Raw genomic sequence first — 96,657 nt, forward strand, 5'->3', positions numbered from 1 at the left:
ATAGGTTTCGGTGTGGGATTGCGGTTGTACTTTTTTACGACATCCATGAGGTTCTGTAATGAAACGGTCATTATTTAATTTCCTTATAAATTGGGTGTAAGTAGAGCAAATACGGCAGCTACAAGCCCTGCGGCAGGATAGAGTAACCGGTTTGGCGAGAAGCAGAATAAAAGGGCGGGGAAAATCAGAAATTATTTAGTGACCGCGGGACGGGAGGCCCGCAGTCACGCCGCGTTTACTCAGCGGCAGGAGCCGGTTCGATCGGCAAATCCGTTCTCGCGCCCCATTCGCTCCACGAACCATCGTACAGGCACACGCCGTTGACGCCGAGGGTGGTCAACGCCAGTACCACTACTGCCGCCGTTACCCCGGAGCCGCAGCTGGCGATAATCGGTCGTGAAAAATCAACGCCCTGACGCTTAAAGATATCGTTCATCTCATCGACTGTCTTCAGTTCGCCATTAATCACCAGCTCGGTCCACGGGACGTTAAGCGCGCCGGGGATATGCCCGCGGCGTAAGCCCGGACGCGGTTCATCCGCCAGTCCGTTAAAACGCGCCGCCGGACGGGCATCGACGATCTGCGCCGATCCTTCATGGCTGACCAGCAGCACATCGGTTAAGCGTTTGATCACCTCAGGATCGAAGTTCACCTCAAATTCGCCTTCTGGCAGGTCCGGTTCGCCTTTCTCCAGCGGCAATTCATCGCGGCGCCAGCCTTCGAGGCCACCGGCGACAATCGACACTCTTTCGACGCCGAAGGTGCGTAGCATCCACCAGGCGCGCGGCGCTGAGAACAGATTGCCTTCATCATAAACCACCAGGTGCTTATCGCTGCTGACGCCAAGCTCGCGCATCGCCACGGCGAAGGTTTCCGCCCGCGGCATCATATGCGGCAGCGGGCTGGTGTGGTCAGACAGCGCTTCGATATCAAAAAAAACCGCGCCGGGGATATGCCCGTCGCGGTATTCCGCCGCCATATCGCGCAGCGCTTCCTGACCCGCCGGCGCCATCCGCGCATCCAGAATTTGAATCTGCGGGTCATCAATATGTTCCGCCAGCCAGTCGGCCGCAACAAAGAATGAGGTGGACATGAGTGCCTCCGTTTTATTATCGATCAATGAATTGTCGGCGTTTTATAAAGGGCTGACAAGTTAAGGTCGCGGGAGTGGGGAGGCGGTCACGCAGTTTTCTGATTCATCGGTGGTTTCTATGCTGGTAGCTGTTGAGAATCGCCGCGATGGCGCATAATAGAACGTTATTGATTGCATCAGGCTCTGGGCCGAGGGGTTAGAAGGATGAAACCATTTCGTTTAGCGGCGCTTTCGTTGGCGCTCCTTACCGCACTATCATTAAGCGGCTGCGATAACAGCGGTGAGCCGCAGGCCGTGTCGGCGGCCGATAAAGGCGCTACCGATAGCGCGAAAAAGCCGGATAGCGCGCAGCTGGCTACGTTAAAAGAAAAAAGCCAGGGCAAGGCTTTGACGTTGCTCGACGCTTCTGAAGTGCAGCTAGATGGCGCAGCGACGCTGGTGCTGACCTTCTCCATTCCGCTCAAACCGGATCAGGATTTTTCCCGCAGCGTCCATCTGGTCGATAAGAAAAGCGGCAAGGTTGACGGCGCGTGGGAGCTGGCGCCGAATCTCAAAGAGCTGCGTCTGCGCCACCTCGAGCCAAAGCGTGAATTGATCGTCACCGTTGACCCAACGCTCATTGCCCTCAATGACGCCACCCTCGGCAGCCCTTTTGAAAAAACCATCGCCACTCGCGATATCGCGCCGAGCGTCGGTTTCGCCAGCCGCGGTTCGCTGCTGCCGGGGAAAGTGGTCGCCGGGCTGCCGGTGATGGCGCTGAACGTCGACAATGTCGACGTCAATTTCTTCCGTATTAAGCCGGAATCACTCTCAGCCTTCGTCAGTCAGTGGGAATACCGTAACTCGTTAAGCAATTGGGAATCTGACGAACTGTTGAAGATGGCCGATCTGGTTTACAGCGGACGCTTCGATCTCAACCCGGCGCGGAATACCCGTGAAAAGCTGCTGCTGCCGCTTACCGACATCAAGCCGCTCCAGCAGCCGGGCGTCTATGTGGCGGTGATGAACCCGGCGGGTCATTATAGCTACCTTAACGCGGCAACGCTGTTCACCCTCAGCGATATCGGCGTCTCGGCGCATCGCTACCACAACCGGCTTGATGTCTTTACCCAGAGCCTCGAAAACGGCGCCGCGCAAACGGGTATTGAAGTGCAGTTGCTAAACGCCAAAGGGCAGACGCTGGCGCAGGCGAAAAGCGATAGCCAGGGCCATGTTACTCTGCAAACCGATAAAGAAGCGGCGCTGTTGCTGGCGCGAAAAGACGGGCAGACTACGCTGCTTGACCTTAAACTGCCGGCGCTGGATCTGGCGGAGTTCTCCATCGCTGGCGCCCCTGGCTTCAGCAAACAGTTCTTTATGTTTGGCCCGCGCGACCTCTATCGCCCGGGAGAAACGGTTATCCTTAACGCGCTGTTGCGCGACGGCGATGGTAAACCGCTGGCGGAGCAGCCGGTGAAACTGGAAGTGGTGCAGCCGGATGGCCAGGTGATTCGCTCTGTGATGAGCAAACCGGTCAATGGCCTGTATCAGTTTACTTATCCGCTCGACAGCGGCGCGGCCACCGGTATGTGGCACATTCGCGCCAGCACCGGCGATAATCAACCCCGCGAGTGGGATTTCCACGTCGAAGACTTTATGCCCGAGCGCATGGCGCTGAATCTGACGCCGCAGTCCGCGCCTATCGCCCCTGATGCCGATGTCGCCTTTAGCGTCAATGGCGCTTATCTCTACGGCGCGCCAGCCAGCGGCAATCAGCTGCAGGGCAAACTATTCCTGCGCCCGCTGCGCGATGCCGTCGCTGCGCTGCCGGGCTTCCAGTTCGGCGATATCGCGGAAGAAAACCTCTCCCGTAGCCTCGATGAAGTTCAGCTGACGCTGGATGAAAAAGGCCATGGCGAAGTGACCACCGCGAGCCAGTGGCAGGATAGCCACTCGCCGCTGCAGGTGGTGTTGCAGGCCAGCCTGCTGGAGTCAGGCGGCCGTCCGGTGACCCGCACCGTACAGCAGCCAATCTGGCCTGCCGAGGCGTTGCCGGGGATCCGCCCGCAATTTACGCTGAAGGACGTTTACGACTACCGCACCGATACCATGGTGAAACAGCCGGTGGTCGATGAAAACAGTAACGCCGCTTTTGACATCGTCTATGCCGATGCCAAAGGCGAGAAAAAAGCGGTCTCCGGTCTGCAGGTGCGGTTGATCCGCGAGCGGCGCGACTACTACTGGAACTGGTCCGATAGCGAAGGCTGGCAGTCGCAGTTTGATCAAAAAGATCTGCAGGAGGGCGAAACGTCGCTGGATCTGCAGGCCGGGCAGACTGGTAAAGTGAGTTTCCCGGTGGAGTGGGGCTCGTATCGCCTGGAGGTGAAAGGGCCGGACGACGTTGTCAGCAGTGTGCGCTTTTGGGCGGGCTATAGCTGGCAGGATAACAGCGAAGGCGCCGGCGCGGCGCGTCCTGACCGCGTAACGATGAAGCTCGATAAACCAGGCTATAAACCGGGTGACACCATCAAGCTGCATATTGCCGCCCCGGCGGCGGGTAAAGGTTACGCGATGGTGGAATCCAGCGAAGGGCCGCTGTGGTGGCAGGAAATTGACGTCCCGGCGGAGGGGATGGATCTGTCTATTCCGGTTGATAAAGCCTGGAATCGACACGATCTCTACCTCAGCACGCTGGTGGTTCGCCCCGGCGATAAATCGCGCTCGGCGACGCCGAAACGCGCGGTCGGCTTGCTGCATCTGCCGCTGGGCGATGAAAACCGCCGTCTGTCTCTGGCGCTGGAGGCTCCGGATAAAATGCGCCCGAACCAGCCGCTGACGGTGAAAGTGAAGGCCAGCGTGAAAGAGGGCGAGGTACCGAAACAGGTTAACGTTCTGCTCTCGGCGGTGGATAGCGGGGTGCTGAATATTACCGATTATGCCACGCCGGATCCATGGAACGCCTTCTTTGGCCAGAAGCGTTACGGCGCGGATATTTATGACATCTACGGCCAGGTGATCGAAGGGCAGGGACGCTTAGCCAGTCTGCGTTTCGGCGGCGATGGCGACGAGTTAAAACGTGGCGGCAAACCGCCGGTTAATCACGTGACGATCGTCGCCCAGCAGGCGCAGCCGGTAGTGTTGAATGACCAGGGCGAAGGCACGGTGACGTTGCCCATCGGCGATTTTAACGGCGAGCTGCGGGTGATGGCCCAGGCGTGGACGGCAGATGACTTCGGTAGCAGCGAAGATAAAGTGGTGGTTGCCGCCCCGGTTATCGCGGAACTGAATACCCCGCGTTTCCTTGCCAGCGGCGACGCCACGCGTCTGGCGCTGGATCTCAGCAATCTGACCGACAAACCGCAAACCCTGCAGGTGCATCTTACCGCCAGCGGGTTGGTCACGTTGACCGATGGCCAACTGCCGCCGGTACAGCTGGCCCCGGGCGCGCGCAGCACGCTGTTTATACCGGTGACCGCGTTAGCGGGATTCGGCGATGGTCAGGTCAATGCCACCATCAGCGGCCTGAACCTGCCGGGCGAAACCTTCGCACCGTTGCAAAAACAGTGGAAAATCGGCGTGCGTCCGGCGTTCCCGGCGCAGACCGTCAATAGCGGCGCGGTGCTACAACCTGGCGAAAGCTGGCTGGCGCCGGCGGCGCAGAGTCAGGGGTTCGCCCCGCAAACGCTGCAGGGCCAACTGCTGCTCAGCGGTAAACCGCCGTTGAATCTCGCCCGCTATATTCGCGAGCTGAAAGCCTATCCTTACGGCTGCCTTGAGCAGACCGCCAGCGGCCTGTTCCCTTCTTTATACACCAGCGCGGCGCAGCTAAAAGCGCTGGGCATCAGCGGCGATAGCGATGAAAAACGCCGCGCGGCGGTCGATGTAGGTATCTCGCGCCTGCTGCAGATGCAGCTGGAAAACGGCGGCTTTGCGCTATGGGATAAAGAGGGCCCGGAAGAGTACTGGTTGACCGCCTACGCCATGGACTTCCTCGTCCGCGCGGGCGAGCAGGGCTATAGCGTGCCGGTCAACGCCCTTAATAAAGGCAACGAGCGCCTGCTGCGCTATCTGCAGGAACCGGGGTTGATGACCGTGCGCTACAGCGACGATGCCCAGGCCAGCCGCTTTGCCGCTCAGGCATACGCCGCGCTGGTGCTGGCGCGTCAGCAAAAAGCGCCGCTCGGCGCTTTGCGTGAAATCTGGAGCCGTCACGAACAGGCGCGCTCCGGATTGCCGCTACTGCAACTCGGTATTGCGCTGAAAACCATGGGCGATGCGCCGCGCGGCGCTGAGGCTATGAAGCTGGCGGTTGCCACGCCGCGCCAGGATGAGAATCGTTGGCTGGGCGATTACGGCAGCCAACTTCGCGATGATGCGCTGAAGCTGGCGCTGCTGGAAGAGAACAAGCTGCTGCCGGAGGTGCAAAACCAGCTGTTGAGCAGCTTGTCGGAAGAGGCCTTCGGTCAGCGCTGGCTGTCGACGCAGGAAACCAACGCGCTGTTCCTTGCCGGGCGTACGCTTGCCGATCTGCCGGGCAACTGGCAGGCGCAAACCTCGCTGCAGGCGGAGCCGCTTGCCAGCGACAAAGCGCAAACCCGCAATCTCGACGGCGATCGGCTGGCGTCGCTGCAGGTGACGAATACCGGCAATCAGCCGTTGTGGCTGCGCCTCGATAGCAGCGGTTATCCGCAAAGCGCGCCGCAGTCGGGAGGCAACGTGTTGGGGATTGAACGCGCTATTTTCGATACCCACGGACAGCAGAAATCGCTGACCTCGCTGCGCAGCGGCGAACTGGTGCTGGTCAAGCTGGAGGTGACCGCCAAACGTAACGTTCCTGACGCGCTGGTGGTCGATCTGCTGCCGGCAGGACTTGAGCTGGAAAACCAGAACCTGGCCAATAGCAGCGCCAGCCTGCAGGAGAATGGCGAAGCGGTACAAAACCTGCTTAACCAGATGCAGCAGGCGGATATTCAGCATCTCGAGTTCCGCGATGACCGCTTTGTCGCCGCCGTCGCCATTAATGAAGGTCAGCCGGTGACGCTGGTCTATCTGGCGCGGGCGGTGACGCCGGGCACCTATCAGGTTCCGCAACCGCAGGTGGAATCGATGTATGTACCGCAGTGGCGGGCGACCGGAACGGCCAGCGGCCCGCTTACCGTTACGCCGTAAATGCGCGCATTACCTCGCATAAAACGCCGCAGGCGCTGGCTGGCGGCGTTTATTTTTCTAGTGTGGCTGGCGCTATTGGCGGCCGATCGTCTGTGGCCGCTGCCGCTGCATGAAGTCACCCCAGCCCGCGTGGTGGTAGCGGAAGACGGCACGCCGCTCTGGCGCTTTGCCGATGCGCAGGGCGTCTGGCGTTATCCGGTCACCATCGCCGACATTTCGCCGCGCTATCTGCAGGCGCTCATTCAGTATGAAGACCGCTGGTTCTGGAAACATCCGGGGGTCAATCCCTTCGCGGTGCTGCGCGCCGCCTGGCAGGATCTCACTTCCGGGCGGGTGGTTTCTGGCGGCAGCACGCTCACCATGCAGGTGGCGCGTCTGCTCGACCCTCATCCACGCACCTTCGGCGGCAAGCTACGCCAGCTATGGCGGGCGCTGCAGCTGGAGTGGCATCTGTCAAAAAGCGAAATTCTTACCCTGTATCTGAACCGCGCGCCGTTTGGCGGCACCCTGCAGGGGATCGGCGCGGCCAGTTGGGCTTATCTTGGTAAACCGCCCGCTCAGCTTAGCTACGGCGAGGCGGCGCTACTGGCCGTGCTGCCGCAAGCGCCGAGCCGTTTACGCCCGGACCGCTGGCCGCAGCGGGCCCAGGCCGCTCGCGATAAGGTACTGGGGCGGATGCTCAGCCAGGGCGTCTGGCCGCAACGGGCGGTACAGGAAGCGATCGAAGAGCCGGTGTGGCTTTTCCCGCGGCAGATGCCACAGCTGGCGCCGCTGTTTGCGCGCCGGGCGCTGGCGACAAGCGGTGATGAAAAGGTGACGACAACCCTCGATGTCGGGCTCCAGCGGCAGCTTGAAGATCTGGCGATGAACTGGAAATCACGTCTGCCGCCGCGCAGCTCTCTGGCGATTGTTGTCGTCGATCATACTGATATGAAAGTCCGCGGCTGGGTGGGATCGGCGGATATCCGCGATGATAGCCGCTTTGGCCACATTGATATGGTCTCGGCGGTGCGCTCGCCGGGTTCGGTGCTGAAACCCTTTATCTACGCGATGGCGATGGATGACGGGCTGATTCACCCGGCATCGCTATTACAGGATGTGCCGCGGCGCTTTAGCGATTATCGCCCCGGTAATTTCGACAGCGGGTTTCATGGCCCGGTGAGCGCCAGCGAGGCTCTGGTACGTTCATTGAATCTGCCAGCGGTGCAGGTGCTCGAGGCCTATGGACCCAAACGCTTTGCGGCTAATTTACGCAATGCCGACCTTCCCTTGATGTTGCCCGCCGGCGCTGAACCGAATCTGTCGCTGATCCTCGGCGGCGCTGGAGCGAGGCTGGAAGATATTGTCGCGGCGTACGGCGCTTTCGCCCGTCATGGCAAAGCGGCGCGGCTGCGCATGAAACCCGACGACCCGCTGGTGGAAAGGGCGCTAATGTCGCCAGGCGCGGCGTGGATCACCCGGCGGATATTGGCAGGCGAAGCCCAGCCGTTACCCGATGCGTCGCTGCCGCAAGCGGTGCCGCTGGCGTGGAAAACCGGTACCAGCTACGGCTATCGCGATGCGTGGGCGGTAGGCCTCAACGCGCGTTATTTGATTGGCATCTGGACCGGACGGCCAGATGGTACGCCGGTGGTGGGGCAGTTTGGTTTTGCCAGCGCTGTGCCGCTGTTAAACCAGGTCAATAATATGCTGCTGGCGCGTCCGTTAATGAGCCGTGGCGGGCTGCCGGTCGACCCGCGTCCACAGTCGGTCAGCCGCGGCACTATCTGCTGGCCCGGTGGGCAGGATCTGCCGGTTGGCGATAGCAACTGCCGCCGGCGCTTAGCCAGCTGGCTACTGGATGCCAGCCAGCCGCCGACGCTGCTGCTGCCGGGTCAGGAGGGCGTGCGCGGTATCCGCTTCCCGGTATGGCGCAACGCAGCAGGAGAAAGGGTCGCCGCGGATTGTCCGGGCGCGACAGAAACTTCTGTTGATGTCTGGCCGCTGCCGCTGGAACCCTGGCTGCCGGTTAGCGAGCGCCGCCGCGCGCGGCTGGGCATGGCATCGAGGACGTGTCCGCCGCTGCAAACTCAGGATGCCGCGCCGCTGGTGCTTTCCGGCATTCGCGAAGGGGCGGTGATAAAACGGCTCCCGGGCGAGGCGCGGGTGATGTTACCCGTGCAAACGAGCGGTGGAGAAGGGCGGCGCTGGTGGTTTATTAACGGCGAACCGTTAGAGGCGACAGGCGCAAGAACGACAATTACGCTAGATAAACCCGGCGAGTGGCAACTGGTGGTAATGGATGAGGCAGGGCAAACGGCAGCCGCCAGTTTTACCTTACAATAAACAGGGTAAATCTGTTGTTGGCGGTTTGTGTTGCTAATACTCATCTTATTTTAACAAAATGTTACCTTCATCCGTAGGCATCGCCGACGTTGCTCATTATAATGCGCGCCAGGCCATACGATCGTATGTGCAACAACAGAACATTTAATTAGAGGTAATCATGGCTATTGAACGTACTTTTTCCATCATCAAACCAAACGCGGTGGCAAAAAACGTTATTGGCAGCATCTTTTCTCGCTTTGAAGCTGCAGGGTTCAAAATCGTCGGCACCAAAATGCTGCATCTGACCGTTGAGCAGGCTCGCGGCTTCTACGCTGAGCACGAAGGCCGTCCGTTCTTCGACGGTCTGGTTGAGTTCATGACCTCCGGTCCGATCGTGGTTTCCGTACTGGAAGGCGAAAACGCGGTACAGCGTCACCGTGACCTGCTGGGCGCCACCAACCCGGACAACGCCCTGGCTGGTACCCTGCGCGCTGACTACGCTGACAGCTTCACCGAGAACGGCACCCACGGTTCCGACTCTGTAGAGTCTGCGGCTCGCGAAATCGCATTCTTCTTTGCTGAAGGCGAGGTTTGCCCGCGTACTCGCTAATCCTCGTCGTCTTTTCGACCGTCGCGGCGTTGGCTGCGCGCGTTCACCCCGGTCACATAGTTATCTATGCTCCCGGGGATTCACTAGCTTGCCGCCTTGCGACAATCGAAAAGCCTTAGAGGATTAAGTACGCAGCAACAGATTTTTTCATCATTGACTGCGTGTAGGCATGGCTTCTATGCGTCAGAATTTGTAGAATATAGCGCCCCCGGACGAGCAGTCGCTCTCCGGGGCGTTTCTTTTTCAACCCACCTGGGGCCATAACGTGTAATAACGAGGCCGGAAAAATTATGTCTGAACAAATTGTCACACCTGATACCGCCGCTCTGACGGTGCCGAATAAAGATGCCAAAATCAACCTGCTGGATTTAAACCGTCAGCAGATGCGCGAGTTTTTCAAAAACATGGGCGAGAAGCCTTTCCGCGCCGATCAGGTGATGAAATGGATGTATCACTACTGCTGCGATGACTTTGATGAAATGACCGACATCAACAAAGTCCTGCGCGGCAAACTGAAGGAAGTCGCCGAGATCCGCGCCCCGGAAGTCGTTGAAGAGCAGCGCTCCAGCGATGGCACCATCAAATGGGCGATTGCCGTTGGCGATCAGCGCGTTGAAACGGTCTACATCCCGGAAGAAGACCGCGCTACGCTGTGCGTCTCTTCACAGGTTGGCTGTGCGCTGGAATGTAAATTCTGCTCCACTGCTCAGCAAGGCTTCAACCGTAACCTGCGCGTTTCCGAAATTATCGGCCAGGTCTGGCGCGCGGCGAAAATCGTCGGCGCGGTGAAGACTACCGGCGTGCGTCCAATTACCAACGTGGTAATGATGGGAATGGGCGAGCCGCTGCTGAACCTCAACAACGTCGTTCCGGCGATGGAAATCATGTTGGATGATTTCGGTTTTGGTCTCTCCAAACGCCGCGTGACCTTGTCCACTTCCGGCGTGGTGCCGGCGCTGGATAAACTCGGCGATATGATCGACGTTGCGCTGGCGATTTCTCTGCACGCGCCGAACGATACCATCCGCGACGAAATTGTACCGATTAACAAAAAGTACAATATTGAGACCTTCCTGAACTCGGTGCGCGGCTATATTTCGAAGTCCAACGCCAACCAGGGCCGAGTGACCATCGAGTACGTCATGCTGGATCACGTCAACGACGGTACCGAGCACGCCCACGAACTGGCGGCGCTGTTGAAAGATACGCCGTGCAAGATCAACCTGATCCCATGGAACCCGTTCCCGGGCGCGCCGTATGGCCGTAGTTCTAACAGCCGTATCGATCGTTTCTCCAAAGTGCTGATGGAATATGGTTTCACCACCATCGTGCGTAAAACCCGCGGCGACGATATCGATGCTGCCTGCGGCCAGCTGGCGGGCGATGTTATCGACCGCACCAAACGTACGCTGCGTAAGCGTATGCAGGGCGAAGCGATCGACGTTAAAGCCGTCTGATAAGTTATGCAGCGCACAGCTTTCGCTGCGCGCTGCATAAATATGTCGAATTGCCAGGCGAAATACGCTGATTCGGTTAATAATTACGGTGCGTTTTTGTCGACTTTGAGGCAGTATGTAGCGGTACAACAACCGCTTAGCATTCAATATTGATAAGTCTCTGTGATAGTCGCCCGGACAGCCTTATACTGTCGGTTGACGTTGAGCAGTGTCTCGCGGCGCAGGCTCTTTCCCGCGCTGAACTTTAAATTTCACGTACCAGTAGTTGTAGCGAATGAATACTGAAGCCACTCAAGACCATCAAGAAGCAAACTCTACGGGCGCGCGCCTGCGTAACGCCCGCGAACAACTCGGACTCAGCCAGCAAGCGGTGGCTGAACGCTTATGCCTGAAGGTTTCCACGGTTCGTGATATTGAAGAAGATAAGGCGCCAGCCGATCTCGCTTCGACCTTCCTGCGCGGCTATATCCGTTCCTACGCTCGCCTCGTACATATTCCGGAAGAAGAACTGCTGCCGATGATGGCGAAGCAAGCGCCAATTCGCGCCGCCAAAGTGGCGCCGATGCAGAGCTTCTCGCTGGGTAAACGTCGTAAAAAACGCGACGGTTGGCTGATGAGCTTTACCTGGCTGATTTTGTTTGTGGTTATCGGCCTGAGCGGCGCATGGTGGTGGCAAGACCACAAAGCGCAGCAGGAAGAGATCACCAGCATGGCCGATCAATCCGCCAGCGACCTGAACGGCAGTCAGTCAATTCCGCTGGATACCAGCTCGGCGAATAACGCGCCGGATACGACGGCAGCCAATACCAATAGCGCGCCGGTCGATACCTCCACCGCACCTGCGCCAAGCGCACCAGCGGCTACCTCCGCGCCGGTGGATAACAACGCCGTGGTCGCCCCTTCGCAGGCTAACGTCGATACCGCCGCCGCCGCGCCGGCTGCGCCAGCCCCGACCTCCGCGTTGCCGACCGATCAGGCGAATGCCGCAGCGGCGGCTTCCGCTCAGGATCTGGTAATGAACTTTAGCGCCGATTGCTGGCTGGAAGTGAGCGATGCGACCGGTAAAAAACTGTTCAGCGGCCTGCAGCGTAAAGGCGGGAACCTGAACTTGAGCGGTCAGGCGCCATATAAGCTGAAAATCGGCGCCCCGGCTGCGGTACAAATCCAGTATCTGGGCAAACCAGTCGATTTGAGTCGTTTTATCAGAACTAACCAGGTTGCGCGTCTGACCCTTAATGCCGAACAATCACCGGCGCAGTAACAGACGGGTAACGCGGGAGATTTTTCATGCATAACCAGGCTCCGATTCAACGTAGAAAGTCCAAACGCATTTACGTTGGTAATGTGCCGATTGGCGATGGGGCACCCATCGCCGTACAGTCGATGACCAATACTCGCACCACCGATGTGGCCGCGACGGTAAATCAAATCAAAGCGCTGGAGCGCGTGGGCGCGGACATCGTCCGCGTTTCCGTCCCGACGATGGACGCGGCGGAAGCTTTCAAGCTCATCAAACAGCAGGTCAATGTCCCGCTGGTCGCCGATATTCACTTTGACTACCGAATCGCGCTGAAAGTCGCGGAATACGGCGTTGATTGCCTGCGCATCAACCCTGGCAACATTGGTAACGAAGAGCGTATCCGCATGGTTGTGGACTGCGCGCGCGACAAAAACATTCCTATCCGCATCGGCGTCAACGCCGGTTCGCTGGAAAAAGATCTGCAGGAAAAATACGGCGAGCCGACGCCGCAGGCGCTGTTAGAGTCCGCCATGCGTCACGTCGATCATCTCGATCGTTTGAACTTCGATCGGTTCAAAGTTAGCGTAAAAGCCTCTGATGTCTTCCTCGCCGTTGAATCCTATCGCCTGTTGGCGAAGCAGATCGATCAGCCGCTGCATCTCGGGATCACCGAAGCCGGCGGCGCGCGTAGCGGCGCGGTGAAATCCGCGATCGGTTTAGGTTTGCTGCTGTCTGAAGGGATCGGCGATACCCTGCGCGTGTCGCTGGCCGCCGACCCGGTGGAAGAGATCAAAGTCGGTTTCGATATCCTCAAGTCGCTACGCATCCGCTCTCGCGGTATTAACTTCATCGCTTGCCCGACCTGCTCGCGTCAGGAATTTGACGTCATTGGTACGGTGAACGCGCTGGAGCAGCGTCTGGAAGATATCATCACTCCGATGGATGTTTCGATCATCGGTTGCGTGGTTAACGGCCCAGGCGAAGCGCTGGTTTCCACCCTCGGCGTCACCGGCGGCAACAAGAAAAGCGGCCTGTACGAAGACGGCGTGCGCAAAGACCGACTGGACAATAACGACATGATCGACCAGCTGGAAGCGCGTATCCGCGCGAAAGCTACCATGCTGGATGAAGCGCGTCGTATTGAAGTTCAGCAGGTTGAAGCAAAATAACGTGTTGGGAAGCAATACGCTTCCCGTGTATGATTGAACCTGCGGGCGCAAGGCGCCGGGGTTCATTTTTATATATAAAGAGAATAAACGTGGCAAAGAACATTCAAGCCATCCGTGGCATGAACGATTATCTGCCGGGCGAAACCGCTCTCTGGCAGCGCATTGAAGGCTCACTGAAGCAGGTGCTCGGTAGCTACGGCTACAGCGAAATTCGTTTGCCGATTGTAGAGCAGACCCCGTTATTCAAACGCGCGATCGGCGAAGTGACCGACGTGGTTGAAAAAGAGATGTATACCTTCGAAGACCGCAATGGCGATAGCTTGACGCTGCGTCCGGAAGGAACGGCGGGCTGCGTACGTGCCGGCATCGAACATGGTCTGCTGTACAATCAAGAACAGCGTCTGTGGTACGTGGGGCCGATGTTCCGCCACGAACGTCCGCAGAAAGGGCGCTACCGTCAGTTCCATCAGATTGGCGCGGAAGTCTTTGGCCTGCAGGGCCCGGACATCGACGCCGAGCTTATCATGTTGACCGCGCGCTGGTGGCGCGAGCTGGGCATTTCCGATCACGTCAGCCTTGAGCTGAACTCCATCGGTTCGCTGGAGGCGCGTGCCGCCTATCGCGACGCGCTGGTAGCCTATCTGGAACAATTCAAAGATAAGCTGGATGAAGACTGCAAACGCCGCATGTATACCAACCCGCTGCGCGTGCTGGACTCCAAAAATCCGGAAGTGCAGGCGCTGCTGAACGATGCGCCGGCGCTGGGCGATTATCTGGACGACGAGTCCAAAGAACACTTCGCCGGTCTGTGCGCGCTGCTCGACGCGGCCGGAATTCGCTATACCGTCAACCAGCGTCTGGTGCGCGGGCTCGACTATTACAATCGCACCGTATTTGAGTGGGTCACCACCAGCCTCGGTTCGCAGGGCACCGTCTGCGCCGGCGGCCGTTACGACGGTCTGGTTGAGCAGCTTGGCGGTCGCGCAACGCCTGGCGTTGGCTTTGCGATGGGCCTGGAACGTCTTGTTTTACTGGTTCAGGCAGTCAATCCGGAATTTAAAGCCGATCCTGTTGTCGATATATACCTGGTAGCCTCCGGTACCGATACTCAGTCCGCAGCAATGCGTCTGGCTGAGCAGGTTCGCGATGCGCTGCCCGGCGTTAAGCTGATGACTAACCACGGCGGCGGTAACTTTAAGAAGCAGTTCGCCCGCGCTGACAAGTGGGGCGCGCGCGTCGCGCTGGTGGTCGGTGAGTCAGAAATTGCTGACGGAAACGTGGTAGTGAAGGATTTACGCTCAGGTGAGCAAACTACCGTAACGCAGGATAGCGTTGCCGCGCATTTGCGCACACTTCTGGGTTAATTTCCCGGAAACTATTAGTCAGGAGAAGGACTGCGTGGAAACTTTCAACAACGAAAACGAGCAGGTCGACGCCCTCAAGCGTTTCTTTGCCGAGAACGGTAAAGCGCTGGCCGTCGGGGTGATTTTAGGGATCGGCGCGCTGGTTGGCTGGCGCTACTGGACTTCCCATCAGCTGGATTCGGCCCGGGATTCCTCTTTGGCCTATGAGAATGCCATTTCCGCGCTGAAGTCAGGTTCGCCTGAAACGCTGACCGCGGCGGAGAAATTCGCCGCCGACAGTAAAAACACCTATGGCGCGTTCGCATCGCTGGAGCTCGCGCAGCGTCTGGTCGATAAAAACGATCTGCAGGGCGCGGAGAAGCAGCTGCAACAAGGGCTGGCTGCCGCCTCTGATGATAACCTGAAATCAGTTATCAATATGCGTCTGGCGCGCGTACAGCTGCAGCTCAAGCAGCCGGATGCGGCGCTGAAAACCCTGGAAGGCATTAAAGGCGAAGGCTGGACCGCTATCGTCGCCGATTTGCGTGGTGAAATTCTGCTGAGCAAAGGCGACAAGCAGGGCGCCCGCGCGGCCTGGGAAGCAGGCGTGAAAAGCGATGCATCGCCAGCGCTCAGCGAAATGATGCGTATGAAAATAAATAATTTGTCCATCTGAGAGGGACTCGATGCAATTGCGTAAATTACTTTTGCCAGGGCTGCTTTCCGTCACCTTACTGAGCGGTTGCTCGCTGTTTAACAGCGAAGAAGATGTGGTGAAAATGTCACCGCTGCCGACGGTGGAAAATCAGTTTACGCCGTCCACGTCCTGGAGCACTTCAGTTGGCGATGGTATCGGTGATTTCTATTCCAACCTGCACCCGGCGTTTGCCGACGGCGTTGTGTATGCGGCTGACCGTAAAGGCACCGTGAAAGCGCTGCACGCTGAAGACGGTAAAGAAGTCTGGTCAGTGAACCTGGCGGAAAAAGACGGCTGGTTCTCGCGCGCTCCGGCGCTGCTCTCCGGCGGGCTGACCGTTTCCGGCGGCCACGTTTATGTTGGTACTGAAAAGGCGCAGCTGTTCGCGCTGAATACCAGTGACGGTACCGTCGCGTGGCAGAGCCGTGTTGCGGGTGAAGCGATTTCTCGTCCGGTCGTTAGCGATGGCATGGTACTGGTGCATACCAGTAACGGTCAGCTGCAGGCGCTGAACGAAACCGACGGCGCGGTGAAATGGACCGTGAACCTGGACATGCCTGCGCTCTCCCTGCGCGGTGAATCCGCTCCGGCTACCGCCTATGGCGCGGCGATTGTCGGCGGCGACAACGGTCGTGTCAGCGCCGTGCTGATGCAACAGGGGCAGATGATTTGGCAGCAGCGTATTTCTACGGCCACCGGCCCGACTGAAATCGACCGTCTGAACGATGTTGACACCACGCCGGTTATCGTTAATGGCGTTGTTTATACGTTGGCTTATAATGGCAACCTGACCGCGCTGGATCTGCGCAGCGGCCAGATTATCTGGAAACGTGAACTGGGTTCAGTGAACGATTTCATCGTTGACGGCAACCGTATCTATCTGGTCGATCAGAATGACCGCCTGCTGGCGCTGACCACCGATGGCGGCGTAACGCTGTGGACCCAGAGCGACCTGCTGCACCGTTTGCTGACCGCTCCGGCGCTGTATAACGGCAGCCTGGTGGTAGGCGACAGCGAAGGTTACATGCACTGGATTAATCCGGAAGACGGCCACTTTGTGGCGCAGCAGAAAGTCGATAGCTCCGGTTTCCTGACCGACCCGGTTATCGCCGACGGTCGCCTGCTTATCCAGGCCAAAGACGGTACGCTGTATTCGATCACGCGTTAACTCGCGCGGTAGTATCGCTTTAATAAACGGCTCCTGACAGACAGGGGCCGTTTTGACTTTTTAAAAAACCTCGTAAAATGAGGTTGTATTGCAATTTGTATGAGGCATTTAACATGATACCTGTGGTCGCGCTTGTCGGGCGCCCTAACGTTGGAAAATCCACGCTCTTCAACCGCTTAACGCGCACTCGTGACGCGTTGGTCGCGGATTTCCCGGGGCTGACTCGCGACCGTAAGTACGGTCGTGCTGAAGTGGAAGGCCGCGAATTCATCTGTATCGATACCGGTGGTATCGACGGTACGGAAGAAGGCGTGGAAACCCGGATGGCGGAACAGTCTCTGCTGGCGATTGAAGAGGCCGACGTGGTGCTGTTTATGGTTGATGCGCGCGCGGGCCTGATGCCGGCGGATTCCGCGATCGCCAAACATCTGCGTTCTCGCGAAAAACCGACATTCCTGGTGGCGAACAAAACCGACGGCATCGACGTCGATCAGGCGATGGCCGACTTCTGGTCGCTGGGGCTGGGCGATATTTATCCGATTGCCGCTTCGCATGGTCGCGGCGTTACCAGTCTGCTGGAACACGTACTGCTGCCGTGGGTAGATGAGGTTAATCCTCAGGAAGAAGTGGATGAAGACGCCGCCTACTGGGCGCAGTTTGAAGCCGAGCAAAACGGCGAAGAAGTTGAAGAGCCGGAAGACGACTTCAACCCGCAAGATCTCCCGATTAAGCTTGCGATCGTCGGTCGTCCAAATGTCGGTAAGTCAACGCTGACTAACCGTATTCTCGGCGAAGACCGCGTGGTGGTTTACGATATGCCGGGTACAACCCGCGACAGTATCTACATCCCGATGCAGCGCGATGAACGCGAATATGTGCTTATCGATACCGCCGGCGTGCGTAAGCGCGGCAAAATTACCGACGTCGTGGAGAAATTCTCGGTCATCAAGACGCTGCAGGCGATTGAAGACGCCAACGTGGTGATGCTGGTCATTGATGCCCGTGAAGGCATCTCCGATCAGGATCTGTCGCTGCTGGGCTTTATTCTTAACAGCGGTCGTTCCCTGGTTATCGTGGTTAACAAATGGGATGGCCTGAGCCAGGAAGTGAGAGAGCAGGTGAAAGAGACCCTCGACTTCCGTCTGGGCTTCATCGACTTCGCCCGCGTGCACTTTATCTCCGCTCTGCACGGCAGCGGCGTTGGCAACCTGTTCGAATCGGTGCGCGAAGCTTACGACAGCGCCACCCGTCGCGTGGGTACCGCCATGCTGACCCGCATTATGACCATGGCGGCAGAAGACCATCAGCCGCCGCTGGTACGCGGTCGCCGCGTGAAGCTGAAGTATGCGCACGCCGGTGGTTATAACCCGCCGATCGTGGTGATTCACGGCAACCAGGTGAAAGACCTGCCGGATTCCTACAAGCGTTACCTGATGAACTACTTCCGTAAATCCCTGGATGTCATGGGAACGCCGATCCGCATTCAGTTCAAGGAAGGGGAGAACCCGTTTGCCAATAAACGTAATACCCTGACGCCGAACCAGATGCGTAAGCGTAAACGCTTGATTAAGCATATCAAGAAAAGCAAATAATGCAGAAACCCGCCGCCGGCGGGTTTTTTTATCTACCCTATTCAACGCTTCGCCGGGTCAGCAACGCTGACGTATGACGTGATAAACTCATGCTATTCATTATGAGAAGGAGACGCCATGGAACTCAATTGCCCCATTTGTCATGCCCGTTTGGAAGCACAAGGCAACAGCGCGCATTGCGCGCACTGTGAGAAAGATTTTGCTTTAGAGGCGCGCTGCCCGGACTGCCATCAGCCGCTGGAGGTGCTGAAGGCGTGCGGCGCGGTGGATTATTTCTGCCAGCACGGCCACGGGCTGATCTCGAAAAAGCGCGTCGAATTTGTGCCTGTCTAATCGCTAACGCAGCCTTCACCATTACGCCAGAGTTCAACCAGCGCCTGCGGCGCGCGCTCTTCCGGGATGAGAATGATCAGGCTGTGATAGTGCTGGGCGCTGATTATCTGAATGCGGAAAAAACGCTGGTCGCCGCTACCCGGAGAATCCGGCTGCCCCGGCGGCTTGCCCAGCGGCAACGACTGCTGAAGTATTGCGGCGATGCGCTGTTTTTGTTGCTCGTTAAGCTGCGCCACGACAATCTTACGCATGCCGCTCAGCGTCGGGATCCAGGCGACGCCACCTTCGCGCGCCAGTTCAATAATTGCGTCATCGCTGAGGTCGGCCTCGTTCATGATGTGACTCCAACGCCCTCCCAGGCCTGGCGAATCGCCTCGGCGACCGTTTTACCAAAACGTTTTTCGCCATGTTGAATCGTCAGTCTGGCAAAGGCTGAAAAATCGGCGTCTTTGGCCAGTGACTTATCACAAACCGCGTCGTACCAGGCATATCCCGCTTTTTCCCATGCAAAACCACCCAGCGCGCTGGCGGCGAGATAGAAAGCATGATTAGGAATGCCGGAGTTAATATGCACGCCGCCGTTATCCTGCTGGGTATGCACAAAATCTTTCATATGGGCGGGTTGCGGGTCTTTACCAAGAATGGGGTCATCATAGGCGGTTCCGGGATGCGACATCGATCGCAGTCCTTGGCCGTGAATACCTTTCGCAAGTAGCCCCTCGCCAATTATCCAGTCTGCTTTATCTGCCGTTTGCTGGCGCTGATATTGTTTGACCAGTGAACCAAAAACATCGGAAAGCGATTCATTGAGCGCGCCGGATTGTTCGAAATAGATAAGCCCGGCTTCGCTCTCCGTAACGCCATGGCTTAACTCGTGCGCCACCACATCAATCGCAATAGTAAAGCGATTAAAGATTTCACCATCACCGTCGCCAAACACCATTTGCTGCCCGTTCCAGAAAGCGTTTTGATATTCGTGACCATAGTGGACGCTGCCGGTCAGCTTCAATCCGCGGTTGTCCAGCGAATCACGATGATAGCTTGTCCAGAAAAACTCATGGGTGATGCCGAGATAGTCGTAGGCCTCATCCACGGCGACATCGCCGTTGGAAGGCTGTCCTTCAAAGCGCACCTGGAATCCTGGAAGTTCCTGAGTCTGCCTGGCATCGTAAATGTCGCGCTCAAGCTGGCCTGGCGTGGCGACATGGGCGGCGGCGGGGCGGCCCGGCACGTGCGTCATCAGGGTTTGTACATGGCTCAGCGTTTGCTGCGCGCAGCGCTGCTGCTGAACGGAACCATGATCGACAATGCGGCGTAAAATGTAGGGTGGAATCACGAAACGAGGACAAGTATCTGGCATATCACGCTCCCTGGCCGGATGAACGGTTTTAAAAGGGCATGACAGCAGTATAGTTATCCCCGCATGATACGGGGGATAATCAGACTTTTTTGCGGGCGCGCGTTTTTTTCACTGGAGTGATGGTTGTCACTTCGCTCTCGACCCAACCATCTTCCAGCCGGGTAGTCACGACATCGCCAGCCTGCACCTGTTTGATTTTTTTCAGCACTTTGCCGTCACCGGCTGAGGTGACGCTATAGCCGCGAGCCAGCGTCGCCAGCGGACTGACGGCTTCCAGATGCGTCACGGTATTGCCGAAACGCTCGCGCTGCTCGCTCAGTCGGGCGCGAATATTTTCCGCCAGACGATACTCCAGTTGCTGAATACGCGACTGCGCGCGATGGATGCGCGGCTGCGGGTTTTGCTGATTCAACCGCTGCGCGGCGCGCTGCTGACGCTGGTCGGCACGTTTGAGCTGGCTTTCCAGCGCAAAGCGCATCCGCTGCCGCAGGCGTTCCAGCTCGGTTTGCTGACGCGCTAAGCGCAGCTGAGGATGTTGCTGCTGTAAGCGGTGAAACAACTGCGTAAAGCGGCGCTGGCGGTTGGCGAGGAAATAATCCATCGCCATCTCCAGGCGCTGCTGGCCTGACTGTAGCTGACGCAACAGTTCCTGCTGATTGCGGCTGACGATCTCTGCCGCCGCAGAGGGCGTCGGCGCCCGTAGGTCGGCGACGAAATCGGCGATGGTGACGTCGGTTTCATGGCCGACGGCGCTCACTACCGGAATGCGGCTGGCGAATATTGCCCGCGCCACCCGTTCGTCGTTAAAGCTCCATAAATCTTCCAGCGAACCGCCGCCGCGCCCGACGATCAGTACATCGCATTCCTGCCGCTGGTTGGCTACTGCTATCGCGCGCACGATTTGCCCCGGCGCATCATCGCCTTGCACCGCCGTCGGGTAGATAATCACCGGCAGCGAGGGATCGCGGCGTTTCAAAACATGTAAAATATCATGCAGCGCGGCGCCGGTTTTGGAGGTGATGACGCCGACGCAGTGCGCGGGAGAGGGGAGCGCCTGCTTGTGGCTTTGATCGAATAACCCTTCCGCCGTCAGGAGCGCCTTGAGCTGCTCATATTTCTGCTGCAGCAGGCCTTCACCGGCGGGTTGCATGCTTTCGACGATGATCTGGTAGTCGCCGCGCGGCTCGTAAAGGGTAATGTTGGCGCGAACCAGCACCTGCTGGCCATGCTGCGGGCGAAACGTGACGCGGCGGTTGCTGTTGCGAAACATCGCGCAGCGCACTTGTGCGTTATCGTCTTTTAAGGTGAAGTACCAGTGGCCGGAAGAGGGCTGGCTGAAGTTAGAGATTTCGCCGCTTATCCAGACCTGGCCCATTTCGCGTTCCAGCAGTAAGCGAACCGTCTGATTCAGGCGGCTGACCGTAAATATTGCAGGGGATTGAGATGGCAACATGTGAGCAAGATCAAATTCTAAATCAGCAGGTTATTCAGTCGATAGTAACGCGCTGAGAGGGGATCGCAAGTATTATTTGCAAAAAAGGGTGGATGCAATCGGTTACGCTCTGTATAATGCCACGGCAATATTTATCCACCCTGGTCGAGATATTGCCCATGCTACGTATCGCTAAAGAAGCTCTGACGTTTGACGACGTCCTCCTTGTTCCCGCTCATTCTACCGTTCTGCCGAATACCGCCGATCTCAGCACGCAGCTGACGAAAACTATTCGTCTGAATATTCCTATGCTCTCCGCGGCGATGGATACCGTAACTGAAGCGCGCCTGGCGATTGCCCTGGCCCAGGAAGGCGGCATCGGCTTTATTCATAAAAACATGTCCATCGAGCGCCAGGCTGAAGAAGTCCGTCGCGTGAAGAAACATGAATCCGGCGTGGTAAGCGATCCACAGACCGTTCTGCCGACTACCACCCTGCGCGAAGTGAAAGAACTGACCGAACGTAACGGTTTCGCCGGTTATCCGGTAGTGACCGAAGACAACGAACTGGTCGGCATTATCACCGGCCGCGACGTGCGTTTTGTTACCGACCTGAATCAGCCGGTCAGCGTTTATATGACGCCGAAAGAGCGCCTGGTCACCGTGCGTGAAGGCGAAAGCCGTGAAGTGGTCTTCGCGAAAATGCACGAAAAACGCGTAGAAAAAGCGCTGGTAGTGGATGATAGCTTCCATCTGCGCGGCATGATCACCGTAAAAGATTTCCAGAAAGCGGAACGTAAACCGAATGCGTGTAAAGACGAGCACGGTCGTCTGCGCGTTGGCGCGGCTGTTGGCGCTGGCGCCGGTAACGAAGAGCGCGTTGACGCGCTGGTTGCCGCAGGCGTTGACGTTCTGCTGATCGACTCCTCTCACGGTCACTCCGAAGGTGTTCTGCAGCGTATTCGCGAAACGCGCGCTAAATATCCTGACCTGCAAATCATCGGCGGCAACGTGGCGACCGGCGCGGGCGCTCGTGCCCTGGCGGAAGCGGGCGTCAGCGCGGTGAAAGTGGGTATTGGCCCTGGCTCCATCTGTACTACCCGTATCGTTACCGGCGTAGGCGTTCCGCAGATCACCGCTGTTTCTGACGCGGTTGAAGCGCTGGAAGGCACCGGTATTCCGGTTATCGCCGATGGCGGTATCCGCTTCTCCGGCGATATCGCAAAAGCGATTGCCGCAGGCGCCGCCGCGGTGATGGTTGGCTCCATGCTGGCCGGTACCGAAGAATCCCCGGGTGAAATCGAGCTCTATCAGGGCCGTTCTTATAAATCCTACCGCGGTATGGGTTCCCTGGGCGCGATGTCCAAAGGTTCCTCCGACCGTTACTTCCAGAGCGATAACGCCGCTGACAAACTGGTGCCGGAAGGTATCGAAGGCCGCGTTGCCTATAAAGGCCGCCTGAAAGAGATCATTCACCAGCAGATGGGCGGCCTGCGCTCCTGTATGGGTCTGACCGGTTGTGGTACTATTGACGCACTGCGTACCAAAGCAGAGTTCGTGCGCATCAGCGGCGCGGGCATCCAGGAGAGCCACGTTCACGACGTGACGATCACCAAGGAATCCCCGAACTACCGCATGGGCTCCTGATTTTCATCGCCCGGCTACGCGCCGGGCGATTTTTATTCAATCATCGCTACTTCTCTGGAATTAACGTCAATGACGGATAACATTCATAAACATCGCATTCTTATCCTGGACTTCGGTTCTCAGTACACCCAGCTGGTTGCGCGTCGCGTACGTGAATTAGGGGTCTATTGCGAACTCTGGGCTTGGGACGTGACCGAAGCTCAAATCCGCGAGTTCAATCCGAACGGTATTATTCTTTCCGGCGGCCCGGAAAGCACCACTGAAGACAACAGCCCGCGCGCGCCGCAGTACGTCTTCGAAGCCGGCGTACCGGTATTCGGCGTATGCTACGGCATGCAGACCATGGCCATGCAGCTGGGCGGCCACGTTGAAGCTTCCAACGAGCGCGAGTTCGGTTACGCGCAGGTGGAAGTGCAGACCGACAGCGCGCTGATCAAGGGCATCGAAGATGCGCTGAGCGCTGACGGTAAGCCGCTGCTGGACGTGTGGATGAGCCATGGTGATAAAGTCACCGCTATCCCTTCCGACTTTGTGACCGTCGCCAGCACTGAAAGCTGCCCGTTCGCCATCATGGCGAATGAAGAAAAACGCTTCTACGGCGTACAGTTCCACCCGGAAGTCACCCACACCCGTCAGGGGCTGCGTATGCTGGAGCGCTTCGTGCGCGATATCTGCCAGTGTGAAGCGCTGTGGACGCCGGCGAAGATCATCGACGACGCAGTTGAGCGTATTCGTCAGCAGGTAGGTGAAGATAAAGTCATCCTCGGCCTGTCCGGCGGCGTTGACTCTTCCGTTACCGCGATGCTGCTGCACCGCGCCATCGGCAAAAACCTGACCTGCGTATTCGTGGATAACGGCCTGCTGCGCCTGAACGAAGCCGAGCAGGTTATGGATATGTTCGGCGACCGTTTCGGCCTGAACATCGTGCACGTTGCGGCGGAAGACCGCTTCCTGACCGCGCTGAAGGGCGAAAACGATCCGGAAGCGAAGCGTAAAATCATTGGCCGCGTCTTCGTTGAAGTGTTCGACGAAGAAGCGCTGAAGCTGGAAGACGTGAAATGGCTGGCGCAGGGCACTATCTACCCTGACGTGATCGAATCTGCCGCTTCCGCGACCGGTAAAGCGCACGTCATCAAGTCTCACCACAACGTGGGCGGGCTGCCGAAAGAGATGAAGATGGGCCTCGTTGAACCGCTGAAAGAGCTGTTCAAAGACGAAGTGCGTAAGATTGGTCTGGAGCTGGGCCTGCCGTACGACATGCTGTTCCGTCACCCGTTCCCGGGGCCGGGCCTTGGCGTTCGCGTACTCGGCGAAGTGAAGAAAGAGTACTGCGACCTGCTGCGTCGCGCGGACGCTATCTTCATTGAAGAACTGCGCAAAGCCGACCTGTATGACAAAGTGAGCCAGGCATTTACCGTGTTCCTGCCGGTTCGCTCCGTCGGCGTGATGGGCGATGGCCGTAAATACGACTGGGTCGTCTCCCTGCGTGCGGTAGAAACCATCGACTTTATGACCGCGCACTGGGCGCACCTGCCGTATGATTTCCTTGGCCGCGTCTCCAACCGCATCATCAACGAAGTTAACGGTATTTCCCGCGTGGTGTATGACATCAGCGGTAAGCCGCCAGCGACTATTGAGTGGGAATGATTTCGCGTCTGGCAACAGCCTGCACGTAAAAGCAGTAAAGTACCTCTAAGCCCGCGTAACTGCGGGCTTTTTTTTGTGTGTCTGGCACTTTCTGGCAGCTTTTAGCAACGGGAAGCACTGTTTTTTCAATGGAATTTTTGATGGTACTCTCTGATTTAGAATTCAGGTTTGAAAAAGTACCATGTGATAAATTTCGGTTGGGTTATCGCAGATATTCTTACACAGTTTGAGAGCACCGTAGGCCAGTTCCCCTTGGGCTGCCAGATTTGCCCAGAATTGCTGAAAATTGGCTGCGCCAAATACCGGGAGTTTAATCACGCTGAAGGCTACCGGGTTTTGTATTCCGTAGACGGTACGTTAGTGACCGCGCATGCGATCCTGGCACATCGTCAGGACGTCCAGCAGCTGCTGTTTAAGCGTCTGATCGTGGCCTGATAGCCCTAAATGTGTGTGTTTTACAGAGGGTTTTTCATACCCTCTCTTCATTTTGTCCCTGATTTATCCGCACAACCTGCCGCCGCTGCAGCCAGCCGATTCTCAGCGCCAGCCCCAGTACGACCAGCGATAATAGACCCGAAATAGCAAGGCTCCTTTCTATTCCCAGATGTTGATTTAGCCAGGCATAGGCAAATGGCGAGACGGCGGCCAGCAGTTGCGCTGGGATCAGCAGCCGTCCGGTACGCCGCGCGTAATCTTCCGCCGCGAATAGCTGCAACGGTAATGTTGCCTTAAATACCGTTGTCAGGCCGTTAATTGCCCCATAGGCGAAAACAAAACCGCCAACGGTCCAGCTTAGCGAGGTGGCGTTGAGGCCCAGTAAAAAGCAGAGCGGCAATAGCGCTGTGGTCAACAGCGTTAGCCGGAGTGGGGTGAGTCGCGCTCCTGAAATCACCTCAAGAAAGCGGGCGCCGGTCTGTCCGATGCCCCATAGTACGCCTATTGTTACCGGCAGACCGTAGCTGGCGATAAACTCAGGCAGATGGGTGGATGTGCCGTTAGAAATAAAGGTGACCAAAGCGATAAGCGAGGCGTACAGCAGGCCTGTGCGCTGGTCGCGACGGGAAAGCGGCACTTTCTCCTGATGAGCGCTCCGGTCGGGCAAGCGTTGATTAGGCATCCGCCACAGCAGTAGTGCGCTAAACAGGCCAAACAGGCTGTAGATTACCAGCGCTCCACGCCATCCCATTAGCGCGAGCAGCGCGGTGCCCAGCGGCCAGAATATCGCTGAGGCCAGTCCTCCAGCCAGGGTCACCCGTGAAATAGTCATTCTCGCGCGTTGACCATACAGGTTAACCAGCGCGGCGAACAGCGCATCGTATAGCGCCAGCCGCATACCGACACCGGCCAGTAGCCATGCGACGTACCAGAAGATCAGGCAGTCTGCCTGCGACATAGCCAGGCAGCTTGCCGCGATGGTTAATGAACCGATGAACACCACCCGCTGACCGCCAAACCAGGCCAACAGGCGGGCGATAAAAGGCGAGATCGCCGCCATCATCAGCATGGCGAAGGTCAAACCGAGATAGATCTCCGTTCCGCCCCAGCCAGTATCACTAGCAATAGCGCCGGCAAAGGTACCGGGCATATAAAAAACGATCCCCCAGTTGATGAGCTGGTTGCCGCCGGCTGCGAGAGTAAGGGAAAGAGGCGCGGTGGCAGGCAAGGTTGACGTTTTCATTGAATTCCAAAGCGTTATGCAGTTGTCGGCAGCATATCGCGCGCGCTATTGTGCAGGCAGTCCCTGGGGCTTATAGCCTGCATAAGAGAAACTTTGTGATGACGATGCTGAATTTGGTAAATCTGACGACCTTTCGGCTGGTGGCGCAGCGCGGCAGTTTTTCCGCCGCCGCTGATGTACTGGGAATATCGCAGCCGGCGGTAAGCCTGCAGGTTCGCCAGCTTGAGCAGTTCCTGAAGACGCGGTTGGTTGAGCGTACCGGCCGAGGGATCAAAGCCACTGCCGCCGGATTGGCGCTACTGGCCCATAGTGAAATTATTGAGCAGGCGGTGAATACGGCGGTGCAGTCGGTGGCTGAGTTTAACCATGAAGTGCACGGCACGATGAGCTTCGGTACCGGGGCGACGGCCTGTATTCATTTGCTGCCGCCGCTATTGCGCCATCTACGCGAGAAGCATCCGCTGTTAACGGTTGGCGTCACGACCGGTAATACGCTTGACATTGTACGTGCGGTGGAAGAGAGCCGGCTTGATCTGGGATTGGTGACCTTACCTGCCAGCGGCCGCAGCCTGGCGGTAACGCCAGTGCTGGAGGAAGAGTTTGTATTTATTACTGCCAACGATGATGAACCGCTAGTGGGGCAAGTGACGCCTTCACTGCTACAGGCACTTTCGCTAATAGCATTTGAAGCCGGCAGCGGGACCCGTGGGCTAATCGATGGCTGGTTTCGCGCTGCCGGGGTAAACTCGGCGCCGGTGATGCAACTCGGTAGCATTGAGGCTATCAAGCGTATGGTGCGTGCCGGTCTGGGATACAGTATCGTACCGAAGATGGCGGTGGCGGATGAAGATGACCGCACCGGAATACGTATACAGTCGCTATCGCCGCGGCTCTATCGCCAACTGGGCGTGGTGATGCGTCAGGATAAAGTTATCAACAAAGGGATAGCGGAGATGCTGCGTCTGCTGCAACAACTAAAAATTTTGCCGTAGGCGTTATTCCTGGGCTGGAGTCGTTGGCGTCGCCGGAGCGTCAATGGTGATGGTCGATTGCTGCGACTCTTGTTTGTCCTGATGATGGTACCAGGCACCGATAGAGGAGTAGACAAAGCGTCCAAAGAAGAAGAGAAAACTGATAAGTAGTACGATACGGGTCATGCGACGGTTAAATCGATGTCGTTTACGCATACTGGGTGCCTGACTCACAAAAGGTTCCTTGAAGTATACCCGAAGACGGGCGATGGGGGTATTAAGTCATAGTATAGCGGTGGGGTCAATTGTCGGCGGTGTAAAAATCGTAGTGCTAAAACATTACTTAATGTTATATAAGATGAACATCGTATTTACACAGATTTTGGTTGTTGCACGAGGTCGCAAAAAAATAAGTTTTATTAATATTAGCTAAATAGTTTATTGATTTGCGTCAATTGCTTGATTCCATTGCTCACTAAAATCGTCCATCTGTTCCGCATCGTTATTACTTTCGCGGTTAGCCTGGTCGGGTTGGATGCCTGTCTGAATATACTCCGCAGGAGTTGGGGTAATCTGTCGAGCATCTATGAGTATTATTAAACTATACAAACGATATCAGGATAAATGGTGGGCGCTACCGCTCATCCTGCCTACGCTGCTGTTGCCGCTGGCGCGCGCCGCGAATACATTTGCAAATCTTAACGGTCATACCGTCTTCCTGTATTACCTTCCACTGGCGCTAGTATTAAGCCTGATGCTTTTTTTTGGCTGGGCGGCGCTGCCGGGCATCGTTATCGGTTTGCTGCTGACCATTACGCGCGGCATGACCTTTGAGCAAGCCATCGGTGTGTTATTTCATTTTTTGATCCCCGCGGTGTTGTGCTGGGGCGGGTATCGTATTTTCGTTCCGCGCCGTCAGCAGATTTCCCACGGCAATGTTGCCCTGATGCCGTATCGGTTGTTCTGGCAAATGCTGCTGCCTTCGGTGATTTTTCTCATTATTTCTCAACTTGCTGAGTATCTTGGCCTGCATCCGCGTGCGGCGGAACTGGTTGGGACGACGCCATTTAGTTTACGATCGTTAATCACTTTTCAGGCGCTGATGGTCGGTTGTCTGACCGGCGTGCCGCTGTGCTATTTTTTGCTTCGCGTTATTCGTAATCCGCTACACTTACGCGGCTTTATATCCCAGGTACGTTTACAAATCGACCAAAAAATAAAACCGCTGGAAATTATTGTCTGGGCAATAGTATTGTTAATAATACTGGCTTTATTATTCATGCCGTTAAATGCCAACAGCACGATATTTAGCACAAATTATACACTTTCATTACTTATGCCGGTCATGCTATGGGGAGCGATGCGTTTCGGTTATCGTTTTATTTCCCTGGTGTGGCCGCCGATATTAATTCTGGTTATCCATTTTCATTACAGCTATCTGCCATTTTCCCCGATCTACAATAACCAGCTGGCGATTACCTCCTCCAGCTACCTGGTTTTCTCCTTTATTATCGCTTATATGGCGATGCTGGCGACGCAGCAGCGGATGATCCACCGTCGGGTTCGTAGGATGGCCTTTCTCGACCCGGTCGTTCATATGCCAAATTTACGGGCCCTGAGCCGAGCGCTAAACCACTCGACCTGGTCGGTACTATGCTTTTTACGCATGCCGGAGCTGGAGTTGCTTGGTCGGCACTATGGCGTGATGCTACGCATTCAGTATAAGCAGCAGCTGTCGGAATACTTAAGTCACATGCTGCAGCCGAATGAAATGGTCTATCACCTTTCGGGCCATGATCTGGTGGTACGCCTGAATAGCGACGATCATCAAAAACGCATCGTGATGCTGGATGAGCGGATTAAGCAGTTCCGTTTCATCTGGGATGGTATTCCGCTGCAGCCGCCCGTCGGGATCAGCTATTGCAACGTGCGCTCTCCGGTCAAGCATCTGTATTTACTGCTCGGCGAACTGAATAATATTGCCGATATGTCGTTAACCAGCGGCCACCCGGAAAACGTGCAGCGCCGCGGCGCCGTTCACGTCCAGCAGGGATTAAAAGAACGCGTGTCCATGATGAACCAGATCCTGCAGGCGCTGGAGCAGAATCGCTTTCGGCTGATGGCGCAGCCCATTATCGGCATGCGTGGCGATAGCTATCATGAAGTCCTGTTGCGTATGGTGGGCGAGCAGGGCGAACTGGTTGCGCCGGATAATTTTTTGCCCGCGGCGCACGAATTTGGCCTGGCTTCGCGCATCGACAGCTGGGTTATCGACAATACGCTGGCTTTTATGAACGATAATCGACATACGCTGCCAGGCATGCGTCTGGCCATCAATCTGTCGCCAGTCTCGGTCAGCCGCAGCCGGTTCCCGGACGAAGTCGAGGAAATGTTGCATCATTATAATATCGAGCCGTGGCAGCTTATTTTTGAACTGACGGAAAATCACTCGCTCAGTAATCCGGAGCAGGCGCAACAAACGCTCGCGCGGTTGCAGGAGTTGGGATGCCGGGTGGCGATTGATGATTTCGGGACCGGCTATGCCAGCTATGCGCGGCTGAAAACGCTCAACGTCGACATGCTGAAAATTGATGGGAGCTTTATCCGTAATCTGGTGACCAGTAGCCTGGATTATCAGGTTGTGGCGTCGATTTGCCGGTTGGCGCAAATCAAAAATATGCAGGTAGTGGCGGAGTATGTGGAATCGCCGGAGATCCGCCAGGCGGTGATTTCGCTGGGGATTGATTATATGCAGGGCTATGACATTGGTATGCCGGTTCCGATAGAACAGTTGGCCTGTGCAGCTGAAGTCGCATAAAAAACGGCCGGGCGTATGACCCGGCCGTTTTAGTCAAAGATGTCAGCTTTACGCTTCTTCTTCAGTAATTTTCAGCAGCCATTCCGGCACGCCTTCCCAATACTGTTGCTCTTTTTCCAGATCCAGCAGTACCAATGCGTTCTGGCTAAACCAGTCGTACGGGAAAATTAAGGTCCAGTGGTTGGCTTCCGTCTTCAATGTCAGTTTTGGCGGCGTCGTCGTCGCCTGACGCTGATTGTTCAGTAACACGCCCAGACGCAGCAGTTGGATAAGCGGCAGGAACTGTTTTTTCTTGAACAAGGTAAAACGCGGCAAATCATCCAGCTTGATAGCCTTGCGATGATAGCGCACCAGCGTGGCCATCAGCATCTGCTGCTCCTGATTAAAGCCCGGCAAGTCGCTATTTTGCAGGATATAGGCGGAGTGGCGATGCATGCCGCTGTGGTTAATGTTCAGCCCCACTTCATGTAGCATTACCGCCCACTTCAGCAGGGCAGACAGATGCGGATTCGCCAGTTTCGGGTTTTGTTCCTGCCACTGTTCCAGCATCTGAGTGGTGGTCTCCAGTACCCGGCGGGCCTGTTCGCGATCGATATTGTACTGGTTCGCCAGGCTTTGGGCCGTTCGGCTGCGAATATCCTGGTGGCGGAAGCGGCCTTCCATCTCGTACAACACGCCTTCGCGCAGGGCGCCGTCGGACAGGCGCAGCTCTTTGATCGCCAGCGCGTCGAATACCCCGCACAAAATCGCCAGGCCCGGAGCGAATACCGCTTTGCGGTCTTCCGACAATCCCGGCAGGCTTAATGAATCGAAGTTTTTATTCTTCAGCAGCTCACTAACCAGTATTTCCAGGCGATCAGGCGTAATAAATCCGTCTTTTTCCCCCATGGCGATCAGCACTTCATGCGCGGCTTTGATGGAGCCAGAGGCGCCCAGCGCCACGTTCCATCCCTGAATACGGAACTGCCATGCCAGCGTTTCCAGCTTCTGCACCGCCGCCAGGCGCGCGCGCTGGAAGTTTTCTTTATTGATAACGCCGCCGGGGAAATAGGCCTGGGAGAAGCTTACGCAGCCCATGCGTCGGCTTTCCACCAGGCGGGGTTCGAAATCTTCGCCGATCACGAGCTCAGTCGAGCCGCCGCCGATGTCGATAACCAGCTTACGACCGCGCTCCGGTTGCGTATGCTCAACGCCCATAAAAATCAGACGCGCTTCTTCGTTACCGGAGATTATCTCTATGGGATAAGGAATAACTTTTTCCGCTCGTTTGAGAAAATCCGCCGCGTTGGCCGCCTGGCGCAGGGTATGCGTCCCGACGATACAAACGCTGGAAGGGGAGAACCCTTGCAGACGTTCAGCAAACAGCGACAGGCAGTTCAGTCCGCGAGTAATCGCTTCTTCGCTCAACACCGAGTTTTCATCCAGGCCATCGGCCAGGTGGACGCGTTGCTTCAGGCGACCGATGATCTGCATTGCCCCGTCGACGACACGGGCGATCACCATATGAAAACTGTTCGAACCAAGGTCGACCGCAGCGAACTCCTGCGGCCGAGGGGTTTTTTCGTTTATTGGCATAGGTTAATCGGGTTGTTCGAGTGATTTGAGATAATCGTAAATCGCCATCTGTGCGCGTACTTTGCGACGATTGCCGCGCGGCACGTAGCGATTACTCAGTTCTTTATCAAGATAGCGCGCTTTTACGGTATCGTTGAACAGGATATCGAGAATATCCAGTACGCGTTGCTTCAGACGCGGGTCCAGCAGCGGTACGGCGACTTCGATACGATAGTCGATATTGCGCGTCATCCAGTCGGCGGAGGATAACCACACCTGTTTATCACCGCCGTTTTCAAAACAATAGACCCTGTCGTGCTCAAGGAAACGGTCAACGATACTAATAACGCGAATATTTTCGCTTATTCCCTCAAGACCGGGGATCAGCGAGCACATGCCGCGGATAAGCAGGTTCACCGGCACGCCGGTGCTGGAGGCGGCGTAGAGTCTGTCCACCAGCCCTTTATCGACCAGGTTATTTAATTTAAGCGTAATTCCGGACGGTTGCCCATTCTGCGCATTGGCGATTTCGCGGTCGATCATTTCATACAGCAGACGACGCGAGTTCTGCGGCGACACCAGCAGGTAGTCGAAGCTAACTGGCCGGTAAGGGTTTTCGATAAAGTTAAATACGCGACGAACTTCATTGGTGATGCGCGCGTCGGCGGTGAGAAGTGAATAGTCGGTGTAGATACGAGCGGTTTTCTCGTTGAAGTTGCCGGTGCCGATATGCGCATAACGCACTACCTCATCGCCTTCTTTACGCGAAATGAGGAAGAGTTTGGCGTGGATCTTCAGCCCCGGCGCCGAGAAGATAACGTGTACGCCGGCTTCTGTCAGACGTTTGGCCCAGTGAATATTGGCCTCTTCGTCGAAGCGAGCCTGCAGTTCAACCACCACGGTCACTTTTTTACCGTTGTGGGCGGCGTGGATCATCGAATCGATAATCCGTGAATCCTTAGCGACGCGGTAGATATTGATTTTGATCGCCAACACGCTCGGGTCGAACGAGGCCTGACGCAGCAGTTCAAGCACGTGCTCGAAGGTATGATATGGGTAGTAGAGCAGTACGTCGCGTTCGCGAATGGCGTCAAAGCCGTTGCGGAATTTATCGAACCACAGATGGCGCAGGCGCGGCATCGGTTTGTTGACCAGATTGGCCTTGCCAACATTCGGGAAACCGATAAAGTCTTTAAAGTTGTGATAACGCCCGCCCGGCAGCATTGAATCGTAGTTGGAGATGGAGAGCTTATCGCGCAGCATTTCAACCATCGCGTCCGGCATATCGCGCTGGTAGACAAAACGTACCGGCTCGGCGGTTAAGCGCTGCTTCAGGCTGGAGGACATCAGCTCCATCAGGCTCGATTCCATTTCGTGTACCAGATCGTACTCGGCATCGCGGGTCATTTTCATCGAATATGCATTCAGGGCATCGTAGTCAAAGAAGCCCTTAAAGATATCATCCAGGCAGTAACGCAGAATGTTATCCAGCAGAATCATTGGCTTGCGGCGTCGCGGCGTTTCCGGCGGCAGGTTCACAAAGCGCGGCACCTTATCAGATGGAATCTCCAGCAGCGCATAATTAATGGTGTCGCCGCGGATAATCTCCACCGCCAGATAGGTGTAATCATCTTTCAGGAATTGAACCAGGTCCGTCTCGCGGTTGATCAGAATCGGCGAAATATGCTGGCGAAGATACTGTTTGAAGTAGTTGCGCAGCCAGGACTGCTGGTTAACGGACAGCTGGCGTTCGTTAATCAGGAAGATCTGATTACGCGCCATTTCCAGCAGCAGTTCATTGTAAAGACCATCAAATTCCTGATCGGCCTTTAGCACGCGGGCCTGGATTTTGCCTAACAGATGACGTGAATGGGCGGTACTACCTTGTTCTTCACTGATAAGAATGCGTCGCTTAAGTTCGGCGAAGCGCACTTTGTAAAACTCATCAAGGTTGTTGGAGTAAATTCCTAAGAAGCGCATGCGCTCGATAAGCGGGTTGCTCTTGTCCGCCGCTTCCTGAAGTACGCGCTCGTTAAAGGACAACCAGCTGAGTTCTTTTTCGATGTATAGCTTTTCCTGGCCCATTACAACTCACACTCCGGATCATTGACGTCGCTTTTTCATTATGGCGAGCTTTGCCATTGAATGTCCAACTATGTCAAAGCAATATGACAGTTTTCTTTCAATCAGATGTCAGGAAAAAGCGGACGCGTTTGTTTGCTTACGTTATGTTCAGTCAGGGGCGAAATGGAGGGCGAAACGATGTGGGAAACGCGGGCGCTGGAGCTTAACAACCAGGATATCTGGCACTGGCCGTCGGCCTGCCGGTTGATTGAATACGCACTTGAGCATGATTTTAATACCGTGGTGGTGGGGCAGGCCGAGCTATTTGGCAAGCTGGTTTCGCCACAGGGGTATACGCCTTTTGACTATAACGACCGGTTGTCGAGCCAACAACGAGCGCGCTGTATCTATCTCAATCGCCTGGCGTTACGCTGCCGTGAACAGGGGTTGCGATTTTATCTGCAGGCGAAAGAACTTAGCTTTCCAACCGAACTGTTATTAGCGCATCCGGAACTGCTGGATACCCCGCGAGGGGTGCGTTTCGATGTCGATTTCTGGAGCCGCTGGTTAACTGACAAAATCCGCGCCGTGTGCCAAAGCGTGCCAGCGCTCACCGGTTTGATTATCGCGCTCTCCAGTACCGACGGCTTATTACCAATCTCTCACCCGCAGTGGGCCAGACAACACGACGATCCCCGCCAGCCCGCGCATAGCTTGATGCTGTATCGCCGCTGCTTTAATGCCCTGAGTCAGGCGGTAGCCGCGCAAAATAAACATCTGGTACTGCGCGTTTTCCCGGCCAGCAATGACGATCTTAGCGCCGTGCTGGATGCGATTGAACCGCTGCCGCCTGCGGTTTCGGTATCGATAAAACTCACGCCGGAACGTTTCTGGCCTGCTTTCCCTAATAATCCGGCGCTGTTGGCGGTGCAGATGCGAGATGTATGGATCGATATCGATCTTGCCGGCGAGGAAGTGGGATGGGGAGTCATGCCGTTTTTACGTATTGATGAACTACAGGGGCGACTGTTGTGGTGCCAGAGCCGCAATCCGCGCATTACCGGCGCTATCTGTAAAACCAGCTGGGAAAGCATCGATAATCACTGGATCCCTGCGACGTTAAGCGAATGTAACCTCTTCGCCTGCAGCCAATTGCTGGGCGAAGGGGCGGCAAAAAATCAGCAGCAGTTACTGGTGCAATGGCTGGCGCAGCGTTACGGCTGGTGTCCGCCAGCCGATGTCGCGCAGCAGTTCCAGTCGCTGCTTGAGCAGGCGACGCAGACGCTCTATCAGTCAATATATGTGCGAGACCATGTGTTCCATCGCCATAGCCAATTGCCTGAAAGCTACGGCCAGGCGGTGTGGAGCCTTTACGGACAACTGGCGCGCAGTCACTGGTTACCCGGTTCGGCGCACGATATCCACTTCAAGCGTGACGATCCGCAGAAATCGATGGCGAATCTCACGCAAATCGCGCAAGAAAAAGATGACGTCGCAGCCAGCGCACAGCAGTTGGGGAAAGCGGCGCAAGCGTTCGCTCTCACGGCGGATTTTCCCGCCGCGCTGGCGCTTCGGTGGCGTGAAGAGTGGCAGGGACTGGCGCTTTATTGCCAGACATTTACCCACGCGCAAAAGGCCTTCTTTACCCTGCACTTCGCCCGAGAGGTGGAAAACAGCTGGAGCATGCGGGAAATTTGTCATATCAACGTACAGGCGCTGTATCGCTGCGCATCGGAAATGGAAACGCTTTGTCAGCAGACAGGAGAGGCCTCGCCGGCGTTTTACGTGATGTTCGATCCCGTACGAGCACGTAATCTGGCTGATAGCCTGAGCACCGAACTGACGGCGCTCAGATAGCCGTATTAAAGCGTGCGGCGTAGCGCTTCAACCAGACACAGTATCGCCATTGCCTGGCCGTAGGGCATGGCGGTCAGGGGAATGTTACGATAGTGGTCGAGGTCGTGGCCCATCGCCGTGCCAAACGACACCTGCGTTAGCTCTCCTTGCGGCGAGATATGTTCGATTATACCCCGGCAGGCCCGCTCGGCGACCGGCAGAAACGCGTCGTCGAGGTAGCCGAGGCGCACCGCCTTGAAAATACCCGCGGCAAACCCCGCCGTCGCAGAGGCTTCCAGATAACTATCCGGGTCGTTGAGCAGCGTCGGCCATAGGCCGTTTTCGGCCTGGCAGCGGGCAAGGGCGCTGACCTGAATCTGCAGAGTATTTTGCAACTGGCGGTAAAAGGCGTCATGTTCGTCGAGCTCAAGCATCTCCAGCAGTTCCGGTATCGCCAGCGTTATCCAGCTATTGCCGCGGGCCCACAGCGCGCCAGCGAAATGGTGTCTGCCGTCGAAATGCCAGCCGTGAAACCACAGGCCGCTTTGGCGGTCGCTTAAATAGTGCAGGTGCTGCAAAAACTGAAATTTCGCCTCTTCTACCCAGCGCGATTTAGCAAACATTTTGCCGAGCATCGCCAGCGGCAGCACCGCCATCATTAGCGTATCGTCCCAGATTTGTTGATGATGGGGAGCCTCATAGGTGACGTGCTGCAGGCAGCCTTCATCGGTACGCGGCATCTGGCGATATATAGCGTCTCCCCAGCTTTCCAGATAGGCGCGCCAGTCGCTGCGCGGCGTCTGTTGATAGCGCAGCGCCAGGGTTAAAAACGGACAAGCGGTATTGATGTTTTTTTCCGGCGTGCCCTCGGCGAAACGGGCGCTAAACCAGCCGTCGATAAGTTCACCAGCCCGAAGCGATCCTGTTAGTTGCTGGTAGCGAAACAGGCCAAACAGGGCGATGCCATGCGTCCACTCCCAGCCGTCCCAACCTTTGGTATCAACCACTCGGCCATCCGCCAGCCGCTGTAAATACTCGCCGCTATCATCGGTAATCGTGGTTAAGTTGCCGATTAGCGCTTCGATGAGTGACTGTAATTCAGGACGGTTGTTTTTCTGCGACATAGTGATTTCCTTGAGTAGAAACGGCGGCGTGTTGCCAGCGATCGTTGCGATGAGGATGGCCGGTCAGTAGCTCGATGGTTTCGCGGGTCTGCGGGCTGGCATCCTGTGGATGACCACCGGCGCGCAGTCGCTCCAGTTCGCTAATCAGGATTTGATGTCGCGGCTGGCTCAAGCGAAAACGAAAAGCGCCATACATCGCCAGTAAGGCCAGCAGGCCGGGGCCAACGAGGAATACCCACCAGATACCATTCAGCGCGGCGGTATTCTGCGTTTCGGCGCCTTTGGTGAATCCAAAGGTTTCCAGCGCCAGGCCGACGATAAACAGCGCCAGCGCCTGGGAGAATTTGCGCGTCAGCATCATCACCCCCGCGTAGATCCCTTCGCGGCGCACGCCGGTGTAGGCTTCATCGATATCGGGCAGGAAATTGTAGACATTCCATGGGATGAGATAGGTGCCGCCGCGGGCGATGCCCATCACGATTGCGCCGCCGAGCAGCAGCCAGGAAAGATGGCTGAAAGAAGCGGTCAGTTGGCTGAACCACAGTAGCGCGCAGAGGATCAGCGCGATGGCGACCTTATAGGCGTTGCCGTTGCCGACGCGGATGCAAAGCCAGGTAAATAAAGGGATCGCGAAGAATTGAAACAGCGTCATCAGACTCATGGCCTGCGAAGCCAGCGAGGTGCCGACACGTAGCACGTAGGTCATATAGTGCATAAACAGCGAGCCGAAAATATCCAGCGCCACCGCGCCGCCAACGTACATCATGATATGAATACGGAAGGTCCGCAGACGGAAGGTCGAGGCCATTTCCCTATACAGCGAACGCAGCGTTTTTCCTAAACCTTGCTCCGTCTGCGGCGGCGGGAGGTTGTCGCGCTCCCAGGTACCGCGCCAGACGAAGATCCACGGCAAGGCAAAAAGCAGGGCGAAGATAATGCCGATATAGAGAAACGCCTGCGATTTATCGGCGACGTGGGCCATGATTTGTCCTGGGATTAACGCCGCGAGAAAGGCTGTCGCCTGAGCAAATAGCATTCGTGCCCCGGACATTTTCGAGCGCAAATCATAGCGCGCGGTCATCTCTGCAGGCAGGGTATCGTAAGGCACCATCAGCAGGGTGAAGACGGTGCTGAATAGTAGATAGGTACCGAGGTACCAGGCGTAGCCAAAACCACTTATCCACATCAGAGCGAAACAGAGCGATAGCGGCGCGCCGACAATAAAGAAGATCCGTCGCCGTCCCCAACGGGTGCGAATGTTGTCGGTAATGTAGCCCATTACCGGGTCGGTGATGCCGTCCCAAATCTTGGCGATGGCGAAAATAGAGGCCGCGGCGGCGGGCGAGAGCCCGGCGACTTCAATATAAAAGTAGAGCAGCCACAGGCCGGTGATGGTCATCGCGCCGCTGCCGAAAATATCGCCCATCCCCCAGCAGAGGATATTGCGGGTTTTGACTTCTCGTTGCGGGGTTACTGTCCTCGTCATGCGCGTATCTCTTTTATCAGGGATGAGAGGTTGCACAGTAAAAGAGGGAGATGGGGGCGAAAATCCCGATAGACGGTTTTTCGTACCGTTCTGCGAGCAGCATGCCAAATGGCGACAAAATGAAATAAACCCCGCGATGCGCCTCACGTTTTCTGTGGTTGAATCAGGCCTTAAATGTGATGCGGACCCTTTTTTCATTTTTGTCAGGGGTAAAGTTTGCGGGTGTTATCACGTTTTGCCCCTGGTCGTGACGGCGATTGTGAAAGGGTACGCAGATATTTCCGCGATATCGCTTTCGACCCTACGCTGAGAGTGAGAGAGATGGTGAGATAGCCTCCACGTTGATTTTCCAGGACATGCTATGAACATTTATCTTTCGCAGCGCCATCCCCATGCGGATGGCGTGACGCCTGATACCGAACTCTTTCAACAGGCGCTGGACGAACTGGCGCAGGCGGGCGGCGGCCGGTTGGTGGTTGATTGCGGCAGGTACGCGCTCGGCGGTTTACGGATAGGCTCGAACACCTGTCTGTGGCTGTCGCCGGGCGCCGAGCTTATCGTTAGCGAAAACTATGATGACTTTGCCCAGGCGACGGCGCTGAGCCGGGCGGAATCGTCAGATCGGGCCTTTCTGTATGCTGTGGATGCGCAGAATATTACCATCTGCGGCGGCGGTGAGATTTACGGCAGCGCTGACGGCTGGTTTTCCCGTCGCGTTGATGCCATGGGTTACCGCACGCCAGCCACGGCGCGCCCGAGGATCATTTTGCTGGAAAATTGCCTTCGCGTCCGGCTGGAAAACATCACCGTACGACATGCCCCGATGTGGACAATTCACCTGGTCTCCTGCATGGGCGTGGTGGTTGACGGTGTCACCGTTGACAATGATTTGACGATGGCTAATACCGATGCGCTGGATATCGACAGCTGCCAGCAGGTACATATCGCCAATAGCTATTTCAGCGCGGCGGATGATGCCATCTGTCTGAAGACCACCGATAAACCTGAGCGCATCCAGCGACCGTTGCGTCAGGTAACCATTGTTAACTGCACGCTGCGCTCGAAAAGCTGCGCCTTTAAAATCGGTACTGAAACCTGGCAGGATATTGAGGATGTGCTGGTGAGTAACTGCACTATCTTTGACTCCAATCGCGGCATCGGCCTGATATCCCGCGACGGCGGGCGGCTACGGCGGATGATTTTTAGCAGCATTGCTTTTGATTGCGTGAGCGCGCCGGCCTGTCACTGGGGCGAGGCGGACCCTGTTTTCCTTTCCGCGCGCCGCCGCGATCCGGCGATTGAACCCGGCGAAATCTCGCAGATCCAGTTCCGCGGGCTGGTTGGCGAGTGCGAAGGCGCGATAAACCTACATAGTGAAATGCCAGGCCAGATCCGGCGTATTCTGTTTGACGGCGTGCAGCTAACCCAGAAGCTGAACCTGGCAGCGGAGCAGGGGCTTTATGATATCCGCCCGCCGTGCAATCCGATGTCGCCGACCGGGATGGGGATTGATAACGCCTGGTGTTTGAATCCGCAAAGCGGCCGCGTTTGGGGTGTTGAGCCTTATCCCGGCGGTTTGCCGGTACTGTATGCTAACGGCGTCGCGGGTCTGACACTGCGCGAGTTTGATTATCAGCGCCCGACACCCTTACCGGCAGCCTGGAACCCTAACGCGCTGTGTCTGGAAAACGGCGATAATTAGCGAGGAAATAAGAGAGGAAGGTGCCCCGGCGAATGCTCCGGGGCAGGTCGAACTTATTCTTCGGCGGCATAGCCCTGCGGCGGCAGCTTGCGATTATCCAGCCACGCAGAGTTAGCTTCCATACGCAGGCGGCCATCAACAAACCAGCTCACCACCAGCGGGTAGATGTCGTGCTCCTGCGCCTGTACGCGGGCGGTAACGTCATCTTCGCTGTCTTCCGGAAATACCGGCACCCGAGCCTGTAAAATCACCGGCCCGCCGTCGAGTTCGTCGGTGACGAAATGTACCGAGGTGCCATGTTCCTCATCACCGTTTTCCAGCGCCTGGCGATGAGTATGCAGCCCCGGATATTTCGGCAGCAGAGAAGGATGGATATTCAGCAAGCGCCCCTGATAGTGGCCAACAAAGGCCGGACTAAGGATACGCATGTAGCCCGCCAGCACCACCAGATCGGGTTGGAAGACATCGATTTGCTGCATCAGCTCGCGGTCGAAGGCTTCGCGGCTATCAAACGCTTTCGGCGAGAGCGCAAAGGCTGGAATACCGGCCTCGCGGGCGCGCTCAAGGCCGAATGCTTCGGCCTTATTGCTGAATACCGCACGCAGGGTGCCGTTGATTTGCTTCCGGGCGCAGGCATCAATAATCGCCTGTAAATTACTGCCGTTACCGGAAATCAGCACCACAATGTTTTTCATTCAATGACCACGCGTTGTTCGGCATCGGATGCCTTGATGTAACCGATTTTCCAGGCGTTTTCACCCTGCTCGTTCAGCAGGGCGATGGCTTTATCCGCCTCGGCTGCCGGCAGAGCGACCAGCATGCCGACGCCGCAGTTAAAGGTGCGGTACATTTCGTGGCTGCTGACATTACCGGCGGTTTGCAGCCAGTTGAAGACTTCCGGCCACTGCCAGGAGGACTCGTCAATCACCGCCTGGGTGTTGTCCGGCAGTACGCGCGGGATATTTTCCCAGAAGCCGCCGCCGGTCAGGTGAGCGATAGCATGGACGTCGACGTTGGCAATTAGATTCAGAATCGATTTGACATAAATGCGGGTCGGCGCCAGCAGATGGTCGGCCAGCGGTTTGCCGTTGAGGTCGGTGGTTTGTGGGTCAACGCCGCTGACTTCGATAATCTTACGCACCAGCGAGTAGCCGTTAGAGTGCGGGCCGCTGGAGGCAAGCGCGACCAGGACGTCGCCGTCAGCCACTTTGCTGCCGTCGATGATTTCTGATTTTTCTACCACGCCGACGCAGAAACCGGCCACGTCGTAATCTTCACCGTGGTACATACCCGGCATTTCCGCCGTTTCGCCGCCAACCAGCGCGCAGCCGGACTGTAAGCAGCCTTCGGCGATGCCGCTTATCACGCTTGCCGCGGTATCTACGTCCAGTTTACCGGTCGCGTAGTAGTCGAGGAAAAACAGCGGCTCGGCGCCCTGAACTACGAGGTCATTGACGCACATGGCGACCAGATCGATACCGATAGTGTCGTGACGTTTAAGGTCCATCGCCAGACGCAGCTTGGTGCCGACGCCGTCGGTACCGGAGACCAGTACCGGTTCGCGGTATTTCTGCGGCAGAGCGCACAGCGCGCCGAATCCGCCCAGTCCGCCCATCACTTCCGGGCGACGGGTTTTCTTCACCACGCCCTTAATACGGTCGACGAGAGCGTTGCCTGCATCAATATCCACGCCGGCATCTTTATAGCTGAGAGAGGTTTTATCGGTCACTGCGAAGTCTCCACGCGTTTGCGGTAGCAAGAAAAATCGGCGCAATTCTAACAGGGAAAGCAAACGTTTGCGAGCCTGCTTTACACTCGATTTAAAACGGCTTAGAGATGAGCAAATTTGATACTGTTCACGAAAATGAAACCGGGTACAGTCTTCTGCTTGCCTCGCCTTTAATGAATGATCATTATGCCAATGAAACCGGTTTCTGTTTGGTGAAAAGCGCATAACGATCGTCTATAGGGAGAGTATATGTCCGGATTCAAAGAAGGTTTTCTGTGGGGCGGCGCGGTTGCGGCGCATCAGCTTGAGGGCGGCTGGCAAGAAGGAGGGAAGGGGATTAGCGTCGCTGACGTGATGACCGCAGGCGCCCATGGGGTGCCGCGAACGATCACCGACGGCGTACTGCCCGGCCATAACTATCCCAACCATGAGGCGATTGATTTTTATCATCGTTATAAAGAAGACGTGGCGCTGTTTGCCGAACTGGGATTTAAGTGTTTCCGTACTTCAATTGCCTGGACGCGCATTTTTCCGCTGGGCGATGAGCTGGAGCCCAATGAGGCGGGCCTGCAATTCTATGACGATCTGTTCGACGAGTGCCTGAAATATGGTATTGAACCGGTGATCACGCTCTCCCATTTTGAGATGCCTTACCACCTGGTGACTGAATATGGCGGCTGGCGCAACCGTAAACTCATTGATTTCTTCGTCCGCTTTGCGAAGGTGGTGTTTACCCATTATCAGCACAAAGTGAAGTACTGGATGACCTTTAACGAGATCAACAACCAGGCCAACTTCCATGAAGATTTCGCCCCCTTTACCAACTCCGGCCTGAAGTATCAGCCCGGAGAAGACCGTGAGCCGGTGATGTTTCAGGCCGCCCATTATGAACTGGTGGCCAGCGCGCTGGCGGTGAAGGCGGCACGCGAGATTAATTCGGACCTGCAGATTGGCTGTATGATCGCGATGTGTCCTATCTATCCGCTCACCTGCGCGCCGGACGACATCATGATGGCGATGAACGCTATGCATCGTCGTTACTGGTTTACCGATGTGCACGTGCGTGGCCGCTATCCGCAGCATCTGCTCAACTACTTCGCGCGCCGTGGTTTTACGCTGGATATCACCGATGCCGATCGCCTGGCGTTAAAAGAGGGCTGCGTCGACTATATTGGCTTTAGCTACTATATGTCCTTCGCCACCAAAGCGACTGACGATAATCCGCATCTGGATTACGACGAAAGCACCAGCCTGGTCTCCAATCCCTACGTCAAGAAATCGGATTGGGGCTGGCAGATTGACCCGGTTGGCCTGCGCTACTCGCTCAACTGGTTCTGGGATCACTATCAGCTGCCGCTATTTATCGTTGAAAACGGCTTTGGCGCCATTGACGTGCGTGAAGCTGACGGCAGCGTGGATGACCAGTATCGTATCGAGTATCTCAGCGCCCATATTGCCGAAATGAAAAAAGCGGTGGTGGAAGATGGCGTCGATCTGATGGGGTATACCCCGTGGGGCTGTATCGATCTGGTCTCCGCCGGTACCGGCGAGATGAAAAAACGCTATGGATTTATCTTTGTCGATAAAGATAACGACGGTCGCGGCACGTTGGCCCGTAGCCGTAAAAAATCCTTTGCCTGGTATCAGCAGGTTATTGCCAGTAACGGCGAAAACCTGTAATCGCCAACAAGCATAGCCTTGTCAGAGATAAAAGCCGAAGGGGAACCTCCGGCTTTTTTTGTTTGTTTTATAATGTGTAACAATCCATAAATCACTTTGTTTGATATACGTCAAGCAAGATGGGTATGGCGCAATCCGCAAAAAGCGGTATAATCCCGCGATTTTTTTTGTGGCTGCCCCTCAGAGGAGAAAGAGAATGAAGATCGTGGAAGTGAAACATCCACTCGTCAAACACAAGCTGGGCCTGATGCGTGAGCATGACATCAGTACTAAACGCTTCCGTGAACTCGCCTCAGAGGTTGGTAGCTTACTGACCTACGAAGCAACCGCCGATCTCGCTACCGAGCGTGTCACTATCGAAGGCTGGAACGGTCCGGTCGAAGTTGAGCAGATCAAAGGTAAGAAAATTACCGTGGTGCCTATCCTGCGTGCCGGTCTGGGTATGATGGAAGGCGTGCTGGAGCACGTGCCGAGCGCGCGTATCAGCGTTGTTGGTATCTACCGTGATGAAGAAACGCTGGAGCCGGTTCCTTACTTCCAGAAGCTGGTTTCAAACATTGATGAGCGTATGGCGCTGGTGGTTGACCCGATGCTGGCAACCGGTGGTTCGATGATCGCGACCATCGACCTGCTGAAAAAAGCGGGCTGCTCGAGCATTAAGGTGCTGGTGCTGGTGGCGGCGCCGGAAGGCATTGCCGCGCTGGAGAAAGCGCATCCTGACGTCGAACTGTACACCGCCTCCGTCGACCAGGGCCTCAACGAGCACGGATACATTATTCCGGGCCTCGGCGATGCCGGCGATAAGATTTTCGGTACCAAATAAATGATGAAGTGATAAAAAGCCGACTTTGAGAGTCGGCTTTTTTTTGAATAAATCACGCCCACAACAAATAACAAACGACTCTCAGAGGATAATATTATGACGCGCCGTGCAATCGGGGTGAGTGAAAGACCGCCGCTTTTACAGACAATCCCGCTTAGTTTGCAACATCTGTTCGCCATGTTTGGCGCAACGGTTCTGGTGCCTATCCTGTTCCACATTAACCCGGCTACCGTACTGCTGTTTAACGGCATCGGTACGCTGTTGTACCTCTTTATCTGTAAAGGCAAAATTCCGGCCTATCTGGGGTCGAGCTTCGCCTTTATCTCCCCGGTGCTGCTGTTGTTGCCGCTGGGTTATGAAGTGGCGCTCGGCGGTTTCATTATGTGCGGTGTCCTGTTTTGCATCGTCTCCTTTATTGTCAAAAAAGCCGGTACCGGCTGGCTGGATGTGATGTTCCCGCCGGCGGCAATGGGCGCCATCGTGGCGGTTATCGGCCTGGAACTGGCGGGCGTGGCGGCGAACATGGCCGGGCTGCTGCCGGCTGACGGTCAATCGCCTGACAGCAAAACTATTATTATTTCGATGGTGACGCTGGCGGTGACGGTTTTTGGTTCCGTACTGTTCCGCGGCTTCCTGGCGATTATACCGATTCTTATCGGCGTGCTGGTGGGCTATGCGCTCTCCTTTGTGATGGGGGTGGTCGATACGACGCCTATCGCCGAAGCGCACTGGTTTGCACTGCCGACCTTCTACACCCCGCGCTTTGAGTGGTTTGCCATTTTCACCATTTTGCCTGCCGCGCTGGTGGTGATCGCCGAGCACGTGGGGCACCTGGTGGTGACCGCCAATATCGTTAAGCGCGACCTGATCCGCGATCCGGGTCTGCACCGCTCGATGTTCGCCAACGGGCTGTCGACGATTGTCTCCGGTTTCTTTGGCTCAACGCCAAACACCACCTACGGGGAAAATATCGGCGTGATGGCGATTACCCGCGTATACAGTACCTGGGTTATTGGCGGCGCGGCGATTATCGCGATTCTGCTCTCCTGCGTCGGCAAGCTGGCTGCGGCGATCCAGATTATCCCGGTACCGGTGATGGGCGGCGTTTCTCTGCTGCTGTACGGGGTGATCGGCGCATCCGGTATCCGCGTGCTGATCGAATCAAAAGTCGATTACAGCAAAGCGCAGAACCTGATTCTGACCTCAGTCATTCTGATCATCGGCGTGAGCGGCGCGAAGGTGCATATTGGCGCGGCGGAGCTGAAAGGCATGGCGCTGGCGACGATCGTCGGTATTTGCCTGAGCCTGATCTTTAAACTGATCAGCGTTCTGCGTCCGGAAGAAGTGGTGCTGGACGCCGCGGATAGCGAAGAAGCGAAATAACGATCCTCATACCGGGCAGCGATCCTGCCCGGTTCTCTCCTGACCTAAAACTGTGTTAAACTCTTCGCGTTTTTCTGTAAGCCTATGTTGAGGTCCATCTGAACGCTCCGGCACAGCTCTCTTTGCCACTGTATCTTCCTGACGACGAAACGTTCGCGAGTTTCTGGCCGGGTGATAATCCTTCCCTACTTGCCGCTCTGCAGAACGTGTTGCGGCAGGAACACAGCGGATACATCTATATCTGGTCACGCGAAGGCGCGGGGCGTAGCCATCTTTTGCATGCCGCCTGCGCTGAGCTATCCCAGCGTGGTGATGCCGTCGGCTACGTGCCGTTGGATAAGCGCACGTGGTTCGTGCCGGAAGTGCTGGACGGCATGGAGCAACTGGCGCTGGTGTGCATCGATAACATCGAGTGCGTGGCCGGGGATGAGCCCTGGGAAATGGCTATTTTCAACCTCTATAACCGTATTCTCGAATCAGGTAAAACTCGCCTGCTGATCACCGGCGATTGCCCGCCGCGACAGCTGCATCTTGGCTTGCCGGATCTCGCCTCGCGCCTTGACTGGGGGCAAATCTATAAGCTACAGCCGCTGTCGGATGAAGATAAGCTGCAGGCGCTGCAGTTGCGCGCCAGACTGCGCGGTTTCGAGATGCCGGAAGATGTCTGCCGTTTCCTGCTCAAGCGTCTGGATAGAGAAATGCGCTCGCTGTTTATGACGCTCGATCAGCTCGATCACGCGTCAATTACCGCTCAACGAAAACTGACGATCCCATTTGTTAAAGAGATCCTGAAGCTTTAGGCCGAAAGCGACGCCAGTTCCTGCTCTGCCAGGCCGGTTAGCTGCGCCACCAGCGTGGGGGCGAGACCGCTACGTAACATCGCGGCGGCGATACGCTGTGCTTCTTCTTGCCGACCTTCTTGCCGGCCCTGAAGCAGACCGCGCTCCAGCCCTTGCTGCTCGAGATATTCTGCAATAGTCATCAGCGTCTCCTTATGTTGCGGCGTCCGGCGCGCCAGCTCACGAATAAACTTTATCGGTTCGCGGCTATTTCCCGCGAGCACCAGGTAGTGCATTAGCGCCTGCACCTGTGTTTGCGTGGCTAATCCAGTCAATAATAATTCGCCCAGCTTGTCGAGTAACTGCGCCAGATCGCGTTGTCGAATATGTTTTTGCAGTAATTCCAGCGTTGCCATACGTTGATGAGTGGCGATTTCATCATCCGGTATGACGGTGATATCCGCCAGTGGAAATTCGCCGTGGTAGAGCGTGGTCGCTAGCTCCGGCGCGGCAAACTCATCCAGCCAGCGCATAGAAAACGGATAGGGCGTTACCAGGCCGTGGTAGAAAAGAACCGGGATCACCAGAGGGAGTTTTTCGTGTCCGGCATCAAGGTGGCGCTGCATGACGGCGACGGCATAGCGCATCAGGCGAAAGGCCATATGTCGGTCGGGGCTACTTTGATGTTCGATCAGCGCGTAAATATAGCCGTTGCCCGCGGTGGTTTGCAGCGAGTAGAGAATATCTGAGTAGTAAGGTCTGAGATCTTCTTCGACAAAATTACCCGATTCTAAATGTAGCGTACGCAGATCGCAGATCTTCTTAAGCGCTTCAGGAAGATACAACTGGAGAAAATCGCGCGCGGTATCCGAATGGGAAAGGTAGGTTTTAAATACTGCGTCATGCGGCGTGGAAATAGCTTTTTTCATTGGCAATCCGTCCAGTGGATTCAGGTGATGGACGGACAGTAGCACTACTGCGCGAGGCGAGGGGATTGGCCTGTTTTTTCTGGAAGCGGCCACGAAAAAAATCGCGCCGCGGGCAAGACCGGCGGCGCGTAGGGGTTAGCTGACGATTTCCAGCACCTGTTCCGGCGGGCGGCCGATACGCGCCTGGCCGTGGCTGACCACGATGGGCCGTTCGATGAGTTTCGGGTTCTCGACCATAGCCTTGATCAACGCCTCTTCGCTGAGCTGTGGGTCGGCGAGATTGAGCGACTTATACAGATCTTCTTTCTGGCGCATCAGTTCGCGGGCGCTGCTCATATTCAGCATTTTCAACAGCTGGCGCAGCGTCGCGGCATCCGGCGGCGTCTCCAGATACAACACCACTTCAGGGTCGATGCCGTTGGCTTTCAGCAGGCTGAGCGTGTCACGGCTCTTCGAGCAGCGAGGGTTGTGGTAAATTTTTACCGCGTCAGACATGTGGTCTCCTTACATTTTCTGATAGGGGCGGAATCTTTCCTGCAGCTGGCGCAGCTGGTCGATGCGAGCGTCGTAGCGCGCCTGCTGCAAACTGCCCAATTTCACTTGCGAACTGGCGCTGCTTAGCAGCGAGATGGCCTGGTCAAGCCTACCGGCCAGCGCCATGCCTTCGGCCCGCGCCGCCAGCTCCTGGTCGCGATGACCCAATGCGCCTTCCGCCTGCGCCAACAGGTCCCAACCGTTGCCGTCATCCTTGTTATTAAAGGTGTAGCGGTTGAGAATGGTCGCGGCTTCCGCCGGCTGTCCGCCCTGCAGATAGGCATTGGCCAGGTTCAGCTGCAGGACCGGATCGGTACGGATCTCTTTGGCGTTTTTCAGACGGTTAATCGCGTCGGTAGTCTTTTTCTGCCCAAGATCGATATCGGTGGCGAGATCCAGATACCAGGGATTTTGCGGGTCGGCGCCGAGCAGCGGCTGGAGCGCTTTGCGCGCCTGATCGTAGTTATTGCTCTCCATGGCCAGTAGCGCGCGGCCATACTGCGCGGCGTGCTGTTCGCGGATATTCCCTTTTGACCAGGCGTCAAGCAGATCGCTGCCGAGCTTATTTTCCCCGGAGTTGTACATACCGAGGGTACGGGCCTTAGCGAGATAGAAATCCGCCGAGGATTGGACTACTACCGGGCGCATCTGGTTGGCGCGGTTACGGGCATCGGCCAGACGGCTTTCCGGCAGTGGGTGAGTGAGCAGCATTTCCGGCGGGCGGCTGGAATAGCGGGATTCGTCGAGTAATTTACCCATAAAAGCCGGCATCGCCTGCGGATCGAACCCGGAGCGCTGCAGTACCTGAATACCGATGCGGTCGGCTTCTTCTTCATTCTGACGGGTGAAACTAATCATTCCCTGCTGGGTGCCGGCCAGGGTGCCGGTTAATGCCGCCATCCCCGCCTGCGGGCTGGCCATCGCCAGCAGAATAGAGCCCAGCGCGCCGACCCAGGTTAGCGGCGCGCTACGTTTTTGATCTTCCATCGCGCGCGCCAGATGGCGCTGGGTGACGTGGGAGATTTCGTGCGCCATTACCGAGGCAAGCTGGCTTTCGTTATCCGCGTAGCGGAACAGCGCCGAGTGCAGCACTACGTTGCCGCCGAAGAAAGCAAAGGCGTTAATCTGATCGTTATTAATCAGATAAAAGTGGAACGGCGTACGCACTGAGTTAGCGTGGGCGACCAGGCGCATGCCCAGCCCGTTAATGTATTGCACCAGTAGCGGGTCGTTTATCAGCGGCGCGCTACCGCGCAGCTGGCGCACGTAGTAATCGCCCATCTGCATTTCCTGCCCGATGGAAAGCGTGCTTCCTGCCGAGGTGCCCATATCCGGCAGCGTATCCGCCGAGTCAGCGGCGGCAGGTAATATCGTCCCCAGCGTCAACGACGCGACGGCGGCGGCCACCAGCGTTTTCTTTAACTGCCTGAACATAACCTCTGTCCTGTAATGTGGGTGTGCCAGTTTGACCGGTTGCGCGGCCCAATGTTCCCGTGCCGCAGATTCTGCGAGTTTAGCTGTGGTTGATGGCGTTGAAAATATGATATTCGCACAGTTGTGCAGGTTTGTGTCATAGCCAATAAAAAGCGAAGTCTTTTTTGTGACACTTAGATACAATTCCCCGGATTGTGGCGATTTGCGCTTCAGGGAAGGGTTTATGCTTGAGATGTTAATGCAGTGGTATCGTCGTCGTTTCAGCGATCCGGAAGCGATAGCGCTGCTGGTTATTCTGCTGGCCGGCTTCGGCATTATGTTCTTTTTCAGCGGGCTGCTGGCGCCGCTGCTGGTCGCCATCGTACTGGCCTATCTGCTGGAATGGCCGACCGTTCGCCTGGAGCGTATCGGTTTGTCGCGAACCTGGGCCACGTCGTTGGTGCTGGTGCTTTTTGTCGGTATCTTGCTGTTGATGGCCTTTGTGGTGATGCCGGTGGCCTGGCAACAGGGTATTTATCTCATCCGCGATATGCCAGGCATGCTGAATAAGCTTTCCGATTTCGCCGCCACGCTGCCGCGGCGTTATCCGGCATTGGTGGATGCCGGCATCATCGATGCGATGGCGGAAAATGTGCGCACTCGCATGTTGACCGTGGGGGATTCGGTGGTGAAGTATTCGCTCGCCTCGCTGGTGGGCCTGCTGACGCTGGCGGTTTATCTGGTCCTGGTTCCGCTGATGGTCTTCTTCCTGCTGAAAGACAAACAGCAGATGCTGAATGCCGTACGCCGCGTATTGCCGCGTAATCGCGGCTTGGCGGGGCAGGTGTGGAAGGAGATGAACCAGCAGATTACCAACTATATCCGCGGCAAGGTGCTGGAGATGATTGTCGTCGGCGTCGCCACCTGGATAGGCTTCATTCTTTTTGGTCTCAACTACTCGCTGCTGCTGGCCGTACTGGTAGGATTCTCGGTGTTAATCCCGTATATCGGCGCTTTTGTGGTCACCATTCCGGTGATCGGCGTGGCGTTGTTCCAGTTCGGCGCGGGCACTGAGTTCTGGAGCCTGTTTGCCGTATACCTGATTATTCAGGGGCTGGATGGCAACCTGCTGGTGCCGGTGCTGTTCTCGGAGGCGGTGAATTTACATCCGCTGGTGATTATTCTGTCGGTAGTGATTTTCGGCGGGCTGTGGGGTTTCTGGGGGGTATTCTTCGCGATTCCGCTGGCGACGTTAATCAAAGCGGTGGTTCACGCCTGGCCTGACGGAATGGTTATTGAAGACGAGTGACACGCTGATTGACGCAAAAAAACGCCGGGCGATTTATTATCCCCCGGCGTTTTTCATTTAGACGTTATGCGTTTTCTTTCAGCCAGTTCAGCACGACGTCGTGGTGATTGCTGGTTTTGAAGTTATCAAACACATGTTCAATCTTGCCGTCAGCATCAATGAGGAAGCTAATACGGTGAATACCGTCGTAGGTTTTCCCCATAAATGATTTTTCGCCCCAGACGCCGAACTGTTCGCAGACCTGATGATTTTCATCAGACAGCAGCGTAAAGTTCAGCAGCTCTTTTTCGGCAAAACGGGACAGCTTTTCTGGTTTATCAGTGCTGATACCCAGAACTTCGACGCCCGCTTTTTTCAGGTCGTCCATGTTATCGCGTAAACCGCACGCTTGTACGGTGCAGCCCGGGGTCATGGCTTTCGGGTAAAAATAAACCAGAACACGCTGTCCCTGGAAGTCGGTTAAATTTACTTCCTCGCCGTCCTGGTCCGGTAAGCTAAATTTCGGTGCGATATCACCGGCTTTCAGTGGGGTCATTGGTTAAACTCCATCCTGTTCATCATGCTGTGAATAATTAACGATGTTAATACTGCCTTGTGCGCTCAGTTCTGTACATAGGGCTTTGAACGCTTGCTCGATATTTGTCGTGTTTTGCGAGGCAGGACTGTGTGCGGTGATTTGAATAAATAGCTGAGCGGCGTCTTTATCTTCGCCCGGTTGAGTACGGGAGACCAGTTCGGCGATATTCATATTCCACGTGTCGCACAGCGCGGTAAAGCGCTCAATGATATGCGGCGAGTCCGGCACCTCTACCTGGATCCAAACCGTATTCGGCATCGCCTGCGGCGGCCGGGCGGAGGTGCGCTTCATTACGATCAGCAAATCCAGCTCGGCTCCTTTTAACGGCAGCGTTGATTCGATCAGGTTAATCGCGTTCCACGAGCCGGAAAGCAGCATTATAAACGTGAACTCGTCGCCGAGCATGGCCAACCGGCTGTCTTCAATGTTGCAGCCGCAGCTGCTGACGTGGCGAGTGATTGTGTTTACGATGCCGGGGCGGTCTGCGCCCAGAGCGGTAATCACCAGATAGTGTTGTAATGAGGCTGTCAAACCTGTTCTTCCTTTAAAAAGGTGAGGTAACATTAGGAAAGCATAAAAAAAACCGGCGTACAACATCCCAGATGGCGTTGGGTCTCTTGCTTTTATTGCGGCACCAAACGTAACATTGAGAATCTTGTCCCACTTCTGCTCTGAGGATGGCCCATGTTCACGGGAAGTATTGTAGCGCTTGTCACGCCGATGGATGATAACGGTAATGTCTGCCGGTCAAGCCTGAAAAAACTGATTGATTACCATGTCGCCAACGGAACCTCGGCGATTGTTTCGGTAGGGACTACCGGCGAATCCGCAACGTTAAGCCATGAAGAGCATGGCGACGTCGTGATGATGACCCTTGAACTGGCCGATGGCCGCATCCCGGTCATTGCAGGTACCGGTGCAAATGCAACCGCAGAGGCGATTAGCCTGACCAAACGTTTCAACGATAGCGGCGTTGTCGGCTGCCTGACGGTCACTCCTTATTATAACCGTCCGACTCAGGAAGGCCTGTTCCAACACTTTAAAGCTATCGCTGAGCATACTGACCTGCCGCAAATTCTGTATAATGTGCCGTCCCGTACCGGTTGCGATATGCTGCCGGAAACCGTTGGTCGCCTGGCGGAAATTAAAAATATTGTCGGTATTAAGGAAGCAACAGGGAACTTAAGTCGCGTTCACCAGATCAAAGAGCTGGTTTCAGACGACTTTATTCTGCTGAGCGGCGATGACGCGACCGGCATGGACTTTATCCAGCTCGGCGGCGTCGGCGTCATTTCCGTCACGGCGAACGTCGCCGCCCGTGAAATGGCGGACATGTGCCGACTGGCGATGGCGGGTCAATTCGCGGAAGCTCGCGCGATTAACCAGCGTCTGATGCCGCTGCATACAAAATTATTTGTCGAACCCAACCCGATCCCAGTCAAATGGGCTTGTAAGGCGTTGGGACTTGTAGCGACCGACACGCTGCGCCTGCCGATGACGCCGATTACCGAAGCGGGTACGAAAGCGGTTACCGCAGCGCTGAAGCATGCCGGTTTGCTGTAGAGTTTAGGGAGATTTGATGGCTTACTCAGTACAGAAGTCGCGCCTGGCGAAGGTTGCGGGTGTTTCGCTGGTTTTACTCCTCGCGGCCTGTAGTTCTGACTCGCGCTATAAGCGTCAGGTTAGCGGCGACGAGGCTTATTTAGATGCCGCGCCGCTCAGTGAACTTCACGCCCCGGCGGGGATGATCCTGCCGCTGCAGACTGGCGACTACAACATTCCGGTTGCCGCCAGCACCGGTGCGGTAGGTAAAGCGCTGGACATTCGTCCTCCGGCTCAGGCGTTAGCCCTGGTCAGCGGCGCGCGTACCCAGTTTAACGGCGACACTTCCACCCTGATGGTTGAAAATAGCCGTAGCGGTTCTTTATGGGCGCAGGTTGTCAGCATCGTACAGGCGAAAAACTACACCATCACCAAGCGTGACGATGCAGGCCAGACGCTGAATACCGATTGGGTAGAGTGGAACCGCCTTGATGAAGACCAGCAGTACCGTGGCCGTTATCAAATCTCCGTTAAGCCGCAGGGCTATCAGCAGGCGGTGGTGGTGAAGCTCGTGAACCTGGAGCAGGCGGGCAAGCCCGTGTCTGACCCGGCTTCTCTGCAGCGCTACAGCACCTCGATGCTGAACGTTATCTCCTCCGGTCTTGATTCCAACGCCACCAATGCGCAGAATGCGGCGCAGAGAAGCGCTGGCGCGACCTTTGACGTGCAGAGCGCGGCGGATGACACCGGCTTGCCGATGCTGGTGGTGCGCGCGCCATTCAACATGGTATGGCAGAAACTGCCGGCCACGCTTGAAAAAGTGGGCATGAAGGTGACCGACAGCACTCGCTCCCAGGGCAGCATGGCGGTAACTTACAAGCCGCTGTCTGACAGCAGCTGGCAGGAACTGGGCGCAAGCGATCCGCAGTTGGTCTCTGGCGACTATAAACTGCAGGTCGGCGATCTCGATAACCGCAGTAGTCTGCAGTTCATCGACCCGAAAGGCCACACCCTGACGCAGTCGCAAAATGACGCCCTGGTAGCCGTATTCCAGGCCGCATTTAACAAGTAATAAAAAGGGCTGGAGCAATCCGGCCCTTTTTAATGTATAGTGACGCAAACGTGTGCGTAGCCGCAAAGTCAGGTAATTTGCCTGATTTTGCCTACGGGCGGAAAGGTAATTTTTTGGCTTAATATCACTGGAGTGGTGAAAGATGAAAAAGCAAGCTGAGTTGTATCGTGGCAAAGCGAAAACGGTATACAGCACCGAAAACCCGGATCTGCTGGTACTTGAATTCCGTAACGATACGTCAGCAGGGGATGGCGCCCGCATCGAGCAGTTCGATCGTAAAGGCATGGTGAATAACAAATTCAACCATTTCATTATGAGCAAGCTGGAAGAAGCCGGTATCCCGACCCAAATGGAAGCGCTGCTTTCCGATACTGAATGCCTGGTGAAAAAGCTGGATATGGTGCCGGTTGAATGCGTGATTCGTAACCGCGCTGCGGGTTCGCTGGTGAAACGCCTGGGTATTGAAGAAGGTATCGAACTGACTCCGCCGTTGTTCGATTTGTTCCTGAAAAACGACGCCATGCACGACCCGATGGTCAACGAATCCTACTGTGAGACGTTCGGCTGGGTGAATAAAGAAAACCTGGCGCGCATGAAGGAGCTCAGCTACAAAGCGAACGACGTACTCAGCAAGCTGTTTGATGATGCCGGTCTAATTCTGGTCGACTTCAAGCTGGAGTTTGGTCTGTTCAAAGGTGAAGTGGTGCTTGGCGATGAATTCTCTCCTGACGGCAGCCGTCTGTGGGATAAAAACACCCTCGATAAAATGGACAAAGACCGCTTCCGCCAGAGCCTCGGCGGCTTGATCGAAGCTTACGAAGAAGTGGCCCACCGTCTGGGCGTCAAGCTCGACTAATCCCCTCCGCGCCGGAAGAAATCGTCTCTTCCGGCACTCTTATTCGTTGTTTCCTGTGGTAATCCTCCGCTGAACCGCCTACGATCTCTCATATTCGTAACATGATGGAATAGAGGTGCTTATGCGCTGGCAAGGGCGTCGTGAAAGCGACAACGTGGAAGACAGACGTAGTGATTCAGGTTCGCCGCTGGGCGGCGGCGGTGGCGGTTTTCGCATTCCAAGCGGTAAAGGCGGCATCGTTCTGCTGATTATCGTTCTGGTGGCGGGTTACTATGGCGTGGATTTAACCGGCATGCTGACCGGCGAACCGATGCCGCAGCAGCAAACCTCCACCCAGCGTTCCATCAGCCCGAAGGATGACGAAGCGGCGAAGTTCACCTCCGTTATTCTGGCCACCACCGAAGACACCTGGGGGCCTATTTTCGAAAAGATGGGGCGGCAATATGTTCAGCCGAAGCTGGTGATGTATCGCGGCGCGACCCGTACCGGTTGCGGCACCGGCCAATCGGTGATGGGGCCGTTCTACTGCCCGGCGGACAGCACGGTCTATATCGACCTGTCATTCTATGACGAGATGAAAAACAAACTCGGCGCTGACGGCGACTTCGCGCAGGGCTACGTGATTGCGCACGAAGTCGGCCACCATGTGCAGAAGCTGCTCGGCATTGAACCTAAGGTCCGTCAGATGCAGCAGCAGGCTTCGCAGACCGAAGTGAACCGCCTGTCGGTGAAAATGGAGCTGCAGGCAGACTGCTTTGCGGGCGTCTGGGGCAATAACATGCAGAAACAGGATGTGATGGAAACCGGCGATCTGCAGGAGGCGCTCAATGCCGCTGAGGCCATCGGCGACGATCGTCTGCAGGAGCAGAGCCAGGGCCGCGTGGTGCCGGACAGCTTCACCCATGGGACCTCCCAGCAGCGCTATACGTGGTTCAAACGCGGTTTCGATAGCGGCGACCCTGCGCAGTGTAATACCTTCGGCAGCGCGCTTCGCTAACGTTTGCCGATGGAAACGCTGCTTGACCTGACCGCGCAGATGGCGCGCGAGGGTATTCGTCGCCTGCTGGTGCTCAGCGGTGACGAACATTGGTGTCTGGCGCAGGCCGTTGAGCTGCGAGAGCGGCTGGGCGGCGATAGTCTATGGGTCGGCGCGTTGCCGCAGCAGGAACCCTGCGTGGCGCCGGGCGCGCTGAAAACGCTGCTCGGGCGCGAATTTCAGCATGCCTTTTTCGACGCTCGCCACGGTTTTGACGTGGCGGCTTTTGCCGCGCTTGCCGGCACGCTGCGCGCCGGCAGCTGGTTAGTGCTCCTGGCGCCGGATTTTGCCCGCTGGCCTGAGCAGGCGGATGGCGATTCGCTGCGCTGGAGCGATACGTCTGAACCGATCGCCACCCCTAACTTTGCCCACCGTTGTGTTCAACTCTTTAGCGCGGATCCTGAGGTCGCCCTGTGGCGACAGGGCTACGGCTTACGGTTGCCGGAGGCCGTGCCGCGCAGGCACTGGCATGCTGCCGATGGTTACCCGCAGGCCGAACAGGCCGCTATTCTCAATTCGCTGACGTCGTCGCCCCCACACATTGCCGCCGTCACCGCCGGGCGCGGGCGCGGTAAATCTGCGCTGGCGGGAATGTTGATTCATCAGCTAGCTGGCTCCGCCATCGTCACCGCGCCAACGCGCGACGCGACAGAGGTCATCGCCGCTTTTGCGGGACAGAAGATGCGCTTTATGGCGCCTGATGCGCTGCTGGCAAGCGACGCAAAAGCCGACTGGCTGGTGGTCGATGAGGCCGCCGCTATCCCGGCGCCGACGCTACGCCAGCTGACGGCGCGTTTTCCCCATACGCTGTTAACGACGACGGTTCAGGGCTATGAGGGGACCGGTCGTGGCTTCTTGTTGAAGTTCTGCGCCAGTTTCCCAACGCTACGGCGGTATCATCTGTCGTCGCCGATTCGCTGGGCGCCGGGTTGCCCGCTGGAGTCGGTTATCGATCGGCTATTGTTGTTTAACGATGAGGCGTTTCTCCAGGCGCCGCACGGGGAACCGCAGCTAGAGACGTTAAGCCAGCGTGCCTGGCGCGAACAGCCCTCGCGCCCATCAGAGGCTTATCAACTGCTTTCCGGCGCGCATTACCGCACTTCGCCGCTGGATTTGCGCAGGATGATGGATGCGCCAGGCCAGCATTTTACCGTGGCTCGCTGCGCGGATGGCGTCGCTGGCGCGGTGTGGCTGGTGGAAGAGGGCGGTCTCGAACCTGAGCTTAGCCGCGCCGTCTGGGCCGGATATCGCCGCCCGCGCGGCAATCTTGTCGCCCAGTCATTGGCCGCGCACGGCGGTAGCCCGCTGGCGGCGACGCTGACCGGCAGACGCGTCAGCCGTATTGCCGTACATCCAGCGCGCCAGCGCGAAGGACAGGGGCTGCGTTTAATCGCCCATGCCGTCAAGCAGACGCATGGCTGTGACTATCTCTCCGTCAGCTTTGGTTTTACCCCTGAACTATGGCGCTTCTGGCAGCGCTGCGGGTTTCTGCTGGTGCGTATGGGAACGCATCGCGAGGCGAGCAGCGGCTGTTATACGGCGATGGCGCTTTATCCGCTCAGCGAAGAGGGGCGGCAGCTGGCCTGGCGTGAATATCAACGGCTGGCGCGGGATGAGCGCTGGCTAAGTCAGTGGCGTGATGAACGCGCTCCGGTGACGGCGGATGAAACAACTATGCTTACTGAGGAGGACTGGCTGGAGGTCGCCGGTTTTGCCTTTGCGCATCGTCCGCTGTTGACGGCGGTCGGGAGTCTGAACCGGCTCTTACAGGCGACGCCGCTGCCGTTAGTGGCGCTTCGTGCGCGATTAGCGCAGCAGGATGAGGCAACGCTGTGCGCAAACCTTGGTTTATCCGGTCGAAAGGCGCTACTGGCGCGACTGCGGGAAGAGGCGGCGGCGGCCATGGCGGGACTCGATCCTGCCCGCGCGCAACAGCTGGAAGAGTGGGTCAGGAAGCTGCAATTTTTTTAACTAACTCATTCAGTTAAATGGCATGGTCATATTCCCTGCGCGGCGTAAACTGCCTTGCATCAACCAGGAGCCAGATTCCTGTTTATCTGAGACATCAGGAGACAACCATGAAACACGATCACTTTATTGTTCAGAGCCCGGCGACGCCTGCGCAACAGTTGCTGCTGCTGTTTCATGGCGTGGGCGATAATCCGGTTTCGATGGGGCAAATAGGTAGCTGGTTTGCACCGCTGTTTCCCAACGCGCTTATTGTCAGTATTGGTGGCGCAGAACCCTGCGGTCCGGCGCCGGCGCGGCAGTGGTTTTCGGTGCAAGGCGTGACGGAAGAGAATCGTCAGCAACGCATCGATGCCATTATGCCGACCTTTATTGAAACGGTGCGCTACTGGCAAAAACAGAGCGGTTTAGGCCCGCAGGCAACGGCGCTGATCGGTTTTTCGCAGGGTGCGATTATGTCGCTTGAGAGTATTAAAGCCGAGCCAGGGCTGGCGTCACGGGTGATTGCCTTTAACGGCCGTTACGCGACGTTGCCGCAAACGGCGACTACGCAAACCACCGTGCATCTGATCCACGGCGGCGAGGATCGGGTGATCGATCTGGCGTGGGCGGTTTCCGCGCAGGAGCGGCTGCAGGAGCTGGGGGGAGATGTTACGCTGGATATCGTTGAAGATCTCGGACATGCCATTGATGATCGCAGCATGCAGTTTGCTCTCGACCGTCTGCGGTATACCGTACCGAAGCACTATTTTGATGAAGCGTTAAGCGGCGGTACGCCGAAAGATGACGATATAATCGAAATGCTGTAATGGCCCCGCGGTACAACGTCGGCTGGTATAGGTAGATACTGTTATCGGTTTACAACTGTTTTAAGGGTTTTCCCGGACGCGGCGCGTTGCGCCTTCTCCGGGCTACCAAATCGCACAGCGCTGTAGCCCCGGTAAGCGGCAGCGCCACCGGGGAATTTTGAGGCAACCAACACCGGCAGTTTCAGTTCGCAATGGTACGGGCCGTAGCCCGGGTAAGGCGTCAGCCGCTACCCGGGAATGCATCCAGCCTGCGCGATGACGGGGAGCGCAGGTTTACTTCTTCGGCTGGTCTTTGTTCGGCCAGTCGTCGTCGTCATCCCACTTGCTATTGAAGTCGCGATGCGGCGGCAGATCCGGTTTGTTGTCGAGATACTTTTTCGGGTCGACGCGATTAAGATCTTTAATCACGTTGATCATTACCCCGACTAAAAATACTAACACCAGAATCCACCAGTGGTTGATAAGCCATTCCATGCTGTGTCCTCTTTTTACCCCGCAGCGGCGCTGCGGGGTAATCGTTATTGTCGTCAGGCGACCAGTTGTTCCATGATGCGTTGATACATCCGCGCCAGCAGCTGCAGGTCGGCGGCGTTGACGCATTCATTAATTTTATGAATGGTCGCATTCACCGGGCCCAGTTCAACTACCTGCGCGCCCATGCGGGCGATAAAGCGTCCGTCAGAGGTACCGCCGGTGGTTAGCAACTGCGGTTTTACTTCATTATAGTGCTCAATGGCGTTCACGACCGCATCGACAAGATTGCCGCGACCGGTCAGGAATGGCTGGCCGGAAAGCCACCATTCGACGGTATAGCGCAGCTGATATTTTTCCAGCAGCGCGATGATGCGCGCCTTGATCATCTCGTCGGTCAGCTCGGTGCTGAAACGGAAGTTGAACTGAACGAACATATCGCCAGGGATGACGTTGTTACTGCCGGTGCCGGACTGCACGTTGGCGATTTGCATGCTGGTTGGCGGGAAGTATTCGTTGCCTTTATCCCATTCGATAGCCACCAGCTCCGCCAGCATCGGCGCCGCGCGGTGTACCGGGTTATCGGCGAGATGCGGATAAGCGACGTGGCCCTGGACGCCATGAATCGTCAGGTTACAGGTGAGTGAACCGCGACGGCCGTTTTTCACGACATCGCCAACCACTTCGGTACTCGAGGGTTCGCCGACCAGGCAGTAATCAAGACGCTCGTTACGCGCCATCAGCGCTTCGACCACTTTTACCGTGCCGTGGGTGGCGCTGGCCTCTTCATCAGAGGTGATGAGAAACGCCAGACGGCCTTTGTGATTCGGGTACTGCGCGACAAAGCGCTCGGCGGCGACAACCATCGCCGCCAGCGACCCTTTCATATCCGCCGCGCCGCGGCCAAACAGCATGCCATCGCGGATAGTCGGTTCAAACGGCGGATTGATCCAGCGGTCGGCGTCGCCTGCCGGCACCACATCGGTATGGCCGGCAAAGGCCAGCGTTTCACCCTGTCCACGCCAGGCCCAGAAATTTTGCGTATCGCCGAAGTCCATCGCTTCAACGGTAAAGCCGATCGCCCGCAGGCGTTCAATCATTAACGCCTGGCATCCCGCATCATTGGGGCTAAGGGAAGGGCGGCGAATAAGCTGCTGAGCCAGCTCAATGACCGGGCAAGACATAGACTACACCTCGTTAATAAATTTTTCGTAGTTTGCTTCGCTAAAGCCCAGCAGCATAGGCTGACCGGGCGCGCAGAGCAATGGGCGTTTGATAATTGCCGGCATTTCCAGCATCAACGCCGCCGCCGCATCGGCATTATCGATCCCAGTGCGGACCGATTCATCGAGTTTGCGCCAGGTGGTGCCGCGGGTGTTAAGCAGCGCTTCCCAGCCTAATTCGGCAATAAAGGTATTCAGCAATTCGCGGTCCAGTCCGTCAACACGATAATCGTGGAAGCGATAGTCTATCTGATGGGCTTCCAGCCAGCGGCGGGCCTTTTTAATGGTGTCGCAGTTTTTGATGCCGTACATGGTCAACATAATTAAACCTTCACGTTAAAAGAATATGTTTCTCAGTTTTTTCCGAATATATAAGCTTTGTTAAATAATACGTGAATCGGCTGGATAAATATAACTTTTCAGCCTTGTCTGATTAAAATTTGTTCTTTTTCTCGGCAGACTAAGATAATGAATTACAGGAATTCTGATATTAACAAAATGTTGCGTAATGTTGCTCTATGTCACATTAAATTTACATGAACCGGCTTATGGTAGCCGCAAGCCAGAGTATTCAAGGCTTGTGGCGACAAGAAAAGCGATTAGAGCGATAGATCGGACGAACTTCTCCTGAGCGGGGAAATTATCTAAAATCGCCATAATAATAAGAGAGGCTATTATGATTGAACATGAACTGGGGAACTGGAAAGATTTTATCGAAGATATGCTGCGTAAATAAAATCTGGCTTTGTCGGTACTGAAGACAATGTTTGACCCATGAAAAAGGCGACTGTGACAGTCGCCTTTTCTGTTATTTGACGGTTTATTCCGTCCTCTCTTTCAGCGGGAAGCGGCGGCGTACCAACACGAAGAACAGCGGTACAAAGAAGATGGCCAGCACGGTGGCGGAGATCATGCCGCCCATGACGCCGGTACCAACAGCGTGCTGGCTGCCGGAGCCCGCGCCGGTACTGGTGACCATTGGTAGCACGCCAAAGATAAACGCCAGTGAGGTCATCAGTATCGGGCGTAGACGCTGGCGGCAGGCCGATAGCGTGGCGGTCAGCAGATCTTCACCTTTCTGGTTGAGTTCGTTGGCGAACTCAACAATCAGGATGGCGTTCTTGGCCGACAGGCCGATGACCGTCAACAGACCTACCTGGAAGTAGACATCGTTTTCCAGGCCGCGCATCCAGGTCGCCAGCAGCGCGCCGATAACCCCCAGCGGCACCACCAGCATCACCGAGAACGGTACCGACCAGCTTTCATATAGCGCCGCCAGACACAGGAAGACCACCAGCAGAGAAATGGCATACAGGGCAGGCGCCTGAGCGCCAGACAAACGCTCCTGATAGGACATCGCAGTCCATTCCAGGCCGAAACCGTTCGGGAGCTGTTTGGCTAACTCTTCCATAATGGTCATGGCGGTTCCGGTGCTGACGCCAGGCGCAGCTTCGCCAACGATCTCGACCGCTGAGTAGCCATTGTAACGTTCGAGGCGCGGCGAACCTGTTTCCCAACGCGAGGTGGCGAAGGCGGAGAACGGTACCATGGTGCCGCTGTTGTTACGCACATACCACAAATTGATATCGTCCGGCAGCATGCGATATTTCGCCGCCGCCTGGACGTAGACCTTCTTCACGCGTCCGCGATCCATAAAGTCGTTTACGTAGCTCGAACCCCAGGCGGTCTGTAGCGTATCGTTAATATCATCAATGGAGACTCCCAGCGCTTGGGCTTTACGCTGGTCGATATCAACCTGTAGCTGCGGGCTGTCGTCCAGGCCGTTGTGGCGCACGCGGGTGAGCTGGTCGTTGTTCGCCGCCAGCTCCAGCAGCTTATCGCGCGCTGACATCAACGCCTCGTGGCCGTTACCAGCGTGGTCTTCAAGCTCCATATCGAAGCCGGCGGAGCTGCCGAGACCGCTGATGGCCGGCGGGCTGCTGGCAAAGACGCGCGCTTCTTTAATTTTGTTGAAAGCCTTGGTCGCGCGCTCAATGATAGCGAATGAGGAGCCAGTGGTTGGGTCGCGTTGGTCCCAGTCTTTCAGGCGCACAAACATACGAGCAACGTTCTGGCCGTTGCCGCCGGGGCCGGAGCCGACGGTTGCAAATACCGACTCGACGTTACTCTTCTCGTTATTGAGGAAATAATCTTCCGCTTTCTGCACCACCTTCAGCGTCTGCTGTTGGGTGGAACCGCTCGGGAGCTGTATCGAGGTGGTGAACATACCGCGGTCTTCCAGCGGCAGGAATGAGGTCGGCAGATGCAGGAACAGCAGCACCATGCCGCCGAGCAGCAGGACATAAATCAAAATCCAGCGCAGCGAGCGGTGGAGAATTTTGCCCACGAAAGTTTCATAGCGGCTGGCGCTGCGGTTGAAGGTGCGGTTAAACCAGCCGAAGAACCCTTTTTGACCATGCACCTCGCCTTTATGAATCGGTTTTAACAACGTGGCGCACAGCGCCGGGGTGAGGATCATCGCTACCAGCACCGACAGCACCATTGCTGAAACGATGGTAATGGAGAACTGTCGGTAAATGGCGCCGGTGGTGCCGCCGAAGAAGGCCATGGGGACGAATACCGCCGATAGCACCATAGCGATACCGACCAGCGCCCCCTGGATCTGTTTCATCGATTTTCGCGTCGCTTCACGCGGCGAAAGACCTTCTTCGCTCATAATGCGCTCGACGTTTTCAACCACGACGATGGCATCATCGACCAGCAGGCCGATAGCCAGCACCGTCGCGAACATCGTCAGGGTGTTAATACTGTAACCGCAGGCGTAGAGCACCGCGAAGGTGCCCATCAATACTACCGGCACGGCGATGGTCGGGATAAGGGTCGCGCGGAAGTTCTGCAAGAACAAATACATGACCAGGAACACCAGCAGAATCGCCTCCAGCAGCGTTTTCACTACATCGGTAATCGAGGCTTTTACAAAAGAGGTGGTCTCGTAGGCGACTTTATACTGCAGCCCGTGCGGAAAATATTGCGACAGTTCATCAAGACGGGCGATAACGCGCTCGGCGGTGGCCATTTCGTTGGCGCCGGAGGCGAGCTTAATCCCCAGCCCCGAAGCGGCCTGACGATTATAGCGGCTCAGATAATCATATTTTTCTGCGCCCATTTCGACGCTGGCGACGTCGCCCAGCGTGACTTCCGAACCATCCTGATTAACGCGCAGGGTAATATCGCGGAACTGCTGCGGCGTTTGCAGCAGCGATTGCGAGTTGATGGTGGCGTTCAGCGCCTGCTTATCAACCGACGGCGTACCGCCCAACTGGCCGACGGCAATCTGCGCGTTCTGCGATTCGATGGCGTCAGTCACATCTTTCGCCGTCATCTGATAGCTGTTGAGTTTCGCCGGATCGAGCCAGATACGCATTGAGTACTGCGAACCGTAGGCGTCGATATCGCCGACGCCGTTGACGCGGCTTAGAGGATCCTGCACGTTACTGGCGACGTAGTCAGCAATATCCTGCTTATCCATGCTGCCGTCGGTAGAGACAAACGCAAGAGTCAGAATGTTGGTGTCGCCGGTTTTGCGTACCGTTACCCCCTGATTCTGTACCGCCTGCGGCAGTTTTCGCATTGCCGATTGCAGCTGGTTTTGTACCTGCTGCACGGCTTCATCCGGATCGGTACCGGCGGTAAAGCTCAGGGTAACCGTTGCCTGACCGGTGGCGCTACTCTGCGATGACATGTACATGAGGTTATCAAGGCCGGTCATGTTTTGTTCGATAACCTGGGTAACGGTATTCTCCAGCGTTTGCGCCGAGGCGCCGGGATAATTCGCCGTGACTCGGACGTTAGGTGGCGCCAAATCCGGATATTGTTCTACGGGGAGCGACAAAATTGCCAGCGTGCCGGTCAGGACTAATAAAATAGCCAAAACCCAGGCAAAGATGGGGCGATCGATAAAGAAATTCGCCATCGGAATCAGGACCTCATTGTGTACATTTTTTGTTATTGCGCAGCCTGTGATACTTTATAGATAACCCCGCAGGCAATCGTGGAGAAATTAAGGAGATAGTGTAATTTATCATGTGTCTTTTATGAGAGCGTAAAGAAACGTCTGCCGCTCCTCTCTGAATTTATATGCGCTTATCACGTCTTTTCTGTCATTCCGCCAAAGCCGCCTATTATTGCTCAGCTAAATGAAACAAAATTTCATTCAGGTCAATATTTTTGATCTAAACCGGATTCTGGCGAGAAAAGCCGATTTCTGGGCAAATGACCATTGTCCCGCGGTCATGATGTCGGGTAATAAACAGTCATACTAAATGAGGGGTTATTAGCGATAAGCCGGAAGGATGTATGAACCACTTTATTATGAGCGATAGTCGCAAATGCATCGGATGCAGGGGCTGCGAAGTGGCCTGCGTGCTGGCGCATAATGGCGAACAACATGTCTTGACCCCACAGCGCTTTTTGCCGCGCATTAGCGTTATTAAAAACCAGAACCAGCGTAACGCGGTAACCTGTCGTCACTGTGAAGGCGCGCCCTGCATGCGTAGCTGCCCTAACGGCGCCATTAGCCAGCAGGATGACAGCGTATTAGTGCATAGAGAAAAATGCATTGGCTGTAAATCCTGCGTGGTGGCTTGCCCCTTTGGCGTGATGCAAATCGTCGTCACGTCAGACGGCAGAGCAACCGCGCATAAATGCGACTTATGCCATGAGCGCGACGCCGGTCCAGCCTGCGTGCAAAATTGTCCGGCGCAGGCATTACAGTTGGCGACCGATTCCGCGTTAAGCGAGATGGCGAAAGCGCGGCGCCTGCGGGCGGCGCGAGCGGATGCGGCGTCATGGCAACATCGGACTTTGACCGCCTTAGCGCCGACTACCGGCGATAAAGCCAGCCAGATGGCGGCCACGCCCGCGCGCGGCGAGGCGGATAAACTGGCGGCTGACGCGCGTAAACAGCACTTTGGCGAAATCTATTTGCCATTCAGCGCCGCGCAGGCGCAGCGGGAAACGCAACGCTGTCTGAAATGCGGCGATCGCAGCATCTGCGAGTGGACCTGTCCGCTACATAACCATATTCCGCAGTGGATCGAGCGGGTAAAGGCTGGCGACATCGCCAGCGCCGTAGAGCTTTCCCATCAAACCAACTGCCTGCCGGAAATTACCGGCCGCGTCTGCCCGCAGGATCGCCTGTGCGAAGGCGCCTGCACGCTGCGCGATGAGAGCGGCTCGGTGACGATCGGCAATATCGAACGCTATATCTCCGACCAGGCGCTGGCCGGCGGCTGGCGCCCGGACCTTTCGGCGGTAAAAGCCAGCGGTAAGAGAGTGGCGATTATCGGCGCCGGGCCTGCGGGCCTGGCCTGCGCCGACCTTCTGGCGCGTAGCGGCGTGGCGCCGGTGGTGTTCGATCGCCACCCGGAAATCGGCGGCCTGCTGACGTTCGGCATCCCGCCTTTCAAGCTGGATAAATCATTGCTGGCCCGCCGGCGCGAGATTTTCAGCCAGATGGGCATCCGCTTTGAGCTGAATTGCGAGGTGGGTAAAGACATCAAACTCGCTCAACTGCTTGCAGATTATGACGCGGTTTTCGTCGGCGCCGGTACCTATCGCTCGATGAAAGCCGATCTGCCCAACGAGGAGGCGCCGGGCGTGTATGAGGCGCTGCCGTTCCTTATCGCCAACACCAAACAGGTGATGGGGCTTGAGGCGCTGGCCGATGAACCTTATATAGATACCGCCGGGCTGAAGGTTGTCGTGCTGGGGGGCGGCGATACGGCGATGGACTGCGTGCGTACCGCGCTGCGCCACGGCGCGCAACAGGTCACCTGCGCTTATCGTCGTGATGAAGCCAATATGCCGGGGTCGAAAAAAGAGGTCAAAAATGCCCGGGAAGAGGGGGCGAGCTTTGAATTCAATGTTCAGCCGATCACCCTTGAGCTCGGCGAGGACGGCCGAGTCTGCGGCGTGCGTTTTCTGCGCACCCAGCTTGGCGAACCTGACGCACAGGGGCGTCGCAGCCCGTCGCCTGTCCCCGGCAGCGAATTTGTCATGCCTGCCGACGCGGTCATTATGGCGTTTGGTTTCCACCCGCATTCGATGCCGTGGCTGGAAGCCGCAGGGGTACAGCTGGATAGCCGCGGGAGGATCAAGGCGAGCGTGGAGAGCCGCTATCGTTACCAGACCAGTAATCAGAAGGTCTTCGCCGGCGGCGACGCGGTACGCGGCGCGGATTTGGTGGTGACGGCGATGGCGGAAGGGCGGCATGCCGCGCAGGGGATCATGGACTACCTCGGCGTCGCTTCCGCACTGACGCACTAACGACAAAGCAGGCTCCGCGGCGTAGTATGACCGGGTTATTTCACGCTGCGGAGTTTGCATGTCACTTAATATCCACGTCATTAAAGATAAAATTCTCTCCGAAAACTATTTTCTGCTGCGCAACATGACCTATGAGTTGACGCGCCGCGACGGCAGCGTCGTGCGTCACAAACGCGAAGTGTACGATCGCGGCAACGGCGCCACGGTTCTGCTTTACAACCCCAGCAAGCAAAGCGTGGTACTGGTGCGCCAGTTCCGCGTCGCCACCTGGGTTAACGGCAACCCGGATGGCATGCTGATTGAAACCTGCGCAGGACTGCTGGATAACGACGCGCCAGAGGTATGTATCCGCAAGGAGGCGATCGAGGAGACCGGCTATCAGGTCGGCGAGGCGCGCAAGGTCTTCGAACTTTATATGTCGCCCGGCGGCGTGACCGAGCTGATTCACTTTTTTATCGCCGAATACAGCGAAGCGCAGCGCGCTAACCGGGGCGGCGGCGTGGATGATGAAGATATTGAGGTGCTGGAACTGCCGTTCGTCCGGGCGCTGGAGATGGTCGCCAACGGTGAAATACAGGATGGCAAAGCGGTGATCCTGCTGCAATACCTACAAAATTCCGGCCTGATGTCGCGGGATCTCTGATAAATCTGATTGAGCAAAACCCCGCCAGTGCTGATGATAATGATGAATTAGAAATCACTCTGTCAGTCATACTTCGGGATTGTGCCGCTCATGCTTTATCGGGTTTTAATACTGCTTTTTTTCGGTTTTCTGCCGACATCGTTGGCGTGGGCGGCGCCAGCCCAGCAGCTGTTTGGAGACTGGCTTGTCACCTGCAACAATCAAAATTATTGCGTCACGCGTAATGTCGGGCTGCATCATGGATTGGTGATGACGCTAAGCCGCAGCGCGGGAGCGGCCACTGATGCCGCTTTGCGCATTGAACTTGGCGGCGTTGGTAATCCGGTTGCCGCGCTGGCGGCCATCGGCCCGCGGCTGCAGCTAGGTGAAAAACCGCTGCATTTTGACGGTAAACATTGGCAGATTGCCGATAAGCTAATTAAAACCAGCGATAGCGTCAGCATCGACGCTTTCCTGCAGCAGGCCCAGGAGGGGAAAGAAATTACCCTGCAAAACGGTCTGCAAAGTATTTCATTAAAGGGCCTCAAGGCCGCGCTGCTATTTATTGATAATCGGCAAAAGCGGGTCGGCAGCGAAACCGCGTGGGTCGGCAAAGGTGAAGAACCACCGCTCAGCGTACCGCCAGCGCCGGCATTGCGAACCGTCGGCCAGGCGGAAGTGGCGCAATCGCCGCTTAGCCGCGACGAACTTAATGAGCTTATCGATTATGGCAATGAGCGGATGAATGCCAGTCCCTGTTCGCTGGATCCTTTCCGCCGGGAAATCCGCGTCACCGCGCTGACCGATGAGAAAGTTCTGCTGATGACTAGTTGCGAAGCGGGCGCCTACAACACCGTCTGGCTGGCGTGGCTGGTGTCGCGCAAAACGCCGCATCTCTCCCGCCAGGTGCGCCTGGCGCTGCCTTTCCAGCCTCCGGGGAATGCGCCGCGGGATATAGAGCTGATTAACGCCAGCTTCGATGAGCAGCGTCATGAACTGGTGACCTTCGATAAAGGCCGCGCGCCGGGCGATTGCGGGATCCAAACCCGCTGGCGTTATGACGGCCAGCGGTTTAATTTGACCCGCTACGCTCAGCAACCGCAGTGCGATAACTGGCAGGGGCCAGATGCCTGGCCCACACTATGGATCACCCGTTAAGCACTTTGCGGCTGACTTCGACAATATGTTCAGCGGTAAAGCCGAAGAACGGGAACAGCTTGTCGGCAGGCGCCGATTCCCCGTAGCGGGTCATACCAACAATTGCGCCTTTCAGGCCGACATATTTATACCAGTAGTCGGCAATACCGGCTTCGATAGCGACGCGGGCGCTAACATCGGAAGGCAGCACCGACTCGCGCCAGGCCTCATCCTGAGCATCGAAAACGTCGGTGGAGGGCAGCGACACCACCCGCACGTTTACGCCGCTGGCCAGCAGCGTCTCCGCCGCCTGAACGGTAATCTCGACTTCCGAACCGGTGGCGATAAGGATGAGATCCGGCTTGCCGCCCGCATCTTTCAGAACGTAACCGCCGCGCGCAATTTCCTGCACCTGTTCCGGCGTACGGGCCATTTGCGCCAGATTCTGTCGCGAAAGGATTAACGCGGTAGGGCCGTCATTGCGCTCGATGGCCGCCTGCCAGGCGACGGCGGTTTCCACCTGATCGCACGGCCGCCAGGTACTAAAATTGGGCGTCAGGCGCAGGCTTGCCAGTTGCTCCACCGCCTGATGCGTTGGGCCGTCTTCGCCAAGGCCGATTGAATCATGGGTGTAGACCATAATCTGGTGCGCCTTCATCAGCGCCGCCATGCGCGCGGCGTTGCGCGCGTATTCGACGAACATCAGGAAAGTCGAGGTATAGGGTATAAAACCGCCGTGCAGGGCGATGCCGTTAGCTACCGCGGTCATACCGAATTCGCGTACGCCGTAGTGGATATAATTACCCGCCTGATCCTCTTTGATCGACTTCGAGCCGGACCAGATCGTCAGGTTACTGGGCGCCAGGTCGGCGGAACCACCGAGCAGCTCAGGCAAATCCGGGCCGTAGGCATTAAGCGCATTTTGCGAAGCCTTACGGCTGGCGATTTTCGCCGGTTCCGACTGTAGCTTCGCCACATAATCGTGGGCCGTTTTTTGCCAGTCAGCCGGGAGCTCACCTTCCATGCGGCGTTTCAGTTCAGCCGCCAGTTCTGGATACTGCTGCTGGTAAGCGGCGAATTTTTCATTCCACGCATGTTCTGCTTTCTCGCCGCGCGGTCGCGCATCCCAGCCCTGATAAATTTCTTTCGGGATTTCAAACGGCGGATATTTCCAGCCCAGCTGTTCGCGGGCCAGCGCGACCTCTTTTTCCCCCAATGCCGCGCCGTGCGACTCTTCGGAACCGGCTTTATTCGGTGAACCAAAGCCAATTATGGTGCGGCAAATAATCAGCGAGGGTTTGTCTGTTACCGCCTGCGCTTGCTGGATTGCCTGCTTCACCGCCTGCGGATCGTGACCGTCTATATCGCCAATCACGTGCCAGTGGTAGGCGCGAAAGCGCTCGGCGGTATCGTCGGTGAACCAGCCCTCAACGTGGCCGTCAATAGAGATACCGTTGTGATCGTAGAACCCGATCAGCTTGCCTAACCCCAGGGTGCCCGCCAGCGAACTGGCCTCGTGTGAAATCCCCTCCATCAGACAGCCATCGCCCATAAACACCCAGGTGTAGTGATCGACGATGTCGTGGCCGGGACGGTTAAACTGCGCCGCCAGCGTACGTTCGGCGATAGCCATCCCGACGGCGTTAGCCAGCCCCTGGCCGAGCGGCCCGGTGGTGGTTTCCACGCCGGGGGTATAGCCATGTTCCGGGTGGCCCGGCGTTTTCGAATGCAGCTGGCGGAAGTTTTTCAGCTCATTCATCGGCAGATCGTAGCCGGTCAAATGCAGCAGGCTATACAGCAGCATCGAAGCATGGCCGTTAGACAAAATGAAACGATCGCGATCGTACCAGTGCGGATTTACCGGGTTGTGCTTGAGAAAATCGTTCCACAGCACTTCGGCGATATCCGCCATCCCCATCGGAGCGCCGGGGTGGCCGGAATTGGCTTTCTGGACGGCGTCCATGCTCAGGGCGCGAATGGCGTTAGCAAGCTCTCTTCGGGACATAGTCGTTTACTCCGTGACAAAGGATGACAGTTTTGCTGCTAGCAGATCTTCCAGTTTGCGTTGATCGACGGCGAACTGGCGAATACCTTCCGCCAGCTTTTCTACCGCCATCGGATCCTGGTTATGCTCCCAGCGGAATTCCGCTTCGCTTAGCGGAACCGGGCGCGGAAGTATCTGATGAGCGGGGATGAGTTTGCGTATTACAGGCGCGTCGCTGGCCTGCAGCTCTTGTAACAAGGCCGGGGAGATGGTCAGGCGGTCGCAGCCGACCAGCGCGAGGATTTGTTCGGTGCGGCGGAAGCTGGCGCCCATCACGATGGTGTTGTACTTATGGAGTTTGAAATAGTCGTAAATATTACGCACTGATTTCACCCCTGGGTCTTCATCAACCACGTAGGGATCTAACGGCTGACGCGCCTGATACCAATCGTAAATACGCCCGACGAAGGGCGAAATCAGAAACACGCCGGCTTCAGCGCAAGCGCGAGCCTGGGCGAAAGAGAACAGCAGCGTCAGGTTGCAGTGAATCCCTTCTTTTTCCAACACCTCCGCGGCGCGGATCCCTTCCCAGGTGGAGGCTAGTTTGATCAGGATCCGCGACTTATCGATCCCCATTTCCTGATAGAGAGCGACCAGATGGCGCGCTTTCTCGATACTTTTTTCACGATTGAAGGAGAGGCGGGCATCGACTTCGGTGGAGACGCGCCCTGGGATGCTTTTGAGTATTTCCGCACCAAAATTGACCGCCAGTTTATCGCAGGCATTGGCGACCTGCGTCTCGCGGTTGCCGCCCTGTTTTGCGGCCCAGGCGAGGGCATCATCGATAAGCCCGGCGTAGTTATCCAGTCCGGCAGCCTTTAAGAGCAGCGAAGGGTTGGTGGTGGCATCTTCCGGCTGATAGTGGCGGATAGATTCAATGTCGCCGCTGTCGGCGACCACGGTGGTGAACTGTTTGATACTGTCTAGCTGATTCATTAAAAAGTACTCCTGGAACAATAAGTTGCATGAGTTCTTGTCGTTATGCGGTAGAGATGGTGATGAGGTACATAACTAAAAAGCATAGCAGACGGGGCTATCATTGACCGTGAAACTAGGTTACATAAATATTATAAATTGATAACAACCAGACCTTTGTGATGGCAAGAGTATGGCGGCCTTCAAAGTTTAAACCGCCGTCAGGCGCGATACTAAGCCTCGCCTTAAGGCGGGCCGACGGCTCGCCATCACGCTTCACCCCCTACGATTCGATACGTGAAAGGAACCATAAAATGGATGAGCAGTTGAAACAAAGCGCCCTCGATTTCCACGAGTTCCCGGTACCCGGGAAAATTCAGGTGTCGCCGACTAAACCTCTGGCGACCCAACGCGATCTGGCGCTGGCATATTCGCCGGGCGTTGCCGCGCCGTGCCTGGAAATTGAGAAGGATCCTTTGGCCGCTTACAAATATACCGCTCGCGGCAACCTCGTGGCGGTGGTCTCTAACGGTACCGCCGTCCTCGGTTTAGGCAATATCGGCGCGCTGGCCGGAAAACCGGTAATGGAAGGAAAGGGCGTTCTGTTTAAGAAATTCGCCGGCATTGATGTGTTTGATATTGAAGTCGATGAGCTGGATCCTGACAAATTCATTAATGTCGTTGCCGCCCTGGAGCCGACATTTGGCGGCATAAACCTCGAAGATATTAAAGCGCCGGAATGTTTCTATATTGAACAGAAACTGCGTGAACGCATGAATATTCCGGTGTTCCACGACGATCAGCACGGTACGGCGATTATCAGTACCGCGGCAATTCTCAACGGTCTGCGGGTGGTGGAGAAGAATCTCTCCGATGTGCGGATGGTGGTCTCCGGCGCGGGAGCGGCGGCTATCGCCTGTATGAACCTGCTGGTGGCGCTGGGAATGCAGAAACACAATATCGTGGTCTGCGACTCGAAAGGCGTTATCTATAAAGACCGCGAAGCCAACATGGCGGAAACCAAAGCGGCCTACGCGGTGGAAGACGACGGGAAACGTACCCTCGACGATGTCATCGATGGCGCGGACATTTTCCTCGGCTGCTCCGGGCCGAAAGTTCTGACTCCGGAGATGGTCAAGAAGATGGCGCGCTCGCCGCTGATCCTCGCGCTGGCGAACCCGGAGCCGGAAATCCTGCCGCCGCTGGCGAAGGAAGTGCGCGACGACGTGATTATTTGTACCGGCCGTTCCGACTATCCAAACCAGGTCAACAACGTGCTGTGCTTCCCGTTCATCTTCCGCGGCGCGCTGGATGTCGGCGCGACGGCGATAAACGAAGAGATGAAGCTGGCGGCGGTTCATGCTATCGCCGAGCTGGCGCATGCCGAACAGAGCGAAGTCGTGGCTTCCGCCTATGGCGATCAGGACCTCAGCTTTGGCCCGGAGTACATTATTCCGAAACCGTTCGATCCGCGTCTGATCGTCAAGATCGCCCCTGCGGTCGCTAAAGCGGCGATGGAATCCGGCGTGGCGACGCGGCCGATTGCCGACTTCGATGCCTACATCGAGAAGCTGAGCGAGTTCGTTTATAAAACCAACCTGTTTATGAAGCCGATCTTCTCCCAGGCGCGCAAAGAGCCGAAGCGCGTGGTGCTGGCGGAAGGTGAGGAGACCCGCGTGCTGCACGCTACGCAGGAGCTAGTATCTCTGGGGCTGGCGAAGCCAATCCTCATCGGTCGTCCGAGCGTGATTGAAATGCGCATCCAGAAACTGGGTCTGCAGATCAAACCGGGCGTGGACTTTGAAATCGTCAATAATGAATCCGATCCGCGCTTTAAAGAGTACTGGAGCGAGTACTATCAGCTGATGAAGCGCCGCGGCATTACCCAGGAGCAGGCGCAGCGGGCGGTCATTAGCAACACTTCGGTCATTGGCGCGATTATGGTTCATCGCGGTGAGGCGGATGCGATGATCTGCGGAACCATCGGCGATTATCATGAGCACTATCGCGTGGTTCAGCCGCTGTTTGGCTTCCGCGACGGCGTCAGCACCGCCGGGGCGATGAACGCGCTGCTGCTGCCAAGCGGCAACACCTTTATCGCCGACACCTACGTCAATCACGATCCATCGCCGGAAGAACTGGCGGAGATCACCCTGATGGCGGCGGAAAGCGTGCGTCGTTTTGGTATCGAACCGCGCGTGGCGCTGCTGTCGCACTCTAACTTCGGTTCAGCTGATTGCCCGTCCGCCAGCAAAATGCGCAAAACGCTGGAATTGGTGAAAGCGAGCGCGCCGGATCTGATGATTGACGGCGAAATGCACGGCGACGCCGCACTGGTCGAAAGCATCCGTAATGACCGTATGCCGGATAGCCCGCTGAAAGGGGCGGCTAATATTCTGGTGATGCCGAATATGGAAGCCGCGCGTATCAGCTACAACCTGCTGCGCGTCTCCAGTTCGGAAGGGGTCACCGTCGGGCCGGTACTGATGGGTATCGCTAAGCCGGTGCATATTCTGACGCCTATTGCCTCCGTGCGCCGTATCGTCAATATGGTGGCGCTGGCGGTCGTGGAAGCGCAGACTCAGCCGCTGTAAACGCAAAAAGTTAAGCCCCGGTATGCCGGGGCTTTTTTGTCTCAGAAGACCTAAATTAGATCCACTCTTTGACTTTAATAAACTCGCTCAATGCGGCTTCCGGGCTGCCTTCTTGCGGGTGGTAGTCATACTCCCAGCGCACCAGCGGCGGCATCGACATCAGAATAGACTCCGTACGCCCGCCGGTCTGCAGGCCGAACAGCGTGCCGCGATCCCACACCAGATTGAATTCCACATAACGCCCGCGGCGATAAAGCTGGAAATCGCGTTCGCGTTCGCCATAAGGCGTGGTTTTTCGGCGCTCAACGATCGGCAGGTAAGCGTCGGTAAAGCCGTTGCCCACCGCCTGCATAAAGGCGAAGCAGTGGTCGAAATCCGGCGTATTTAAATCATCAAAGAACAGGCCGCCAATGCCGCGCTGCTCATTGCGGTGCTTAAGGAAGAAGTAATCATCGCACCACTTTTTATAGCGCGGATAGACCTCGTCGCCGTACGGCAGGCACAAATCGCGGGCGGTACGATGCCAGTGGATGGCGTCTTCTTCAAATCCGTAATAAGGCGTTAAATCAAAACCGCCGCCGAACCACCACACCGGGTCGGCGCCGGGCTTCTCGGCAATAAAAAAGCGAACGTTAGCGTGGCTGGTCGGCACATAGGGGTTGCGCGGATGCACCACCAGCGAAACACCCATTGCTTCAAAGCTGCGCCCGGCCAGTTCCGGGCGGTGGGCGGTGGCAGAGGCGGGCATCGCATCGCCGTGGACGTGAGAAAAATTAACTCCGGCCTGCTCAAAGATGCCGCCGTCACGTAAAACCCGGCTGCGTCCGCCGCCGCCGCCTTCACGCTGCCAGCTATCTTCAACAAAATCCTTGCCGTCAACGGCGGAGAGTTTGGCGCAAATGGCATCCTGCAGCTGAAGAAGGAAGGCTTTGACCTGCTGTACATCGGGTTTCATTAACGTCTCTTCGAATGCGCTTTCTGGTTATCGAACCAGTGGAAATAACTAATAATGCCGGAAGCAATAGCGTTAGCAATCTTCTGGCGAAACGCGGTTGTGCCGAGTAGCTTCTCTTCATTTGGGTTGGTAATGAACGACGTTTCGACCAGCACCGAGGGAATAGAAGGGGACTTCAGCACCACAAAGGCCGCCTGCTCTGTATTGCGGCTGTGCAGCTTATGCACCGGCTTAATCTTTTTCAGAATATGCGAGCCAAGCGTCAGGCTGTTCTTAATGGTGTCGGTTTGCACCAAATCGAACAATACCTGCTGCAGCAGATGGTCCTTATCCGTCGCTTTTTTACCGGCAACCTCATCGGCGCGGTTTTCGCGCTCGGAGAGATATTTCGCCATGGCGCTACTGGCGCCGCGGTTGGAGAGCGCAAAGACGGAGGCGCCGGCCGCACTCGGGTTGGTAAAGCCGTCGGCGTGAATCGACATAAACAGATCGGCGCCGTGCTGGTGGGCAATCTCAACGCGATCGTACAGCGGAATAAAGGTATCGCCGCTACGCGTCAGACGGGCATCGATGCCGTTGCTGCGTAAAATGCTGCGCACATTTTTGGCAATGGCCAGCACGACGTGTTTTTCTTTCGAACCGTTGTGGCCAATTGCCCCCGTATCGATGCCGCCATGACCGGGGTCAAGCATCACCAGGCGCTTGCTGCCTGCTTTCTTTGCGACGGGTTTGCTGTGTCCATTGGAAGTTTTTAGCGGCTGTTCTTTGGCTTTGGCTTGGGAAGCAACGCCGGTTAGCGTCATCGCAGCCAGTCCTGCCTTCAGCACCTGACGGCGCGAAGCAAGTATTTTTAATGGTTTAAAAGTGCTCATTCGGCCTGAATTGTAAACAAGTGATGTCCAATGTTATATCGTATCGCGTTTCCCGTTACGACCACTCAAAATAAGAATTGTTTTACTTTTCATTTCAATACATGACAAAGCCATATTATGCCATTTTTTGCCGATGATTTCGCCTGATATTGGCTATCAGTCATATTCGCGCCATAATCACTGTTTTTAACCGTAAATGGTGGGGAATACCATGGAGATTCGCGTTTTTCGCCAGCAGGATTTCGAAGAAGTGATCACCCTTTGGGAGCGCTGCGATCTTCTGCGCCCATGGAACGATCCGGAAATGGATATCGAGCGTAAGCTCAACCACGACGTGAGCTTGTTTCTGGTCGCTGAAGTGAACGGTGAAGTGGTAGGGACGGTAATGGGCGGTTACGACGGTCACCGCGGTTCCGCTTACTATCTTGGCGTACATCCGGAATACCGCGGCCGCGGTATCGCTAATGCGCTGCTCAATCGGCTGGAAAAGAAGCTGATCGCCCGCGGCTGCCCGAAAATTTCAATTATGGTGCGTGACGATAACGAAGTGGTGCAGGGGATGTATGAGCGTCTCGGTTACGAGCACTCGGATGTACTCACCCTCGGTAAACGCCTGATTGAAGATGAAGAATACTGAATTTATTCCTGCCGATTATGATACCCAGGGCCGTTTACGGCTGCCGCTGTTGTTTTGGGGCGTGCTGTTGCTGCAGGCGCGCACCTGGGTACTGTTCGTTATGGCCGGCGCCTCCCGCCAGCAGGGAGATGCGCTGCTGAGCCTGTTCTATCCCGATCACGATAACTTCTGGCTGGGGTTACTGCCCGGCGTACCGGCGGTAGCGGCATTTTTGTTGAGCGGTCAGCGTCAGCGTTTCCCGCGGCTCTGGCCGCTGATGCGTTGGCTGCTGATTGCCTCGCAGGCGCTATTGCTGGCCTGGCAGCCGTGGCTGTGGCTAACCGGCGAGGCGCCTTCCGCGCTGACCATCACCCTGCTGGCGGCCGATATTTATGCGCTATGGTGGCTGATAACCAGCCGCAGGTTGCATGCCTGTTTTCGCCTTGAAGCGCTTTAATGGCACTTTTTGCCGATCGCGTACTCCAACATGCGTTGAATTAATCAGAAAGGATTGAGTTATGAAATCGCTACGTCTAATGCTCTGCGCGCTTCCGCTGGCGCTAACCGGCTGCTCAACGATGAGCGCGGTGAACTGGTCGGCTGCCTATCCGTGGAACTGGTTTGGTTCCTCTAACGAGGTCACCGAGCAGGGCGTGGGTAAACTGACGGCGTCGACGCCGTTGAATGAACAGGCGATTAGCGACGCCCTCGGCGGCAGCTACCGTCTGCGCAGCGGAATGAAAACCACGGATGGCAAAATCGTTCACTATTTTGAAGCGCTAAAGGATGACAAGCTGGCGCTGACCATCAACGGCGATGGCGGTACGGTGAGCCGCATTGACGTGCGCGATAGCGAAATTCCCGCCGCCAGCGGCGTGAAAATCGGTACCCCGTTTAGCGAACTGTACAGCAAAGCGTTTGGCAACTGCGAGAAAGGCGCTCCTGATAACGGCGCGGTGGTGGAATGTAAAGCCGCAGGGAGCCAGCACATCAGCTATGCCTTTACCGGCCACTGGAGCGGTCCGGACGAGCTGATGCCGTCCGACGATACCCTGAAGAACTGGAAAGTCAGCAAAATTATCTGGCGTCGCTAATTTGATCTGAAGAGACACGTGGGCGGATAAAAACGGTTACAATGGCGCGTTAGCAACGCGATAGCGTTGTGGTTGCATCATTTCAGGAGGAGCGATGTCTCAGGTTCAGAGCGGCATTTTGCCGGAACATTGCCGCGCGGCGATTTGGATTGAAGCCAATGTCAAAGGGGACGTTAATGCCCTGCGCGAAGCGAGCAAAATTTTTGTCGATAACGTGGCCACCTTCCAGGCTAAATTCCCTGACGCCAAACTCGGCGCGGTGGTCGCTTTCGGCAATACCGTCTGGCGTCAGCTGAGCGGCGGTGAAGGCGCGGAAGAGTTAAAAGATTTTCCGGTTTACGGTAAAGGGCTGGCGCCATCCACGCAGTATGACGTGTTGATTCATATTTTATCCGCCCGTCATGAAGTGAACTTTTCCGTCGCCCAGGCGGCGGTGGCCGCTTTCGGCGACGCCATTGAAGTAAAAGAAGAAATTCACGGTTTCCGCTGGGTGGAAGAACGCGATCTGAGCGGCTTTGTCGACGGCACCGAAAACCCGGCAGGCGAAGAAACCCGCCGTGAAGTCGCGGTGATTAAAGACGGCGTTGACGCGGGCGGCAGCTACGTATTCGTGCAGCGCTGGGAGCACAATCTTAAGCAACTGAACCGCATGAGCGTGCCGGATCAGGAGATGATGATTGGCCGTACCAAAGACGCCAACGAAGAGATCGACGGCGACGAGCGCCCGATTACTTCGCACCTGAGCCGCGTGGACTTAAAAGAAGATGGCAAAGGCCTGAAAATCGTCCGCCAGAGCCTGCCGTACGGTACCGCCAGCGGCACTAACGGCCTGTACTTCTGCGCCTACTGCGCGCGCCTGTATAACATTGAGCAACAGCTGCTGAGCATGTTCGGCGATACCGACGGTAAGCGTGATGCGATGCTGCGCTTTACAAAACCGGTGACCGGCGGTTATTACTTCGCGCCGTCGCTGGAGCGTATCCAGGCGCTGTAATTTTTCCCCCCTAACCCTAACCCTAACCCAGAGGGTTAGGGTGTAAGCGAATCCAGCATACGTACAGCCGCTTTCAGCAAAGCTTTGCCAGTTGCTTATTCTCTTTTCTACTTCCAAATCGCCAAACGGTATATAAAACCGTTACTCCTTTCGTACTCGTTATAAATATGATGATCATCAGTAAATGATCATTTTTGATAAGGGTGCGCAATGGCCGTTAAATCACTGAAAAAAGGATATCTGGCGCTGGCGGCTTCCATGCTGCTGGTGGCGCAGGCGCAGGCGACTGAACTGCTGAACAGTTCCTATGATGTTTCCCGCGAGCTGTTCGCCGCCCTTAATCCGCCTTTTGAGCAGCAGTGGGCAAAAGAAAACGGCGGGGATAAGCTGACCATCAAGCAGTCCCATGCGGGCTCTTCCAAGCAGGCGTTGGCGATTCTGCAAGGTCTGAAGGCTGACGTCGTGACCTATAACCAGGTGACGGACGTCCAGATTCTGCATGATAAAGGCAACCTGATCCCGGTAGACTGGCAGAGCCGTCTGCCGAATAACAGCTCACCGTTCTATTCGACCATGGCTTTCCTGGTGCGTAAGGGCAACCCCAAAAATATTCATGACTGGAACGATCTGGTGCGTTCTGACGTGAAGCTGATCTTCCCGAATCCTAAAACTTCAGGCAACGCGCGTTATACCTATCTTGCGGCCTGGGGGGCGGCGGACAAAGCCGATGGCGGCGATAAAGCCAAAACCGAACAGTTCATGACCCAGTTCCTGAAGAACGTCGAGGTATTCGATACCGGCGGTCGCGGCGCGACCACCACCTTCGTCGAGCGCGGGCTAGGCGATGTGCTGATTACTTTTGAATCGGAAGTTAATAACATCCGTAAACAGTATGAAGCGCAGGGTTTCGAAGTAGTGGTGCCGAAGGTCAATATCCTCGCCGAATTCCCGGTAGCGTGGGTAGACAAAAACGTTAAGGCCAACGGTACTGAAAAAGCGGCGAAAGCCTACCTGAACTATCTCTATAGTCCGCAGGCGCAGACCATCATCACCGATTACTACTATCGCGTGAACGACCCGAAAGTGATGGCGTCGCTGAAAGATAAATTCCCGCAGACCGAACTGTTCCGCGTGGAAGACCAGTTCGGCAGCTGGCCTGAAGTGATGAAAACCCACTTCGTCAGCGGCGGTGAGCTGGACAAACTGCTGGCAGCGGGGCGTCAGTAATGTTGGCTGTGTCGTCCAAGCGCGTGCTGCCGGGCTTTACCCTGAGCCTTGGCACCAGCCTGCTGTTTGTGTGCCTGATTTTACTGTTGCCGCTCAGCGCGCTGGTGATGCAGCTGGCGCAGATGAGCTGGGCGCAGTATTGGGAGGTGATTACCAACCCGCAGGTGGTCGCCGCCTATAAAGTCACGCTGCTGTCTGCTTTTGTGGCGTCGATTTTTAACGGCGTGTTCGGCCTGCTGATGGCGTGGATCCTTACCCGCTATCGTTTCCCGGGCCGTACGCTGCTCGATGCCCTAATGGACCTGCCGTTCGCGCTGCCAACGGCAGTGGCGGGCCTGACGCTGGCCTCGCTGTTTTCGGTTAATGGCTTGTACGGCGAGTGGCTGGCGAAGTTTGATATCAAAGTGACCTATACCTGGCTTGGCATCGCGGTGGCGATGGCCTTTACCAGTATTCCGTTTGTGGTGCGTACCGTGCAGCCGGTGCTGGAAGAATTAGGGCCGGAATATGAAGAAGCGGCGGAAACCCTCGGCGCGACGCGCTTACAGAGTTTCCGCAAAGTGGTGCTGCCTGAACTGTCGCCAGCTCTGCTGGCGGGGATTGCGCTGTCGTTTACCCGCAGCCTTGGCGAGTTCGGCGCGGTGATCTTTATCGCCGGCAACATCGCATGGAAAACGGAAGTGACTTCGCTGATGATTTTCATTCGTTTGCAGGAGTTTGATTACCCGGCGGCGAGCGCGATTGCCTCGGTGATCCTCGCGGCTTCGCTGCTGCTGCTGTTCTCTATCAACACCCTGCAGAGTCGCTTTGGTCGACGCGTGGTAGGTCACTAATGGCGGAAGTTACTCAATTGAAGCGCTATGACGCGCCCCGGATCAACTGGGGCAAATGGTTTCTGATCGGCGTCGGGATGCTGGTATCCGCCTTCATCCTCGTGGTGCCGATGATTTATATTTTTGTCCAGGCTTTCAGTAAAGGGTTAATGCCGGTGCTGGAAAACCTGGCCAATCCGGACATGCTGCATGCCATCTGGCTGACGGTGATGATCGCGTTGATTACCGTGCCAGTGAATCTGGTGTTCGGGACGCTGCTGGCCTGGCTGGTAACACGCTTTACCTTCCCTGGCCGCCAGCTGCTGCTGACGATGCTGGATATCCCGTTCGCCGTCTCGCCGGTGGTGGCAGGTCTGGTTTATTTGCTGTTTTACGGCTCCAACGGCCCACTAGGCGGCTGGCTTGATGAGCACAACCTGCAGATCATGTTCGCCTGGCCGGGCATGGTGCTGGCGACTATCTTCGTCACCTGTCCGTTTGTGGTCCGCGAGCTGGTACCGGTGATGATGAGTCAGGGGAGCAACGAAGATGAAGCGGCGATCCTGCTTGGCGCTTCCGGTTGGCAGATGTTCCGCCGGGTGACGCTACCCAATATTCGCTGGGCGCTGCTGTACGGCGTGGTGTTGACCAATGCCCGCGCGATTGGCGAATTTGGCGCGGTGTCGGTCGTTTCCGGCTCGATCCGCGGCGAAACGTTGTCGCTGCCGCTGCAAATTGAATTACTGCAGCAGGACTATAACACCGTCGGTTCGTTTACCGCCGCGGCCCTGCTGACGTTAATGGCTATTTTGACCCTGTTTTTAAAGAGTATGTTGCAATGGCGTCTGGCCAATCAGGAAAAACGCGCGCAACAGGAGGGAAATCATGAGCATTGAGATTGCCAATATTAAGAAATCGTTTGGTCGCACCCAGGTGCTGAATGATATCTCGCTGGATATCCCTTCCGGGCAAATGGTTGCGCTGCTGGGGCCGTCCGGCTCCGGTAAAACCACCTTATTGCGGATTATCGCCGGGCTGGAGCATCAATCCAGCGGCCATATCCGTTTTCACGGTACCGACGTGAGCCGGATGCACGCCCGCGATCGTAAAGTGGGCTTTGTTTTCCAGCACTATGCGCTGTTTCGGCATATGACGGTATTCGATAACATCGCCTTTGGCCTGACCGTGCTGCCGCGCCGTGAGCGTCCCAATGCGGCGGCGATTAAAGCCAAGGTGACCAAACTGTTGGAGATGGTGCAACTGGCCCATCTTGCCGACCGTTATCCGGCGCAGCTTTCCGGCGGCCAGAAGCAGCGCGTGGCGTTAGCGCGCGCGCTGGCGGTTGAGCCGCAAATTCTGCTGCTGGATGAACCCTTTGGCGCGCTGGATGCGCAGGTGCGTAAAGAACTGCGCCGCTGGCTGCGCCAGCTGCATGAAGAATTAAAATTCACCAGCGTGTTTGTTACCCACGACCAGGAAGAGGCGATGGAAGTCGCCGATCGGGTAGTGGTAATGAGCCAGGGCAACATCGAACAGGCCGATGCGCCTGAACGCGTCTGGCGTGAACCTTCGACCCGTTTTGTGCTCGAGTTTATGGGCGAAGTTAACCGCCTGCAGGGCACCATTCGCGGCGGCCAGTTCCACGTCGGCGCCCACCGCTGGCCTTTAGGCTATACCCCGGCATACCAGGGGCCGGTCGATCTGTTCCTGCGGCCGTGGGAAGTAGATATCAGCCGCCGTACCAGCCTGGATTCGCCGTTGCCGGTGCAGGTGCTGGAAGCCAGTCCGAAGGGGCACTACACCCAATTAGTCGTCCAGCCTCTTGGGTGGTATGACGAACCGCTGAGCGTGGTGCTGGCGGGCGATGAGGCCCCGTCCCGCGGCGAACGCCTGTTTGTCGGCTTGCAGAATGCGCGCCTGTATAACGGAACCGAGCGCATCGAACCGCGCGGCGAACTTGCTCTGGCAGAGTCGGCCTGATAGCTTAAATCCACGTGCTTTTGCCGGGCGGCGCAGCGCTGCCCCGGCTGACAGCCCGGAGCGCATGACGCGGCCGGGCTTTTTATTGGACAGGTGAAGTGAACACATTAGAACAAACAATCGGCAACACGCCGCTGGTGAAATTACAACGTCTGGGGCCGGACAACGGCAGCGAAATTTGGCTTAAGCTTGAGGGCAACAACCCGGCGGGCTCGGTAAAAGATCGCGCTGCGCTATCGATGATTGTCGAAGCGGAAAAGCGCGGTGAAATTAAACCCGGCGATGTATTGATCGAGGCGACCAGCGGTAATACCGGTATCGCGCTGGCGATGATTGCGGCGTTAAAAGGCTATCAGATGAAACTGCTGATGCCGGACAACATGAGCCAGGAGCGCCGTGCCGCGATGCGCGCCTACGGCGCTGAATTGATTCTGGTCACCAAAGAGCAGGGGATGGAGGGTGCTCGCGATCTGGCCGCCGCGATGGCCGAGCGTGGCGAGGGTAAACTATTGGATCAGTTTAACAATCCCGATAACCCTTACGCTCATTACACCACCACCGGCCCGGAGATCTGGCGCCAGACGGACGGGCGTATTACCCACTTTGTTTCCAGCATGGGCACCACCGGTACGATTACCGGCGTATCGCGTTTTCTGCGCGAACAGGCGAAGCCGGTAAGCATCATTGGGCTACAGCCGGAAGAGGGCAGCAGCATTCCGGGGATCCGCCGCTGGCCGCAGGAATATATGCCGGGCATTTTTAATGCCTCGTTGGTCGATGAGGTACTGGATATCCACCAGCAGGATGCGGAAAACACGATGCGCCAGCTGGCCGTACAGGAAGGGATCTTCTGTGGCGTCAGTTCCGGCGGCGCGGTTGCCGGGGCGTTGCGTATTGCTCGCGCCAATCCGGGCGCGGTGGTGGTGGCGATCATCTGCGATCGCGGCGATCGCTATCTCTCAACCGGCGTGTTCGGCGAAGAACACTTCAGCCAGGGGGCGGGTATCTAAACGCGCTATCACGGCCCCGATGCCAGGCATGGGGGCCGGTTAACTAAAGTGCGTATTTCGCTACCAGCTTATCCAGAAACGCCCATAGCTTTTGATTCATCTCGCGATAATCCCATTGCCTCATTTCATCTTCGCTGCGAATAAAGCGCCTGCCTTTTGCGGCGGCAAGTTCATGTTGCGAGTGGGTAATTAATAACTCGATGACCTCCGCGTCAAACTCCATATGGCACTGAAAACCGTAGACCCGATCGCTATATTTGACGATTTGCCGCGGGCACCCTTCGCTGGAAGCCAGGACTTCCGCCGCAGGCGTCAGGCCCGGCATATCGTTGTGCCAGTGACCGACTACCACCGATGGTCCGAAATGGGCGATGTTGTCATCTTGCAGTCCGGCGGTGGTCATGATGATAGGATAGTGGCCAATCTCTTTTTCCGGGCTTTGCATCACCGGCGCCCCCAGCGCTTCGCCGATGAGCTGCGATCCGAGACAAATCCCGACCACGATGCGCCCGGCGGCAATCGCCTGGGCAATCAGGTTTTTCTCGGTATGGGCATCAAACCATGGGCACTCGGCAAGCGTGGTGCGTGGTGATTGCGGGCCGCCAAGTACCACCAGCATATCAAAACCCTCGGCACTCGCCGGCAGCGGATCCCCTGCATAAACCCGCGACCAGCTGGCCTGATAGCCGCGCGCGTTAACCCAGCGCAGATAGGCGCCGGGCGCTTCAAAAACTTCATGGACGATAAAGTGGATCCGCATAACAACTCCCGTGTTTAACAAGGTAAGACCAGCGATAAATCGTGTGCAAGTTGTTCAATTTGCGCCTCGGTTAAGGCGCCCAGCGACAGGCGCAGACCGTGCGACGGTGTTTTCACGCCAAAGGCTTCACCTTCACGCACCAGCCAACCGGCCCGCGCCAGACGCAGCGCCAGCGGCTGGCTGGCGGTTGATAGCGGCAGCCAGAAATTAAGACCATCGCCAGGCGGATAATCACCAACGCCGTGGTGGGCCAACGCGGCGGCGAGCCGCTGATTTTGCTGCTGATAATGGCGCTGGCTCGCAGTCAGAGAAGCGGCAAAAGCGCTATCATTCAGGCAGGCGAACGCCAGCTCTTGTAGTAAATGGCTGACCCACTGGCTACCGGCGTTCAGGCGCAGGCGCAGCGCCGCTGAGGTTGTCGGGTCGCTGGCGACTATTGCCAGCCGCAAATCCGGGCCCAGGGTTTTAGACATTGAGCGCACCAGCGCCCAACGCTGAATGCCTTCGGGTAGCGGATTGTGCCAGCGTGTCGCTGAGAGCAGGGCGAAGTGATCGTCAACAATCGCCAGCGTCTGCGGATAGCGGGCGAGCACGGTGCGAATCGCTTCTGCGCGCTCCGGCGTCAAACTGCAGCCAGTCGGGTTGTGAGCGCGTGGAGTCAGTATTATCGCGCGTGCGCCGTTGCGCAGGGCTTCTTCAAGCCGCTCCGGACTCATGCCTTCACCGTCCACGGCGACAGGGCTGGGCTGGAAACCGGCGTAACGCAGCATATTGATGCTGCTCAGAAAGCAGGGGTCTTCTACCGCGACGCTGTCGCCGGGTAGCAGCAGCGCGCAGAGCAGGCGTTCCAGGGCGTCAATCGCGCCGCTGGTCAAGTTGATGTCAAATTCCTGGCCGATATCGCGACTGACCCACTCCCGGGCCCAGACAGCCAGCCGTGGCTCAACGGCGGCATCGCCATATAAGTGCGGGGTCTGCGCCAGCTGCGGAAGAAAACGGCCAATATCCGGCAGACATCGTGGATCCGGATTGCCGCCGGAAATATCAATCAGCGATGTCGTTGGATCGCCACCCTCGACCGCATTAAGCGTATTGCGCGCCTTAATGGCCGTGCCGTTACGCCCCTGACTGACGGCGAGCCCTGAAGTCACCAGCCGCTTGTAGGCCGCCGCCACCGTATTGCGGTTGACTGCCAGTTCGCCTGCCAGTTCGCGCACCGGCGGCAGCGCCTCGCCGGGTTGCAACGCGCCGCTCTGCACCAGATGACGGATGTTATCGAAAATCTCGCTTGCGGTTTTTCCGGTGAACATTATTGACCTATGACAAAATGAATTTTAGCATAGGACGAATGATAATCAGAGTATGACCCGCTGTCCAGCGGGGGGAGAAAGGATGAGTCAGCAAGACGAAATACAGTCCGTGCTCTTTAACGACCACAGCCGGGCGCTGGAGGTTGATATTGTGGCGGTGCAATCGCAGGTGGTATACGGCAGCGTTGGCAACAGTATCGCGGTACCGGCAATCAAGCAGCATGAATTACGGGTGATGGCGGTGCCGACGGTGTTATTCAGCAATACCCCACATTACGATACTTTCTACGGTGGAGTGATCCCGGAAGAGTGGTTTAGCGGCTATCTGAGGGCGCTGGAGGAGCGTGATGCGCTTCGCGAACTGCGGGCGGTAACCACCGGGTATATGGGCAGCGCCGGGCAAATTGCGCTGCTGGCGCAGTGGCTGCAGCGGATCCGCGTGCACCATCCCGACCTCTGTATTCTGGTTGACCCGGTGATTGGCGATGTGGATAGCGGCATCTACGTAAAAGCGGAGATCCCCGAGGCTTATCGCCGCCACCTGTTGCCGCTGGCGCGGGGTATCACGCCAAATCTGTTCGAGCTCGAAACCCTCAGCGGCATGCCGTGCCACAACCAGCAGGAAGCGGTGGTCGCCGCGCGAAGTCTGCTTTCCGATACGCTAAAGTGGGTGGTGATTACCAGCGCACCTGGACTGGATGCTTCGACTATTAACGTGCTGGTGGTCACCGACGACGCGGTCGAAGTGGTCGTCCATCCTCGCGTCGAAACTGACCTTAAAGGCACCGGCGACCTGTTCTGCGCCGAACTCATCAGCAACCTGGTACGCGACATGCCGTTGGGCGACGCTACGCGCGCCGCCGCTCAGCGCGTGCTGGCGGTAATGACCTGGACCGAGAGTCAGGGCTGCGATGAACTCATTTTACCGCCGTCTGGAGCGCAATAACGATGCATAGCTATCGGTTAGTGGTACGCAGGGAGGGAAGAACCGTCGGCCATTATGAGACGACGGGAAGGAACGCGCTGGAAGATGCCTGTAGGGCGAGGTCGTTGTTTGAAAGCGATCCTGGCTACCAGTGCGAGCTATGGGTCGCGGATAGCGAACGGCGTATTCTGGAAAGTAGCCCGCAGGGGATGAAGATCCTGGCGAGTGAAAAGTGCTACCGGCCGGCATAAAAAAATGGCGCCTTCAGGCGCCATTTTCTCGGCAAGCAAGAATTACTTCTTGATGCGGATAACCGGAGTTTCACCAACGGTGACGCTACCGGACAGTTTGATCAGCTCTTTGATCTCGTCCATGTTGGAGATAACAACCGGAGTCAGGGTAGACTTGGCTTTTTCTTCCAGCAGCGGCAGATCGAATTCGATAACCGGGTCGCCGACTTTCACGCGCTGACCTTCTTCAGCGATGCGCTTGAAGCCTTCGCCTTTCAGTTCAACGGTATCGATACCGAAGTGAACAAACAGCTCAATGCCGCTATCGGATTCAATAGAGAAAGCATGGTTGGTTTCAAAAATTTTACCGATGGTACCTTCTACCGGCGCAACCATTTTGTTGCCAGTAGGTTTGATGGCAATGCCATCACCCACAATTTTCTCCGCAAAAACCACATCCGGCACGTCTTCGATGTTGACGATCTCGCCAGAGAGCGGAGCAACAATCTCAATAGTTCCGGTGTCTTTTTTGTCATCAGAAACCAGAGATTTCAGTTTATCGAACAAACCCATGATCTTCTCCTAAGCAGTAATTTGGGCCGCGCATCTCGTGGATTAGCAGATTGTTTTTTCTTCAATGAACTTGTTAACCAGCGTCATTAACTCGTCCGTCGTCGGTTGAGCAAGAGCCTGCTCTGCTAATACTTTCGCATCTTCGAAGTTCGTGTTACGAATAATCTTCTTGATGCGCGGGATGGAAATGGCGCTCATAGAGAATTCGTCCAGCCCCATACCCAGCAACAGAAGTGTAGCACGTTCATCGCCCGCAAGCTCACCACACATACCAGTCCATTTGCCTTCTGCATGAGAAGCATCAATAACTTGCTTGATCAGAGTCAGCACAGACGGTGACATCGGCTGGTAAAGATGCGAGATCATATCATTACCACGGTCAACTGCCAGAGTATATTGCGTTAAATCATTGGTTCCGATACTAAAGAAATCAACTTCTTTGGCTAAATGACGAGCAATGGTCGCGGCCGCCGGGGTTTCCACCATCACGCCGATCTCAATCGATTCGTCAAAAGCTTTACCTTCGTCACGCAGTTCCTGTTTGTAGATCTCAATCTCTTTCTTCAGTGCGCGCACTTCTTCAACAGAGATGATCATCGGGAACATGATGCGCAGTTTACCGAAAGCGGAGGCACGCAGGATAGCGCGAACCTGGTCGCGGAGGATCTCTTTACGATCCATCGCGATACGCACGGCGCGCCAACCGAGGAACGGGTTCTCTTCTTTCGGGAAGTTCATGTACGGCAGCTCTTTATCGCCGCCGATGTCCATGGTGCGAACGATAACGGCCTGTGAGCCGCACGCTTCAGCCACCGCTTTATAGGCTGCGAACTGTTCTTCTTCAGTCGGCAGAGAATCGCGGTCCATGAACAGGAATTCAGTACGGTACAGGCCTACGCCTTCCGCGCCGTTGCGCTCAGCGCCGTCTACGTCGCGAACGGTACCGATGTTAGCGCAAACTTCAACCTGATGACCGTCGAGAGTGATGGCCGGCAGATCTTTCAGTTTCGCCAGTTCTGCTTTTTCTTCAGCAACCTGCGCCTGCAGCGCACGCAGCTCTTCGATTTTTTCGTTGCTTGGGTTAACCAGAACCTGGTTGTTAACCGCATCAAGAATCAGATAGTCGCCGTTTTTCACCTGGGAGGTGACGCTTCCGGTACCGACGATTGCCGGCAGTTCAAGGGAGCGCGCCATGATAGAGGTGTGGGAAGTACGGCCGCCCGCGTCGGTGATGAAACCCAGCACCTTATTCAGGTTCAGCTGTGCGGTTTCCGACGGGGTCAGATCGGCGGCAACGAGGATGACTTCATCCGCGATAGCGCTCAGATCGATGATTGCCAGGCCCAGAATGTTGCGCAGCAGACGTTTACCGATGTCGCGTACGTCAGCGGCACGCTCTTTCAGGTATTCGTCATCCAGCTCTTCCAGTGCAGTTGCCTGACCTTCGATAACTTCATTGGCTGCCGCATCGGCAGTCATGTGCTTATCTTTAATCAGGGCTATGATTTCCTGCTCAAGCTCCTCATCTTCCAGCAGCATAATATGCCCTTCGAAGATGGCTTCTTTTTCTTCACCGAAAGTTTCACCAGCTTTGGTTTTGATGACCTCCAGCTGGGCGGAGGCCTTGGTGCGGCCGTTCAGGAAACGTTCAACTTCCTGATCAACCTTATCGGCAGAAATTTTCTTCCGGTCGATGACAATTTCATCTTCTTTCAGCAGGAGAGCCTTGCCGAAAGCGATACCCGGGGATGCTAAAATGCCTGAAATCATAACCCTACCTTACTTGTGACTGATATTAAAAAGAACCCGTGAACTTACTCGAGTTCAGCCATCAGTTTAACCAGATGCTCAACTGCTTTTTGCTCATCTTCGCCTTCAGCGGAGATGGTCACAACGGTACCCTGAGTCAGGCCCAGAGTTTGCAGTTTGAACAGGCTTTTTGCGCTGGCGCTTTTGCCGTTGGAGGTTACAGTGATCTCAGAAGTGAAGCCTTTCGCTTCTTTAACAAACTGAGCAGCAGGGCGGGTGTGCAGACCGTTCGGAGCGGTAATGGTAACTTCTTGCTGGAACATTATATTTCCCCAACTTATAGGTTTAGTGTTGTGGACCTAAAGTCTAGCCTAACGACCAAACTTTAGCCTGTATTGTTAGCGCCGGCGTTACGTGTGTGGCTAAGGCGTCAGCAGCGAAACCGCTGAGAGGACCTTAAGTCCGTTGACGTCTAGCACTTCATTAAACATTATGCCGCGAAAGGAAGACTTGAACCAAATCATAAAATCGATTCAGCGTGCGGAAATCCAAATCTGAATAATTTCGCGCTTCAAAATAAATGTGCTGGTTAAATACCAGACCCTACGAGGTGAATCAATGCCAGGAGGGGTAAAACTTTGACGTATGCCACAAAAAAGCACCCGAAAAGGTGCTTTTTTACACGGTTTTTACAAACTGGCACTACTGTTGCAATTCTTTCTCGGTGAAGAGATCTGCGAACAGCGCCGTGCTTAAATAACGCTCACCGGAAGACGGTAGGATAACCACAATATTCTTATTGGTAAAGGCTTCATCTTCCTGCAGCTTTAACGCCGCGGCGACAGCCGCGCCGGAAGAGATACCGGCCAGAATGCCTTCTTCTTCCATCAGGCGACGGGCGGTGGAGATAGCCTCTTCATTAGTAATAGCGACCACTTTATCGACCAGTTTCAGGTCGAGGTTGCCCGGGATAAAGCCGGCGCCGATGCCCTGAATTTTGTGCGGGCCAGGTTTCAGCTCTTCGCCAGCCAGCGCCTGAGTGATAACCGGCGAGTCGGTCGGCTCAACGGCGACGGTAATCAGATCTTTTTTGCCTTTCGTGCCTTTAATATAACGAGAAACACCGGTCAGAGTACCGCCGGTACCGACGCCGGAAATAAAGACGTCAACCTGGCCATCGGTGTCTTCCCAGATTTCCGGGCCGGTGGTTTTTTCGTGAATTTCCGGGTTCGCCGGGTTACTGAACTGCTGCAGCAGCAGATACTTTTCCGGGTCGCTGGCGACAATCTCTTCCGCCTTCTGGATGGCGCCTTTCATGCCTTTCGCGCCTTCGGTCAGCACCAGGTTAGCGCCCAGCGCTTTCAGCAGCTTGCGGCGTTCCACGCTCATGGTTTCCGGCATGGTCAGCGTCAGTTTGTAGCCGCGAGCGGCGGCGACGTAGGCAAGGGCAATACCGGTGTTGCCGCTGGTTGGTTCAACCAGTTCCACACCCGGTTTCAGTACGCCGCGCTTTTCAGCATCCCAAATCATATTGGCGCCGATACGGCATTTAACGCTAAAGCTCGGGTTACGAGATTCTACCTTGGCCAGGATTCGGCCATTACCGATGCGGTTCAGTCGTACCAGCGGCGTATGACCGATAGTCAGGGAGTTGTCTTCAAAAATCTTACTCATGGCCCGTCCTTAACTGTATGAAATTTGGGGGTACGGCTTCAGCATACCCGCTTAAACAATATCCGGAAGTAAGGATTTAGCATATCTATATGCTGAAGGGAAATAATGATGAGCAAGAAGGAATAAGACGGAAATAAGGGGCGGCGTGAACCGCCCCGAAAGAGACAGCTAAGCGCGCTATTTCCACATCGCGTGCTTATCGCGGTAGCAATCCACCCACATCGCCGTCGCGCCGCAGATAGCGACTGGCAAAATCACCAGGTTGAGAACCGGGATCATGGTGAACAGGCTGGTCAGCGCGCCAAACTGCATGTTAATGACCTTCCGCGAGCGCAGCGCCTCGCGCATGGTTTTAAACGGCACTTTATGGTTATCGAACGGATAGTCGCAGTACTGAATGGCCAGCATCCAGGCGCTAAACAGGAACCACAGTACCGGCGCGACGGTTTGACCAATGCCGGGAATAAAGTACAGCAGCAACAGAACGATGGCGCGCGGCAGGTACCAGGCAAACTTTTGCCATTCGCGTTTCATAATGCGCGGGACATCTTTCATAATGCCGAATACGCCAACGTCCGGCGGCGTCGCGCCGGTCAGCCGCGCTTCGAGCTGTTCCGCCAGCAGGCCGCTAAACGGCGCGGCAATCCAGTTGGCGATAGTCGAAAAGAAGTAACCAAATACCAACAAAATAGAGATAACCGCCACCGGCCACAGTAGGTAGTTTAACCACTGAAGCCATTCAGGCACATGGCTCATTAATGAAGGGATCCAGCTATCGAGACGGGTAAACAGCCACCAGAACGCGCCGCCCATCAGAATCACGTTAACTAATAAAGGCAGGAACACGAAACGTCGGATCCCTGGCAGCCTGATGAGTTTCCAGCCTTGTGAAAAATAGTAGACGCCGCTACGTGGGGTAGTTGCGGATGATGAAACCATAGTCAGGCGATGCTCCTTTTTTAACATTCAGTGTGAATGCCCGCTTATTTTATCGGGTTGCCAGACAATAACCAGTTAGGAAATGTTCGAAAAAACAGCAAAAAGCACGATTTAGTTCATCTTTATGGGGTGAAAGGGGCAGACGCACTTGCACTTGATGTAATCGGCAAATACTCTTAGTGAGTAAATGTTTGCCGTGGTGGCAAGGTGTTAGAACAACAGAGAATATAATGATGCAGGATTTGCGTCTGATATTAATCATTGTTGGCGCGATCGCCATAATCGCTTTACTGGTACATGGTTTCTGGACCAGCCGTAAAGAGCGTTCCTCGATGTTCCGCGATCGCCCACTGAAACGTATGAAGTCTCGCGACGATGAAACATCGGAAGGCGATGACTTTGATGACGATGTTGAAGGCGTAGGTGAAGTTCGCGTTCACCGGGTTAATCACGCCCCGAACGGCGCATATGGGGAGCAAGAAGCACCTCGTCAGGCGCCGCAACACCAGTATCAGCCTCCGTACGAGCGTCAGGTGCAGCAACCTGTGCGTCAGGACGAGCCGGTGCATCAGGCGCCGCCGCACGCGCCGCGCCCGCAGCAGCCTGTTGCTCCGCAGCCGCAGGCCCAGCCGCCGCATCATGTTGCCCCTGCTCAGCCGGTACATCCAGCGCAGCCGGTTCATCAGCCGCAACCGGTACCGCCGCAATACCAGCAGCCGGTGCAGCCTGCGCCGCAGCAGCCTGTAGCGCAACAGCCGGCGCCAGTCCAACAACCTGTTGCTCAACAACCTGCGCCGGTTCAACAGCCAGCCGCGCCGCAGCCGCAACAGGCGCCTGTTGCGCCAGCCGCTGAACCTCAGCAGCCCGCCGCCGCGCCGCAGCCAAAAGAGCGCAAAGAGACGGTCATCGTGATGAACGTCGCCGCGCATCACGGTTCGCAGCTTAATGGTGAATTGCTGATCAACAGCATCCAGCAGGCCGGCTTTAAGTTTGGCGATATGAATATTTTCCATCGTCATTTAAGCCCGGACGGTAGCGGACAGGTATTGTTCAGCCTGGCGAACATGGTTAAACCTGGCACCTTTAATCCGGATGCGATGGTGGATATGACCACGCCGGGCGTGACTATCTTTATGCAGGTGCCGTCGTTTGGCGACGAGCTGCAAAACTTTAAACTGATGCTGCAGTCGGCGCAGTACATCGCCGATGAAGTTGGCGGCGTGGTGCTTGACGACCAGCGTCGGATGATGACGCCGCAGAAACTGCGTGAGTACCAGGATCGTATTCGCGAAGTAAAAGAGGCTAACGCCTGATTTCTACGCGCTAGCGTGTCGTCTGCTTAATCTGAACCCCCGCCCGTCGGGGGTTTTTTATCATTGATGGTGCGATATGGAACCAATCGAACAAAAACTGACTGAACTGCGAACCACCCTTCGCCATCATGAATATCTGTATCATGTTATGGACACCCCGGAGATTCCCGATGCGGAATATGACCGGCTGATGCGCGAACTGCGCGAACTCGAAGCGCAACATCCTGAACTGATTACCCCTGACTCGCCAACCCAGCGCGTTGGCGCGGCGCCATTGGCCTCTTTTAGCCAGATTCGCCATGAAGTGCCAATGCTATCGCTGGATAACGTCTTTGATGAAGAGAGTTTCCTCGCCTTTAACAAACGCGTGCAGGACCGTTTAAGCGATACGACGGATCTGACCTGGTGCTGCGAGCTCAAGCTCGATGGCCTGGCGGTCAGCATCCTCTATGAAAACGGCGTGCTGATGCAGGCGGCGACCCGTGGCGATGGCACCACCGGCGAGGATATTACCTCCAACGTGCGCACCATTCGCGCTATTCCGTTGAAGCTACGCGGCGACAATATCCCGGCGCGTCTGGAAGTGCGCGGAGAAGTGTTCCTGCCGCAGGCTGGATTTGAAAAAATTAATGAAGAAGCCCGCCGCACCGGCGGTAAAGTGTTTGCTAACCCGCGCAATGCCGCTGCGGGCTCGTTGCGCCAGTTGGACCCGCGTATTACCGCGAAGCGACCGCTTACTTTCTTCTGCTACGGCGTTGGCGTGCTGGAAGGCGGCGAACTGCCGGCCAGCCACTCTGCCCGTTTACAGCAGTTTAAGCAGTGGGGGCTACCGGTGAGCGACCGCGTGAAGCTGTGTCATTCTCCAGAGGAAGTGCTCACTTACTATCGCCAGGTTGAAGAAGATCGTCCGAAACTTGGTTTTGATATTGACGGCGTGGTAATTAAAGTCGATTCGCTGGCGCTGCAGGAGCAGCTTGGTTTTGTCGCCCGTGCCCCGCGCTGGGCGGTAGCCTTTAAATTCCCGGCCCAGGAGCAGATGACTTTTGTCAACGATGTGGAATTCCAGGTTGGCCGTACCGGGGCGATTACGCCGGTAGCGCGCCTTGAACCGGTGCACGTGGCCGGGGTACTGGTCAGTAACGCCACGCTGCATAACGCCGACGAAATCGAACGTTTAGGTCTGCGTATTGGCGACAAAGTGGTGATTCGCCGCGCGGGGGACGTGATCCCGCAGGTCGTCAACGTAGTGCTTTCTGAACGCCCGGAACATACGCGTGAAATCATCTTCCCAACCCATTGCCCGGTATGTCATTCCGATGTTGAACGCGTGGAAGGGGAAGCGGTGGCGCGCTGTACCGGCGGGCTTATCTGCGGCGCACAGCGTAAAGAAGCGCTGAAGCACTTTGTCTCCCGACGGGCGCTGGATGTCGACGGTATGGGCGATAAAATCATCGATCAGCTGGTTGAGAAAGAGTACGTCCATACGCCAGCCGATCTGTTCCGTCTCAGCGCGGGCAAACTAACCGGGCTGGATCGCATGGGGCCTAAGTCGGCGCAAAACGTGGTCAACGCGCTGGAGAAAGCGAAAGAGACGACTTTTGCCCGCTTCCTTTACGCGCTCGGTATCCGGGAAGTTGGCGAAGCGACAGCAGCGGGACTGGCGGCGCATTTTGGCACAATTGAAGCGCTGGAACAGGCTTCAATTGAGGAACTGCAGAAGGTGCCTGACGTCGGGATTGTCGTCGCCACGCATACTTTTAACTTCTTCGCCGAAGAGAGCAACCGCGAGGTCATCGCGCAACTGCGCGCTGAAGGCGTACGCTGGCCGGCGCCGGTGGTGGTGAAGGCGGAAGAAATTGACAGTCCGTTTGCTGGTAAAACCGTGGTATTAACCGGTAGCCTGAGCCAGCTGTCGCGCGATGAAGCCAAAGCGCGGCTGGTCGCGATGGGGGCGAAAGTCGCCGGCAGCGTGTCGAAGAAAACCGATCTGGTGATTGCCGGCGAAGCGGCGGGCTCTAAGCTTGCGAAGGCGCAGGAGTTAGGCATTGAGGTTATCGACGAAGCCGAAATGATGCGCCTGCTGGGAGAATAACGTGGATAAAGCGCAGCTCATCGAGATTGCTAATACCGAGATGCCATTTGGCAAATATAAGGGGCGCCGTTTGATCGACGTCCCGGAAGAGTATTTGCTGTGGTTTGCCCGTAAGGATCAATTCCCTGCCGGGCATCTCGGCGAGCTGATGGCGTTGACCTTATTAATCAAGACCGAGGGGCTGACGCAACTGGTGCAGCCCCTGAAGCAACCGCGTTAACCTGCCGTAGCGCGGGATTTCTCCTGCGCCTGTTGGGCGTCTGTTTGCGCTTTATAGCGACGAGCCAGCACGGCGCAGACCATCAGTTGGATCTGATGGAAGATCATTAGCGGCAGCACCATTATCCCCAGAATCGATGCCGGGAACAGGATATTCGCCATCGGTATCCCGTTCGCCAGGCTCTTTTTCGAGCCGCAGAAGACGATGGTAATTTCATCCGGCTTGCTAAAGCCGCAGCGGCGGGCGACAAAAACGTTGATCGCGATGACAATGGCCAATAGCACCAGGCTGACAACGACGATAAACAACAGCGACCCTACGCCCACTTTATGCCAGATTCCATTGACGACGGCTTCGCTAAAGGCGGAGTAGACCACCAGCAGGATTGAGGTCTGGTCGGTTTTGCCAATCCATTTTTTATGTTTCGCCACCCAGCTACCGATCCACGGGCGCGACAAGTGTCCAAGAACAAACGGCAGCAGCAGCTGCAGCATAATCTTACCGACCTGTTCCAGATCGCCGCCAGCGCCATGCAAATGCATCAACAGTCCTACCAGCAATGGCGAGACAAAAATACCGAGCAGACTTGACGCTGAAGCGGAACAGACCGCCGCGGCGACGTTACCGCCGGCGAGCGAAGTAAAAGCAATAGCTGACTGTACGGTCGCCGGTAAGATACAAAGGTAAATAAAACCGCTATAGAGCATCGGATCGACCTTAATCGGCGCCCACCACGCAAACAGAACCCCCAGAACCGGAAAAACAATAAAGGTGCTGCACATCACCCACAGGTGTAAACGCCAGTGGCTGCCGCCGGCGATAATGGCTTCACGCGACAGCTTGGCACCGTGCATAAAGAATAACAGCGCGATGGCGGCGGTGGTGAGATGCTCGACGAAAGGGACGAATTCGCCGCGCGCCGGGAAGAACGAGGCCAGCAGAACCACGGTGATCAATGTCAGTGTAAATGGATCAAGAATGCGGAAAAGTTTCATAAACGCTCCTGAAATTCGATGCCGCTATTGTGCTTTCTTTGTTTTGAGAAATAAAATTGATTTATTGCATCTATTCATGAATAAAACAGATGAATTATTCGTTACGTCAGTTAAAGGTCTTTGTCACCGTCGCCAGGGCGCGCAGTTTTAGCCGTGCCGGGGAAATTATTGGTCTTAGCCAGTCGGCAGTGAGCCATAGCGTTAAGGAACTGGAGCACCAGACCGGCGTACGTTTGCTCGACAGAACGACGCGTGAAGTGGTGCTCACCGAAGCAGGCCATCAGCTGGCGGGCAAGCTTGAGCGTTTGCTTGATGAACTCCATGTGACCCTGCGCGAAGCGGGGCGGGTAGGGCAGCAGCTGACGGGGACCGTGCGCGTCGCCGCCAGCCAGACCATCTCGGCGCATCTGATCCCGCAATGCATCGCTCATAGCAATCGCCGCTATCCGGATATTGATTTCGTACTGCATGACAGGCCGCAGCAGTGGGTGCTGGAAAGTATCCGTCAGGGAGAGGTTGATTTTGGTATCGTTATCGATCCGGGGACGGCGGCAGACTTGCAGTGCGAGTCCGTATTGGCGGAACCTTTTCTGTTGTTATGTCGTGAGGATCACCGCTTTTCCCGGCAGTCATCGGTCAACTGGCAGGAGTTGCAAGGGGAGAGGCTGGTATTGCAGGACTATGCTTCCGGCAGTCGGCCGCTGATTGATGCCGCGCTGGCGCGTTTCGCCATCAAAGCCGATATCGTGCAGGAGATTGGTCATCCGGCGACGCTATTCCCGATGGTGGAATCGGGGATTGGTATTAGCGTACTGCCGGCGCTGGCTTTACCCTTGCCGCAGGGCAGCCGTTTGCAGATAAAAAGATTAACCCCGGTTGTGGAACGCCAATTGATGCTGGCGCAGCGAAAAAAACGTTCGCTGTCGACCGCGGCGCAGGCGCTGTGGGAAATCGTGCGAGAAGAGGGCGCAAATCTGACATCAGCCAGAATTGAGGATCCGCTGTATCAGCGCTGAAGTTTTTTGCCTGGGCGGCGCTCCGTCGCAGGTGTCTGAGTTCTGCGCATAGCAAAAAGGCGCCTTTAGGGCGCCTTTTTACATTGGTGGGTC

General features: G+C 56.3%; 81 protein-coding genes and 2 pseudogenes (1 of these 83 cut by a window edge). 49 read left to right on the forward strand and 34 right to left on the reverse strand.

Annotated elements, in window-relative coordinates:
• Both ABLV17_RS11750 and sseA read right to left on the reverse strand, forming a co-directional pair.
• Positions 1 to 71: the start of a DUF5066 family protein gene (locus tag ABLV17_RS11750; RefSeq protein ID WP_348854283.1), read on the reverse strand. Its footprint begins 580 nt before the window's first position; the window shows 71 of its 651 coding nt (coding positions 1-71); the start codon lies at positions 69 to 71; the stop codon falls past the left edge of the window.
• A 164-nt stretch (positions 72 to 235) separates the two neighbouring features.
• On the reverse strand, positions 236 to 1,093 hold the full coding sequence (sseA, locus tag ABLV17_RS11755) for a 3-mercaptopyruvate sulfurtransferase (RefSeq protein ID WP_087858404.1): 858 nt from the start codon (positions 1,091 to 1,093) through the stop codon (positions 236 to 238).
• Positions 1,094 to 1,297: 204 nt separating this feature from the next.
• Here sseA and ABLV17_RS11760 point away from each other — a divergent pair, with 204 nt between their 5' ends.
• The 11 genes from ABLV17_RS11760 to ABLV17_RS11810 all read left to right on the forward strand — a co-directional run bounded on the left by ABLV17_RS11760 (position 1,298) and on the right by ABLV17_RS11810 (position 18,157).
• A complete protein-coding gene (locus ABLV17_RS11760; RefSeq protein ID WP_348854284.1) occupies positions 1,298 to 6,241 on the forward strand; it encodes an alpha-2-macroglobulin in 4,944 nt (1,647 codons plus the stop codon).
• On the forward strand, positions 6,242 to 8,566 hold the full coding sequence (gene pbpC / locus ABLV17_RS11765) for a peptidoglycan glycosyltransferase PbpC (RefSeq protein WP_348854285.1): 2,325 nt from the start codon (positions 6,242 to 6,244) through the stop codon (positions 8,564 to 8,566).
• Positions 8,567 to 8,726: 160 nt separating this feature from the next.
• A complete protein-coding gene (gene ndk / locus ABLV17_RS11770) occupies positions 8,727 to 9,158 on the forward strand; it encodes a nucleoside-diphosphate kinase (protein WP_004866348.1) in 432 nt (143 codons plus the stop codon).
• A gap of 290 nt (positions 9,159 to 9,448) precedes the next feature.
• Positions 9,449 to 10,615, forward strand: a complete 1,167-nt coding sequence (locus ABLV17_RS11775) for a bifunctional tRNA (adenosine(37)-C2)-methyltransferase TrmG/ribosomal RNA large subunit methyltransferase RlmN (protein WP_015370322.1) — start codon at positions 9,449 to 9,451, stop codon at positions 10,613 to 10,615.
• A 274-nt stretch (positions 10,616 to 10,889) separates the two neighbouring features.
• On the forward strand, positions 10,890 to 11,876 hold the full coding sequence (gene rodZ / locus ABLV17_RS11780; RefSeq protein ID WP_348854286.1) for a cytoskeleton protein RodZ: 987 nt from the start codon (positions 10,890 to 10,892) through the stop codon (positions 11,874 to 11,876).
• A gap of 26 nt (positions 11,877 to 11,902) precedes the next feature.
• Positions 11,903 to 13,024, forward strand: a complete 1,122-nt coding sequence (gene ispG, locus ABLV17_RS11785) for a flavodoxin-dependent (E)-4-hydroxy-3-methylbut-2-enyl-diphosphate synthase (protein WP_087858408.1) — start codon at positions 11,903 to 11,905, stop codon at positions 13,022 to 13,024.
• Positions 13,025 to 13,113: 89 nt separating this feature from the next.
• Entirely contained in the window at positions 13,114 to 14,388 is a 1,275-nt protein-coding gene (gene hisS / locus ABLV17_RS11790) for a histidine--tRNA ligase (RefSeq protein ID WP_015703166.1), read from the forward strand.
• 34 nt (positions 14,389 to 14,422) lie between these two features.
• Positions 14,423 to 15,043 carry a YfgM family protein gene (locus ABLV17_RS11795; RefSeq protein ID WP_045377550.1) on the forward strand — a complete coding sequence of 207 codons (621 nt, stop codon included), beginning with the start codon at positions 14,423 to 14,425 and terminating at the stop codon, positions 15,041 to 15,043.
• Positions 15,044 to 15,053: 10 nt separating this feature from the next.
• Positions 15,054 to 16,232, forward strand: coding sequence for an outer membrane protein assembly factor BamB (gene bamB / locus ABLV17_RS11800; RefSeq protein WP_045392712.1), 1,179 nt, complete (start codon positions 15,054 to 15,056; stop codon positions 16,230 to 16,232).
• A gap of 113 nt (positions 16,233 to 16,345) precedes the next feature.
• The gene (gene der / locus ABLV17_RS11805) at positions 16,346 to 17,824 is read left to right on the forward strand and encodes a ribosome biogenesis GTPase Der (RefSeq protein ID WP_015370328.1); all 1,479 of its coding nucleotides are present in this window, start codon (positions 16,346 to 16,348) and stop codon (positions 17,822 to 17,824) included.
• A gap of 117 nt (positions 17,825 to 17,941) precedes the next feature.
• A complete protein-coding gene (locus ABLV17_RS11810) occupies positions 17,942 to 18,157 on the forward strand; it encodes a zinc ribbon domain-containing protein (RefSeq protein WP_087858409.1) in 216 nt (71 codons plus the stop codon).
• On the opposite strand, the gene ABLV17_RS11815 is transcribed toward ABLV17_RS11810, so the two are convergent.
• The 3 genes from ABLV17_RS11815 to xseA form a co-directional block, all read right to left on the reverse strand.
• Positions 18,154 to 18,492: a protealysin inhibitor emfourin gene (locus tag ABLV17_RS11815; RefSeq protein ID WP_045386960.1), complete on the reverse strand. Its 339-nt coding sequence runs from the start codon at positions 18,490 to 18,492 to the stop codon at positions 18,154 to 18,156. The genes ABLV17_RS11810 and ABLV17_RS11815 overlap by 4 nt on opposite strands.
• Positions 18,489 to 19,517 (reverse strand): M4 family metallopeptidase, encoded by a 1,029-nt coding sequence (locus ABLV17_RS11820; RefSeq protein ID WP_308958506.1) that lies wholly within the window; start codon positions 19,515 to 19,517, stop codon positions 18,489 to 18,491. The genes ABLV17_RS11815 and ABLV17_RS11820 overlap by 4 nt, the downstream gene beginning before the upstream one ends.
• A gap of 79 nt (positions 19,518 to 19,596) precedes the next feature.
• Positions 19,597 to 20,970, reverse strand: coding sequence for an exodeoxyribonuclease VII large subunit (xseA, locus tag ABLV17_RS11825; protein ID WP_213317542.1), 1,374 nt, complete (start codon positions 20,968 to 20,970; stop codon positions 19,597 to 19,599).
• A gap of 158 nt (positions 20,971 to 21,128) precedes the next feature.
• Between xseA and guaB the strand changes: the two genes are divergently transcribed.
• The 3 genes and pseudogenes from guaB to ABLV17_RS11840 all read left to right on the forward strand — a co-directional run.
• Positions 21,129 to 22,595, forward strand: coding sequence for an IMP dehydrogenase (guaB, locus tag ABLV17_RS11830; protein WP_015370334.1), 1,467 nt, complete (start codon positions 21,129 to 21,131; stop codon positions 22,593 to 22,595).
• Between the two features lie 69 nt (positions 22,596 to 22,664).
• Positions 22,665 to 24,242, forward strand: coding sequence for a glutamine-hydrolyzing GMP synthase (gene guaA / locus ABLV17_RS11835; protein WP_015703162.1), 1,578 nt, complete (start codon positions 22,665 to 22,667; stop codon positions 24,240 to 24,242).
• 201 nt (positions 24,243 to 24,443) lie between these two features.
• Positions 24,444 to 24,677 (forward strand): annotated as a pseudogene (locus tag ABLV17_RS11840) (type II toxin-antitoxin system RelE/ParE family toxin); the annotation flags it as partial.
• A gap of 34 nt (positions 24,678 to 24,711) precedes the next feature.
• On the opposite strand, the gene ABLV17_RS11845 reads toward ABLV17_RS11840, so the two are convergent.
• Entirely contained in the window at positions 24,712 to 25,920 is a 1,209-nt protein-coding gene (locus tag ABLV17_RS11845) for an MFS transporter (RefSeq protein ID WP_348854287.1), read from the reverse strand.
• Positions 25,921 to 26,018: 98 nt separating this feature from the next.
• Between ABLV17_RS11845 and ABLV17_RS11850 the strand changes: the two genes are divergently transcribed.
• Positions 26,019 to 26,912 (forward strand): LysR family transcriptional regulator, encoded by an 894-nt coding sequence (locus ABLV17_RS11850; RefSeq protein WP_316424313.1) that lies wholly within the window; start codon positions 26,019 to 26,021, stop codon positions 26,910 to 26,912.
• 3 nt (positions 26,913 to 26,915) lie between these two features.
• Here ABLV17_RS11850 and ABLV17_RS11855 read toward each other — a convergent pair whose 3' ends face one another.
• Positions 26,916 to 27,107, reverse strand: coding sequence for a YfgG family protein (locus ABLV17_RS11855; protein WP_015370389.1), 192 nt, complete (start codon positions 27,105 to 27,107; stop codon positions 26,916 to 26,918).
• A gap of 370 nt (positions 27,108 to 27,477) precedes the next feature.
• Between ABLV17_RS11855 and ABLV17_RS11860 the strand changes: the two genes are divergently transcribed.
• Complete coding sequence (locus ABLV17_RS11860; RefSeq protein WP_113374482.1) at positions 27,478 to 29,709, forward strand: EAL domain-containing protein; 2,232 nt, start codon at positions 27,478 to 27,480, stop codon at positions 29,707 to 29,709.
• A gap of 48 nt (positions 29,710 to 29,757) precedes the next feature.
• Here the strand turns inward: ABLV17_RS11860 and ppx are convergent, their stop codons facing one another.
• Complete coding sequence (gene ppx / locus ABLV17_RS11865) at positions 29,758 to 31,284, reverse strand: exopolyphosphatase (protein ID WP_348854288.1); 1,527 nt, start codon at positions 31,282 to 31,284, stop codon at positions 29,758 to 29,760.
• Positions 31,285 to 31,287: 3 nt separating this feature from the next.
• A complete protein-coding gene (gene ppk1 / locus ABLV17_RS11870) occupies positions 31,288 to 33,348 on the reverse strand; it encodes a polyphosphate kinase 1 (protein WP_047043447.1) in 2,061 nt (686 codons plus the stop codon).
• 177 nt (positions 33,349 to 33,525) lie between these two features.
• Between ppk1 and ABLV17_RS11875 the strand changes: the two genes are divergently transcribed.
• Complete coding sequence (locus ABLV17_RS11875; RefSeq protein ID WP_348854301.1) at positions 33,526 to 35,184, forward strand: hypothetical protein; 1,659 nt, start codon at positions 33,526 to 33,528, stop codon at positions 35,182 to 35,184.
• Between the two features lie 5 nt (positions 35,185 to 35,189).
• Here ABLV17_RS11875 and ABLV17_RS11880 read toward each other — a convergent pair whose 3' ends face one another.
• Positions 35,190 to 36,287 carry a glycoside hydrolase family 88 protein gene (locus ABLV17_RS11880; protein ID WP_348854289.1) on the reverse strand — a complete coding sequence of 366 codons (1,098 nt, stop codon included), beginning with the start codon at positions 36,285 to 36,287 and terminating at the stop codon, positions 35,190 to 35,192.
• Positions 36,262 to 37,713, reverse strand: a complete 1,452-nt coding sequence (locus tag ABLV17_RS11885) for an MFS transporter (RefSeq protein WP_348854302.1) — start codon at positions 37,711 to 37,713, stop codon at positions 36,262 to 36,264. The genes ABLV17_RS11880 and ABLV17_RS11885 overlap by 26 nt, the downstream gene beginning before the upstream one ends.
• A gap of 421 nt (positions 37,714 to 38,134) precedes the next feature.
• On the opposite strand from ABLV17_RS11885, the gene ABLV17_RS11890 reads away from it, so the two are divergent.
• Positions 38,135 to 39,475 (forward strand): glycosyl hydrolase family 28 protein, encoded by a 1,341-nt coding sequence (locus ABLV17_RS11890; protein WP_348854290.1) that lies wholly within the window; start codon positions 38,135 to 38,137, stop codon positions 39,473 to 39,475.
• Between the two features lie 53 nt (positions 39,476 to 39,528).
• Here ABLV17_RS11890 and purN read toward each other — a convergent pair whose 3' ends face one another.
• Complete coding sequence (gene purN, locus ABLV17_RS11895) at positions 39,529 to 40,170, reverse strand: phosphoribosylglycinamide formyltransferase (protein ID WP_015370398.1); 642 nt, start codon at positions 40,168 to 40,170, stop codon at positions 39,529 to 39,531.
• Positions 40,167 to 41,204 (reverse strand): phosphoribosylformylglycinamidine cyclo-ligase, encoded by a 1,038-nt coding sequence (gene purM / locus ABLV17_RS11900; RefSeq protein WP_020078194.1) that lies wholly within the window; start codon positions 41,202 to 41,204, stop codon positions 40,167 to 40,169. Before purM ends, purN begins: the two co-directional genes overlap by 4 nt.
• Before the next feature lie 249 nt (positions 41,205 to 41,453).
• Between purM and ABLV17_RS11905 the strand changes: the two genes are divergently transcribed.
• From ABLV17_RS11905 to ABLV17_RS11920, 4 genes are all read left to right on the forward strand, one after another.
• Positions 41,454 to 42,884 carry a 6-phospho-beta-glucosidase gene (locus ABLV17_RS11905; protein ID WP_348854291.1) on the forward strand — a complete coding sequence of 477 codons (1,431 nt, stop codon included), beginning with the start codon at positions 41,454 to 41,456 and terminating at the stop codon, positions 42,882 to 42,884.
• Between the two features lie 196 nt (positions 42,885 to 43,080).
• On the forward strand, positions 43,081 to 43,707 hold the full coding sequence (gene upp / locus ABLV17_RS11910; RefSeq protein WP_015370402.1) for a uracil phosphoribosyltransferase: 627 nt from the start codon (positions 43,081 to 43,083) through the stop codon (positions 43,705 to 43,707).
• A gap of 96 nt (positions 43,708 to 43,803) precedes the next feature.
• A complete protein-coding gene (gene uraA / locus ABLV17_RS11915; RefSeq protein WP_015370403.1) occupies positions 43,804 to 45,090 on the forward strand; it encodes a uracil permease in 1,287 nt (428 codons plus the stop codon).
• Between the two features lie 98 nt (positions 45,091 to 45,188).
• A complete protein-coding gene (locus ABLV17_RS11920; protein WP_026612247.1) occupies positions 45,189 to 45,890 on the forward strand; it encodes a DnaA inactivator Hda in 702 nt (233 codons plus the stop codon).
• On the opposite strand, the gene ABLV17_RS11925 is transcribed toward ABLV17_RS11920, so the two are convergent.
• From ABLV17_RS11925 to bepA, 3 genes are all read right to left on the reverse strand, one after another.
• Entirely contained in the window at positions 45,887 to 46,798 is a 912-nt protein-coding gene (locus ABLV17_RS11925) for an Rpn family recombination-promoting nuclease/putative transposase (RefSeq protein ID WP_271031799.1), read from the reverse strand. The two genes, ABLV17_RS11920 and ABLV17_RS11925, sit on opposite strands and share 4 nt — an antisense overlap.
• 135 nt (positions 46,799 to 46,933) lie before the next feature.
• Positions 46,934 to 47,293, reverse strand: coding sequence for an arsenate reductase (glutaredoxin) (arsC, locus tag ABLV17_RS11930; RefSeq protein ID WP_047043470.1), 360 nt, complete (start codon positions 47,291 to 47,293; stop codon positions 46,934 to 46,936).
• Positions 47,294 to 47,302: 9 nt separating this feature from the next.
• Entirely contained in the window at positions 47,303 to 48,766 is a 1,464-nt protein-coding gene (gene bepA / locus ABLV17_RS11935) for a beta-barrel assembly-enhancing protease (RefSeq protein WP_015703149.1), read from the reverse strand.
• Between the two features lie 223 nt (positions 48,767 to 48,989).
• On the opposite strand from bepA, the gene ABLV17_RS11940 reads away from it, so the two are divergent.
• Entirely contained in the window at positions 48,990 to 50,054 is a 1,065-nt protein-coding gene (locus ABLV17_RS11940; protein ID WP_087858424.1) for an AI-2E family transporter, read from the forward strand.
• A gap of 64 nt (positions 50,055 to 50,118) precedes the next feature.
• Here the strand turns inward: ABLV17_RS11940 and bcp are convergent, their stop codons facing one another.
• Complete coding sequence (gene bcp, locus ABLV17_RS11945; RefSeq protein ID WP_087858425.1) at positions 50,119 to 50,589, reverse strand: thioredoxin-dependent thiol peroxidase; 471 nt, start codon at positions 50,587 to 50,589, stop codon at positions 50,119 to 50,121.
• 3 nt (positions 50,590 to 50,592) lie between these two features.
• Positions 50,593 to 51,162 (reverse strand): glycine cleavage system transcriptional repressor, encoded by a 570-nt coding sequence (locus ABLV17_RS11950; protein ID WP_015365463.1) that lies wholly within the window; start codon positions 51,160 to 51,162, stop codon positions 50,593 to 50,595.
• A 153-nt stretch (positions 51,163 to 51,315) separates the two neighbouring features.
• Between ABLV17_RS11950 and dapA the strand changes: the two genes are divergently transcribed.
• From dapA to ypfH, 6 genes are all read left to right on the forward strand, one after another.
• The gene (dapA, locus tag ABLV17_RS11955) at positions 51,316 to 52,194 is read left to right on the forward strand and encodes a 4-hydroxy-tetrahydrodipicolinate synthase (RefSeq protein ID WP_015365464.1); all 879 of its coding nucleotides are present in this window, start codon (positions 51,316 to 51,318) and stop codon (positions 52,192 to 52,194) included.
• 16 nt (positions 52,195 to 52,210) lie between these two features.
• On the forward strand, positions 52,211 to 53,245 hold the full coding sequence (gene bamC / locus ABLV17_RS11960) for an outer membrane protein assembly factor BamC (RefSeq protein WP_087858426.1): 1,035 nt from the start codon (positions 52,211 to 52,213) through the stop codon (positions 53,243 to 53,245).
• 142 nt (positions 53,246 to 53,387) lie between these two features.
• Positions 53,388 to 54,101, forward strand: coding sequence for a phosphoribosylaminoimidazolesuccinocarboxamide synthase (gene purC, locus ABLV17_RS11965; RefSeq protein WP_015703148.1), 714 nt, complete (start codon positions 53,388 to 53,390; stop codon positions 54,099 to 54,101).
• Between the two features lie 121 nt (positions 54,102 to 54,222).
• Positions 54,223 to 55,098 carry a neutral zinc metallopeptidase gene (locus tag ABLV17_RS11970; protein WP_045392648.1) on the forward strand — a complete coding sequence of 292 codons (876 nt, stop codon included), beginning with the start codon at positions 54,223 to 54,225 and terminating at the stop codon, positions 55,096 to 55,098.
• A 9-nt stretch (positions 55,099 to 55,107) separates the two neighbouring features.
• A complete protein-coding gene (locus ABLV17_RS11975) occupies positions 55,108 to 57,108 on the forward strand; it encodes a GNAT family N-acetyltransferase (RefSeq protein ID WP_348854292.1) in 2,001 nt (666 codons plus the stop codon).
• A 107-nt stretch (positions 57,109 to 57,215) separates the two neighbouring features.
• A complete protein-coding gene (gene ypfH / locus ABLV17_RS11980; protein ID WP_047043485.1) occupies positions 57,216 to 57,914 on the forward strand; it encodes an esterase in 699 nt (232 codons plus the stop codon).
• Between the two features lie 273 nt (positions 57,915 to 58,187).
• Here ypfH and ABLV17_RS11985 read toward each other — a convergent pair whose 3' ends face one another.
• Genes ABLV17_RS11985 through ABLV17_RS11995 form a run of 3 tightly spaced genes read right to left on the reverse strand, consistent with a single transcriptional unit; the run spans position 58,188 to position 59,929 of the window.
• Positions 58,188 to 58,388: a YpfN family protein gene (locus ABLV17_RS11985; RefSeq protein ID WP_015365470.1), complete on the reverse strand. Its 201-nt coding sequence runs from the start codon at positions 58,386 to 58,388 to the stop codon at positions 58,188 to 58,190.
• 53 nt (positions 58,389 to 58,441) lie between these two features.
• The gene (gene dapE / locus ABLV17_RS11990; protein ID WP_113374476.1) at positions 58,442 to 59,569 is read right to left on the reverse strand and encodes a succinyl-diaminopimelate desuccinylase; all 1,128 of its coding nucleotides are present in this window, start codon (positions 59,567 to 59,569) and stop codon (positions 58,442 to 58,444) included.
• Positions 59,570 to 59,572: 3 nt separating this feature from the next.
• Positions 59,573 to 59,929, reverse strand: a complete 357-nt coding sequence (locus tag ABLV17_RS11995) for an ArsC family reductase (protein ID WP_015703145.1) — start codon at positions 59,927 to 59,929, stop codon at positions 59,573 to 59,575.
• Between the two features lie 355 nt (positions 59,930 to 60,284).
• Here ABLV17_RS11995 and ypfM point away from each other — a divergent pair, with 355 nt between their 5' ends.
• On the forward strand, positions 60,285 to 60,344 hold the full coding sequence (gene ypfM / locus ABLV17_RS12000) for a protein YpfM (protein ID WP_087867655.1): 60 nt from the start codon (positions 60,285 to 60,287) through the stop codon (positions 60,342 to 60,344).
• An 84-nt stretch (positions 60,345 to 60,428) separates the two neighbouring features.
• Here ypfM and acrD read toward each other — a convergent pair whose 3' ends face one another.
• Positions 60,429 to 63,542, reverse strand: coding sequence for a multidrug efflux RND transporter permease AcrD (gene acrD, locus ABLV17_RS12005; RefSeq protein WP_348854293.1), 3,114 nt, complete (start codon positions 63,540 to 63,542; stop codon positions 60,429 to 60,431).
• A gap of 383 nt (positions 63,543 to 63,925) precedes the next feature.
• On the opposite strand from acrD, the gene aegA reads away from it, so the two are divergent.
• The 3 genes and pseudogenes from aegA to ABLV17_RS12020 all read left to right on the forward strand — a co-directional run bounded on the left by aegA (position 63,926) and on the right by ABLV17_RS12020 (position 67,676).
• The gene (aegA, locus tag ABLV17_RS12010) at positions 63,926 to 65,896 is read left to right on the forward strand and encodes a formate-dependent uric acid utilization protein AegA (protein ID WP_348854294.1); all 1,971 of its coding nucleotides are present in this window, start codon (positions 63,926 to 63,928) and stop codon (positions 65,894 to 65,896) included.
• A 58-nt stretch (positions 65,897 to 65,954) separates the two neighbouring features.
• Positions 65,955 to 66,552: pseudogene (nudK, locus tag ABLV17_RS12015) on the forward strand (GDP-mannose pyrophosphatase NudK).
• 77 nt (positions 66,553 to 66,629) lie between these two features.
• The gene (locus ABLV17_RS12020) at positions 66,630 to 67,676 is read left to right on the forward strand and encodes a DUF1176 domain-containing protein (protein WP_348854295.1); all 1,047 of its coding nucleotides are present in this window, start codon (positions 66,630 to 66,632) and stop codon (positions 67,674 to 67,676) included.
• Here the strand turns inward: ABLV17_RS12020 and tkt are convergent.
• Positions 67,666 to 69,660 carry a transketolase gene (gene tkt, locus ABLV17_RS12025; protein ID WP_113374472.1) on the reverse strand — a complete coding sequence of 665 codons (1,995 nt, stop codon included), beginning with the start codon at positions 69,658 to 69,660 and terminating at the stop codon, positions 67,666 to 67,668. The two genes, ABLV17_RS12020 and tkt, sit on opposite strands and share 11 nt — an antisense overlap.
• Positions 69,661 to 69,666: 6 nt before the next feature.
• Positions 69,667 to 70,635 carry a transaldolase gene (tal, locus tag ABLV17_RS12030; RefSeq protein WP_045379835.1) on the reverse strand — a complete coding sequence of 323 codons (969 nt, stop codon included), beginning with the start codon at positions 70,633 to 70,635 and terminating at the stop codon, positions 69,667 to 69,669.
• Between the two features lie 293 nt (positions 70,636 to 70,928).
• Between tal and maeB the strand changes: the two genes are divergently transcribed.
• Positions 70,929 to 73,208, forward strand: coding sequence for an NADP-dependent oxaloacetate-decarboxylating malate dehydrogenase (gene maeB / locus ABLV17_RS12035; RefSeq protein WP_015365481.1), 2,280 nt, complete (start codon positions 70,929 to 70,931; stop codon positions 73,206 to 73,208).
• Between the two features lie 55 nt (positions 73,209 to 73,263).
• On the opposite strand, the gene hemF is transcribed toward maeB, so the two are convergent.
• Together hemF and amiA are read right to left on the reverse strand one after the other, a co-directional pair.
• The gene (hemF, locus tag ABLV17_RS12040; protein ID WP_015365482.1) at positions 73,264 to 74,163 is read right to left on the reverse strand and encodes an oxygen-dependent coproporphyrinogen oxidase; all 900 of its coding nucleotides are present in this window, start codon (positions 74,161 to 74,163) and stop codon (positions 73,264 to 73,266) included.
• A complete protein-coding gene (gene amiA, locus ABLV17_RS12045) occupies positions 74,163 to 75,035 on the reverse strand; it encodes an N-acetylmuramoyl-L-alanine amidase AmiA (RefSeq protein ID WP_087858435.1) in 873 nt (290 codons plus the stop codon). The genes hemF and amiA overlap by 1 nt, the downstream gene beginning before the upstream one ends.
• Positions 75,036 to 75,246: 211 nt before the next feature.
• On the opposite strand from amiA, the gene ABLV17_RS12050 reads away from it, so the two are divergent.
• The 9 genes from ABLV17_RS12050 to cysM all read left to right on the forward strand — a co-directional run bounded on the left by ABLV17_RS12050 (position 75,247) and on the right by cysM (position 82,768).
• A complete protein-coding gene (locus ABLV17_RS12050; RefSeq protein ID WP_045392622.1) occupies positions 75,247 to 75,672 on the forward strand; it encodes a GNAT family acetyltransferase in 426 nt (141 codons plus the stop codon).
• Positions 75,659 to 76,108 (forward strand): DUF2919 domain-containing protein, encoded by a 450-nt coding sequence (locus ABLV17_RS12055; protein WP_348854296.1) that lies wholly within the window; start codon positions 75,659 to 75,661, stop codon positions 76,106 to 76,108. Before ABLV17_RS12050 ends, ABLV17_RS12055 begins: the two co-directional genes overlap by 14 nt.
• A gap of 61 nt (positions 76,109 to 76,169) precedes the next feature.
• Entirely contained in the window at positions 76,170 to 76,745 is a 576-nt protein-coding gene (locus ABLV17_RS12060; RefSeq protein ID WP_348854297.1) for an RpoE-regulated lipoprotein, read from the forward strand.
• Between the two features lie 94 nt (positions 76,746 to 76,839).
• Positions 76,840 to 77,739 (forward strand): Dyp-type peroxidase, encoded by a 900-nt coding sequence (locus ABLV17_RS12065; RefSeq protein WP_015365487.1) that lies wholly within the window; start codon positions 76,840 to 76,842, stop codon positions 77,737 to 77,739.
• A gap of 210 nt (positions 77,740 to 77,949) precedes the next feature.
• Positions 77,950 to 78,966: a sulfate ABC transporter substrate-binding protein gene (locus tag ABLV17_RS12070; RefSeq protein ID WP_271031788.1), complete on the forward strand. Its 1,017-nt coding sequence runs from the start codon at positions 77,950 to 77,952 to the stop codon at positions 78,964 to 78,966.
• Positions 78,966 to 79,799: a sulfate/thiosulfate ABC transporter permease CysT gene (gene cysT / locus ABLV17_RS12075; protein ID WP_015365489.1), complete on the forward strand. Its 834-nt coding sequence runs from the start codon at positions 78,966 to 78,968 to the stop codon at positions 79,797 to 79,799. The genes ABLV17_RS12070 and cysT overlap by 1 nt, the downstream gene beginning before the upstream one ends.
• Entirely contained in the window at positions 79,799 to 80,674 is an 876-nt protein-coding gene (cysW, locus tag ABLV17_RS12080) for a sulfate/thiosulfate ABC transporter permease CysW (protein ID WP_015365490.1), read from the forward strand. The genes cysT and cysW overlap by 1 nt, the downstream gene beginning before the upstream one ends.
• On the forward strand, positions 80,664 to 81,758 hold the full coding sequence (gene cysA / locus ABLV17_RS12085; protein WP_015365491.1) for a sulfate/thiosulfate ABC transporter ATP-binding protein CysA: 1,095 nt from the start codon (positions 80,664 to 80,666) through the stop codon (positions 81,756 to 81,758). The genes cysW and cysA overlap by 11 nt, the downstream gene beginning before the upstream one ends.
• Before the next feature lie 98 nt (positions 81,759 to 81,856).
• Positions 81,857 to 82,768: a cysteine synthase CysM gene (cysM, locus tag ABLV17_RS12090; RefSeq protein ID WP_015365492.1), complete on the forward strand. Its 912-nt coding sequence runs from the start codon at positions 81,857 to 81,859 to the stop codon at positions 82,766 to 82,768.
• Positions 82,769 to 82,811: 43 nt separating this feature from the next.
• Here the strand turns inward: cysM and ABLV17_RS12095 are convergent, their stop codons facing one another.
• Together ABLV17_RS12095 and ptsJ are read right to left on the reverse strand one after the other, a co-directional pair.
• Complete coding sequence (locus ABLV17_RS12095) at positions 82,812 to 83,528, reverse strand: type 1 glutamine amidotransferase (RefSeq protein ID WP_308958689.1); 717 nt, start codon at positions 83,526 to 83,528, stop codon at positions 82,812 to 82,814.
• A gap of 14 nt (positions 83,529 to 83,542) precedes the next feature.
• A complete protein-coding gene (gene ptsJ, locus ABLV17_RS12100) occupies positions 83,543 to 84,838 on the reverse strand; it encodes a transcriptional regulator PtsJ (protein WP_308958688.1) in 1,296 nt (431 codons plus the stop codon).
• A gap of 82 nt (positions 84,839 to 84,920) precedes the next feature.
• Here ptsJ and pdxK point away from each other — a divergent pair, with 82 nt between their 5' ends.
• Together pdxK and ABLV17_RS12110 are read left to right on the forward strand one after the other, a co-directional pair.
• Positions 84,921 to 85,784 carry a pyridoxine/pyridoxal/pyridoxamine kinase gene (pdxK, locus tag ABLV17_RS12105; RefSeq protein WP_087858439.1) on the forward strand — a complete coding sequence of 288 codons (864 nt, stop codon included), beginning with the start codon at positions 84,921 to 84,923 and terminating at the stop codon, positions 85,782 to 85,784.
• 2 nt (positions 85,785 to 85,786) lie between these two features.
• Positions 85,787 to 86,014, forward strand: a complete 228-nt coding sequence (locus ABLV17_RS12110) for a cytoplasmic protein (RefSeq protein ID WP_348854298.1) — start codon at positions 85,787 to 85,789, stop codon at positions 86,012 to 86,014.
• A gap of 42 nt (positions 86,015 to 86,056) precedes the next feature.
• On the opposite strand, the gene crr is transcribed toward ABLV17_RS12110, so the two are convergent.
• The 5 genes from crr to cysZ form a co-directional block, all read right to left on the reverse strand.
• Complete coding sequence (gene crr, locus ABLV17_RS12115) at positions 86,057 to 86,566, reverse strand: PTS glucose transporter subunit IIA (protein ID WP_015365497.1); 510 nt, start codon at positions 86,564 to 86,566, stop codon at positions 86,057 to 86,059.
• 42 nt (positions 86,567 to 86,608) lie between these two features.
• Positions 86,609 to 88,336 (reverse strand): phosphoenolpyruvate-protein phosphotransferase PtsI, encoded by a 1,728-nt coding sequence (gene ptsI, locus ABLV17_RS12120; protein ID WP_015365498.1) that lies wholly within the window; start codon positions 88,334 to 88,336, stop codon positions 86,609 to 86,611.
• 44 nt (positions 88,337 to 88,380) lie between these two features.
• Entirely contained in the window at positions 88,381 to 88,638 is a 258-nt protein-coding gene (ptsH, locus tag ABLV17_RS12125; RefSeq protein WP_000487600.1) for a phosphocarrier protein Hpr, read from the reverse strand.
• A gap of 379 nt (positions 88,639 to 89,017) precedes the next feature.
• Positions 89,018 to 89,989, reverse strand: a complete 972-nt coding sequence (cysK, locus tag ABLV17_RS12130; RefSeq protein ID WP_045362238.1) for a cysteine synthase A — start codon at positions 89,987 to 89,989, stop codon at positions 89,018 to 89,020.
• 177 nt (positions 89,990 to 90,166) lie between these two features.
• Positions 90,167 to 90,928: a sulfate transporter CysZ gene (cysZ, locus tag ABLV17_RS12135; RefSeq protein WP_049060291.1), complete on the reverse strand. Its 762-nt coding sequence runs from the start codon at positions 90,926 to 90,928 to the stop codon at positions 90,167 to 90,169.
• 230 nt (positions 90,929 to 91,158) lie between these two features.
• On the opposite strand from cysZ, the gene zipA reads away from it, so the two are divergent.
• The 3 genes from zipA (at position 91,159) to ABLV17_RS12150 (ending at position 94,553) form a co-directional block, all read left to right on the forward strand.
• Positions 91,159 to 92,241 carry a cell division protein ZipA gene (zipA, locus tag ABLV17_RS12140; protein WP_213317530.1) on the forward strand — a complete coding sequence of 361 codons (1,083 nt, stop codon included), beginning with the start codon at positions 91,159 to 91,161 and terminating at the stop codon, positions 92,239 to 92,241.
• A 76-nt stretch (positions 92,242 to 92,317) separates the two neighbouring features.
• Positions 92,318 to 94,333 (forward strand): NAD-dependent DNA ligase LigA, encoded by a 2,016-nt coding sequence (gene ligA, locus ABLV17_RS12145; protein ID WP_348854299.1) that lies wholly within the window; start codon positions 92,318 to 92,320, stop codon positions 94,331 to 94,333.
• A gap of 1 nt (position 94,334) precedes the next feature.
• A complete protein-coding gene (locus tag ABLV17_RS12150) occupies positions 94,335 to 94,553 on the forward strand; it encodes a DUF3820 family protein (protein ID WP_013878164.1) in 219 nt (72 codons plus the stop codon).
• On the opposite strand, the gene ABLV17_RS12155 is transcribed toward ABLV17_RS12150, so the two are convergent.
• Positions 94,550 to 95,548, reverse strand: a complete 999-nt coding sequence (locus ABLV17_RS12155; RefSeq protein WP_013878163.1) for a bile acid:sodium symporter family protein — start codon at positions 95,546 to 95,548, stop codon at positions 94,550 to 94,552. The two genes, ABLV17_RS12150 and ABLV17_RS12155, sit on opposite strands and share 4 nt — an antisense overlap.
• Positions 95,549 to 95,637: 89 nt before the next feature.
• On the opposite strand from ABLV17_RS12155, the gene ABLV17_RS12160 reads away from it, so the two are divergent.
• Complete coding sequence (locus tag ABLV17_RS12160) at positions 95,638 to 96,564, forward strand: LysR family transcriptional regulator (RefSeq protein ID WP_348854300.1); 927 nt, start codon at positions 95,638 to 95,640, stop codon at positions 96,562 to 96,564.
• Positions 96,565 to 96,657 lie beyond the last annotated feature (93 nt).

The sequence above is a fragment of the Klebsiella sp. CN_Kp091 genome, assembly GCF_040065095.1.
Taxonomy (GTDB): Bacteria; Pseudomonadota; Gammaproteobacteria; order Enterobacterales; family Enterobacteriaceae; genus Klebsiella; species Klebsiella aerogenes.

Bases quoted from the DNA above. Each gene is read 5' to 3' on its own strand.
- ABLV17_RS12095 (WP_308958689.1), bottom strand. From the start codon at position 83,528: ATGCGGATCCACTTTATCGTCCATGAAGTTTTTGAAGCGCCCGGCGCC.
- ABLV17_RS11845 (WP_348854287.1), bottom strand. From the start codon at position 25,920: ATGAAAACGTCAACCTTGCCTGCCACCGCGCCTCTTTCCCTTACTCTC.
- ABLV17_RS12065 (WP_015365487.1), top strand. From the start codon at position 76,840: ATGTCTCAGGTTCAGAGCGGCATTTTGCCGGAACATTGCCGCGCGGCG.
- cysK (WP_045362238.1), bottom strand. From the start codon at position 89,989: ATGAGTAAGATTTTTGAAGACAACTCCCTGACTATCGGTCATACGCCG.
- ligA (WP_348854299.1), top strand. From the start codon at position 92,318: ATGGAACCAATCGAACAAAAACTGACTGAACTGCGAACCACCCTTCGC.
- bcp (WP_087858425.1), bottom strand. From the start codon at position 50,589: ATGACCCCACTGAAAGCCGGTGATATCGCACCGAAATTTAGCTTACCG.
- cysZ (WP_049060291.1), bottom strand. From the start codon at position 90,928: ATGGTTTCATCATCCGCAACTACCCCACGTAGCGGCGTCTACTATTTT.
- aegA (WP_348854294.1), top strand. From the start codon at position 63,926: ATGAACCACTTTATTATGAGCGATAGTCGCAAATGCATCGGATGCAGG.
- ABLV17_RS11940 (WP_087858424.1), top strand. From the start codon at position 48,990: ATGCTTGAGATGTTAATGCAGTGGTATCGTCGTCGTTTCAGCGATCCG.
- ABLV17_RS11775 (WP_015370322.1), top strand. From the start codon at position 9,449: ATGTCTGAACAAATTGTCACACCTGATACCGCCGCTCTGACGGTGCCG.
- ABLV17_RS11860 (WP_113374482.1), top strand. From the start codon at position 27,478: ATGAGTATTATTAAACTATACAAACGATATCAGGATAAATGGTGGGCG.
- uraA (WP_015370403.1), top strand. From the start codon at position 43,804: ATGACGCGCCGTGCAATCGGGGTGAGTGAAAGACCGCCGCTTTTACAG.
- ABLV17_RS11875 (WP_348854301.1), top strand. From the start codon at position 33,526: ATGTGGGAAACGCGGGCGCTGGAGCTTAACAACCAGGATATCTGGCAC.
- ABLV17_RS11810 (WP_087858409.1), top strand. From the start codon at position 17,942: ATGGAACTCAATTGCCCCATTTGTCATGCCCGTTTGGAAGCACAAGGC.
- ptsH (WP_000487600.1), bottom strand. From the start codon at position 88,638: ATGTTCCAGCAAGAAGTTACCATTACCGCTCCGAACGGTCTGCACACC.
- sseA (WP_087858404.1), bottom strand. From the start codon at position 1,093: ATGTCCACCTCATTCTTTGTTGCGGCCGACTGGCTGGCGGAACATATT.
- ABLV17_RS12110 (WP_348854298.1), top strand. From the start codon at position 85,787: ATGCATAGCTATCGGTTAGTGGTACGCAGGGAGGGAAGAACCGTCGGC.
- xseA (WP_213317542.1), bottom strand. From the start codon at position 20,970: ATGTTGCCATCTCAATCCCCTGCAATATTTACGGTCAGCCGCCTGAAT.
- pbpC (WP_348854285.1), top strand. From the start codon at position 6,242: ATGCGCGCATTACCTCGCATAAAACGCCGCAGGCGCTGGCTGGCGGCG.
- ABLV17_RS11925 (WP_271031799.1), bottom strand. From the start codon at position 46,798: ATGAAAAAAGCTATTTCCACGCCGCATGACGCAGTATTTAAAACCTAC.
- der (WP_015370328.1), top strand. From the start codon at position 16,346: ATGATACCTGTGGTCGCGCTTGTCGGGCGCCCTAACGTTGGAAAATCC.
- ppk1 (WP_047043447.1), bottom strand. From the start codon at position 33,348: ATGGGCCAGGAAAAGCTATACATCGAAAAAGAACTCAGCTGGTTGTCC.
- ABLV17_RS12070 (WP_271031788.1), top strand. From the start codon at position 77,950: ATGGCCGTTAAATCACTGAAAAAAGGATATCTGGCGCTGGCGGCTTCC.
- ndk (WP_004866348.1), top strand. From the start codon at position 8,727: ATGGCTATTGAACGTACTTTTTCCATCATCAAACCAAACGCGGTGGCA.
- rodZ (WP_348854286.1), top strand. From the start codon at position 10,890: ATGAATACTGAAGCCACTCAAGACCATCAAGAAGCAAACTCTACGGGC.
- upp (WP_015370402.1), top strand. From the start codon at position 43,081: ATGAAGATCGTGGAAGTGAAACATCCACTCGTCAAACACAAGCTGGGC.
- ppx (WP_348854288.1), bottom strand. From the start codon at position 31,284: ATGCCAATAAACGAAAAAACCCCTCGGCCGCAGGAGTTCGCTGCGGTC.
- hemF (WP_015365482.1), bottom strand. From the start codon at position 74,163: ATGAAACCCGATGTACAGCAGGTCAAAGCCTTCCTTCTTCAGCTGCAG.
- bamC (WP_087858426.1), top strand. From the start codon at position 52,211: ATGGCTTACTCAGTACAGAAGTCGCGCCTGGCGAAGGTTGCGGGTGTT.
- ABLV17_RS11890 (WP_348854290.1), top strand. From the start codon at position 38,135: ATGAACATTTATCTTTCGCAGCGCCATCCCCATGCGGATGGCGTGACG.
- tkt (WP_113374472.1), bottom strand. From the start codon at position 69,660: ATGTCCCGAAGAGAGCTTGCTAACGCCATTCGCGCCCTGAGCATGGAC.
- ABLV17_RS11970 (WP_045392648.1), top strand. From the start codon at position 54,223: ATGCGCTGGCAAGGGCGTCGTGAAAGCGACAACGTGGAAGACAGACGT.
- ABLV17_RS12160 (WP_348854300.1), top strand. From the start codon at position 95,638: ATGAATTATTCGTTACGTCAGTTAAAGGTCTTTGTCACCGTCGCCAGG.
- ABLV17_RS11815 (WP_045386960.1), bottom strand. From the start codon at position 18,492: ATGAACGAGGCCGACCTCAGCGATGACGCAATTATTGAACTGGCGCGC.
- ABLV17_RS11905 (WP_348854291.1), top strand. From the start codon at position 41,454: ATGTCCGGATTCAAAGAAGGTTTTCTGTGGGGCGGCGCGGTTGCGGCG.
- ABLV17_RS12020 (WP_348854295.1), top strand. From the start codon at position 66,630: ATGCTTTATCGGGTTTTAATACTGCTTTTTTTCGGTTTTCTGCCGACA.
- pdxK (WP_087858439.1), top strand. From the start codon at position 84,921: ATGAGTCAGCAAGACGAAATACAGTCCGTGCTCTTTAACGACCACAGC.
- dapA (WP_015365464.1), top strand. From the start codon at position 51,316: ATGTTCACGGGAAGTATTGTAGCGCTTGTCACGCCGATGGATGATAAC.
- purC (WP_015703148.1), top strand. From the start codon at position 53,388: ATGAAAAAGCAAGCTGAGTTGTATCGTGGCAAAGCGAAAACGGTATAC.
- ABLV17_RS11880 (WP_348854289.1), bottom strand. From the start codon at position 36,287: ATGTCGCAGAAAAACAACCGTCCTGAATTACAGTCACTCATCGAAGCG.
- ABLV17_RS12155 (WP_013878163.1), bottom strand. From the start codon at position 95,548: ATGAAACTTTTCCGCATTCTTGATCCATTTACACTGACATTGATCACC.
- ptsI (WP_015365498.1), bottom strand. From the start codon at position 88,336: ATGATTTCAGGCATTTTAGCATCCCCGGGTATCGCTTTCGGCAAGGCT.
- ABLV17_RS12055 (WP_348854296.1), top strand. From the start codon at position 75,659: ATGAAGAATACTGAATTTATTCCTGCCGATTATGATACCCAGGGCCGT.
- ABLV17_RS11850 (WP_316424313.1), top strand. From the start codon at position 26,019: ATGACGATGCTGAATTTGGTAAATCTGACGACCTTTCGGCTGGTGGCG.
- ypfH (WP_047043485.1), top strand. From the start codon at position 57,216: ATGAAACACGATCACTTTATTGTTCAGAGCCCGGCGACGCCTGCGCAA.
- zipA (WP_213317530.1), top strand. From the start codon at position 91,159: ATGATGCAGGATTTGCGTCTGATATTAATCATTGTTGGCGCGATCGCC.
- bepA (WP_015703149.1), bottom strand. From the start codon at position 48,766: ATGTTCAGGCAGTTAAAGAAAACGCTGGTGGCCGCCGCCGTCGCGTCG.
- ABLV17_RS11985 (WP_015365470.1), bottom strand. From the start codon at position 58,388: ATGGAATGGCTTATCAACCACTGGTGGATTCTGGTGTTAGTATTTTTA.
- purN (WP_015370398.1), bottom strand. From the start codon at position 40,170: ATGAAAAACATTGTGGTGCTGATTTCCGGTAACGGCAGTAATTTACAG.
- dapE (WP_113374476.1), bottom strand. From the start codon at position 59,569: ATGTCTTGCCCGGTCATTGAGCTGGCTCAGCAGCTTATTCGCCGCCCT.
- bamB (WP_045392712.1), top strand. From the start codon at position 15,054: ATGCAATTGCGTAAATTACTTTTGCCAGGGCTGCTTTCCGTCACCTTA.
- maeB (WP_015365481.1), top strand. From the start codon at position 70,929: ATGGATGAGCAGTTGAAACAAAGCGCCCTCGATTTCCACGAGTTCCCG.
- arsC (WP_047043470.1), bottom strand. From the start codon at position 47,293: ATGTCTGACGCGGTAAAAATTTACCACAACCCTCGCTGCTCGAAGAGC.
- crr (WP_015365497.1), bottom strand. From the start codon at position 86,566: ATGGGTTTGTTCGATAAACTGAAATCTCTGGTTTCTGATGACAAAAAA.
- ABLV17_RS11975 (WP_348854292.1), top strand. From the start codon at position 55,108: ATGGAAACGCTGCTTGACCTGACCGCGCAGATGGCGCGCGAGGGTATT.
- guaB (WP_015370334.1), top strand. From the start codon at position 21,129: ATGCTACGTATCGCTAAAGAAGCTCTGACGTTTGACGACGTCCTCCTT.
- ABLV17_RS11995 (WP_015703145.1), bottom strand. From the start codon at position 59,929: ATGTTGACCATGTACGGCATCAAAAACTGCGACACCATTAAAAAGGCC.
- ABLV17_RS11885 (WP_348854302.1), bottom strand. From the start codon at position 37,713: ATGGGCGATATTTTCGGCAGCGGCGCGATGACCATCACCGGCCTGTGG.
- guaA (WP_015703162.1), top strand. From the start codon at position 22,665: ATGACGGATAACATTCATAAACATCGCATTCTTATCCTGGACTTCGGT.
- ABLV17_RS12060 (WP_348854297.1), top strand. From the start codon at position 76,170: ATGAAATCGCTACGTCTAATGCTCTGCGCGCTTCCGCTGGCGCTAACC.
- cysW (WP_015365490.1), top strand. From the start codon at position 79,799: ATGGCGGAAGTTACTCAATTGAAGCGCTATGACGCGCCCCGGATCAAC.
- ABLV17_RS11820 (WP_308958506.1), bottom strand. From the start codon at position 19,517: ATGCCAGATACTTGTCCTCGTTTCGTGATTCCACCCTACATTTTACGC.
- ispG (WP_087858408.1), top strand. From the start codon at position 11,903: ATGCATAACCAGGCTCCGATTCAACGTAGAAAGTCCAAACGCATTTAC.
- cysT (WP_015365489.1), top strand. From the start codon at position 78,966: ATGTTGGCTGTGTCGTCCAAGCGCGTGCTGCCGGGCTTTACCCTGAGC.
- ABLV17_RS12050 (WP_045392622.1), top strand. From the start codon at position 75,247: ATGGAGATTCGCGTTTTTCGCCAGCAGGATTTCGAAGAAGTGATCACC.
- tal (WP_045379835.1), bottom strand. From the start codon at position 70,635: ATGAATCAGCTAGACAGTATCAAACAGTTCACCACCGTGGTCGCCGAC.
- cysA (WP_015365491.1), top strand. From the start codon at position 80,664: ATGAGCATTGAGATTGCCAATATTAAGAAATCGTTTGGTCGCACCCAG.
- ptsJ (WP_308958688.1), bottom strand. From the start codon at position 84,838: ATGTTCACCGGAAAAACCGCAAGCGAGATTTTCGATAACATCCGTCAT.
- amiA (WP_087858435.1), bottom strand. From the start codon at position 75,035: ATGAGCACTTTTAAACCATTAAAAATACTTGCTTCGCGCCGTCAGGTG.
- acrD (WP_348854293.1), bottom strand. From the start codon at position 63,542: ATGGCGAATTTCTTTATCGATCGCCCCATCTTTGCCTGGGTTTTGGCT.
- ABLV17_RS11855 (WP_015370389.1), bottom strand. From the start codon at position 27,107: ATGCGTAAACGACATCGATTTAACCGTCGCATGACCCGTATCGTACTA.
- ABLV17_RS11760 (WP_348854284.1), top strand. From the start codon at position 1,298: ATGAAACCATTTCGTTTAGCGGCGCTTTCGTTGGCGCTCCTTACCGCA.